Origin of the sequence: Solibacillus sp., assembly GCF_040273735.1 — a bacterium.
Lineage (GTDB): Bacteria > Bacillota > Bacilli > Bacillales_A > Planococcaceae > Solibacillus.
The window spans coordinates 1-115,343 of the sequence record NZ_JBELZM010000006.1; the positions used below are offsets into that span (position 1 = coordinate 1).

Annotated in this window: 115 protein-coding genes, 2 riboswitches and 1 other annotated feature; of the genes, 28 read left to right on the forward strand and 87 right to left on the reverse strand. The window is 40.2% G+C overall.

All coding sequences use genetic code 11. The features are described from left to right. The 3 genes from ABS917_RS07660 to ABS917_RS07670 form a co-directional block, all read right to left on the reverse strand. On the reverse strand, nucleotides 1-518 hold a 518-nt coding region (locus ABS917_RS07660), incomplete at its 3' end, for a WecB/TagA/CpsF family glycosyltransferase (RefSeq protein WP_350478464.1). Between the two features lie 212 nt (nucleotides 519-730). Continuing rightward, nucleotides 731-1,999 carry a nucleotide sugar dehydrogenase gene (locus ABS917_RS07665; RefSeq protein WP_350478465.1) on the reverse strand — a complete coding sequence of 423 codons (1,269 nt, stop codon included), beginning with the start codon at nucleotides 1,997-1,999 and terminating at the stop codon, nucleotides 731-733. A gap of 381 nt (nucleotides 2,000-2,380) precedes the next feature. Continuing rightward, the gene (locus ABS917_RS07670; protein ID WP_350478466.1) at nucleotides 2,381-2,860 is read right to left on the reverse strand and encodes an IDEAL domain-containing protein; all 480 of its coding nucleotides are present in this window, start codon (nucleotides 2,858-2,860) and stop codon (nucleotides 2,381-2,383) included. Between the two features lie 422 nt (nucleotides 2,861-3,282). On the opposite strand from ABS917_RS07670, the gene ABS917_RS07675 reads away from it, so the two are divergent. Next, complete coding sequence (locus tag ABS917_RS07675) at nucleotides 3,283-4,857, forward strand: SWIM zinc finger family protein (RefSeq protein WP_350478467.1); 1,575 nt, start codon at nucleotides 3,283-3,285, stop codon at nucleotides 4,855-4,857. A 29-nt stretch (nucleotides 4,858-4,886) separates the two neighbouring features. Further along, nucleotides 4,887-7,664 carry a DEAD/DEAH box helicase gene (locus tag ABS917_RS07680; RefSeq protein ID WP_350478468.1) on the forward strand — a complete coding sequence of 926 codons (2,778 nt, stop codon included), beginning with the start codon at nucleotides 4,887-4,889 and terminating at the stop codon, nucleotides 7,662-7,664. A 171-nt stretch (nucleotides 7,665-7,835) separates the two neighbouring features. Here the strand turns inward: ABS917_RS07680 and ABS917_RS07685 are convergent, their stop codons facing one another. Next, entirely contained in the window at nucleotides 7,836-8,246 is a 411-nt protein-coding gene (locus tag ABS917_RS07685) for a single-stranded DNA-binding protein (protein WP_350478469.1), read from the reverse strand. A 256-nt stretch (nucleotides 8,247-8,502) separates the two neighbouring features. On the opposite strand from ABS917_RS07685, the gene ABS917_RS07690 reads away from it, so the two are divergent. Continuing rightward, nucleotides 8,503-8,946: a YwpF family protein gene (locus tag ABS917_RS07690; RefSeq protein ID WP_350478470.1), complete on the forward strand. Its 444-nt coding sequence runs from the start codon at nucleotides 8,503-8,505 to the stop codon at nucleotides 8,944-8,946. Between the two features lie 124 nt (nucleotides 8,947-9,070). Next, complete coding sequence (locus ABS917_RS07695) at nucleotides 9,071-10,024, forward strand: nuclease-related domain-containing protein (RefSeq protein ID WP_350478471.1); 954 nt, start codon at nucleotides 9,071-9,073, stop codon at nucleotides 10,022-10,024. Nucleotides 10,025-10,191: 167 nt separating this feature from the next. Here the strand turns inward: ABS917_RS07695 and ABS917_RS07700 are convergent, their stop codons facing one another. From ABS917_RS07700 to ABS917_RS07905, 42 genes are all read right to left on the reverse strand, one after another. Continuing rightward, a complete protein-coding gene (locus ABS917_RS07700) occupies nucleotides 10,192-10,584 on the reverse strand; it encodes a hypothetical protein (RefSeq protein ID WP_350478472.1) in 393 nt (130 codons plus the stop codon). Between the two features lie 104 nt (nucleotides 10,585-10,688). Continuing rightward, nucleotides 10,689-11,072, reverse strand: coding sequence for a hypothetical protein (locus tag ABS917_RS07705; protein WP_008404424.1), 384 nt, complete (start codon nucleotides 11,070-11,072; stop codon nucleotides 10,689-10,691). A gap of 193 nt (nucleotides 11,073-11,265) precedes the next feature. Then, nucleotides 11,266-11,703, reverse strand: a complete 438-nt coding sequence (fabZ, locus tag ABS917_RS07710) for a 3-hydroxyacyl-ACP dehydratase FabZ (RefSeq protein ID WP_350478473.1) — start codon at nucleotides 11,701-11,703, stop codon at nucleotides 11,266-11,268. A 200-nt stretch (nucleotides 11,704-11,903) separates the two neighbouring features. Then, nucleotides 11,904-12,194 (reverse strand): DNA-directed RNA polymerase subunit beta, encoded by a 291-nt coding sequence (locus ABS917_RS07715; RefSeq protein ID WP_350478474.1) that lies wholly within the window; start codon nucleotides 12,192-12,194, stop codon nucleotides 11,904-11,906. Between the two features lie 28 nt (nucleotides 12,195-12,222). Continuing rightward, entirely contained in the window at nucleotides 12,223-13,062 is an 840-nt protein-coding gene (locus ABS917_RS07720) for a flagellar hook-basal body protein (protein WP_350478475.1), read from the reverse strand. 62 nt (nucleotides 13,063-13,124) lie between these two features. Beyond that, nucleotides 13,125-13,967 (reverse strand): flagellar hook-basal body protein, encoded by an 843-nt coding sequence (locus tag ABS917_RS07725; protein ID WP_350478476.1) that lies wholly within the window; start codon nucleotides 13,965-13,967, stop codon nucleotides 13,125-13,127. 70 nt (nucleotides 13,968-14,037) lie between these two features. Continuing rightward, nucleotides 14,038-15,030, reverse strand: coding sequence for a rod shape-determining protein (mreB, locus tag ABS917_RS07730; protein ID WP_350478477.1), 993 nt, complete (start codon nucleotides 15,028-15,030; stop codon nucleotides 14,038-14,040). A gap of 191 nt (nucleotides 15,031-15,221) precedes the next feature. Beyond that, nucleotides 15,222-15,488, reverse strand: a complete 267-nt coding sequence (locus ABS917_RS07735; RefSeq protein WP_008404436.1) for a sporulation transcriptional regulator SpoIIID — start codon at nucleotides 15,486-15,488, stop codon at nucleotides 15,222-15,224. Between the two features lie 280 nt (nucleotides 15,489-15,768). Next, nucleotides 15,769-16,422, reverse strand: coding sequence for a M23 family metallopeptidase (locus tag ABS917_RS07740; RefSeq protein ID WP_079524656.1), 654 nt, complete (start codon nucleotides 16,420-16,422; stop codon nucleotides 15,769-15,771). Nucleotides 16,423-16,471: 49 nt separating this feature from the next. After that, nucleotides 16,472-17,374 carry a stage II sporulation protein D gene (gene spoIID / locus ABS917_RS07745; protein WP_350478478.1) on the reverse strand — a complete coding sequence of 301 codons (903 nt, stop codon included), beginning with the start codon at nucleotides 17,372-17,374 and terminating at the stop codon, nucleotides 16,472-16,474. A gap of 371 nt (nucleotides 17,375-17,745) precedes the next feature. Then, on the reverse strand, nucleotides 17,746-19,047 hold the full coding sequence (gene murA / locus ABS917_RS07750) for a UDP-N-acetylglucosamine 1-carboxyvinyltransferase (protein ID WP_350478479.1): 1,302 nt from the start codon (nucleotides 19,045-19,047) through the stop codon (nucleotides 17,746-17,748). Nucleotides 19,048-19,414: 367 nt separating this feature from the next. After that, nucleotides 19,415-19,657 carry a DUF1146 family protein gene (locus ABS917_RS07755; RefSeq protein WP_340800072.1) on the reverse strand — a complete coding sequence of 81 codons (243 nt, stop codon included), beginning with the start codon at nucleotides 19,655-19,657 and terminating at the stop codon, nucleotides 19,415-19,417. A gap of 125 nt (nucleotides 19,658-19,782) precedes the next feature. Further along, nucleotides 19,783-20,190, reverse strand: coding sequence for a F0F1 ATP synthase subunit epsilon (locus tag ABS917_RS07760; RefSeq protein ID WP_008404445.1), 408 nt, complete (start codon nucleotides 20,188-20,190; stop codon nucleotides 19,783-19,785). Between the two features lie 23 nt (nucleotides 20,191-20,213). Continuing rightward, the gene (gene atpD / locus ABS917_RS07765) at nucleotides 20,214-21,629 is read right to left on the reverse strand and encodes a F0F1 ATP synthase subunit beta (protein WP_008404446.1); all 1,416 of its coding nucleotides are present in this window, start codon (nucleotides 21,627-21,629) and stop codon (nucleotides 20,214-20,216) included. A gap of 49 nt (nucleotides 21,630-21,678) precedes the next feature. Continuing rightward, nucleotides 21,679-22,536 carry an ATP synthase F1 subunit gamma gene (atpG, locus tag ABS917_RS07770; protein ID WP_008404447.1) on the reverse strand — a complete coding sequence of 286 codons (858 nt, stop codon included), beginning with the start codon at nucleotides 22,534-22,536 and terminating at the stop codon, nucleotides 21,679-21,681. Between the two features lie 99 nt (nucleotides 22,537-22,635). After that, nucleotides 22,636-24,144, reverse strand: a complete 1,509-nt coding sequence (gene atpA, locus ABS917_RS07775; protein ID WP_008404448.1) for a F0F1 ATP synthase subunit alpha — start codon at nucleotides 24,142-24,144, stop codon at nucleotides 22,636-22,638. Nucleotides 24,145-24,173: 29 nt separating this feature from the next. After that, nucleotides 24,174-24,710 carry a F0F1 ATP synthase subunit delta gene (locus tag ABS917_RS07780; protein WP_008404449.1) on the reverse strand — a complete coding sequence of 179 codons (537 nt, stop codon included), beginning with the start codon at nucleotides 24,708-24,710 and terminating at the stop codon, nucleotides 24,174-24,176. Next, nucleotides 24,707-25,228, reverse strand: a complete 522-nt coding sequence (gene atpF, locus ABS917_RS07785; protein WP_008404450.1) for a F0F1 ATP synthase subunit B — start codon at nucleotides 25,226-25,228, stop codon at nucleotides 24,707-24,709. The genes ABS917_RS07780 and atpF overlap by 4 nt, the downstream gene beginning before the upstream one ends. Nucleotides 25,229-25,395: 167 nt before the next feature. Then, on the reverse strand, nucleotides 25,396-25,620 hold the full coding sequence (atpE, locus tag ABS917_RS07790) for a F0F1 ATP synthase subunit C (RefSeq protein ID WP_008404451.1): 225 nt from the start codon (nucleotides 25,618-25,620) through the stop codon (nucleotides 25,396-25,398). A gap of 77 nt (nucleotides 25,621-25,697) precedes the next feature. Next, nucleotides 25,698-26,423: a F0F1 ATP synthase subunit A gene (gene atpB, locus ABS917_RS07795; RefSeq protein ID WP_350478480.1), complete on the reverse strand. Its 726-nt coding sequence runs from the start codon at nucleotides 26,421-26,423 to the stop codon at nucleotides 25,698-25,700. 30 nt (nucleotides 26,424-26,453) lie between these two features. After that, on the reverse strand, nucleotides 26,454-26,825 hold the full coding sequence (locus ABS917_RS07800) for an ATP synthase subunit I (protein ID WP_251689854.1): 372 nt from the start codon (nucleotides 26,823-26,825) through the stop codon (nucleotides 26,454-26,456). Between the two features lie 613 nt (nucleotides 26,826-27,438). Further along, nucleotides 27,439-28,593 (reverse strand): non-hydrolyzing UDP-N-acetylglucosamine 2-epimerase, encoded by a 1,155-nt coding sequence (gene wecB / locus ABS917_RS07805; RefSeq protein ID WP_350478481.1) that lies wholly within the window; start codon nucleotides 28,591-28,593, stop codon nucleotides 27,439-27,441. 94 nt (nucleotides 28,594-28,687) lie between these two features. Further along, nucleotides 28,688-29,317, reverse strand: a complete 630-nt coding sequence (gene upp, locus ABS917_RS07810; RefSeq protein ID WP_350478482.1) for a uracil phosphoribosyltransferase — start codon at nucleotides 29,315-29,317, stop codon at nucleotides 28,688-28,690. A 221-nt stretch (nucleotides 29,318-29,538) separates the two neighbouring features. Next, nucleotides 29,539-30,783 (reverse strand): serine hydroxymethyltransferase, encoded by a 1,245-nt coding sequence (gene glyA / locus ABS917_RS07815; protein WP_350478483.1) that lies wholly within the window; start codon nucleotides 30,781-30,783, stop codon nucleotides 29,539-29,541. A 66-nt stretch (nucleotides 30,784-30,849) separates the two neighbouring features. Further along, the gene (locus tag ABS917_RS07820; RefSeq protein ID WP_350478484.1) at nucleotides 30,850-31,404 is read right to left on the reverse strand and encodes a TIGR01440 family protein; all 555 of its coding nucleotides are present in this window, start codon (nucleotides 31,402-31,404) and stop codon (nucleotides 30,850-30,852) included. Nucleotides 31,405-31,418: 14 nt separating this feature from the next. Further along, nucleotides 31,419-31,859 carry a ribose 5-phosphate isomerase B gene (gene rpiB / locus ABS917_RS07825; RefSeq protein ID WP_079524641.1) on the reverse strand — a complete coding sequence of 147 codons (441 nt, stop codon included), beginning with the start codon at nucleotides 31,857-31,859 and terminating at the stop codon, nucleotides 31,419-31,421. 291 nt (nucleotides 31,860-32,150) lie between these two features. Beyond that, on the reverse strand, nucleotides 32,151-32,510 hold the full coding sequence (locus ABS917_RS07830; RefSeq protein WP_350478610.1) for a c-type cytochrome: 360 nt from the start codon (nucleotides 32,508-32,510) through the stop codon (nucleotides 32,151-32,153). 376 nt (nucleotides 32,511-32,886) lie between these two features. Then, nucleotides 32,887-34,179, reverse strand: a complete 1,293-nt coding sequence (locus tag ABS917_RS07835; RefSeq protein WP_350478486.1) for a methyl-accepting chemotaxis protein — start codon at nucleotides 34,177-34,179, stop codon at nucleotides 32,887-32,889. A gap of 1 nt (nucleotide 34,180) precedes the next feature. After that, a complete protein-coding gene (locus tag ABS917_RS07840; RefSeq protein ID WP_350478611.1) occupies nucleotides 34,181-34,630 on the reverse strand; it encodes a low molecular weight protein arginine phosphatase in 450 nt (149 codons plus the stop codon). Between the two features lie 19 nt (nucleotides 34,631-34,649). Next, nucleotides 34,650-35,147, reverse strand: coding sequence for a manganese efflux pump (locus tag ABS917_RS07845; RefSeq protein WP_350478487.1), 498 nt, complete (start codon nucleotides 35,145-35,147; stop codon nucleotides 34,650-34,652). Between the two features lie 113 nt (nucleotides 35,148-35,260). Further along, nucleotides 35,261-36,292, reverse strand: a complete 1,032-nt coding sequence (locus tag ABS917_RS07850; protein WP_350478488.1) for an L-threonylcarbamoyladenylate synthase — start codon at nucleotides 36,290-36,292, stop codon at nucleotides 35,261-35,263. A 31-nt stretch (nucleotides 36,293-36,323) separates the two neighbouring features. Beyond that, nucleotides 36,324-36,938, reverse strand: coding sequence for a stage II sporulation protein R (locus ABS917_RS07855; protein WP_350478489.1), 615 nt, complete (start codon nucleotides 36,936-36,938; stop codon nucleotides 36,324-36,326). 43 nt (nucleotides 36,939-36,981) lie between these two features. Continuing rightward, nucleotides 36,982-37,845, reverse strand: a complete 864-nt coding sequence (prmC, locus tag ABS917_RS07860; protein ID WP_350478490.1) for a peptide chain release factor N(5)-glutamine methyltransferase — start codon at nucleotides 37,843-37,845, stop codon at nucleotides 36,982-36,984. After that, nucleotides 37,832-38,908, reverse strand: coding sequence for a peptide chain release factor 1 (gene prfA, locus ABS917_RS07865; RefSeq protein WP_350478491.1), 1,077 nt, complete (start codon nucleotides 38,906-38,908; stop codon nucleotides 37,832-37,834). The genes prmC and prfA overlap by 14 nt, the downstream gene beginning before the upstream one ends. A 192-nt stretch (nucleotides 38,909-39,100) precedes the next feature. Continuing rightward, nucleotides 39,101-39,673: a thymidine kinase gene (locus ABS917_RS07870; RefSeq protein ID WP_350478492.1), complete on the reverse strand. Its 573-nt coding sequence runs from the start codon at nucleotides 39,671-39,673 to the stop codon at nucleotides 39,101-39,103. A 408-nt stretch (nucleotides 39,674-40,081) separates the two neighbouring features. Beyond that, on the reverse strand, nucleotides 40,082-40,282 hold the full coding sequence (rpmE, locus tag ABS917_RS07875) for a 50S ribosomal protein L31 (RefSeq protein WP_008404481.1): 201 nt from the start codon (nucleotides 40,280-40,282) through the stop codon (nucleotides 40,082-40,084). A 252-nt stretch (nucleotides 40,283-40,534) separates the two neighbouring features. Next, nucleotides 40,535-41,818 carry a transcription termination factor Rho gene (gene rho, locus ABS917_RS07880; protein WP_079524631.1) on the reverse strand — a complete coding sequence of 428 codons (1,284 nt, stop codon included), beginning with the start codon at nucleotides 41,816-41,818 and terminating at the stop codon, nucleotides 40,535-40,537. 196 nt (nucleotides 41,819-42,014) lie between these two features. After that, nucleotides 42,015-42,980, reverse strand: a complete 966-nt coding sequence (gene glpX / locus ABS917_RS07885; RefSeq protein WP_350478493.1) for a class II fructose-bisphosphatase — start codon at nucleotides 42,978-42,980, stop codon at nucleotides 42,015-42,017. A gap of 156 nt (nucleotides 42,981-43,136) precedes the next feature. Then, on the reverse strand, nucleotides 43,137-44,414 hold the full coding sequence (locus ABS917_RS07890; protein WP_350478494.1) for a UDP-N-acetylglucosamine 1-carboxyvinyltransferase: 1,278 nt from the start codon (nucleotides 44,412-44,414) through the stop codon (nucleotides 43,137-43,139). A gap of 198 nt (nucleotides 44,415-44,612) precedes the next feature. After that, complete coding sequence (gene fsa / locus ABS917_RS07895) at nucleotides 44,613-45,263, reverse strand: fructose-6-phosphate aldolase (protein WP_350478495.1); 651 nt, start codon at nucleotides 45,261-45,263, stop codon at nucleotides 44,613-44,615. 224 nt (nucleotides 45,264-45,487) lie between these two features. After that, nucleotides 45,488-46,342 (reverse strand): class II fructose-bisphosphate aldolase, encoded by an 855-nt coding sequence (locus ABS917_RS07900; RefSeq protein WP_350478496.1) that lies wholly within the window; start codon nucleotides 46,340-46,342, stop codon nucleotides 45,488-45,490. A 187-nt stretch (nucleotides 46,343-46,529) separates the two neighbouring features. After that, nucleotides 46,530-46,901 carry a response regulator gene (locus ABS917_RS07905; RefSeq protein ID WP_350478497.1) on the reverse strand — a complete coding sequence of 124 codons (372 nt, stop codon included), beginning with the start codon at nucleotides 46,899-46,901 and terminating at the stop codon, nucleotides 46,530-46,532. Nucleotides 46,902-47,228: 327 nt separating this feature from the next. Here ABS917_RS07905 and ABS917_RS07910 point away from each other — a divergent pair, with 327 nt between their 5' ends. Then, nucleotides 47,229-47,801, forward strand: a complete 573-nt coding sequence (locus ABS917_RS07910) for a DUF2529 domain-containing protein (RefSeq protein WP_350478498.1) — start codon at nucleotides 47,229-47,231, stop codon at nucleotides 47,799-47,801. Between the two features lie 105 nt (nucleotides 47,802-47,906). On the opposite strand, the gene ABS917_RS07915 is transcribed toward ABS917_RS07910, so the two are convergent. The 14 genes from ABS917_RS07915 to ABS917_RS07980 all read right to left on the reverse strand — a co-directional run bounded on the left by ABS917_RS07915 (nucleotide 47,907) and on the right by ABS917_RS07980 (nucleotide 67,673). Next, the gene (locus ABS917_RS07915) at nucleotides 47,907-49,511 is read right to left on the reverse strand and encodes a CTP synthase (protein ID WP_350478499.1); all 1,605 of its coding nucleotides are present in this window, start codon (nucleotides 49,509-49,511) and stop codon (nucleotides 47,907-47,909) included. Between the two features lie 235 nt (nucleotides 49,512-49,746). Continuing rightward, nucleotides 49,747-50,340, reverse strand: coding sequence for a DNA-directed RNA polymerase subunit delta (gene rpoE, locus ABS917_RS07920; protein WP_350478500.1), 594 nt, complete (start codon nucleotides 50,338-50,340; stop codon nucleotides 49,747-49,749). Between the two features lie 515 nt (nucleotides 50,341-50,855). After that, nucleotides 50,856-54,098, reverse strand: a complete 3,243-nt coding sequence (gene icmF / locus ABS917_RS07925) for a fused isobutyryl-CoA mutase/GTPase IcmF (protein ID WP_350478501.1) — start codon at nucleotides 54,096-54,098, stop codon at nucleotides 50,856-50,858. A 92-nt stretch (nucleotides 54,099-54,190) separates the two neighbouring features. Further along, the gene (locus ABS917_RS07930) at nucleotides 54,191-54,826 is read right to left on the reverse strand and encodes a TetR/AcrR family transcriptional regulator (RefSeq protein ID WP_350478502.1); all 636 of its coding nucleotides are present in this window, start codon (nucleotides 54,824-54,826) and stop codon (nucleotides 54,191-54,193) included. 3 nt (nucleotides 54,827-54,829) lie between these two features. Next, nucleotides 54,830-55,966: an acyl-CoA dehydrogenase gene (locus ABS917_RS07935; RefSeq protein ID WP_350478503.1), complete on the reverse strand. Its 1,137-nt coding sequence runs from the start codon at nucleotides 55,964-55,966 to the stop codon at nucleotides 54,830-54,832. 40 nt (nucleotides 55,967-56,006) lie between these two features. Further along, complete coding sequence (locus ABS917_RS07940) at nucleotides 56,007-57,143, reverse strand: acyl-CoA dehydrogenase (protein WP_350478504.1); 1,137 nt, start codon at nucleotides 57,141-57,143, stop codon at nucleotides 56,007-56,009. A gap of 9 nt (nucleotides 57,144-57,152) precedes the next feature. Continuing rightward, nucleotides 57,153-58,007 carry a 3-hydroxybutyryl-CoA dehydrogenase gene (locus ABS917_RS07945; RefSeq protein WP_350478505.1) on the reverse strand — a complete coding sequence of 285 codons (855 nt, stop codon included), beginning with the start codon at nucleotides 58,005-58,007 and terminating at the stop codon, nucleotides 57,153-57,155. A 13-nt stretch (nucleotides 58,008-58,020) separates the two neighbouring features. Continuing rightward, complete coding sequence (locus ABS917_RS07950) at nucleotides 58,021-59,211, reverse strand: acetyl-CoA C-acetyltransferase (RefSeq protein WP_350478506.1); 1,191 nt, start codon at nucleotides 59,209-59,211, stop codon at nucleotides 58,021-58,023. Nucleotides 59,212-59,511: 300 nt separating this feature from the next. Next, on the reverse strand, nucleotides 59,512-61,800 hold the full coding sequence (locus ABS917_RS07955; protein ID WP_350478507.1) for a (Fe-S)-binding protein: 2,289 nt from the start codon (nucleotides 61,798-61,800) through the stop codon (nucleotides 59,512-59,514). A 197-nt stretch (nucleotides 61,801-61,997) separates the two neighbouring features. Further along, on the reverse strand, nucleotides 61,998-62,558 hold the full coding sequence (locus ABS917_RS07960; protein WP_350478508.1) for a cob(I)yrinic acid a,c-diamide adenosyltransferase: 561 nt from the start codon (nucleotides 62,556-62,558) through the stop codon (nucleotides 61,998-62,000). 106 nt (nucleotides 62,559-62,664) lie between these two features. Continuing rightward, entirely contained in the window at nucleotides 62,665-64,131 is a 1,467-nt protein-coding gene (locus tag ABS917_RS07965) for an adenosylcobinamide amidohydrolase (protein ID WP_350478509.1), read from the reverse strand. Continuing rightward, on the reverse strand, nucleotides 64,131-65,129 hold the full coding sequence (locus ABS917_RS07970; protein ID WP_350478510.1) for a FecCD family ABC transporter permease: 999 nt from the start codon (nucleotides 65,127-65,129) through the stop codon (nucleotides 64,131-64,133). The genes ABS917_RS07965 and ABS917_RS07970 overlap by 1 nt, the downstream gene beginning before the upstream one ends. Further along, nucleotides 65,122-66,069, reverse strand: coding sequence for an ABC transporter substrate-binding protein (locus tag ABS917_RS07975; RefSeq protein ID WP_350478511.1), 948 nt, complete (start codon nucleotides 66,067-66,069; stop codon nucleotides 65,122-65,124). Before ABS917_RS07975 ends, ABS917_RS07970 begins: the two co-directional genes overlap by 8 nt. 140 nt (nucleotides 66,070-66,209) lie before the next feature. Beyond that, nucleotides 66,210-66,400, reverse strand: a riboswitch (cobalamin riboswitch). 103 nt (nucleotides 66,401-66,503) lie between these two features. After that, on the reverse strand, nucleotides 66,504-67,673 hold the full coding sequence (locus ABS917_RS07980; protein WP_350478512.1) for an acyl-CoA dehydrogenase family protein: 1,170 nt from the start codon (nucleotides 67,671-67,673) through the stop codon (nucleotides 66,504-66,506). A 140-nt stretch (nucleotides 67,674-67,813) separates the two neighbouring features. Here ABS917_RS07980 and ABS917_RS07985 point away from each other — a divergent pair, with 140 nt between their 5' ends. Further along, nucleotides 67,814-67,987, forward strand: a complete 174-nt coding sequence (locus tag ABS917_RS07985) for a hypothetical protein (RefSeq protein ID WP_350478513.1) — start codon at nucleotides 67,814-67,816, stop codon at nucleotides 67,985-67,987. 19 nt (nucleotides 67,988-68,006) lie between these two features. On the opposite strand, the gene argS is transcribed toward ABS917_RS07985, so the two are convergent. Beyond that, nucleotides 68,007-69,674: an arginine--tRNA ligase gene (gene argS / locus ABS917_RS07990; protein WP_350478514.1), complete on the reverse strand. Its 1,668-nt coding sequence runs from the start codon at nucleotides 69,672-69,674 to the stop codon at nucleotides 68,007-68,009. Between the two features lie 2 nt (nucleotides 69,675-69,676). Continuing rightward, on the reverse strand, nucleotides 69,677-70,114 hold the full coding sequence (locus tag ABS917_RS07995; RefSeq protein ID WP_350478515.1) for a YwiB family protein: 438 nt from the start codon (nucleotides 70,112-70,114) through the stop codon (nucleotides 69,677-69,679). A gap of 194 nt (nucleotides 70,115-70,308) precedes the next feature. On the opposite strand from ABS917_RS07995, the gene ABS917_RS08000 reads away from it, so the two are divergent. From ABS917_RS08000 to ABS917_RS08010, 3 genes are all read left to right on the forward strand, one after another. After that, on the forward strand, nucleotides 70,309-71,388 hold the full coding sequence (locus ABS917_RS08000) for a GGDEF domain-containing protein (protein ID WP_350478516.1): 1,080 nt from the start codon (nucleotides 70,309-70,311) through the stop codon (nucleotides 71,386-71,388). A gap of 34 nt (nucleotides 71,389-71,422) precedes the next feature. Next, nucleotides 71,423-72,502: a diguanylate cyclase gene (locus ABS917_RS08005; RefSeq protein ID WP_350478517.1), complete on the forward strand. Its 1,080-nt coding sequence runs from the start codon at nucleotides 71,423-71,425 to the stop codon at nucleotides 72,500-72,502. Between the two features lie 226 nt (nucleotides 72,503-72,728). Next, nucleotides 72,729-73,784: an acyltransferase family protein gene (locus tag ABS917_RS08010; RefSeq protein WP_350478518.1), complete on the forward strand. Its 1,056-nt coding sequence runs from the start codon at nucleotides 72,729-72,731 to the stop codon at nucleotides 73,782-73,784. A 48-nt stretch (nucleotides 73,785-73,832) separates the two neighbouring features. On the opposite strand, the gene ABS917_RS08015 is transcribed toward ABS917_RS08010, so the two are convergent. Beyond that, the gene (locus tag ABS917_RS08015; RefSeq protein ID WP_350478612.1) at nucleotides 73,833-74,543 is read right to left on the reverse strand and encodes a GDSL-type esterase/lipase family protein; all 711 of its coding nucleotides are present in this window, start codon (nucleotides 74,541-74,543) and stop codon (nucleotides 73,833-73,835) included. A gap of 475 nt (nucleotides 74,544-75,018) precedes the next feature. Next, nucleotides 75,019-75,891, reverse strand: a complete 873-nt coding sequence (speB, locus tag ABS917_RS08020; protein WP_340717263.1) for an agmatinase — start codon at nucleotides 75,889-75,891, stop codon at nucleotides 75,019-75,021. Between the two features lie 328 nt (nucleotides 75,892-76,219). On the opposite strand from speB, the gene ABS917_RS08025 reads away from it, so the two are divergent. Continuing rightward, complete coding sequence (locus ABS917_RS08025; RefSeq protein ID WP_350478519.1) at nucleotides 76,220-78,277, forward strand: transglycosylase domain-containing protein; 2,058 nt, start codon at nucleotides 76,220-76,222, stop codon at nucleotides 78,275-78,277. Between the two features lie 273 nt (nucleotides 78,278-78,550). On the opposite strand, the gene ABS917_RS08030 is transcribed toward ABS917_RS08025, so the two are convergent. Then, a complete protein-coding gene (locus tag ABS917_RS08030) occupies nucleotides 78,551-79,063 on the reverse strand; it encodes a YwhD family protein (RefSeq protein ID WP_350478520.1) in 513 nt (170 codons plus the stop codon). Between the two features lie 65 nt (nucleotides 79,064-79,128). On the opposite strand from ABS917_RS08030, the gene ABS917_RS08035 reads away from it, so the two are divergent. After that, nucleotides 79,129-79,314 carry a 2-hydroxymuconate tautomerase gene (locus ABS917_RS08035; RefSeq protein ID WP_008404547.1) on the forward strand — a complete coding sequence of 62 codons (186 nt, stop codon included), beginning with the start codon at nucleotides 79,129-79,131 and terminating at the stop codon, nucleotides 79,312-79,314. 151 nt (nucleotides 79,315-79,465) lie between these two features. Here ABS917_RS08035 and ABS917_RS08040 read toward each other — a convergent pair whose 3' ends face one another. Beyond that, complete coding sequence (locus ABS917_RS08040; RefSeq protein ID WP_350478521.1) at nucleotides 79,466-80,773, reverse strand: HD domain-containing protein; 1,308 nt, start codon at nucleotides 80,771-80,773, stop codon at nucleotides 79,466-79,468. 127 nt (nucleotides 80,774-80,900) lie between these two features. Beyond that, nucleotides 80,901-81,125 (reverse strand): YuzB family protein, encoded by a 225-nt coding sequence (locus ABS917_RS08045; RefSeq protein WP_008404549.1) that lies wholly within the window; start codon nucleotides 81,123-81,125, stop codon nucleotides 80,901-80,903. A 231-nt stretch (nucleotides 81,126-81,356) separates the two neighbouring features. Between ABS917_RS08045 and ABS917_RS08050 the strand changes: the two genes are divergently transcribed. Continuing rightward, complete coding sequence (locus ABS917_RS08050) at nucleotides 81,357-81,998, forward strand: RsfA family transcriptional regulator (RefSeq protein ID WP_350478522.1); 642 nt, start codon at nucleotides 81,357-81,359, stop codon at nucleotides 81,996-81,998. A 91-nt stretch (nucleotides 81,999-82,089) separates the two neighbouring features. On the opposite strand, the gene lipL is transcribed toward ABS917_RS08050, so the two are convergent. Beyond that, a complete protein-coding gene (gene lipL / locus ABS917_RS08055) occupies nucleotides 82,090-82,917 on the reverse strand; it encodes an octanoyl-[GcvH]:protein N-octanoyltransferase (RefSeq protein ID WP_350478523.1) in 828 nt (275 codons plus the stop codon). A gap of 165 nt (nucleotides 82,918-83,082) precedes the next feature. Between lipL and hemQ the strand changes: the two genes are divergently transcribed. Then, complete coding sequence (gene hemQ / locus ABS917_RS08060) at nucleotides 83,083-83,820, forward strand: hydrogen peroxide-dependent heme synthase (protein ID WP_350478524.1); 738 nt, start codon at nucleotides 83,083-83,085, stop codon at nucleotides 83,818-83,820. 112 nt (nucleotides 83,821-83,932) lie between these two features. Here hemQ and ABS917_RS08065 read toward each other — a convergent pair whose 3' ends face one another. After that, nucleotides 83,933-84,103, reverse strand: coding sequence for a hypothetical protein (locus ABS917_RS08065; RefSeq protein ID WP_350478525.1), 171 nt, complete (start codon nucleotides 84,101-84,103; stop codon nucleotides 83,933-83,935). 230 nt (nucleotides 84,104-84,333) lie between these two features. Between ABS917_RS08065 and ABS917_RS08070 the strand changes: the two genes are divergently transcribed. Next, a complete protein-coding gene (locus ABS917_RS08070; protein WP_350478526.1) occupies nucleotides 84,334-84,462 on the forward strand; it encodes a hypothetical protein in 129 nt (42 codons plus the stop codon). A gap of 48 nt (nucleotides 84,463-84,510) precedes the next feature. Continuing rightward, nucleotides 84,511-84,831, forward strand: coding sequence for a spore coat protein GerQ (gene gerQ, locus ABS917_RS08075; protein WP_079524597.1), 321 nt, complete (start codon nucleotides 84,511-84,513; stop codon nucleotides 84,829-84,831). Nucleotides 84,832-84,925: 94 nt separating this feature from the next. Here gerQ and ABS917_RS08080 read toward each other — a convergent pair whose 3' ends face one another. The 6 genes from ABS917_RS08080 to ABS917_RS08105 all read right to left on the reverse strand — a co-directional run bounded on the left by ABS917_RS08080 (nucleotide 84,926) and on the right by ABS917_RS08105 (nucleotide 89,600). Continuing rightward, nucleotides 84,926-86,611: a methyl-accepting chemotaxis protein gene (locus tag ABS917_RS08080; protein WP_350478527.1), complete on the reverse strand. Its 1,686-nt coding sequence runs from the start codon at nucleotides 86,609-86,611 to the stop codon at nucleotides 84,926-84,928. After that, nucleotides 86,608-87,804 (reverse strand): amidohydrolase, encoded by a 1,197-nt coding sequence (locus ABS917_RS08085; protein ID WP_350478528.1) that lies wholly within the window; start codon nucleotides 87,802-87,804, stop codon nucleotides 86,608-86,610. The genes ABS917_RS08080 and ABS917_RS08085 overlap by 4 nt, the downstream gene beginning before the upstream one ends. Before the next feature lie 134 nt (nucleotides 87,805-87,938). Then, nucleotides 87,939-88,319: a DUF423 domain-containing protein gene (locus tag ABS917_RS08090; protein WP_350478529.1), complete on the reverse strand. Its 381-nt coding sequence runs from the start codon at nucleotides 88,317-88,319 to the stop codon at nucleotides 87,939-87,941. Between the two features lie 80 nt (nucleotides 88,320-88,399). After that, nucleotides 88,400-88,672, reverse strand: coding sequence for a YwdI family protein (locus ABS917_RS08095; protein ID WP_350478530.1), 273 nt, complete (start codon nucleotides 88,670-88,672; stop codon nucleotides 88,400-88,402). Beyond that, on the reverse strand, nucleotides 88,669-88,851 hold the full coding sequence (locus ABS917_RS08100) for a uracil-DNA glycosylase (RefSeq protein ID WP_079524592.1): 183 nt from the start codon (nucleotides 88,849-88,851) through the stop codon (nucleotides 88,669-88,671). Before ABS917_RS08100 ends, ABS917_RS08095 begins: the two co-directional genes overlap by 4 nt. Nucleotides 88,852-88,916: 65 nt before the next feature. After that, on the reverse strand, nucleotides 88,917-89,600 hold the full coding sequence (locus ABS917_RS08105) for a uracil-DNA glycosylase (RefSeq protein ID WP_350478531.1): 684 nt from the start codon (nucleotides 89,598-89,600) through the stop codon (nucleotides 88,917-88,919). A gap of 162 nt (nucleotides 89,601-89,762) precedes the next feature. On the opposite strand from ABS917_RS08105, the gene thiD reads away from it, so the two are divergent. The 4 genes from thiD to ABS917_RS08125 all read left to right on the forward strand — a co-directional run bounded on the left by thiD (nucleotide 89,763) and on the right by ABS917_RS08125 (nucleotide 93,518). Further along, the gene (thiD, locus tag ABS917_RS08110; RefSeq protein ID WP_350478532.1) at nucleotides 89,763-90,611 is read left to right on the forward strand and encodes a bifunctional hydroxymethylpyrimidine kinase/phosphomethylpyrimidine kinase; all 849 of its coding nucleotides are present in this window, start codon (nucleotides 89,763-89,765) and stop codon (nucleotides 90,609-90,611) included. Nucleotides 90,612-90,839: 228 nt separating this feature from the next. Next, on the forward strand, nucleotides 90,840-91,190 hold the full coding sequence (locus ABS917_RS08115; protein WP_008404569.1) for a YojF family protein: 351 nt from the start codon (nucleotides 90,840-90,842) through the stop codon (nucleotides 91,188-91,190). Nucleotides 91,191-91,203: 13 nt separating this feature from the next. Then, nucleotides 91,204-91,881, forward strand: coding sequence for a bacillithiol biosynthesis deacetylase BshB2 (bshB2, locus tag ABS917_RS08120; RefSeq protein ID WP_350478533.1), 678 nt, complete (start codon nucleotides 91,204-91,206; stop codon nucleotides 91,879-91,881). Between the two features lie 281 nt (nucleotides 91,882-92,162). After that, nucleotides 92,163-93,518, forward strand: coding sequence for a YjiH family protein (locus ABS917_RS08125; protein WP_350478534.1), 1,356 nt, complete (start codon nucleotides 92,163-92,165; stop codon nucleotides 93,516-93,518). Between the two features lie 66 nt (nucleotides 93,519-93,584). Here the strand turns inward: ABS917_RS08125 and ABS917_RS08130 are convergent, their stop codons facing one another. Next, nucleotides 93,585-94,334, reverse strand: a complete 750-nt coding sequence (locus ABS917_RS08130; protein WP_350478535.1) for an SDR family NAD(P)-dependent oxidoreductase — start codon at nucleotides 94,332-94,334, stop codon at nucleotides 93,585-93,587. A gap of 361 nt (nucleotides 94,335-94,695) precedes the next feature. On the opposite strand from ABS917_RS08130, the gene ilvA reads away from it, so the two are divergent. Then, a complete protein-coding gene (gene ilvA, locus ABS917_RS08135) occupies nucleotides 94,696-95,964 on the forward strand; it encodes a threonine ammonia-lyase IlvA (RefSeq protein ID WP_483316051.1) in 1,269 nt (422 codons plus the stop codon). 72 nt (nucleotides 95,965-96,036) lie between these two features. Here ilvA and ABS917_RS08140 read toward each other — a convergent pair whose 3' ends face one another. The 3 genes from ABS917_RS08140 to ABS917_RS08150 all read right to left on the reverse strand — a co-directional run bounded on the left by ABS917_RS08140 (nucleotide 96,037) and on the right by ABS917_RS08150 (nucleotide 98,981). After that, entirely contained in the window at nucleotides 96,037-96,831 is a 795-nt protein-coding gene (locus tag ABS917_RS08140; RefSeq protein ID WP_350478537.1) for an ABC transporter ATP-binding protein, read from the reverse strand. Then, nucleotides 96,824-97,864, reverse strand: a complete 1,041-nt coding sequence (locus tag ABS917_RS08145) for an ABC transporter permease (protein WP_350478538.1) — start codon at nucleotides 97,862-97,864, stop codon at nucleotides 96,824-96,826. The genes ABS917_RS08140 and ABS917_RS08145 overlap by 8 nt, the downstream gene beginning before the upstream one ends. A 100-nt stretch (nucleotides 97,865-97,964) precedes the next feature. After that, a complete protein-coding gene (locus ABS917_RS08150; protein ID WP_350478539.1) occupies nucleotides 97,965-98,981 on the reverse strand; it encodes an ABC transporter substrate-binding protein in 1,017 nt (338 codons plus the stop codon). A gap of 287 nt (nucleotides 98,982-99,268) precedes the next feature. Further along, nucleotides 99,269-99,313: riboswitch (PreQ1 riboswitch) on the forward strand. A 6-nt stretch (nucleotides 99,314-99,319) separates the two neighbouring features. Here ABS917_RS08150 and ABS917_RS08155 point away from each other — a divergent pair. The 8 genes from ABS917_RS08155 (at nucleotide 99,320) to ABS917_RS08190 (ending at nucleotide 106,088) form a co-directional block, all read left to right on the forward strand. Next, a complete protein-coding gene (locus tag ABS917_RS08155) occupies nucleotides 99,320-99,805 on the forward strand; it encodes a QueT transporter family protein (protein WP_350478540.1) in 486 nt (161 codons plus the stop codon). Nucleotides 99,806-99,984: 179 nt separating this feature from the next. After that, nucleotides 99,985-100,198 (forward strand) — a binding site (T-box leader). 122 nt (nucleotides 100,199-100,320) lie between these two features. Next, nucleotides 100,321-101,304: a metal ABC transporter ATP-binding protein gene (locus ABS917_RS08160; protein WP_350478541.1), complete on the forward strand. Its 984-nt coding sequence runs from the start codon at nucleotides 100,321-100,323 to the stop codon at nucleotides 101,302-101,304. Between the two features lie 5 nt (nucleotides 101,305-101,309). Then, a complete protein-coding gene (gene trpD, locus ABS917_RS08165; protein WP_350478542.1) occupies nucleotides 101,310-102,347 on the forward strand; it encodes an anthranilate phosphoribosyltransferase in 1,038 nt (345 codons plus the stop codon). Next, nucleotides 102,344-103,138 (forward strand): indole-3-glycerol phosphate synthase TrpC, encoded by a 795-nt coding sequence (trpC, locus tag ABS917_RS08170; RefSeq protein ID WP_350478543.1) that lies wholly within the window; start codon nucleotides 102,344-102,346, stop codon nucleotides 103,136-103,138. Before trpD ends, trpC begins: the two co-directional genes overlap by 4 nt. Next, nucleotides 103,135-103,752: a phosphoribosylanthranilate isomerase gene (locus ABS917_RS08175; protein ID WP_350478544.1), complete on the forward strand. Its 618-nt coding sequence runs from the start codon at nucleotides 103,135-103,137 to the stop codon at nucleotides 103,750-103,752. The genes trpC and ABS917_RS08175 overlap by 4 nt, the downstream gene beginning before the upstream one ends. Next, nucleotides 103,749-104,936, forward strand: coding sequence for a tryptophan synthase subunit beta (gene trpB, locus ABS917_RS08180; RefSeq protein WP_350478545.1), 1,188 nt, complete (start codon nucleotides 103,749-103,751; stop codon nucleotides 104,934-104,936). Before ABS917_RS08175 ends, trpB begins: the two co-directional genes overlap by 4 nt. Further along, nucleotides 104,933-105,712 (forward strand): tryptophan synthase subunit alpha, encoded by a 780-nt coding sequence (trpA, locus tag ABS917_RS08185; protein WP_350478546.1) that lies wholly within the window; start codon nucleotides 104,933-104,935, stop codon nucleotides 105,710-105,712. Before trpB ends, trpA begins: the two co-directional genes overlap by 4 nt. Nucleotides 105,713-105,857: 145 nt before the next feature. Further along, nucleotides 105,858-106,088, forward strand: coding sequence for a sulfate permease (locus ABS917_RS08190; RefSeq protein ID WP_350478547.1), 231 nt, complete (start codon nucleotides 105,858-105,860; stop codon nucleotides 106,086-106,088). A gap of 26 nt (nucleotides 106,089-106,114) precedes the next feature. Here ABS917_RS08190 and ABS917_RS08195 read toward each other — a convergent pair whose 3' ends face one another. The 8 genes from ABS917_RS08195 to ABS917_RS08230 form a co-directional block, all read right to left on the reverse strand. Next, on the reverse strand, nucleotides 106,115-106,978 hold the full coding sequence (locus ABS917_RS08195) for a peptidylprolyl isomerase (RefSeq protein ID WP_350478548.1): 864 nt from the start codon (nucleotides 106,976-106,978) through the stop codon (nucleotides 106,115-106,117). 17 nt (nucleotides 106,979-106,995) lie between these two features. After that, nucleotides 106,996-107,700 carry a DUF4956 domain-containing protein gene (locus tag ABS917_RS08200; RefSeq protein ID WP_350478549.1) on the reverse strand — a complete coding sequence of 235 codons (705 nt, stop codon included), beginning with the start codon at nucleotides 107,698-107,700 and terminating at the stop codon, nucleotides 106,996-106,998. Between the two features lie 19 nt (nucleotides 107,701-107,719). After that, complete coding sequence (locus ABS917_RS08205) at nucleotides 107,720-108,421, reverse strand: polyphosphate polymerase domain-containing protein (protein ID WP_350478550.1); 702 nt, start codon at nucleotides 108,419-108,421, stop codon at nucleotides 107,720-107,722. A gap of 5 nt (nucleotides 108,422-108,426) precedes the next feature. Beyond that, nucleotides 108,427-110,220: a CotH kinase family protein gene (locus ABS917_RS08210; protein WP_350478613.1), complete on the reverse strand. Its 1,794-nt coding sequence runs from the start codon at nucleotides 110,218-110,220 to the stop codon at nucleotides 108,427-108,429. 165 nt (nucleotides 110,221-110,385) lie between these two features. Next, nucleotides 110,386-111,630, reverse strand: a complete 1,245-nt coding sequence (locus tag ABS917_RS08215) for a sensor histidine kinase (RefSeq protein ID WP_350478551.1) — start codon at nucleotides 111,628-111,630, stop codon at nucleotides 110,386-110,388. Next, on the reverse strand, nucleotides 111,623-112,300 hold the full coding sequence (locus ABS917_RS08220; RefSeq protein ID WP_350478552.1) for a response regulator transcription factor: 678 nt from the start codon (nucleotides 112,298-112,300) through the stop codon (nucleotides 111,623-111,625). Before ABS917_RS08220 ends, ABS917_RS08215 begins: the two co-directional genes overlap by 8 nt. Nucleotides 112,301-112,422: 122 nt before the next feature. Further along, nucleotides 112,423-114,036, reverse strand: a complete 1,614-nt coding sequence (locus ABS917_RS08225) for a long-chain fatty acid--CoA ligase (RefSeq protein ID WP_350478614.1) — start codon at nucleotides 114,034-114,036, stop codon at nucleotides 112,423-112,425. Between the two features lie 273 nt (nucleotides 114,037-114,309). Next, nucleotides 114,310-115,260, reverse strand: coding sequence for an L-threonine 3-dehydrogenase (locus ABS917_RS08230; RefSeq protein ID WP_350478553.1), 951 nt, complete (start codon nucleotides 115,258-115,260; stop codon nucleotides 114,310-114,312). Nucleotides 115,261-115,343: the final 83 nt, after the last annotated feature.

The window sequence follows — 115,343 nt, forward strand, 5'->3', positions numbered from 1 at the left end:
TCTCGATTTGCATTAATCCAGTTTTCCTGCTTTGGAGAACCCATTGCAACAAACAATAAATCCGGCTTTGCTTCATTAATTTTATCCACTACTTTTTGATTATCCTTTTCATAACCGTCCTGAGTACCGGCAATCTGGATAGATGGATAAAGTTCTTGTAACTTCTTAGCGGCCTGATCTGCAATTCCCGGTTTCCCTCCATAAAGGAAAATCGGCTTTTTACGTTGGGCTGCTTCTTCACATAAACGTAGCATCATATCAACACCTGTTACACGTGATGTAATTTGACCCTTCTGGATTTTCGACGCCAAAATAACGCCAATGCCATCCGGAATTTGAAACTCCGCGTTATTAAGGAGTGTCTTTAATGCGGGGTCTTCCTTTGCCTTAATAATTTTTTCCGGGTTAATAGCTACAATTAACGATTTTTGCTGTTTCTCGATTTGATCAAATACTTTTGGAAGCAGTTCATCATAGCTTTCGGTATTTACTTGAATGCCGAGTACGGTTTCTTTCATATATAGTCTTCCCTTCTTTATATTCCATCAATCAATTACGCCTTGGCGTAATTGCGTCCAGATTTTTTTGAGTTTACTCAAAAATTCCCTTTAAAAAATCTGTGACATCCGCCTGGGGCTTATCTTCATTCAGCAGGCGTTTTGAACGCCTGCTGAATGAAGATAAAAAACAGTAGGCAGTACGTGTTAGACGCACTGCCAAGTTTACAATATTAGTTCTTCGCATCTCCAAGTAAGTGGAACTGGAAGCCTGCTTTTTCCCATGCTTCGCGGTTTAGGCAGTTTTTCGTATCGAATACGATTTTGCTTTTCGCGTTCAATGTTGACGGATCCAGCTCTTTGAATTCTTTGTGATCTGTCAGGAACACTAAAATATCAGCTTGCTCTAACGCTTCCTGCATGCTTTGTGTTTGTGTTTTATGTTTGTTTTGCTTAATGTGCGGGTCATGTGAAACGACAGTTAAGCCTAGTTTCTCCAACTCATCGATTACGATTGTCGATGGGCTTTCGCGCATATCATCCACATTTCCTTTGAACGCTAAACCTAATGCAGCAACAGTTGCCCCTGCAATACCGTTTTTGTTTAAAATCGCCTGTGTTTTTTGTGCTGTAAAGCTTGGCATTGAATCGTTCGTATTACGTGATAAATGAATGATTTGGGCTTGTTCCCCGCCTAGCTCAACCAAGAACCAAGGATCGACCGCTATACAGTGACCGCCTACGCCAGGTCCCGGGAAATGGACGTTTACACGTGGGTGATAGTTCGCAAATTTAATCGCTTCCCAAATGTTCACATCTAATTTCTCAGCCATTTTTGCTAATTCGTTCGCAAATGCAATGTTTACGTCACGGTACGTGTTTTCCATTACTTTTACTAATTCAGCAGTCGTCGCATCTGTTAAATGAATTGTGCCTTGAACAAATATTTCGTACAGTTCTTTTGTAAGCTCTGCTGATTTTTGTGAAATCCCGCCGACAATACGGTCATTGTTTACAAGTTCTTCAAAAATACGACCTGGTATTACACGCTCTGGAGAATGGGCTACAAATAGCTCTGTCCCGATCTCCAGACCAGATTTCACTAATTCAGGCAGCATTACATTTTCCACCGTTTTTGGTGGTACTGTTGATTCTAAAATAACTAAATCGCCTTTTTTCACGAAAGGTACGATTGAAGCTGTTGCTTTACGAACATATTCTAAATTCGCTGTATTGTCCGGATTAATCGGTGACGGTACCGCGACAATATACACATCTGAAGCGACTGGTGTCGTTGATGCCGTTAAAAAGCCCTCATCCACCGCTTTGTTCAGGCGCTCCTGTAAGCCGTTCTCCTCAATATGTAATTGTTTATCCTGAATACTTTTCACAGCTGCCGGGTTCACATCAACACCATGTACCTTTACGCCGTGATTTGCGAACATTACCGCCGTTGGTAAACCGATGTATCCTAAGCCAACGACACAGATTGATTTTGTCATGATCGTTTCTCCTTCACTTTCAAAAAAGCTATATCTCATTGTTTGATTATTGTATAATTTGTTCCACGCATTTTGCCTGCATTCGTTACCTATAAATAATAACTTCATTTAATACAGTTTCAAAATTCCGTTCATTTATAGGACGGAATGGCTGTTCAAATGGTTGCCTGTAAATGCTTGAAAATTAGTCCTGCATTACAGTATACAACTTTCTGCTCGCCGTGTGAAATAGTTTTTATTATTCAAGCTGTTTAATTGAAGCTTTCCTATTATTTTGCCTTTGAAAGGGATTGTTATACTAATTGAAAAAGAATAATGGGCAATATATACAAAAACCCCATTAGCTAATATTAGCTAACAGGGTTTAGTCTAAATGGGCAATCACGATGCATAGCCTCCAGTTAATCGTTCCTTTTCCGCAATTAAATTGTGGAATAATGCTTCGTCACGTGATTCGAGCGCTTCGTCGATTAAACGGGATAAGTTGCTTTCTTCCAACCCCCGTACAATCCCTTCCACTTCCTCATCGAATTCCGGTAATGCTTCATTTTTTAACGGTGTTACGTTACTTGAAACATTGTCAATAATCGGCATTAAATACTCATGGACATTTGATACGAGTAAAAGCTGATACAGCGGAAGACGTACGAAGCGATTGCCGCGCTGGAATACAAAAACTTCCGAAAGGTTTTCTACTTGCAGTGAGTTTAAGTCAATGATCATCTCTTTCCCTTCAATCGGGATGAAATGAAAAACTTCTTCATCTTTTGTAATGGAAAAGTATTGATAAGCAAAGACTAAGCGTAATTTCGTGCCTGTCATTTTTGTATAAAAAGGCTTCATAAATTGTACTTGAATCATGGGAATTCCTCCTTCACTTATTTTTGTTGGCATTTATCCGAGTCATAAGACCTAATTTCATTTATCATATGGATGTATATTATCAATTACGCCTTGGCGTAATTGTGTCTGGATTCGGCTTTGTGCTGCGCAAAGAATTCCCTTACCGAATCCATGACATCCGCCCGGGGCTTAACTTCTTTTAGAAGTTAAGTGTGCTTGAAACTCAATCAATTTCTCTGTTGCTTATAGTTTCCCCATACTTTCAACATTTCAAACCTTCTAAAAAGTTCAATTCGCTTAAAAAATTTATTCAATGTTTCTTCACATTACCGATTTGTGTGGATTCGTATTATAATGGAAGGAACGACTTTTTTTCTTCCTCCATTTTTAAGGGAGTTAAAATTTCCAATGCAATAATTATTAGGGAGGGGAAACCCGTTTTGAGTTTATCTTTTTCCGAGATTGCCCATGCACATAAAGACTTTATTCAACATACATTACAATCCTTTGAAGAACAGCTTCTCCCTTCAGCAAATGAAGATGTAGAATTGGTAACACGCGCCATGTTCTCTGTCCGTAACCAGGCAATCAAGCCACCGCACTATTCAAGATTCAGCCAAATACTGGTATGCCAAATCCAGGATGTCAGTACAGCGGAAGTGACGATTAATTTTCCGGAACAGCAGATTAGCTGCAGCTGCCCTAAAAAGGAGCTGTGCCGACATCAACTTGCCGTTATTTTAAAGCTGGCACAGTATTTCATTTCACTGCAGCAATGGCTTTCTATTTGGCGTTCTAAAAAATTCGTTCCGCTTCAGTCATTAGCATCAGAGCGAAGTCCGGAAAACTGGCAGCTTATGGCTGACGAAGTTCTTAATTATGCAATTAAAGGTCCGCAGCCGTTGGAACCGTATACGTTATCAGGCTTAATAGAAAATATTCGTACTAAGCTCCAGCGCCACCGCCCTTATGAGCAGGAATGGCAGGAGCTGTTTAACTTGTTTATGGATATCGCCGTTTCGAAACATTTTCTGTTACATGCTGTCAAAACGAAATCAGATTTGAGTCATCATTATGTTCAATTCTTTTTGGAAAATACGCTAAGCCGCATTCAGCGATCTATTGATACATTAAGTAAAACAACACGGCTGTTTGCAACCGAACCATTTTTCGATGCGATTCAGAAAAATGTCCACGAGATTCTTTTCATCGAAAAAGGAGCAACAGCATTCCGACTATCTTTATATTTGCAGTTTTGGACAAAGCTGTTTAATGAACAAAAGCGCTTAAAAAATGAACTGGCACTTTTGGAACAAAGCGATGATACCAACACAGATATTGAATTAAATGTAGTAAAATCCATTTTCTATATTTTATTAAATTCCCCTTCACAACTGGAACAATCAGTCGAGACAATGAGTGAAAATAATGTGGAAGGGTTTATCGACATCGCCCAATATGCATTACAGAAAAACTTTGTTGATGAGGCGACGGTTATTTTAAAAAAGGCACTTCCTTTTTTACAAACGTTTGTGCAGGATAACTTATTGCCGATACGTCGCCAGAAATTTACACGTAAGCTCGATCATCTTTACGGTCAAATTCAACTGAGCGATAGTGAGGAACTCGCACTTTACTCTTCTTTCGGCCGTTACGGTATTGAGTCGTTTTCAAACTATTTATTGCGTCACAATCGTTTGGATGAGTGGGTTGCATTGCATCAGCTATACCCTTCATCGATTCCTTATTTAGATCAATGCGGTTTAAAGGATATTGTTGCACTGGCACCTGAAACTGCACTCCCTCTTTACCATTTTTATGCGATGGAAGAAATTCAGCAGAAATCGCGGCAAAATTATAAGCAGGCAGTCCGTATTTGGCGGGCCATGAAATCGGCTTCCAAAAAAGCCGGAAAACTCGACTATTTTACAGCATATATTGAAGCCGTGCAGCAGCAGTACAAACGTTTGCGTGCACTGCAAGAAGAGATAAATAAAAGCAATTTACTCATCTAGATTATGTATTTTGCTAATAGGAGGTGACATTGCGTTTACCGCGCAACGATACAATGCAATATTTATTTAATACGAAGCTACCTTTTCTACAAGTCATTCGCATAAAGCTTTCAGAGCTGCGTCCCGGTTACTTCCGCGCTACTGCGTACAATAAAAATGATTTAATTTTACCGACAGCCAATTGGATTCCGTCACTCTTTTTCAAATTCGAGCAAAGTTTCTACGGGCTGCATACTTCATTGGAAGAGCGGGATCTAATCATATCGGCATCTCATTTGCTGGATGTTCTGTCACCTGCAAATCGTCATCCGTTTTTGGATTTCGCTGCATACGATGACGGAACCGTGAATCACTTTCAAACAATCCAAACGACATTACCGCTTTGGAATGACCCAAAGCTTTGGCAGCAGGTAACTGTAACAGAAGAAGGCTTTTCATTTGCCAATATCTTATTACAGCATGCAGTTGAACAAAAACTGATGGATGCCGGACTTTCTAAAGATGATACACTTGCACTGATACCATTTTTCCAAAATGGCGGCTGGCCGATGCAAACTTCCCATGTATTTGATGGTGTAAAGGTGGCACTGCGTTTAAGCGAACCAGAAGAAAATGAAGAAAACTGGCTCTTGGAAACGGTGCTTATTAGTCCGAATGCCGCAAAACATTGGACACCTGCTTCATCAAAACTGAAACTGCCGATATTGGATGCACTGCCGAAAAAATGGAGTGCGATTGCTAATGACATTGAAGAGCTGCAAAATCAAATAGTTGATTTAATTCAATTAAATGCTGAAAGTGCTCAGTTTATTCATACACAATTCAATGATCAGGAAGTACGTGAATTTTTACGGCTCGAACTTACTAAGTTACAGGCTTTAGGCTTTGATGTAATTTTACCAGCTTGGCTTAAAGAACTCCGCCAATCAAAAATGCGTGTACGTGTCAGTGCAAATAATCAGTCGGCCCGCAGTGTAGCAGGATTGGATGATATTTTGACATTCAAATGGCAGTTCTCGATGAATGGCGAGGAAATTTCCGCAGAAGCCTTCCAGAAACTCGTTGATGAAAAACGTGAATTTGTCCGTATCGGCACGGAATGGTTCCGTATTGATGCAGAATGGCTCAATGAAATGCGAGAACTGATGGAACAGGCAAAAGAAGAAAATTGGACAGTGCGCGATTTACTATTCCGTGAACTGCCTGAAACGTTAACAGCACCTATAGAAGATGATATGGAAGACGATGCCGAGCGCGATGATCCGTTGTTTGCATTTGAGATGCAGCAATCCCTGCAGACGTATATAGAACAGCTGCAAAATAAAAAAGGTCTGCCGAAAGTAGCGGTACCGGCCAAGCTTCATGCCGAGTTGCGTCCATACCAGCAGGAAGGCTTTGAATGGCTTGTTTTCATGCGTGACCAGAAATTCGGTGCTTGTCTGGCAGATGATATGGGACTAGGTAAAACCGTTCAGCTTATTACGTATATGCTCCATACCGTTTCAGTTCTGCAAATCGATAAACCGACATTAATTGTATGCCCGACATCGGTTGTCGGCAACTGGCAAAAGGAGCTATCTCGTTTTGCTCCTGATCTGGAGGTTTATACACATTACGGACCGCGTCGTCTAAAAAGCGATGACTTGACGAGCTATATCTCAACACAGCGTCCGCATGTTATCCTTTCGACATATGGTACGGTCACTCAGGATGCTGATGACTTACAGCTTATCGACTGGGCAACCGTCGCTTTAGATGAGGCCCAGAATATAAAAAATATGCAAACATTGCAATCACGTGCAATCCGGAAATTAAAAGGCGAACATCATATTGCGTTAACAGGAACACCTGTTGAAAACCGTCTTTCCGAGCTGTGGGCCATTTTTGATTTTATTCATAAAGGCTATTTAGGAAGTTTTACAAGATTTACTGAAAACTTTATTACACCAATTGAACGTGAAGAATCGGAATCTCATAAACGTGTTTTACGTATGAAAATCCGTCCGTTTTTACTGCGCCGTTCAAAACGTGATCCAGAGCTTCAGCTGAATTTGCCTGACAAACAGGAATCCCTTGAATTTTGTGCACTTACACCTGAGCAGGCAGCACATTATGAAGGTTATATTCAGGATACTTTAGCGACAATTGAAGAGCTCACTGGCTTCGAAAAAAAAGGTCGTATTTTAAAAATGCTTAACAAATTAAAACAGCTGTGCAACCACCCTGCCCTGTTTTTAAAAGAACCTTTTGAAGATGCCAATACAATGGTTTCACGTTCTGTAAAGCTAAAGCGTATTATCGAAATGACAAAGGAAATTATCGATAATGGCGAACAATGCTTAATTTTCACTCAGTATATAGGAATGGGTAATTTAATTCAGCATTGTTTAACAGAACTTTATAATGTTGATGTTCCGTTTTTAACTGGAAGTATGCCAAAAAATCAGCGTGACAATTTAGTCGATCAATTCCAGGCAGGCGAATTTCCTGTATTTTTACTGTCGCTTAAAGCTGGCGGAACAGGTCTTAACTTAACAGCTGCTACACATGTGCTCCATGCCGATCGCTGGTGGAATCCGGCAGTCGAAAATCAGGCGACAGACCGGGCATACCGTATCGGACAAACACAATTTGTGCAAGTGCATAAGTTTGTGACAATTGGGACGATTGAAGAAAAAATCGATAAAATGATTGCAATGAAATCCGCACTATCCGAAGAATTAATTCAATCAAGTAAATGGTTGACTGAACTTGATGATTCGGAACTGATGGATTTACTCGTTCTTGATACAGGCAATATAAAATAAATTAGAAAGAGTCTACTTTTACGCCATGAAGTAGACTCTTTTTTATGCTTACTTCACTACTTTATTCAGTTGTTATAGGATTGTGAGAAAGAATGATTACTACTGCGCGGTCAAACAGCAGATTTGGCATTTCACCTCCTGGGAATTTATGTTTTATCGAGAGGGAAAAGTTTACGGTTGGTGGACAAGTTTGATTTCTTGTTCCGGAAGCACGAAATCTTCGGCAATTGGGGGCATTGTCTGGAGCTTTCCTGCTTCACCGGGGGCTTTTAAGGCATAAAACTGCACTTCCTCTGTTTGGACTTCCATCGTGTATACTTTCTGGTTTTCACGATTCACATATGTCCTTGACTGCAAACGTCCTTTAATGCCGACGAGCGAGCCTTTCCCACAATATTTTGCCATCAACTCAGCGTTCCTCCCCCATGCGACACATTGCACAAAGTCAGCTTCAACCTTCCCTTCACTATTTTTGAAAGAGCGGTTAGCAGCAATGCTAAAGTATGCCCGAACCCTTCCTTCAGACAAGTGCCTGAGCTCCAAATCTTTAGTAGTTCGTCCTACAAGTCCAACATGATTCATCCATTGACCTCCTTTCTTTCGGAAATTAACTAAAGCATAGCCGAACGCTGCCTTTTTTGGCAAAGCAGGAATTTGAATTTTCCGGCTAAAATATTGGTTCAAAAATACTTTTTCACCTATATGGTATTTCATTCTTTTTAATGAGAATGCTGATGTAAATGGACTTGTAGATAATATTACAAATTGCTGAAATTGGCAGTTTCACATTTTTTGTATGTTATACTTTTACATAAGAAAAATGAGGAGGGATTTAGAAGTGAAAACCTTTAAAATGCTTGCTTTTGATTTATTATTAAACGATGAAATAAAAGAAATTCCTTTAACGGACGGCATTATTATTAATCAGGAAAATAGCCATAAGATGTGGATTTTAGAATTGTTTACAGCAGATACATATTACGATTTTTTCCAAAACTTTGTTACATCCGGTGAAGTGCTGGATGCGCGTGCCATCATCTCACTACCGGACAATGAGCCTGCCCCATTTGCCGTGGTCGTACATTCGATTACAAAAGTAGGAGATAAAATTTCGGTACTTTTAAAAGGCCGTTTAAAAGCTCAGCGTAAAAAATATGCCGAGTTATTATTGGCACAGCTGCTTGAAGATGGATTGAGAAATGATGAGCTACTAGAGGCATTTGATCAAGGGATGCGCAATCGCCCTTCATTACAGAAAAATAATGAAGAGGGCGGAAAGTAGTTTTTTTGTATGTAATTTAATTTGAAATGGGTAATTTATTTCAGCATTCTATGTAAAACCACCCTTTTGAGAGCATTTGTCAAGATTCCGCGTGCGTCGTATATTCAAAGTGGAGGTGACGTTTATGCAGAAATCGAAGCATCATCATTATATAGAAGTATTAGCTAAAAGGATTTTGCCTGATGATATGGAAGCAAGTGTAATCCAGCAAGAGTTTCATCGGTTGGAGGCGGGATTTGCTGGCGAGAACAGATTGAAGCAGACTCTATCCGATTATTACTTCAAAACAGACCGTCATATCTTCTACAATTTTGAATGCATAAATGAAAACGGATTTTCCCATCAAATGGACGCTATCTTAGTGACGCCATTATTTATAGTGATTTTTGAAGTGAAACTGCTGTCAGGTACTTTATTTTATAAACCCGCGCAGCATGAATTTTACCGCATCCACAATGAAAAACGCGAAAACTTCCGAAACCCCCTTGATCAAGTTTACAGGCATCAGCTATTTTTGGAACAATGTTTGCGAAAATGGCAGATCACTATCCCTATGTGTTTTGCCGTCGTCATCGCAAATCAACAAGCTATTCTAGATGAGTCATTGGAGAAATTTCCTATTTTTCATATTAGCGGCGTTCCGAATTTTATTGAAAGCCTATATCGAAATACTGCAAAAACCAACGCAAATATGAGGATGATCGTTGCCAAATTGAATCAACTTCATCAAGTCCTCCCTCCTCGTCGTTCCATCAGTATGAATAGATTAAGGAGAGGCGTTCTTTGTAGACAGTGTGATTATAAAAATACGATGTCCTATTATTACGGGGCATTTGTATGCAATGTTTGTCAGGCTAAAAGTCGTGATGCCATCTTTGAAACGCTTTATCATTACCGAATCTTATTCGGTGATAAAATTTCTAACAGGGAATTTCGTGATTTTTTTGGAATGGTGAATATTAAAACCTGTTCGAGTATTTTATCAAGATTAGGTTTCGAAAAGTGTGGCTCTAAAAGAGGAACATATTACATTATTCCGGAGAACATTTTATTTTGGTCAAAAAAGAAAACATTATAAATATGTAATTGAGGATTATCCCATGCTAAGTGAGGATTATCTACCCCGTTTTGAGGATTAAAAATGCCTAAGTGAGGATTAATCTGATTAAAGTGAGGAATAACTCATCCAGTACCACAAAAAAACCAGTGCCCACCACCTAAGTGAACACTGATTCCTTCTTAAGACTAGTGGTTATCCACTTCGTCTTTGTCTTTTCGATCTGCACGGTCTTCGATGATATCTTCTTGGTTTACGGATGGAGCTCCTGGTGCAGTTGCGCCATTATCACCATTTGGTCCGCTTGAACCATTCGGGACATTTGAGTTGTGATTGTTGTCAATCGTGCTCTCATTTGTTTGTCCGTTCATGTCGTTTTGACCGCTACGTCCATCTGTGTCTGGATCAACCGTATCTACCGTGTCATCAATAGCGTCACGTGTGTCATCCATTACATCGTTAACACCGTTTTCGACATCGTTTCCTAGATTGTCATCTCCAGCGTTGTCATTTGTATTACACGCTGAGAGAAATAACAGTGAACCTAGCGAAAGTGCTACAAGTAGTGCTGATTTTCGCATAAAAAATTCCCTCCTTTCCCATATGCAATCATGAGTCGATCACTTCGTGTGATCGTACATATAGTGCCCGGGAAAAGAAGGATCTATCCTACAAAAAAGTGCGGTTATTTTAATTTATCTTTTAAGAGCTGTTCAACATAAGCGGCTTCTGCTTTACAGTCGAATTTGTAATTTGTACCTAATTGTTTCTGTAATTCCGCAATTTCCTGCTTTTGCTTTTCTGTTGGCTCTTCACTTAAAATTTTAGCAATGACTTCATCCATTTTCTTAGCAATTTCTTCGTGAAATTCAGGGCTCAGTAAAATGTCTGCCGGTATTTTATCAATCCAAGCGGCATTTTCTTTAAAATACGTTTGCCAGCTTGCCATATAGTCTTCCATCGAAAATTTTTCTTCATCCCAACCAATGCTTGCTAAATAAGCTTCAAACGACGTCGATATTGATCGTGTAATACTAATTTTTACGCCTGAAGACAGTTGTTTATACATCTATTTTAAAACCTCCTACGTTTAAAGCCAAACTTCGCTCATTGTTTACAGGCAAACGAAAACCCATAAAAGGTGAACACTGGCAATCGTCCCACACTTATCTTATCTCATTGGGAGACTTCTGCTTAAAGAAGTTAAAGATTTTCTTCAACCTTTATATTTTATAATCTTTGAGTTCCAATTGCAAATCGCCTTATTTTGGCTGTTCCGGTCCAATGGCAAATAAAATCTCGCACTCACAAACTAGCTCGCCATCTACTGTCGCAGTACCGCGGCCTTTCCCCATTTGCCCTCGCAACTTCAAAAATTCCACTTCAAGCTTCAACTGATCGCCCGGTACGACTTGACGCTTGAAACGGCAACTATCAATCCCTGTCAAAAATACTAGACGCCCTTTATATTCAGGTGCTTTTAATAATGCCACACCACCTACTTGCGCAAGTGCCTCGACAATTAGGACACCCGGCATTACTGGATAGCCAGGGAAATGTCCATTAAAAAATTCTTCGTTGATCGATACATTTTTCAATCCAAGTGCGCGCTTTCCTTCTTCGATTTCAAGAATGCGATCAACTAATAAAAATGGATAGCGATGTGGTAAAATATTTTGAATTTCCTCTGCGTTTAACATTAAAAAATCCCCCTTGTTTCCTCTATAATATTATGTAGATAATTGTTTATTTTTATGTATGTTCTGGTAAAGCGATGCAAATATTGGAGAAAGAACCTGGAATTTCAGCCGGCTTTTTGCTCCAATAAAAATTAGTAAACTAAATTTTTGCATATTTGCTGTAAAGGGATTGCTCGGAAATGGCTTTCCCGACAATCCCTCTACTCTTTACCATTTATAATATCGAGAAGATGCTGCCATGTTTCCAACTTTAAAACATCCGATGCTGCGCCGTCCCCTAAAACACTGTAGCCCACAACCAGTCCTACAATTACTGCTACTAAAAATAATAGAATTACGATTATTATCCGTAGCCAGATTGGAAGCAGTCGAAGCCGAACCTTACCAACAGGCTGATCCGTTTGCGGCTCCGAAACGTTCTTTACGCGGCGTCTCGCCTTTTTGGCTGCAGGCTCTTTTTGCTCTGTCTGTGTCTCTAACTCATTCGTCATAAAACTTCTCCTTAACAATGTCGCACGTTTAGCGAATACCGTTAATTAACCCAAGCATTTGGTCTGCAATTGTAATCGCACGTGTATTAAATTGATATGAACGCTGTGCTTGAATTAAATTTGTCATCTCTTTTGATACGTCAACATTCGACATTTCAAGTGCACCTTTTTGTATGCCGACTTGACGATTGGCACCTTGCAAATCTGTCAGTACCTGCGCTTGTGTGAAGCCAAGTGCATCCAGATTTTCCGGTAAACCAATGTATGTCCCGCCTTGCAGTTTTTCCATTACATTTGGTTTTTGCAGTTCAGAAATCCCAAGCTGGAATTTTAGCGGTGTGCCATTTTCATAGCTTGCCACTAACGAACCGTCTGAATCCATCGTAAAGCCTGTTACATTATCCGGGAATGTAATTGGCTGTCCATTTGCATCTGCTACTTGGTATCCATCACTATTTACAAGTGAGAGAATGCCAGGTTCAGTCTGTGTTACATAAAAGCTACCATTACGAGTATATGCAGTTCGCACGTCGCCTTCCGCATTTTGCATCAAAACGTTAAAATATTGGTTCTTCGTTGTTAAGGCAAAATCTAAATCGCGGTTTGTTACTTGCAGTGAGCCCTGCGTTTGATTCGATTGGATTAACCCGATCTGTGCACCGACACCATAACGAATGCCTACAGGTGTATCACGGACAGTGCGGTCTAATTCATCATTATTAAATTGCTGATACAGCATTTCCGTAAAATTTGCCTGCTGTGCTTTATAGCCTGTAGTATTGCTGTTTGCGATATTTGTACTGATTGTGTCTAACTGATGCTGTAGTTGAGATAATGTATTAGTCGCACTCACCATTGTACGTAACATTTCCCGCACCTCCTTAATTATACGAAAATTCGACAGCTAATGAAAATAATCGCTATTCCTTATTAATTAACTCGTCCAATTTCATTAACTGCTTTTTCCATGCTCTTATCATAGGCCTGCAGCACTTTTTGGTTTGCTTCAAATGCGCGGTATGCAGTCAAAAGATCTGTCATTGCTTTAGAAGCATCGACATTGGAGCCTTCTAAATATTGCTGCTGCATTGAAAACTGTACATTTGCCTGTCCATAGGCAGATGGTAGATCGACACCATCCAATGTATTAAATAACCCATTATCACGCTTTACAAGTACGTCCGGGTTTTCAGAAAATGCGACACCTAATGTTCCGATCTGTCCACCATTTTCGTCAAAAATCCCCCCGTCCGAACTGATGCGAATATTATCGTTATCAAATTGCAGTCGTTCCCCATTCGCATCCAGTACGAATAGTCCTTGAGGATTTACTAAGTTCCCCTGCCCGTCCAACGTGAAATTCCCGTTACGTGTATAGCTCTCTGTTCCGGATTCATTTTCTAACCGGAAAAAGATTTGTCCTGAATTTCCAGATGCTTCGTCAGTAGGCAACGAACTATTGATCAGTGCGATATCTGTATTTAAACCGGTTGAATAAATCTGACCTTGTGCTTGATTTGGCATTGTTTCCTGTAAATAAACACCCGCATTTACCGCACCAACCGGATTAAGATTCTTTACTGTAAATCCGTTTTCAGTCGGAATTGTTGTCGAATTCACTGCTGACATCAACATATCCGGAAAAGAACGAATTGTCGTTTGATCTGATTTAAAACCAGGTGTATTGGCATTGGCCATATTATTCGTTAAAATTTCAGTTTTACGTTGTTGTGCAACCATTCCTGTAGCAACTGTATAAAAACCTTTAAACACTCAATTCACCTCTAATTATGCCGTATTTATCATTTATCGGCAAAAAAATGATAATTATAAGTAATATAATTTATTTATTTACCGCGCGATCAATATTATCCAGCATAATCCCAGTCCCGACTGCTACACAGTCCATTGGGTTTTCTGCAACAAATACAGGGACTTTCAGCTCTTCGATTAACAGCTGATCGATGCCATGTAGTAACGCACCGCCGCCTGTTAATATAACGCCTCGATCAATGATATCGGCCGATAGTTCAGGGGGCGTTTTTTCTAGTACGTCCTTTGCTGCCTGTACAATCATAGCGACCGATTCACGCAATGCGTGCTCAATCTCTTCTGAATTGATGTCGATTGTTCGCGGTAAGCCCGTAACCATATCACGACCACGGATATCCATAGTATCATCGCGTCCGCCAGGGAACACTGTACCGATTGTTGTTTTGATATTTTCTGCTGTACGTTCGCCGATCAACAGCTTGTATTCTTTCTTTATGTATTGCAATATATCATTATCGAATACATCTCCAGCTACTTTAATCGATTCGCTCGTTACGATATCGCCCATTGATAATACTGCTACGTCTGTTGTACCTCCACCGATATCAACGACCATATTACCGCTTGGCTGGAAAATATCCATACCTGCACCGATTGCTGCAACTTTTGGCTCTTCTTCCAGATAAACTTTTTTGCCGCCTGATTTTTCAGCAGCTTCACGAATTGCTTTTTGCTCTACCGATGTAATATTTGTCGGACAGCAAATTAAAATGCGTGGCTTCGATAAGAAACCTTTAACATCCAATTTATTGATAAAATGTTTTAACATCGCTTCTGTTACATCAAAATCTGCAATTACGCCATCCTTCAATGGACGAATTGCGATAATATTCCCCGGTGTACGTCCTACCATCTGACGTGCCTCTTCACCGACTGCCAGTACTTTATTTGTTTTTTTATCGATTGCTACTACAGATGGCTCATTCAAAACAATCCCTTTGCCTTTTAAATGAATCAGCACGTTTGCAGTACCTAAATCAATCCCAATATCTTTAGAAAACATGTTTCATTATTCTCCTTCCGCCCATTTGAACATGTATACGATTCTATATATGTCTATCTTAGTTATTTTATCATATACAGTGTTGAATTACATCAATATTGTGGGAAGGATTTTCCTTTATAATGGTTTAAAATGGTAAAAATCTAAAGTAATAATCACTAAAAAAAGCATTTAGTTGTTATAAAAACAGACTAAATGCTTTTTTCTTGTTGCTTTGTTATCCACTTTTTACGTGTTGCTTCACCACCGCGTAAATGGCGAATCGATTTGTTATAGGTTAAAACTTGTTGTACTTGTAGCGCAAGTGGTTCATTCACTTGTTTTAGCCGCTCTGTCAAATCTTTGTGTACAGTACTTTTAGAGAATCCCGTCATTTTCGCGAGTGCACGTACGGTTTCACCTGTCTCTACCAACAGTTCACCCAAACGAACGCAGCGTTGCCGAATATGTTCGTGCACGTCCTCTCCCTCTCTACTTCAAATATCAATTACGCCTCGGCGTAATTGCGTCCAGATTTTTTTGAGTTCACTCAAAAAGCTCCCTTTAAAAATCTGTGACATCCGCCAGAGGCTTATCTTCATCCATCAGGTGTCGCAGACAACTGTTGGATGAAGATTAGAGCCTTGCTTCTTAATATTTCACCTTATGTGAGTAGGCTCTTAATTATTCGGAGTAGATTGAAGGATTCGTTGTTAACTTACTAAAAATATATCCGAATTCATCCATTTTGCTAAGTAATCAAAAGGATAAATATTTGTTCGGATCAACCAGTACACCATCTTCCATTACTTCAAAGTGTAAATGAACGCCAATGTTTGGATTCCATTCATTTTCTTGTGAAGTAGCAAGCTGATCGCCTTGTGAAACTTGATCGCCTTGTTTTACAAGAATATCTGCTACGGAGTTATAGCGTGTTTGCATACCATTTGGATGTGTAAGTGTAATGCTGTTGCCTGTAAATGCATCCATTTTTACTTCTGTCACTTCACCGCTCATTGCAGCAACAACTTCAAAAGGCTCGCTGTTAATTGCGATAGATACCCCTGTAGATGTTGTGAACACTTGATTAAATACAAGCAATGAGTTTTCGCGTGTTGCTTCATCTTTTGAGACGTCATAAAAATCTTGCAAAACCGTGACTTCATTTAAGTATTCTTCTTTGAATGGATACTTCAAAGTTTCCGTAACAGTCGCTGTCGTTGGAACAATCGATTGATCGGATGGCGCAGAAACTTCTTCCATCAGTTCCTGCTCGTTCTGACTTTCATACAATGCATTAAAACTAAAAATAACTGCAACAATCATTACTGCCATACCACCGTATACAGCCGGCCAAAACCACCGTCTTTGCATAACTGGTTTCTGAGAAGGCTTTTGTTTAACTTCTCTCATATTCATCACCTCAAATGGAAGTGTGTACAAGAAATTGGAAAGTTAAACATTATTTTTTACAATAATTTATCGATTTTAATGTTGTCGATGGATAGTAATGGGAAAGGATATTTTCCGCCGTTATTCCCCCCTGTGCCATCGCGTTTGCCCCATACTGGCTCATCCCTACCCCATGCCCGTATCCATAAGTTTTAATCGTTATACCGGTCGCTGTCGGTTCCCATGTGAAATTTGTGGAGCGTAAGTTTAAAAGTGTGCGCAGTTCTCTGCCCGACCATGTTTTTTTATGGATGGTAATTTGCTCGATGCGGTTCGTGTCATTTCGCTGCAGCTTTGCATTTTGAAGCTGAGCCCTTGAGAAATTCTGTTTGAGTTTTTTATTTATTTCATCAAATGTATACGTTGTCTGTTCTTGATTTAATTGTTCAGGCGAAGTGGTTGCTGTTAAGTAGGGAATCGGGTTTCCGCTATAGTTTTCCGCGGACTCGGTATATTGATAGGATGATGCATGAAACATGGCTGTAATCAGTTCATCATTATAAGTAAGAATTTGGTAGGCGGTTTGTTTGACGGCTTCAGTTATTTTTTCTTCATTTTCCGCAAAAGTAGTTTTCCATTTTTCTTCTCGCAATTCCTGATCATTGTAAACTTGATGTGCTGTCGTTGTGAGAATCGGCTTTTTCCCATAATCCGTCTGCTTTAATACATAAGTTCGGGAGGCGATCGCTTGGGCTTTTAATGCTTCCACATGAAAACTAGCCGGCATTTCCCCTGCAATTACTCCAACTAAATAGTCTTCAATTGGAACGTCAGTATTATTCACTTTAATAAATAAAGGACAAGAAGTAGATTCCGTTGGCTCAGTAATGGAGGTTTGTTTCTTAGACTTTAAAGTGAACGGGACTAAAAACAATAGGACGCCAATGATAAAATAAATGATAATTTTTTTCATGAGACAGTATATGAGCGTGCAAGAAGAATATGAGTTCATTTCGGAGAGAGAATTTCTAGTTTTCGTGGAATCGGATTTGGGGCGGGATTCTAGGGTAAGAGAGCTGCAAGTCCTCTACGTTTAAGTAGGTTTATTCTACTTTAATAGCGGCGGGGTCTTCTTTTGACGTGAGTTGTTCTCTATTACTGCCGGAACTTTCTACTTTAGTAGCGGCAGGTTCTACTTTCTCCGTGAACAGCTCTGCTTTCTCACTAAAACTTTCTAACTCCCAAAATTTCCTGTTTCACTCCCCCTCTAAAACGTAAAAAAGCATCCAAGTAAGCCCAATCTTCGCTTCCTGAATGCTTGATACGTTTATATGAATCTAGCTATTAAACAGTTACAACGATTTCTTGTAACACTTCTTCTTCTAAATCGATGCGCTCGATCTTTGCACCTAATGAAGCTAGTTTTTTGTGGAAATCCACATAGCCACGGTCTAAATGGTGTAACTTTGTAACACGTGTTACACCTTCAGATACTAGGCCAGTTAAAATTAGTGCTGCTGCTGCACGTAAATCTGTCGCTGACACTTCAGCACCTTGAAGTTTTTTGCCGCCTTCAATAAATACAGAACGCCCTTCGATCTTTGCGTCTGCATTCATGCGACGGAATTCTTCAACATGCATGAAACGATTTTCGAAAACTGTTTCAGTGATGATACTAGTTCCGTTTGCCGTTAGCATTAATGCCATCATTTGTGATTGCATATCTGTTGGGAAACCTGGGTGTGGCATCGTTTTAATATCAACTGCTTTTAATGGGTCATTTGCGCGCACACGGATACCTTCATCTTCTTCGATAACTTCTACGCCCATTTCACGCATTTTTGCAGTTAGTGCTGTCATATGCTCTGGTACAGCGTTTTCAATTAATACATCTCCGCGAGTAATTGCTGCCGCTACCATAAATGTACCGGCTTCAATACGGTCTGGAATAATATAATGTTCGCAACCTTTTAATTCCTTAACGCCTTCGATACGAATCGTATCAGTACCGGCACCAATGACACGGCCACCCATTGCGTTAATAAAGTTTGCCAAATCTACTATTTCAGGCTCTTTCGCTGCATTTTCGATAATAGTCGTCCCTTTTGCTAAAGATGCTGCTGTCATAATGTTTTCAGTAGCCCCAACACTTGGGAAGTCTAAATAGATTTCTGCGCCTTTTAGTTCACCTTTTAATTTTGCTTCGACATAACCATGTCCAAAGGAAATCTCGGCACCCATAGCTTCGAAGCCTTTTAAATGAAGTTCGATTGGACGAGATCCAATTGCACAGCCGCCTGGTAATGCTACACGTGCATAGCCATTACGTGCCAATAGTGAACCCATTACTAAAATGGATGCACGCATTTTACTTACAAACTCAAATTGCGCTTCACTTGATAGCTTCATAGAGGCATCAATCATCATTTCATTTTTCTCGACATCATATTCGACAATCGCATTTAAACTTTTTAACACTTCACCAATCGTACCGACATCTGCTAAGTTTGGTACATCTTTAATCATATTTTTATCTTTAGAAGCTAATAGAGAAGCAGCTAAAATCGGTAAAACAGCATTTTTTGCGCCTTCAACGCGTACTGTGCCTTTTAGCGTCTGACCCCCAGTAACAATAATTCTCTCCACAATTCGTCCCTCCGAATTCAATTCTCATATAATAAAGGAATAAGTTCAATTAAACTTAAATTATTTTAAACTTCATTTGACTCAATTTACACACAAAAATATACTACATTTATTAGGGCTGTAATTCAAGCACCCAAATTACTATTTTAATCTAATTTGTTTGAAAAGGCTATTAAATTATAATACGCAGCGCAACTATTTAGTGTGAATAGACAAATTTTCACAAAAAAGTACCTTCCTAAAAGTAACTACCCAAATAATATAACTTTGCAAACCTCAATATTTCCTAGGAAATTTTTATTTCTTGTAGCGGAAAACAAACGTTTATTCCCCTTTACAAGAAATAAAACTAAAGATATTTCCTGTACTAATTAAAAATATAGGGAATTGTCTGCGACCAGTTTAAAAAGTTTAAAAAGAAATCCGCCACAATTGAACCAATAACAATACTCGACAAAATATAAAAGAGCTGAATTTGAAAAGTCTTTCCCTTTTTAAATAATTGTTCTATTCTTAGTCCTTGTAATGCATAAAGGGCAATTCCTATAAATATAATATATGCTAACACATTAACGATTGCTTGTTGGCCAGCCTCTACATATAAATCCATTTTACCCGCTCCTTTTAAACACTTTATCCCAAATGATGGCGACCTGTGCTCCAAACTGTTTAACTTCTAAAATTTTTCATGTCCATAAAAAAAGCAGGCAGAAAGAATCTGCCCGCTTGTATACATTAGATATTACCCTCATGAACATTGATACGATTCATCGCACGTTTTAAAGATAATTCAGCGCGTGTGAAATCGATGTCATCTTGTTTCTTTTGAAGGCGACCTTCAGCACGAGCTAAAGCTTCTTTAGCACGGGCAATATCGATCGAAGAAGCAACTTCTGCAGAAGGAGCTAAAATCGAGATTTTTTCAGGGCGAACTTCAATGAAACCACCGCTAACCGCTGCGACATCTGTAGTGCCGTCTGCTTTTTTAAGCTTCACAGAACCAATTGTTAGTGGAGCAACCATAGGAATATGGCCAGCTAAGACACCAATTTCACCTGAAGTCGTTTTAGCGATTACCATCGTTACTTCTGAATCGTATACTGAGCCGTCGGGAGTGACAATATTGACTGTAACTGTCTTCATATTTTTTCCTCCTCGTCAGCTAATTAGACTTGTACGCCCATTTCTTTAGCTTTCGCCACTACTTCGTCAATAGAACCAACTAGACGGAAAGCATCTTCTGGTAAGTGATCCCATTTGCCATCAAGGATTTCCTTGAATGAACGAACAGTTTCTTTTACAGGTACATAAGAACCTTTTTGACCAGTGAATTGCTCTGCTACGTGGAAGTTTTGAGATAAGAAGAACTGGATACGACGAGCACGTTCAACTGTTTTCTTATCTTCGTCACCTAGCTCATCCATACCTAAGATAGCAATGATATCTTGTAGTTCACGGTAACGTTGGATTGTACGTTGAACACCAGTAGCTATTGCGTAATGTTCTGGACCAACGATTTCTGGTGATAATGCACGAGAAGTTGAAGCTAGTGGGTCTACCGCTGGATAGATACCCATTTCAGATAATTTACGCTCAAGGTTAGTTGTAGCATCTAAGTGGGCGAAAGTTGTAGCCGGAGCCGGGTCAGTATAGTCATCGGCTGGTACGTAAATCGCTTGGATCGAAGTTACAGAACCTTTTGTAGTAGATGTGATACGCTCTTGTAATTTACCCATTTCTGTAGCAAGTGTTGGTTGGTAACCTACCGCTGAAGGCATACGACCTAATAGGGCAGAAACCTCAGAACCTGCTTGTGTGAAACGGAAAATGTTGTCGATGAATAAAAGTACGTCTGCACCTTGTTCATCACGGAAGAACTCAGCCATTGTTAAACCAGTTAAAGCTACACGCATACGTGCTCCTGGTGGCTCATTCATTTGACCGAATACCATCGCTGTTTGTTTGATTACGCCTGAATCTGTCATTTCGAAGAATAAGTCGTTACCCTCACGAGTACGCTCACCTACACCTGCGAATACAGAAATACCTGCGTGCTCTTGTGCGATGTTGTTGATTAATTCTTGGATTAATACTGTTTTACCTACGCCGGCACCACCGAATAGACCGATTTTACCACCTTTGATGTATGGTGCTAATAAGTCTACTACTTTGATACCTGTTTCTAGGATTTCTACAGTAGTTGATAATTCATCGAATGTTGGAGCTTCGCGGTGAATTGAATCACGACGAACTTCAGCAGGAATTTCTTCACCTAAGTCGATAACCTCACCAAGTACGTTAAATACGCGACCTAATGTAGCTTCACCAACTGGTACTGAGATTGGTGCTCCTGAGTTTGTTACTTCTGCTCCACGTTGTAAACCGTCAGTAGATGACATGGCAATCGTACGAACAGAATCGTCACCTAAGTGAAGCGCTACTTCTAATGCAAGAGTAGTTGGAGCTTCGTTAGGACGTTCAATTGTAACTGTTAATGCGTTATAAATTGCTGGTAATTGACCATTAGCAAACTTTACGTCTACTACTGGACCCATTACTTGAAGAACGTGTCCTTTGTTCATTACTTTGTACCCTCCTATCGTATTCTTATACGACATTGGTGAGCGCGCCCTATTCTAAGGCAGCAGCTCCACCAACGATTTCTGTAATTTCTTGTGTAATCGCCGCTTGACGTGCACGGTTATATTGTAGAGAAAGGTCTGCAATAAGATCGTTTGCATTGTCTGTAGCGTTTTTCATTGCTGTCATACGCGCTGAATGTTCACTCGCTTTTCCGTCTAAAATCGCGCCGTAAATTAAGCTTTCCGCATATTGTGGAAGTAATACTTCTAAAATGGCTTCGCCTGATGGCTCAAATTCATAAGAAGCATTGCTTGTTGAAGGTGCAATGTCAGTTAGAGGAAGAACTTTTTTCATAGTCACTTCGTTTTGAATTGCAGATACGAAGTGATTGTAGTACATATAAAGTTCATCATACGTACCATCAATGAACATACCAACAGCATTACGAGCGATTTCTTTAATATCAGCAAATGACGGTTGGTCCGGTAGAGCCACGACATCTGCGATAACATTGTGTCCACGCTTTACAAAGTAATCACGAACAACACGACCTACTACTAAAACAACGTACTCATCTTTAGACTTGTGACGTTTATCAATAGTGCTTTGAACTTGACGTAAGATGCTTGAGTTGTAAGCACCTGCCAGACCACGGTCAGAACCGATGACTAAGTAAGCAGTTTTCTTAACAGGACGAGAAGTTAACATTGGATGTCCGCTGTCTTTTGTACCTGTTGCGATTGCGCCTACTACGTCCTGGATTTTTTCCATGTATGGAACGTAAGACTTAGCGTTTTGTTCTGCACGACGTAACTTTGAAGAAGAAACCATCTGCATCGCTTTCGTAATTTGTTTCGTTGACTTTGTAGAGTTAATACGACCTTTAATTTCGCGTAAGTTTACCACTGGTATTTCACCACCTTTAGATTTTTATCAAGCTCTTATTAAAAAAGAGTTGTCCAGTTTTCCACGCTACAGTAATGTGCGTGAAAAACCGTTCAATTCTTACTCAGATTTAGCGAAAGTCTTTTTGAACGCATTAATAGCTTCAACATACTCTGCGTCTGGAGCAAGTTCTTTAGTTGTACGAACATGATCTAAAACATTTGTGTGGTTTGTATCTAACCAGCTTAAGAATTCGTTTTCGAAACGAACGATGTCTTGTACTGGAATATCATCTAAGTGACCTTTAGTTAATGCATAAAGGATCGCAACTTGTTTTTCAACTTTAAGTGGTTTGTTTAAGTCTTGTTTTAAAACTTCAACAGTACGTTTACCACGCTCTAATTTAGCAAGTGTGATTGCGTCTAAGTCAGAACCGAACTGAGCGAATGACTCTAACTCACGGAATGCTGCTAAGTCAAGACGTAATGTACCCGCTACTTTTTTCATCGCTTTGATTTGTGCAGAACCACCTACACGTGATACTGATAAACCAGCGTTGATCGCAGGACGTACACCAGAGTTGAATAAGTCAGATTGTAAGAAGATTTGACCATCTGTGATTGAGATTACGTTTGTTGGGATATATGCAGAGATATCGCCCGCTTGCGTTTCTACGAATGGAAGCGCTGTAATCGAACCGTTTTTGTATGTTTCGTTTAACTTCGCAGCACGCTCAAGTAGACGGCTGTGTAAGTAGAATACGTCACCAGGGTAAGCTTCACGACCTGGAGGACGGCGTAGAAGAAGTGAAAGTTCACGGTATGCTGATGCTTGTTTAGTTAAGTCATCATACACGATTAATACGTGCTTACCATCTAACATGAATTCTTCTGCCATAGATACACCTGCGAAAGGAGCAAGGTATAGTAATGGAGCTGGTTGTGATGCAGATGCAGTTACAACGATTGTGTAATCTAATGCACCGTGCTTACGGAAAGTTTCAACTACGTTACGTACAGTTGATTCTTTTTGACCAATTGCAACGTAGATACAGATCATATCTTCGCCTTGTTGGTTTAAGATTGTATCGATCGCTACAGATGTTTTACCAACTTGACGGTCACCGATGATTAACTCACGTTGACCACGACCGATTGGTACTAAAGCGTCAATCGCTTTGATACCTGTTTGTAATGGCTCATGTACTGATTTACGTGCCATTACACCGAAAGCTGGACTTTCGATTGGACGAGATTTTGTTGTGTTGATTGGACCTAATCCATCCACTGGCATACCAAGTGGGTTTACAACACGGCCAATTAGTGCTTCACCAACTGGTACTTCCATAATACGACCTGTACGACGAACCTCATCGCCTTCTTTGATGCCTAGGTAGTCTCCTAAAATTACGATACCAACGTTACCTTCTTCTAGGTTTTGTGCCATACCCATAACACCGTTTGAGAACTCTAAAAGCTCTCCAGCCATGGCGTTGTCGAGGCCATGAGCACGAGCGATACCGTCACCAACAGTGATAACTGTACCTACTTCGCTTACTTTTAATTCCGATTGATAACCTTCAATCTGCTGTTTAATCAGACTGCTGATTTCTTCAGCTTTGATGCCCATGTATGTTCACCTCTCACATTTCTTAAGATTTAGCCAACTAATGTTCGTTTTAAGTCCTCTAGCTTAGACGCTACAGTGCTGTCGAAAATATAGTTGCCGATTTGAACGCGTACGCCACCAATTAATGACGCATCGATAATGTTTGTAATGTTAAGTTGCCCTTTGCCGACTAACTTGCCGAAAGCAGCAGAAATTTCTGCACGTTCGCCATCAGTTAACTCACGCGTTGAGTAAACTTTTGCATCTGCAGTGCCTTGAGCGGCAGCTGACAATGCTTGATACTGGTCTGCAACAGCAGTTAATTCGTTTAAACGTTTCTTTTCGATTAAGAATTGAACCATATTCACAACGATTGGCTGTGCACCCGTTAGAATTTGAGCGATAAGCTCTTTCTTACGATCAGTAGAAATTTTCGGAGCAGTAAGTAAAGCCATAAACTCTTCGTTCGTAGCCAATACTGTTTTGATCTCACGTAAATCTGCACCTACTTCAGCAAGAAGGTTGTTGCTTAATGCTAATTCGTAAATTGCTTGAGCATAGCGATTTGCTACAGTCGATTGACTCATTTCGCTTCGCCTGCCTTCGCAATCGTTTCTTTAATTAATGCGCTATTGTCTGCTTCAGAAATTTCTTTCCCAAGAACTTTAGACGCAGCAAGTACTGATAATGAAACTACTTCTTCACGTACAGCAGCGATTGCTTTTTCTCTTTCTGCTTCGATATCACGAACAGCAGATTCTTTTAGACGGTTCGCTTCAGCGCGTGCAGTTACCACGATTTCTTCGCGAGTTGCTTCGCCTTGCTTTTTAGCGTTCTCAATAATTGATTGCGCTTCAGTGCGAGCTTCCTTAAGAAGGCTCTTTTGTTCTTCTAATAGTGCTTGTGTTTCTTTTTTAGCTTTTTCAGCTGCATCGATTCCGCTTGCAACCAGCTCTTCACGCTCGCGCATGATACCCATTAAAGGACCCCAAGCGAACTTTTTAAGAAGTGCCATTAAACCTAAGAAAATCACTAACGTCGCAATTGCATCACCTAAGTTGAGTCCAGTTGCGCCTGCACCTAGTGCAAGATAGTCTAAAAACACGATTGTTTCACTCCCTTCAAGAGCTTGAATTAAATCTATATTTTGTCATACTTTTTGTTCGTATTTAATATTACATAAATAGGGTATATCTTTTATACACAAAACTAATGGCGAAGGGTTTCAAAAGAAGTCTACTTCGCCACTGGATTTAATAATCTTAATGAAGACTATTGGTTCATTACGATGAATGCGATTACTACTGCGATGATCGGTAATGCTTCTACTAACGCTACCCCGATGAACATTGTAGTTTGAAGTGCGCCACGTGCTTCTGGTTGACGAGCGATACCTTCTACTGTTTTTGAAACGATTAAACCGTTACCAATACCTGCACCTAGTGCTGCTAAACCGATTGCGATTGCTGCTGCTAATAAACCTACTGAACCTACCATTTGATAATATCCTCCTTGGATGTTGTAATTTTTTTTGGTTCAAATCACCGCACTACATTGAATGCGGAAACTTATAATTAATGGTCTGTACTCACTTTGTGAGCCATGTAAACCATCGTTAACATAGTGAAAATGAAAGCTTGGATAAACCCGATGAAAATCGAGAATCCCATCCACGCCATCATAGGTACGATTGCACCGAAGAAACCAAACGCACTTGAAACTGCTAAACCAGTTAGTAACGTTAGTAAAATCTCACCGGCGTAAATGTTACCGTAAAGACGTAGACCAAGAGTTAACGTATTTGCAAACTCTTCAATAACTTTTAACGGGAACATAAATGACATTGGTTGGAAGAATGTTTTAGCATAACCGCCTGTACCTTGCATTTTCACGCCATAATACTGTGTTAATACTAGAACCATCGAAGCTAATGTCATTGTTACGACTGGATCGGCTGTTGGTGATTTCCACCATAAATCACTGCCGTAAGCAATACCACCCATTGGTAAACCAAGTAAGTTGGACACTGCAATGAACATGATTAATGTAATCCCTAGAATGTGGAAGCGTCCACCAGTTTTCCAGTCCATGTTACTCTTAATAATATTTTTCACGAAATCCATAATCCATTCCATGAAGTTCTGCATACCAGTCGGTTTTAACGCAAGTGTACGTGTTGAAACAAACGCGATAATAAATACGATGACTGCAGCTACTAAGAGAGTTAGTACTGTAGATAAGTTGAAAGTAAGCGTCATAAAGCCTAAATCCAAATGTAGCTCTGGAGCTGTATGATCCATTTTTGCATTCACCTCTCTTTCAAATGCACCTTAGTGGCTTTTTATATGATGTACTACTCTTTCTACTACTAAAAAGATGTACGGAATCATCAGCCCAATGACCGTGCTTATTAAGTGAAAATATTGTGGCAACGATATTGCGATTGCGACTGCGGCAACACCTGATCCAAAGCGAAGCGCTGTACCGATAGATGCTACTTTTGTCCCTTCACTAATGGAACGGTCAAATTTTTCCATACGTCGAAGTAAAATCCAAAAATTATACGTACCAAAGAACGCACCTAGGGCTATACCAGCAAATATAGAATCATATGGCGAAAATCCCCAGCCTAACGTACAAACAGCAAGCAAAAAAAAGAACGCTTTCTTCTGCATTGCAAAAACGTGATGCAAATTTAGCATTGGCAGTTAATCTCCTGAAACTTTTTTCGAGTAAAGAAAGTGTTCATCGACCATTAAATGAATTTAAAACGTAGTAAATGCACTACAAAATTAGAGGCCATTACAAGTAGTAAATAATTTCCACTTCAGGAAAATTCCATAGTGAACATTCATTTCATACTTCTAAGTGTCTCTTAATCTTAACGGACTTCATCCAGACGCATAGAACGTTGCAAATTGACGAGTTTCGTTTCAACTGTCAATCTAGTAGAAACTTGATATAACAAGCGTTTCAACGTCTTTTGACTAGGCGAAACTCTTATCATTCTTACCCTTTGTAAGCATACAATAGGGGGTTTTTGATGTCAATTAGTAATGGTGAAAAACTTCACATAGATACATTCCTTGTCAAATTGTTGACAAATTTGTGTATAGTTATGCATAAATATTTTTTGCATTTTTTCACTAACGCTAAAATTCGCTATTTCATGCGTTTTTTCCATCACGTTACACTTTTTATATCCAAGAAAAAATTTTTCGGCAATAATAGTTGTTTTTCTACTTGACAACAGGGGATAAATCCTATCCCCTGTTTTTCGTTTCTAAAATTAGTAAATTTCAGTACTATTTTATATTATCGCGTTTGTGCTTTTTCGATAATTTCTTCTACTAACTGTTTTTGAGCAAATTTCAGTAATGCTTCCACGATTCGCTCTGAAGCATATCCATCTCCATACGGATTCGATGCATGTGCCATCGCTTCATAAGCCTCGTCATTTATTAATAATTCCTTTGCCATCTTGTAGATAACTTCCTCATCTGTACCCGCAAGTTTCAACGTACCTGCCGCAATCCCTTCAGGACGCTCTGTCGTATCACGTAAAACCAGTACCGGCTTCCCTAACGATGGCGCTTCTTCTTGAACACCGCCAGAATCCGTTAAAATCATGTAAGAGCGGGCAGCGAAATTGTGAAAATCAAATACTTCCAACGGTTCAATTAAATGAATACGCGGGTTGTCTCCTAAAATTTCATTGGCTACTTCGCGTACTGCAGGATTCATGTGCACCGGGTAAACAACCTGAACATCATCATGCTCGTTCAACAGACGCATAATTGCACGGAACATATTACGCATTGGCTCACCTAGATTTTCACGACGGTGTGCAGTTAGTAAAATCATACGGTCAGAACCGATTTTTTCAATAACCGGATGTGTGTAGTGGTCACTGACTGTTGTTTTTAATGCATCAATTGCCGTGTTACCAGTTACGAAAATCGCCTCTGCCGGTTTATTTTCCTTTAACAGGTTTGCACGAGATTGCTCAGTTGGCGCAAAATGCAGATCTGCCATTACACCTGTCAACTGACGGTTCATCTCTTCAGGATAAGGTGAATATTTTTGACCTGTACGAAGTCCTGCTTCAACATGTCCAATGGCAATTTGATTGTAGAAAGCCGCCAGACTTCCAACAAAAGTTGTCGCCGTATCACCATGTACCAATACGATATCAGGCTTCGCTTCTTTCATTACTCGATCAAGCCCTAAAAGTGCATTTGTCGCTACATCTACTAATGTTTGACGGTCTTTCATAATATTTAAATCATAATCCGGTGTAATTTCAAAAGTCTCCAACACTTGGTCAAGCATTTGACGGTGCTGAGCCGTTACAGTAACAATCGATTCAATTTGTTCCGGATGCTTTTCCAGTTCCAGCACAAGAGGCGCCATTTTAATTGCTTCCGGACGTGTTCCAAAAATCGTCATAACTTTAAACTTCTTCGTCATTATTCTTTCTCCTTGTCTAATCTATAATTAATTCTCTCACTTGCCGTATTAATAGAAAACGCCCGCAACTGCTTACGGACGTCTCGTTTATTTATTATTTTGTTCCGAATAAACGATCCCCGGCATCACCCAAACCTGGTACGATATAGCCATGATCATCCAATTTTTCGTCTAGAGATGCAATGTAAATATCTACATCAGGGTGTAATTTCTGTATTTCTTCCACACCTTCTGGAGCTGCGATCAGACACATAAATTTGATGCTTTTTGCGCCGCGTTTTTTCAGTGAATTGATCGCTTCTACAGCTGATCCACCCGTTGCTAACATCGGGTCAACAATAATGAAGTCACGTTCTTCCACATCTGCTGGAAGTTTCGCATAATATTCTACTGGCTTTAATGTTACCGGGTCACGGTAAAGACCAATATGACCTACTTTTGCAGCAGGAATTAATTTTAATACGCCATCTACCATTCCGATACCCGCACGTAAAATTGGGACAATCGCCATTTTCTTCCCAGATAATACTTTTGCCTTCGCCTTCGTAACAGGTGTGTCCACTTCAATTTCTTCTAGTGGTAAATCCCGAGTAATTTCAAAAGCCATTAATGTTGCTACTTCATCAACTAACTCCCGGAATTCTTTTGTTCCTGTTTCTTTATCTCGAATATAAGTTAACTTATGTTGGATTAATGGGTGGTCAAATACGTATACTTTACTCACGTTGACATCTCCTAACTGTTGTTTATCTAAAATAGTATAACAGAAAATAAAGTTAACGAAAACTATGACAGGAATGTTTTAAAAATTGCCCTTTTTATAACACAAAAATAGAACAAATATATACTCATTTAGGATTCGCTTGCAGTTGCCTATCTATTCGTTATTTCTTCTAATAAAAAAGCCCTCTATTTACATATTGTAAATAGAGGGCTTCAACTCAATTATGCGTATAGAGGATATTTTGCTGTAAGTGCTTCAACACGTTTGCGCGCTTCTTCTTTTACTGCTGCATCTTCATGATTTTTAAGAACTGAAGCGATAATTTTCCCTACTTCGATTACATCTTCTTCTTTGAAACCGCGAGAAGTTACAGCTGCTGTACCTACACGGATACCTGATGTAACGAATGGTGATTCTGTGTCGAATGGAATTGTGTTTTTGTTTGTTGTAATGGCAACTTCATCCAATACATGCTCAGCTACTTTACCTGTTAACCCTAAAGATTTCACATTTAATAGAAGTAAGTGGTTATCCGTACCGCCTGATACGATTTCAACACCTTCATCCACTAAAGATTTTGCAAGTGCAGCTGCATTTGCTTTAATTTGTTTTGCGTATTCTTTAAATTCCGGTTGTAATGCTTCACCGAAAGATACTGCTTTTGCAGCGATGACATGCATTAGTGGACCGCCCTGAATACCTGGGAATACTGATTTATTTAATTCTTTTTCCCATTTTTCATCATTAGTTAAAATCATACCGCCACGAGGACCACGTAAAGTTTTATGAGTTGTAGTCGTTACGAAATCTGCATACGGTACTGGATTTTGGTGCTCGCCTGCTGCTACTAAGCCGGCAATATGCGCCATATCAACCATGAAATATGCGCCAACTTCATCCGCGATTTCACGGAACTTTGCAAAGTCGATTGCACGAGGATAAGCTGATGCACCAGCAACGATTAATTTCGGCTTTGATTCCAATGCTTTTTGGCGAACATCTTCATAATCTATTAAGTTTGTATCTTCTGTTACACCGTACTCTACGAAGTTATATAGAATACCTGAGAAGTTTACTGGTGAACCATGTGTTAAGTGACCACCGTGTGATAAGTTCATACCAAGTACTGTATCACCAGGTTTTAAAATTGTATGGTAAACTGCCATGTTCGCTTGTGCACCTGAGTGTGGCTGTACGTTAACATATGCCGCACCGAATAATTCCTTTGCACGGTCACGCGCAATGTTTTCCACTACGTCTACATGTTCACAACCGCCATAATAGCGTTTGCCAGGATAACCTTCTGCATATTTATTTGTTAAATATGAACCTTGTGCTTCCATTACAGCTTCCGATACGAAGTTTTCTGATGCGATTAGTTCGATGTTTGTGTTTTGACGTTTTTTCTCTAATAAAATTGCGTCTAAAATTGCCTTGTCTTGTCCTGCTAATTTTTCAAATGCCATTTTCAAATCCCCCTAAATTTACTTCCGAATCGCTCGGAGTTTCCAAGTTAAATGATATATGTAACGTTAAGGTGTTACGGTATATTGCGCACGTTCTCCACCGATAAGTTTCGGACGTGTTGTCGCCAACGTAATAACTGCATTGCCTAATTGCTTAACAGATGTTCGTATAGGTACAGCAACTGCTTTTAAATGCATGCCGATTAATGTTTGACCGATATCTATCCCGTAATGTGCTTGGATGGTTTCCACAATTACAGGTTCATCCATTTGTGTAAAGGCGTATGCAGACATGGAGCCACCTGCTGTACGGACAGGAATGACCGAAACAGGTTCTAAATGGTACATTTTAGCGGCTGCAGCCTCAAGTGTTAAAGCACGGTTAATATGCTCGCAGCCTTGGAAAACTAAGTGAATTTTATGTCTTTGCGCGAATATTGAAAATTCTTCGTACAGAACTTGCGCAACATCGAGTGCACCAGCTGTTCCAATCTTCTCACCCATCACTTCCGATGTGGAACAGCCGATGACAAATAGCTGACCTTCAGAAAACTTCACTTGTTGCTCAAATTCGGATAATGCTTGCGCTAAATCTTTTTGCAAATCGTGTAAGTTTGTCATTGAATCACCATCTGTTACCCTTCTTCGATTTCGGTAATCTTTTCAACACGGCGAATATGACGACCGCCTTCAAACTGTGTATCCAACCAAGTCGCAACAATCTCGCGTGCCAGCCCTGGACCAATTACACGCTCACCCATTGCTAAAACGTTCGAGTCATTGTGACAACGTGTTGCTTTTGCCGAGAACACGTCATGTACAAGTGCACAACGAATCCCTTTAAATTTGTTTGCAGCAATTGAAATTCCAATGCCTGTTCCGCAAATTAAAATCCCTCTGTCAAATTCCCCTGCAGCTACTCGCTCAGCTACTGGACGTGCATAGTCCGGGTAATCTACCGACTCGTCCGTTTGTGGACCAAAGTCTTCATAACTGATTGACATTTCATCAAGTAGTGACATGATCTCTTTACGTAAATTATTCCCGCCGTGATCTGAAGAAATTGCAATTTTCATGAAGATCCCTCCTGCCTTGTTTTTGTTTACTTATTATATTCACCATCAGTGTACCATTTATTCCGGAAGATTAACACGTCTTTTCCTAATAACTTTCAAAATACATGCAAAAATACGAATAATAATTAAAGAATTATACTATATCGTTAACATTCTGGTGATATTCCCTTATATTTTCATCATTAATTACTTCAATGTTCAGCTTTACGTGGGTTTGTTAAATTGAAAAGGCTTTGGCCAATTAGTTTTCAATAAAAAAGACCGCTCAGATTAGGAGCGGGTCTTTAACAATTATTGTAGCGATAAAATATATTCGGCTACCTCTTCTTCTTCACCATCTGCTGTACCAGGTGGCATTGCACCTTTACCATTGACTAGTACATCAACAATTTCCTCTTTTGATAAAGAAGTGTTCGTTAAGTCCGGTCCCATTGCTCCCGTTAAATCTCCGCCATGACACCCTACACAACTGGCATTTGCCACTTTTTCACCTGCCGAGACATCTGTAGTTTCAGCTGAGTCCGTTCCTCCTGATGATTCAGTGGATTCGGCTGGTGTTGAGTCAACTGAATCTGTAGTATTCTCATCCTCTGCGTCTCCACATCCAGCCAGACCCGCTACAACTACACCCATCAGTAACCAGTACTTCATCTTGTTCAATATAAATCCCCCCAGGACTAATTATTGTAAACAATAGTGTACCATACCCAGCCTTTTTATTTTTGAAACGAGTTCATGATTTTGTAAGCTTGGTAATGATTATTAGAACATTTACTTCGGATATTAGAAGGTCGACAGTGTTTAGTTGAACATTTATAACCTTTATTAGAAAATCAGTGAAGGATTTTAGAACAATCACCCAATATATTAGAAGATCCACTTTTTATTAGAACTTTACCGCGGCTATTAGACAATCTCCCCTTCTTATTAGAAAACCTTCATTGAAATGCGCTTCCCTCAATAAAAAATACCTAACAGATAAACATGCCCGTTTACCCATCAGGTATTTTAAATTCTATATTTTAATCTACTGTGCGCGGTCGAATTGTTGAATCATTCGATAAAGCTCTGCAGATTGTTGTTTTAAATTGCTTGCCAGTTCTTCTACTTGCTTGATCGCTTCGGCCTGTTCAAGTGAAGCAGATGTTACTTCCTGTGCACTCGCAGAAGTTTGCTCGGCAATTGCCGCCACTTCCTGTGATTGATGTGACGTATGTTCAATATTTTTCATTTGCTTTGCGACTAATTCTGAAATTTGGACAACATCATCGGCCATTTCATAAACAGATTTTGTCATACCTTCAACTGCTGAAGTCGTTTCAGAAACACGTGATGATTCATTTACCGCAAATGATACTTGTTCGTTCATCTGTTTTACTACAACTGAAACATTTTGCTGCATCGTGTGGATCAATGTTGTAATCCCCTGCACAGCGCTGGCACTTTCATCCGCCAAACCACGGACTTCCTCTGCAACAACCGCAAAGCCCTTACCATGCTCACCTGCTCGTGCAGCTTCAATCGATGCGTTTAGAGCAAGCAAATTTGTTTGTCCTGCGATATCGCCTACTAAACTTATAATCCGTTCAATCTGCTCGGCATTTTTTTCCAGCTCGCGAATATTTACTAGTGAATTTTCATTATCTGTTGCGATTTTTTTAATACTGTTTACAACACCATGGATCGAATCTGTTGTAGACGTTAAATTTGTTAATAGATTTTTTGAACGACTTGCTGTATGTAGTGCTTTATTGTTCACTTCTGCGGCTAATGCGCGAACTTCTTCAATTGCTTCCACTGTTTCTTGAATGGCAACTGCCGAAGATTCAGCCCCTAATGAAATTTGACTAATATTGCTTGTAATTTGCTCGGCGTTGTTCGTAACAGAAATACTTTCTTCCGACAATTTCAAAATCGTTTCATCGGTTGACTTGTAATTGTCTTCAATGCCGTTTACCATCTTGCGCAAATTAAATACCATCGTTTGAAATGCCTCTGCTACAGAGCGAATTTCATCATTTGTTTTTGGCATTTCGACATCTTGTCCGATTTTACCTTCCGCTACATGGTTTGCACTGCGTTCCAATTGCTGCAACGGGCGAACAATGACTAAACCGAATACAGCTGCTAATGCACATGACCAAAAGATTCCCAATAAATAGGTAATAATCTGAAATACGCTTGTGCTTGTCGATTCAAAAAACATTGGATGTAAAAATTCGATAAATACAAAACTGCAAGTGTAGGTAATCAGCGCTAGTATCCCGACGAACAATATGAGCTTCCGGCGCAAACTAAAGATCTTTTTCTGAGAGTTCATGTTAAATTTTATCCTCCAATTTCAATTTAGTTTCCAGCTTATTAATTGCTTCGTTCAATTGCTCATACGTTTGTTCATATACTTGCAGGTTTCCACCGAATGGATCTTGAATATCAAGCCCTGTTTCCATTGCTACATATTCATTTAACGTAAACGTTTTATGTGCCGCTTCACCTACTAAACGAAGGACCATTTCTTTATGAGCGGTCGTCATCGTTAAAATCAAGTCCGCCCATTGTGCATCTTCTACCGTAAATTGGGATGAACGGTGCGATTGCGCAATATTTTTCCTGTGTAATATTTCCTTTGCGTTCAGGGACATGTCACTGCCTTCGTGCGCATAAATACCTGCTGAACGCACAGTAATATTCTCATAGTTTTTTGCTTGTAAAATTGCTGCTGCCATAGGACTTCTACATGTGTTGCCTGTACAAATAAAATAAATATTAATGTTCCTCACACCCTCTAATTTACCATTTTAGTAGCATCACACTCATAATAATCAGGAGGATTCCTGCTACTTTTTTTAATGCATTATTTTTAAAAATTGGCGATTTTTGCGCTATAACCAATGCAGCATACGACAATATAAATGTTGATAGGCCGGCACTAATAACAAAAACATATTTTTGTAAATTTAGCATACCAAAAGATAGGCTAACTGAAAAGGTGTCAATACTTGCAAAGATCGCAATTATCGGTAGTGACATTGCCGGAAAACTTTCATCTTTCTTAGAGAGCAGTAATTGCAGCCCAACAAAAAACAATAACAGTGTAGAAAGGCCTGACGCCCAGTTTGTTAAATAGACGGCAAGCCATTCCCCAAAGCGGTAACCGAGTAACGGAAAAAGCATATGTAAAAATGCCGTCCATAAAGCTAATAACCATTTCGCCTTAACATTTGTAGCTATTAAATACAGTGCAACGACATCGAACGACATCAAGATTCCGGCAACTACTTCTTGCATCTATTCCCCTCTTCCACTATGCGCTGTTGTAATTTATGCTTTTAGGTCGGGAAATATCCTTTTGTTTATACACAAAAACCACATCTCACTGTTGCAAGATGTGGTTTTATTTCTTATAGTGAATACCATTTGCCGCCTGACGCCTTTTCCAGACGGTTCATAATAGCTGTACCAACACCTGTTTTTGATGTTGCCGTCGCTAAAATAATCGTAGCATCTGTTTTATCGCATGCACGCAATGTATCATATAACGAAGCACTCATTTGTTCGAGATCATGTGCATGACCGAATGAAAAATAATAATCGGCTTTAATTTCTTTAAAGCTATCCGGTGCCAATAAGGCAACTTTATGCTCAGGTTTTAATTCGGCGATAGCCGTTTCAATTGCTTCCTTATTTGCCTCTATTAAATAGACGGGAGCTTCCGGTGCATAGTGAGTATATTTCATACCAGGCGCTTTCGGAGTCGATTCAATTTTCTGCTGTTCCAGGCTTGGCTCAAGAACTGGACCGATTACAGCTTCCAGCATTTCTTTTGTCACCCCGCCCGGACGTAAAATAACGGGTGTATCCAGCGTAACATCCAAAACGGTCGATTCAAGTCCAATCCCTGTCATTCCTCCATCTAAAATACAAGGAATTATGTTTTGCAAATCTTCAAATACATGTTCAGCTTTCGTCGGGCTGGGTTTACCGCTGCGATTCGCACTTGGCGCGGCTAACGGTTTCTTTAATGTTCGAAGAAGTTCCAGTGCTACTGGATGATCAGGCATACGAATTCCGACCGTATCTAATCCTGCCGTAACACTTGGCGCTAAAACATTCGGCTTTGCATGCATGACAAGCGTCAATGGACCCGGCCAAAAAGCATCCATACAATTTTTTGCAACTTCCGAAATATTTGTTGTATACAACGATACTTCTTGCACCATTCCTATATGTACAATCAACGGATTATCTGAAGGTCGTCCTTTTGCGGCAAATATTTTCTTTACTGCCTGCTCATTTGTCGCAACAGCACCTAAGCCATATACGGTTTCTGTCGGAAAAGCGACTATTTCGCCGTTATTTAATAAATCCACAGCCTGTGTATAATTTTCTGAATTATCCACAAATTCATCCACATTTAATTGGAAAGTGTGCATTACTTTTTCCTCCTTTCTGTAAATGTTTGATTTAACTATCCACAAATTGTGAGTAAGTTGGATCATTTTCTACAAGTTCTTCTGTGTTTTGTGGATCACTTTTTTCCATATGTTTTTCCCACCATTCAGCAATAAAAAATGGCGGCCGTTCATTTTCCACCGACTCATTAACTATACAAAGCGTTGGGAATACTGCACAGAACCAGTTTTCGCCTCGCCCCTGTCCAATAGTGAAATTGACAGAGTAATAATTTTTCTGTGGATAAAATTGTCCTGCCGCCCACTTTGGAGGCACTAAGTTATCCCCAAATTTATAGGTGATTTTTAATTGTGGGTAAGTTTTCTGAATTTCCTGATACATCTTTTCCACACTGTGGATATCTTCCGAAAAATCCGGCGTTCTTTGAATATAGGCTTGAATCGACTCTACGACTTCATACTTGATCAACTGGTCTGCATTTGTCGAACTGTTGGCAATGACACGGTACTTCAACTGGTCGTTGCTTTGTTCCTGATCAAAACGCACTTCATCTACGAAAGTAGGTATAAACGTAGCCGCACAATATAAAAATAGAACACTTATTAGTAATTTAGCAATCGCTAAAAATAGATTGGATTCATTTTGAATATCGTAATCATGTAACATAAACATTCCCCCTTGCAAACATTGTTTACAAGGAATCTATTTTTTATTCACTAATCTCACAAAAAACAATACGATCTTTTTTATTTATATCTTGAACGACTGTTACATGGGCATTCGGAAAGCTTTTTCTGAAAAAGTTCGCTACGGCTTCCCCTTGTGTATAGCCGATTTCCAGGCCAATTAATGCCGGCCTTTTCATAAGGGCCGGTAAATTTTCTGCTAGTTTACGATAAAGCAAGAGTCCGTCTTCATCAGCAAACAATGCCTGATGAGGTTCGTGCGCTACGACGACATCGGACATTTCCTCCATTTCCTCATATGCGATATAAGGCGGATTGGAAAGGACAATATCCCACTTTTCATTTGCAATCGGTTCTGTTAAGTCACCGAGTTTAAATGTAATTTCTGCCTGCAGCTGTTCAGCGTTTTTTTGTGCTGTTGCAAGTGCTGCAGGTGAAAGATCCGTTGCTGTTACATTAAGCTGCGGACATTCCTTTTTCATTGTAATGGCAATGGCACCACTGCCTGTCCCGATGTCGGCAAACTTCAGATTTTGTTTATCCCCAAATAACTTGCTGATTCGCTCAATCGTTCCAACGATCAGTTCTTCCGTTTCCGGACGAGGAATCAGTACCGATTCATCAACTACAAATGTACGTCCGTAAAATTCTTCTGTACCCGTTATATATTGTACAGGGCGCCCTTTCACATGCTCTAGAATAAAAGCATCAAACTGCTGTTGCTGCTCTTCGGGTAGAGTGTCGTGCATCTTCATCATTAATCCTGAATAGCTTGTCTGTAAAATATGCTGCAATAAAATCCGTGCGGCATTTCCTTCGCGACCGTTTTCCTCTAAAAAAGAAGAAGCCCCATTCAGGGCCTCAAAAATGGTTTTATGCATCTTCATTTAAATTTGATAAGCGTGTTGCCTGCTCATCTAAAATAAGTGCATCGATGATTTCATCCAACTTACCTTCAACGATTTGGTCAAGTTTTTGAATCGTTAAACCAATTCGGTGATCTGTTACACGGTTTTGTGGATAGTTGTAAGTACGGATACGTTCAGAACGGTCGCCTGTTCCTACTGCTGTCTTACGTGTTGCATCGATTTCAGCCTGCGCTTCTTGACGGTGTTTATCCGCTACACGCGCAACTAAAATTTTCATCGCTTTTTCACGGTTCTTAATTTGTGAACGTTCATCCTGCATCGAAACGACAACGCCTGTCGGTAAGTGGGTCATACGAACAGCAGACATCGTTGTATTTACCGACTGACCACCCGCGCCAGATGAAGCGAATGTATCAACGCGAATATCTTTTTCATGAATTTCTACATCTTCTACATGTACTTCCGGTAAACATGCTACCGTAGCAGTTGATGTATGAATACGGCCTTGTGATTCCGTCGCTGGTACACGTTGAACACGGTGTGCGCCATTTTCATATTTGAATTTTGAATATGCACCTTGACCGTTAATCATGAAAATTACTTCTTTATAGCCGCCTGCCGGGTTTGGTGTTGCTTCCATTACGTCTACTTTCCAGCCTTGCGTTTCCGCATAGCGTGTATACATACGGAATAGGTCACCTGCAAAAATATTGGCCTCGTCGCCACCAGCAGCTCCGCGGACCTCCATAATTACGTTTTTCGAATCGTTCGGGTCTTTAGGAATTAATAAAATACGCAGACTATCTTCTAACTCCGGAACTTGTTTGTTTAAGTCATTAAACTCTTCCTTCATCATTTCCAGCATATCTGCATCTTTTTCAATTTCCATTAATTCGCGTGTATCTGCCAGTTGCTCTTTTACCGATTTGTATTCACGGTATACATCTACCATTTCCTGAATATCGGATTGCTCTTTCGAATATTCGCGAAGCTTATTGGAATCGCTGACGATATCCGGGTCGCTCAGTAATTCATTTAATCTTTCGTAACGGTCTTCAACCGCCTGTAAACGATCAAACATCTATATTTCACCTCTAAAAGTTATTTTATTATTAGTTGTATTTCACTCGTCTTCTCACGAGTCACGTTAAAATGCACCTTTACTAGTATAAAGAAATTTTACGGTTGTTGCTACATCTATGTTGAACTTTCTTCATATCATTTACACATCGGCATTCATATATTTAAATTCTGGTGTGCCGTTCACTTTAAATTATAGTGGCGGATTGGAATGACATTTGCGGCAAACAGGATAATAACTATCATTACCCCCAATTTGAATTTGATCACCTGTACGGACCGGTTTTTTATTTTCATCTACTCGTAAGTTCATCGTCGCTTTCTTATGACAGAACCAGCAAATTGTTTTCATTTCCTCAATTTTATCCGCGTAAATCGTCATATAACGGCTGCCTTCAAACAGCTCATTCTGGAAGTCATTTTTTAAACCAAAGCCCATAACAGGTATGTTCAGCTCATCGACAATTTGTGTCAGCTGCAAAACATGCTCTTTTGATAAGAATTGTACTTCGTCTACAAGTACACAATATAATTTTTCTTCGTGTTTTTCTACGATTTCATATATATTTGTATCTTCAAAAACCGCAATTGCCGGACGTCTTAGACCAATTCGGCTTGAAACCGTTCCGACTTCATCGCGCGTATCGATTCCTGAAGTAAAAATCAGTACAGCTTTATTCTGTTCTTCATAATTGTGGGCAACTTTTAAAATTTCAATCGATTTCCCGCTATTCATCGCCCCATGCTTATAAAATAATTGCGCCATTTATTTGTCCTCGTTTCTAATTAAAATTACAAGTTCGTCTTCACCAACAAAAAACCTTGAGTATCAAACTCAAGGTCAACTTTTCACTTCTTTTATCTTAGCTAGTTTTTTGTCATTCGTCTATTGCAAAACGTGCTCTATTTATTAGAATCTTTCTCTTGAGAAAAACATGTGCGAAAGATTTCTAATTTCTTCTAATTTCTTCTAATATATTTTTATTTCTACTAGTAAAAGTCTAATCTTCTAATATATTATGTACAATTTCTAATATCGGTTTGAGATTTTCAAATAAACCCCTCAGATTTTCTAATAGCCTGCAAAAGTTTTCTGATAACTTCATAATATCTTCTAATAAAGCCTCAAAAAATTAAAAACCCATTTCCAGCAATGTGGAAATGGGCAGAGGTATTATTTCATACCATATTTTTTGTTGAAGCGATCTACACGTCCGTCAGCAGAAGCGAACTTTTGACGACCTGTATAGAATGGGTGACATTCGTTACAGAACTCGATTGAGATCTTTTCTTTAACTGAACCTGTTTCAAAAGAATTACCACAAGAGCAAGTTACTGTTGCTACTTTGTAATCTGGGTGGATACCTTGTTTCATATTCGTTTTCTCCTCTCGCCCTGAACCATCCGGAACAGAGTATTTTCGAACTGCACCTTACATAGCCCGAATATGTCACTACATACGTAATGTGTTGAGGTCAGCTATATATGTGCACGTTTCATACTTAAAGAAGTATAGCAAGTTTTAAAAAAGGTTGCAACTATTTTATATTATTTTACGAAATTGAATGTATGTAGTTCCTCACTAAATCAAGAACTCGATTTCCACTCCCGCTCAATCTTCTAAAATCTATAACAACCCTTTACCATTCGTAGCTTTCTTCATATCTGTATCAAGCTTTTCAAAGAACTCTTCGTTTGTTTTTGTTGTGCGTAGTTTGCGCAAGAACTTTTCACCGAAGTCATGTGAATCGCTGAATGTTTTACGGATTGCCCATAATTTATCAAGCTGGTCTTTCGGAATAAGAAGCTCTTCTTTACGTGTTCCTGAACGGCGGATATCGATTGCAGGGAAAATACGGCGTTCTGCCAAGCTGCGATCTAAGTGCAATTCAAGGTTACCCGTTCCTTTAAATTCTTCATAAATTACTTCGTCCATACGGCTGCCTGTATCAACAAGTGCAGTCGCTAAAATTGTTAGACTGCCGCCCTCTTCAATATTGCGGGCAGAACCGAAGAAACGCTTCGGACGGTGGAATGCAGCAGGGTCAATACCGCCTGAAAGAGTACGTCCGCTTGGCGGGATTACTAAGTTATAGGCACGTGCCAAACGTGTAATCGAGTCCATTAAAATAATAACATCACGTTTTTGTTCTACTAGACGACGCGCACGTTCCAATACGATTTCCGCTACTTTTACATGATTTTCAGGTACTTCATCAAACGTTGAAGATACAACGTCTGCATTAACTGAACGCTCGATGTCCGTTACTTCTTCCGGACGCTCATCAATAAGTAGGACGATCAGTTCCGCTTCCGGATGGTTTGTCGTAATAGCGTTGGCAATTTCCTTTAATAAAGATGTTTTACCGGCTTTTGGCGGTGCAACAATTAATCCACGCTGACCAAAACCAACTGGCGCTACTAAATCCATAATACGCGTCGAAAGTTTTGTGGGAACCGTTTCCAATTTAATGTGGCGATTCGGGTAAAGCGGTGTTAATGCAGGGAAATGCACACGTTCTTTTGCAACTTCAGGGTCCTCGCCATTTACAGCATCAACTTGCAATAAGCCATAGTAACGTTCATTTTCTTTTGGCGGACGAACTTTACCTGAAACTTTATCACCATTTCGTAAATCGAAGCGACGAATTTGGGAAGCAGAAATGTAAATATCCTCTTTTGAAGGAGAATAGTTAATCGGGCGCAGGAATCCGAAGCCGTCTGTAGGAATAATTTCCAAAACACCTTCCATGAAGAAGAAGCCTTCTTGTTCAGAGCGGGTTTTTAAGATTGCAAAAATTAGTTCCTTTTTATTTAGCTTACTAGCATTCGATAATTTATATTGCTTCGCTAAAGCATATAATTCTTTTAATGTCATGCTTTCTAATTGAGCAATTGTTAATGCTGTCATACGTTTTCTCCAGTCTATTAAAATTTAATTTTGAAAAATTAAGTTATTTAAGATGTTTAGGAATTTGTGTAAGAGAAGTATACTACACTTTATTTGAAAGATGCCCAGTTTTTACACTGGGCATTTATTATATTATAGTGCAAGTAATTTGAAAATGGGCATTTTCTATTTGAGGCTACTTACATTATACGGGAAGTTAAATTTGGTCATACTTTGGTTTTTTTTCAATGCTGTGGCGTCCTTCAATAAAACGTACTGTTCCTGTTTTTGCACGCATAACAACTGAATGTGTAAGCGCATAGGAACCTTTATATTGAACACCGCGTAAAAGCTCTGAATCCGTTACAGCTGTCGCTGCAAAAATCGCATCATCACCTTTTACCAGGTCTTCCATCATTAATACTTTATCTACGTCGACTCCCATTTTCACGCAACGTGCAAGCTGTTCTTCATCTTCAGGCACTAGTTTCGCTTGGAAATCTCCACCTAAACATTTTAACGCAACTGCCGCAATTACGCCTTCCGGGGCACCACCCATACCGAACATAATATCGATACCAGTTTCATCGAATGCTGTGTTAATCGCTGCACCTACATCACCGTCTTGGATGAATTTAATACGTGCACCGGCTTCACGAATTTCTTCGACAATATGCTGATGGCGTGGACGGTCTAAAAGTGTTGCTACTACATCGGAAATGTCTTTATTTTTTGCTTTTGCCACTTGCAATAAGTTGTAAGTAACAGAAGCGTTAATATCGACTTTCCCTGCTGCTTCCGGTCCTACAGCTATTTTATCCATATACATATCAGGCGCATTTAATAGATTGCCACGGTCTGCAATTGCCAGTACTGTCATCGCACCATTTGTACCTTTTGCTACGATATTTGTACCTTCTAATGGATCTACTGCAATATCAACTTCAGGTCCGCCATTTCGAAGCCCTAATTCTTCACCGATATAAAGCATCGGTGCCTCATCCATTTCTCCTTCACCAATTACAACTGTCGCATGCATTGGGATTGTATCAAACATAACACGCATCGCTGTTGTTGCTGCGTCGTCCGCTTCATTTTTAAGTCCGCGTCCCATCCATTTCGCTGATGCAATCGCTGCTGCTTCTGTTACACGTACTACTTCCATTGATAAACTACGTTCCATTTTGTGTTTGCCTCCTGTAATCGGTTAAAACCGATTTTAACAGCCTAAATTAACTGCTTTTTTGAATTGTATTATGAACTAACATATTTTTATTACCCAAATATATATTATCATACTCTCATCGTTGCGCGGTTCTGATCACGAATTATAGCAAATTTATGCATTATTCTTTGTATTAATGACAATGGACTCTTTACGAATATTTGCACCGATTGCACACAGCTTTTCGATCAATGAACTATAGCCGCGTTCAATATGGTAAATATCGTGAATTTCAGTTTCACCTTTAGCGATAAGTCCAGCCAATACTAATGCAGCACCCGCGCGTAAATCAGTTGCCGTTACCGTGGATCCTTCCAAAGATGCAGGCCCTTGAATGATGGCCGTATTGCCTTCAACACGAGTTTTTGCATTCATACGTCGCAGTTCATCTATATGTTTGAAACGGGCAGAATAAATCGTATCTGTAATCATCGATGTACCTTCTGCCTGTGTCATTAATACAGATAAAGGCTGTTGAACATCAGTCGGGAATCCTGGATAGACAAGTGTTTTTACATCAACTGCCTGCAGTTTCGTCTGCTTGGAAATGAAGATGCTTTCTTCATTCTCTTCAACACTTACACCCATTTCGCGAAGTTTCGCTGTAACGGCTTCCATGTGAAGCGGAATAACATTATCGACGAGTACACCATCACCTATCGCTGCAGCCATAATCATAAATGTAGCTGCTTCAATTCGGTCCGGTATAATTGTATGTTTTGTACCCTTTAGCTCATCGACACCTTCAATACGAATAACGCTCGTTCCTGCCCCTTTAATGTTGGCACCCATATTCGTTAATAGTGTCGCAACATCAATAATTTCAGGCTCTTTCGCTGCATTTTCGATGGTAGTTTTCCCTTTTGCACGCACTGCCGCCAGCATAATATTAATTGTAGCGCCGACACTTGCAACATCCAGATAAATCTTCGCACCGATTAGTTCTTCTGCGCGTAAATAAATGGCACCGTGCTCATTTGTTACTTTTGCTCCTAAAGCTTCAAAACCTTTAATATGCTGATCAATTGGACGCGGCCCTAAAAAACACCCGCCTGGCATGCCGATTACCGCTTGTTTAAAACGTCCCAGCATGGCACCCATCATATAATAGGAAGCACGTAATTTTTTTACATTGCCGTTTGGCAGCGGCATCGCAACCATTTTTGATGGATCAATCGTCATCTTGCCATTTTCAAATGTTACTTCGCCGCCAATTTCTTCTAGTAGTGCTTTTAACGTCCATGCATCTGAAATCTCTGGAATTCCTCCAATAGTAACGGAAGAATCAGCCAAAATTGATGCAGGAATTAAAGCAACTGCGCTATTTTTTGCACCGCTAACGGTTATTTTACCTTTTAGACGATTTCCGCCTTGAATTTTATAAACATCCATTTTGTGTTCTCCCTTACATTGGACAAAATTTCATCTTCGTTCAGCAGACATCTACAGACATCCGCTGAATGAAGATGAGCTTCCGGCAGATGTCACAGATTTTTTAAAGGATGTTTTTTGAGTAAACTCAAAAAAATCTGGACACAATTACGCCCGATGCGTAATTGATATTAAGTAGAATGCTGTGAGGTATTCTTATTATTTCCCTTCACGCTTTGCCCAATCCGCTAAAAATCCTTCGATTCCTTTGTCTGTTAATGGATGATTAAACAGTTGCTGTAAAACTTTGTATGGAGTTGTTGAAATATGTGCGCCAGCTAATGCAGCTTGCGTAATATGTTGCGGGTGACGAATAGATGCGGCAATAATTTCCGTGTCAATTTCGTGGATAGCAAACATTTCAGCAATTTCACGGATTAATTCTACGCCATCTTGACCAATATCATCTAAACGTCCTAAGAACGGAGATACATAAGATGCACCAGCACGTGCTGCCATCAATGCTTGGTTTGCAGAGAAAATTAATGTTACGTTCGTTTTAATCCCTTTTTCAGAGAAGTGTTTACATGCTTTTAATCCTTCCGGTGTCATTGGAAGTTTTACTGTAATATTCGGGTGAATCGCTGCCAATTCTTCCCCTTCACGAATCATTCCTTCAGCGTCTAAAGAAATTACTTCACCAGAAACCGAGCCGTTTACTAGCTCAGCAATTTCACGTAAGCGGTCGTGGAAATTCACGCCTGATTCTTTTGCCACTAATGATGGGTTTGTCGTTACACCTGATAGAATCCCCCAAGAGTATGCTTCTTTAATTTCGTCAAAGTTTGCTGTATCAATAAAAAATTTCATTATAATAGCCTCCGATTTACATTTGATTATAAAAACACATCTCGCTCAATTTGTGAACGAGATGTCTTATGTTGAAAAACACGTGTTCACAAAGAAAAGTACGCTTATTTTGTGCACTTTTCTTTTGTGGATTCATTATTCCGCAATTAATTGGTAATAATTTATCTGCCTTGAAAGCGTAGCGGCAGAGGCAAGCTCTAGTGAATGAAGTTTCACTCTATCAATTAAGCTTTTCCAGAGCTGCCGAATTCGCGCATTTTACCGATTACTGTCGCTTTAATCGCTTCACGAGCTGGACCTAAATATTTACGTGGATCATATGTTTTCTTATCATTTTCTAAAAATTCACGGATCACTTTCGTTGCCGAGATTTGGTTTTCAGTGTTGACATTAATTTTTGCTGTACCTAAAGAAATTGAACGTTGAATATCTTTTGTTGGAATACCTGTTCCACCATGTAATACTAACGGAACATCTGTTAACGTTGAGATTTCTTCCATTTCAGTAAATCCTAAGTTTGGTTCGCCTTTGTAAGGACCGTGAACAGAACCTAATGCTGGAGCTAAACAGTCGATACCTGTAGCTTCAACTAGTGCTTTACATTCCTGCGGGTTTGCGTACATAATGCCACCAATGACACCGTCTTCCTCGCCGCCTACAGTACCAAGTTCCGCTTCAACAGATACACCTTTTGCATGTGCATAGTCGACAACTTGTTTAGTCGTTTCAATATTTTCTTCGAATGGATGGTGTGAAGCGTCAATCATAACAGAAGAGAAACCAGCATCGATCGCTTCTTTACATTTATCGAAGCTTGAACCATGATCTAAATGAATTGCAACTGGAACAGTGGTTTTGTAGCTTTCCATTAAGCCTTCAACCATTTTTACTACAGCAATGAAACCGCCCATATATTTTCCGGCACCTTCAGAAACACCTAGAATTACCGGTGATTTTTCTTCTTCTGCTGCTTGTAAAATGGCTTGTGTCCATTCTAGGTTGTTAATATTGAATTGACCTACTGCATAACCTTCCGCTTTTGCTTTAATTAACATTTCTTTCATTGAAACTAATGCCATTATTAAAATCCTCCTCGAAGATACATAAATAGTTTGCTGCTATAAAAACATAGTTTGCGCAAAATGTTTTTTTAAGTATTTTTTTCATCGTCTATTCTATGCAAAATCACATGAATGGACAAAAACATTTAGATTAATCATAACAAAAACAGACAGTATGCGCTACTGCCTGCTCGCCTGTTTCATTTTATATTTTTTCAGTCTTTTCTACTAATTTATTAACTTCATCACGTACTTCAAAAATATTAAAAGGTTTGGTAAAGTATTTCATCACGCCTAACTCGTTCGCTCTGTCCATCATATGCTGTTCCACATAAGCAGTCATCATCATTACAGGCAGCTCCGGGTGATCTTCTTTCAAACGGGCTAGAATCTCCAGTCCGTCCATTCCGGGTATTTTCATATCCAGCAAAACGCAATCGAGAGTATTTTCCTGTGCAATTTTTATTGCATCAAATCCGTTTGCCGCTAAATGAGTTGTGAATCCTTCTTTTTTAAATACTTCATTTAGAAGCATCCTTATCCCCTGCTGATCATCTACTATTAGTATCCCCTTCAATGTGATCCCCCATTATAATAATAATTTTATCTCGCATTAACGGGTAGTAATTTGTCTGCCTCGAAAGCGTAGCTGCAGAGGCAACACTCCCCATAAAGCCCGATTGATCCGGGCCAACACGATGTTGGTCACACAAGCTTTGTCACAGGACGTGACGGTTTAAGCTCGTGTTCCTTCAAATCAGCAGGGGAGAAATTCCCTGCTGATTGAAGTTGCATTTTATATAGTTACATTCTATTACTAAATTGATTTCCCCTCTTTTATAGAGAGAGTTTGTGCTTTTGCTTTTTTATGTGCACAATTTTATAATAACTTTGAGGTGTAAATATGTCTAAAATTTTAACTACGCAATTAACAGGCCTTCTACAGCGCATTCAGCAAACTGAAGAAGAATCTATTGAAGAAACTGCACGATTATTGGCACAGGCGGCAATCGGACAAGGAACAATTTACTTTGCGGCATTTGGTGAAATGGAAGCTGTTGTATTTAATGCAGAGCTTGGCGAAGGTAAATTTGCTAAGTTTGCACGTTATACAGAAAATGTTGAACTTTTGCCTGCTGACCGTATAATTATTTTTACTCGACATGCTACAGATGAACAAGCATTAAAGCTTGCTCACCAACTGCATGCAGAGTTCATCCCATTTGCAGCTGTCGCAAGTGAAGTGGCCGGCGATGACAATCCGTTAAGCGATCTTGCTTATACGTATATTTCATTGAAAGTGCGGGGCGGCATTTTACCGCATCCTACAAAGCTCGGCGAACGCATCGTATTTCCGCATCTTATTGCAGCTTTATATATTTATGAAGCGATTAAGATGGAATTCGATGAAATGCTCGTGGACGATGATGATGAAGATGACGAGTTAATGGACAGCCATCCGTCACCATTCGCATAATTTATCGACGACTCTTCTGACCTATTGGCATAAGAGTCGTCTTTTTATGTAATCAATTAATTCTTAAAAAAAGCACGTCCCTTAAAACAGGACATGCTAAATTCATTACTTTTTATTGTTAAACGCAGCGCCAACAAACTCACGGAATAGTGGTTGCGGGCGTTGTGGACGTGAAATTAACTCTGGGTGGAACTGGCCAGCCACAAAGAATTTCTTCTCCGGTAACTCAACAATTTCTACTAATTTATTGTTAGGAGATAATCCTGAGAATACCATACCTTCCGCTTCCATTGCTTCACGGAATTCATTGTTGAACTCGTAACGGTGACGGTGACGTTCATACACTAGCTCTTCACCATTGTAAGCCGCACGTGCACGAGATCCTTCTTTTAATTTACATGGATATAGACCAAGACGTAATGTTCCGCCGATATCAGTATCCTCTGTTTGATCCGGTAAGAAATCGATAATAGGGTACTTCGTGTTTTTGTCCAGTTCTGTTGAATGCGCACCTTCTAAGCCCATAACATTACGTGCAAATTCTACAGTTGCCATTTGCATTCCCAGGCAAATACCGAAGAACGGTACATCGTTTTCACGTGCATAACGAATCGATTCAATTTTTCCTTCAACACCACGGTCGCCGAAACCACCTGGCACTAAAATACCGTCTGCTTGTCCCAGCAATTCATCAACATTTTCCGCTGTAATATGCTCCGCATTGATCCAGTCAATTTCGATATCTGAATTGTATACATAACCTGCATGTTTTAATGCTTCTACAACTGAAATATAAGCATCTTGCAATTCTACATATTTCCCTACTAAAGCGATACGTGTTTTGTGCTCCAGGTTTTTCACTAAATGTACAAGTTCTTTCCAATCTGTCATATCCGCTTTTGGCGCTGTAACGCCGAAATGATCAAGAACGATTTGGTCAAAGCCTTGTGCATGAAGGTTTAATGGCACTTCATATAAATGTTCTGCATCACGTGATTCGATAATATCAGAAGGTCTTACGTCACAGAATAACGCAATTTTTTCTTTCATTTCTTGTGGCACTGGTTGCTCTGTACGTAAAACGATAATATTCGGCTGTATACCTAATGAACGTAACTCTTTTACAGAGTGTTGTGTCGGTTTAGTTTTCATTTCACCCGCTGCTGCGATATAAGGCATTAACGTACAGTGGATGTACATTACATTTTCATGACCTAAATCACGGCGCATTTGACGAATCGCTTCAAGGAATGAAAGTGATTCAAAGTCACCTACTGTACCACCGATTTCCGTAATAACAACATCGGCAGAAGTCTCACGTCCAGCACGTTGTACGCGATCTTTAATTTCATTTGTTACGTGAGGAATTACTTGAACAGTACCACCATTGTAATCACCGCGGCGCTCTTTATTTAGTACCGATTGATATACTTTACCTGAAGTAACAGTTGAGTGTTTACCAAGATTAATATCGATGAAACGCTCATAGTGACCTAAATCCAAGTCTGCTTCTGCACCATCATCAGTAACGAAAACTTCACCGTGCTGGTACGGGCTCATTGTACCTGGATCAATATTTAAATATGGATCGAATTTTTGAATTGTTACTTCCAATCCACGATTTTTTAATAAACGACCTAAAGATGCTGCTACTATCCCTTTACCAAGTGATGAAACTACCCCACCTGTTACGAAAATATACTTTGTCATACAAATTCCTCCTTCTTTTAAAACAAATTAGAAAAACACTCTATTGCTTCCTAAATGCAAGGGAATGTTTTTCTAACTAAAAACGCATGAAAAAATAAAAAACGCTCCTCCTGCACTATTTTGCAGGGGGAGCGTATAACTTATACGGTCAATCTCCTTTTTAAAGGAGCCCAAGTAAAAGATTATACGGAACTGAAATAGAAGTCAAGAACTTTCAATTTCCAAAGTGAAAATCTTATTTTAAATCTTCGTCTTCTTCTAGTTCCTCATCTAACTCTTCATCTATTTCTTCTTCATCATCATCCTCGATAATAAATGTATCATCTTCATCGATTAGTTCTTCATCGATGTCAGGATCGATTTCTTCAATGTCTTCTTCAACGAAGTCGATGTCTTCATCCACTTCTTCCTCTTCTTCCTCGTCATCAACGAATTCATCGTAATCTTCCTCGAATAATACATCCTCTTCTTCAAGGTCGATGATTTCATCTTCATCTTCGTCGTCAACAGCTTTTGCTTTCTTCTTACGTGTCTTAATTGTTGGCGCTGTTTCTTCTTCGATTGTTTCTACTTTATACCACTCACGTAAACCCCAGCCATTTTCATGGTTTAATAAGAAACGGCCTTCTACATTTAAGTCTGTATAAAATTGCACTAAACGGGATTTTAATTCTTCATCCGAAATACCATTTAATGCTTGAATTCCTTTTAATAATTCATTTAACGGCATTGCTTGTTTTTTGTCTTCTAGTAGTGCGTATGCTAAGTCGATTAATGACTCTTCTGCTAATTGTTCATCTGTCATACCACGAAAGTTCAAATCGTGCACGTCCTTTCCATTCATACATGTCTATTTATCAATTACGACTCGGCGTAATTGCGTTTGGATTCGTCTTCCAAATCCTTAACATCTGCCGAAGATCTTATACCAATTCTTCCGTTGCTTGTACAACAACTGGATGGATATAAGCATAATACCCATTATATACAAACATGCTATCACTATGCTAGTTTCATTTCTTGTTTTTTAAATTTGTTACTTTTTTATAGGCAACATAAAATAAAATGAAGGATAAAAGCAGCAAAGGGATTGCTGCTAGTTGTCGGTTATATAAAAAGAAGGTTGCGATTAGGCATGCTAAAATTAAAATATAATGTACATACTGTTGCACTATTGCGCACCTTCCTTCATCAGATCGTCCATGTATTTACTAGTATAACGAAAATTCCCGCACTCGTGGTATTCTAAGTTCATTTTTTTGCATTTTTTTCTAATAACTAAGTAAATAAGGCTAGTTATTAAGTTGTTTTCCGCAATGCTACAAACAATAATTCTGTCTTACCTTACATATTCCGGCGGTATTGGCCGCCCACTTCATATAGCGCCTGAGTAATTTGGCCGAGGCTCGCTACTTTAACTGTTTCCATAAGTTCCTCAAAAATATTGCCGCCTGTTTTAGCGACTTCTTTTAATTGTTCAAGCGCTTTTTGGCTATTGACCGCATTCGAATCTTTAAAGCTTGCCAAGTTTGCAATTTGCAAATCTTTTTCTTCTTTAGAAGCACGTGCAATCTCCATGTTATCGATTGCTTCTTCTGATGGCGGATTCGGATTTAAATACGTGTTCACGCCAATAATCGGCAGTTGTCCTGAATGTTTTAAATGCTCATAGTGCATCGATTCTTCCTGGATTTTTCCGCGCTGATACTGTGTTTCCATCGCACCAAGTACCCCGCCGCGATCATTCATTCGGTCAAACTCTTCCAGCACCTTCTCTTCCACAAGTTGTGTAAGCTCATCAATAATGAATGCCCCTTGTAACGGGTTTTCATTTTTCGATAAGCCGTGCTCTTTTGTAATAATCATTTGAATCGCCATCGCGCGGCGTACCGATTCTTCTGTAGGCGTTGTTATTGCCTCATCGTACGCATTCGTATGGAGTGAGTTACAGTTGTCCTGTAATGCCATTAATGCCTGCAGCGTTGTACGTATATCATTGAAGTCAATTTCCTGTGCATGCAGACTGCGTCCCGATGTTTGAATATGGTATTTCAGCTTTTGCGAGCGGTCATTTGCGCCGTATTTTTCACGCATGACAACGGCCCAGATGCGGCGTGCCACTCGACCAATGACTGTATATTCAGGGTCCAGACCGTTCGAGAAGAAGAAACTTAAATTCGGTGCAAAATCATCGATATTCATACCACGGCTTAAATAATACTCTACATACGTAAAGCCGTTTGCCAATGTAAATGCAAGCTGTGAAATCGGATTCGCCCCGGCTTCGGCAATATGGTAGCCCGAAATTGATACCGAGTAATAGTTTCGTACTTTATGATCGATGAAATATTGCTGGATATCGCCCATCATACGCAGCGCAAATTCAGTTGAGAAGATACATGTATTCTGCCCTTGATCTTCTTTTAAAATATCTGCCTGTACGGTACCGCGCACCACTTGCAATGTTTGCTCACGCGTTTCTGTAAATTCTTCCACCGTTAAAGTACGGCCCAGCTCCTGTTCACGCTTTTGTACTTGCTGATCGATTGCTGTATTCATAAACATTGCCAGAATAATCGGCGCAGGTCCATTAATCGTCATCGACACTGATGTTGAAGGTGCACATAGATCAAAGCCCGCATAAAGTTTTTTCATATCATCCAAAGTACAGACGCTTACACCAGACTCCCCGACTTTTCCGTAAATATCAGGGCGTGTATGCGGATCTTCCCCGTATAACGTTACTGAATCAAATGCCGTCGATAAACGCTTCGCATCATCATCTTTTGATAAGTAGTGGAAACGTTTATTTGTACGTTCAGGAGTTCCTTCACCAGCAAATTGACGCTTCGGATCTTCTCCTTCACGTTTGAACGGGAAAACACCTGCTGTATATGGGAATTCACCTGGTACATTTTCTTTATACACCCAGCGTAAAATTTCGCCGTAATCTTTAAAGTTCGGCAGCGCGACTTTCGGAATCTTCAAGCCTGAAAGAGACTCGGTACGTAAAATTGTTTTAATCTCCTTATCACGTACTTTCGTAATGAGTTCGTCGCCTGCATATGCTTCTTTTAATGCATTCCAATTTTTAAGTATACGCTTCGACTCTGCAGTTAATTCATTTTGAACGCCTTCTAATAAAGAGTCAATCGATGCGGTTAATGCTGTTTCACTATCCGCAAGCAGTGCTTTTGTTCCTTCAAGCTGATACCATTTTGTCGCAAGCGCTGCCTGCTGTTCTGCATGCTTATGATAGTTTCTGATTGTTTCCGAAATTTCGCGTAAATAATAGCGACGGTCATTCGGAATAACAATGTTTTGCTTTTGTGTTTTGACAAATTGCTCATACGAAGTTTCCCAATCCAAGCCGAACTTCTCATTAATTTTCGTTACAAGTGCAGCAAACAATGAGTTCGTCCCTAAATCGTTGAACTGTGAAGCAATCGTCCCGAATACAGGCATATGATCAAGCGGTTCTTCCCATAGCTCACGTGAACGCTGATACTGTTTCTGAACTTGACGCAATGCATCTTCAGAGCCCTTTCGTTCAAACTTGTTGATCGCAATCAAATCAGCAAAATCGATCATATCGATTTTTTCAAGCTGTGTCGGGGCACCGAATTCGCTTGTCATTACGTACATTGACAGATCAGTATGTTTTGTAATTTCAGCATCGCCTTGCCCAATCCCGCTTGTTTCAACAAGGATCAAGTCAAATCCTGCCGTACGCACAACATCGAGTACATCTCCGATTGAACTTGATAATTCTGTATGGGAGCCGCGTGTTGCTAAACTGCGCATATAAACGCGGTTGTTAAATATGGCATTCATGCGAATACGGTCACCTAATAAAGCGCCGCCTGTTTTTTGTTTTGTCGGGTCGACCGAGATAATTGCAAGTTTCTTATCAGGGAATTCTTGCAGGAATCGGCGGATAAGTTCGTCTGTCAACGAAGATTTTCCTGCACCGCCTGTACCTGTAATCCCAATTACCGGTGTGTTTAAACTTTTAGTACGTGCAAGTTTCAACATTTCTTCAACTTCTGCATCCCCGCCATTTTCGGCAGCAGTAATTAAATTCGCCAAAATTTCCGGTGTATCCGTCGTAAGCTTTTCTAAAAGTTCTTTGTAATTTCCTTTTAGTGTAGAGAAATCCGCCCCTTCAAGCTTTTTGTTAATCATCCCTTGTAAACCTAATTGGCGTCCATCTTCCGGTGAAAAAATACCGGCAATTCCGTAATCATGCAGTTCCTTAATTTCGCGCGGCAGTATTACACCACCGCCGCCACCGTAAATTTTAATATGCGGTGCTCCTTTTTCGCGAAGCAGATCGTACATGTATTTGAAATATTCGATATGACCGCCTTGATATGAAGATAGTGCCACCCCTTGCGCATCTTCCTGGATTGCAGCATTCACCACTTCCTCAACGGAACGGTTGTGGCCTAAGTGGATGACTTCTGCTCCGCTTGACTGTAAAATCCGACGCATAATATTAATTGAAGCATCATGCCCGTCAAAAAGACTTGATGCTGTGACAAAGCGAATATGATTTTTTGGTTTGTATACTTCAGTTTTCCCCATGTTAATAACCCCTTTGTTATGCTGAAATAATGAAAAATCACCATGCGAAGCAGACTGTTTAACTAGTTGCTCTACATGGCGATTCTCCTTTCCTAATTTTCAAACTGCATAATGCCTTGTAAAAACATTGTTGTTTGCAATTCTATATATTGATCGATCGTATATCTTTTTTGCAGTGCCCACTTACGGAATGCCCAACTTTGCCCTTGTACGACGATGTGATTTGCCGCTAAATAGATTGCATCTTCAGACAGCGATAAATTGCCGGCTTCAACACAGTCCTTTAATATGCGTTCAAAAATTGCGACCATTTCAAGCTCTTTATCGAGAATGTAATGCATCGCTGCTTTCTGCAATGACTTCGTTTCCTGATACATAATCGTAAACTCCTCAGGCATTTGATCAATAAGTAAATAATATTGACGGATTGCCTGTTTCAAACCTTCGATTGTACCCGTATCGGAAGGGAAATCGGTTAAGCATTTCGTAACTTCATTGAAAATATTGTCACATACTAAAAATAAAACATCTTCTTTCGTACGAATATATTCATATAAAGTCCCGATAGAAAAACCGGCCGCTTTTGCAAGTTCCCTTGTAGTGGCACGATGGAATCCTTTTTCCTTGAAAAGCTTTACACCGGCATCGATAATTTGCTGACGGCGTGCGATAATTTTATTTTCATCTTTTATTGACGATTGGACATGCAGCTTATCATTTTTCGCCATAGGCTATTTCGTAATCATACGCGAAATTACAAGGCGTTGGATTTCTTGTGTACCTTCATAAATTTGCGTAATTTTCGCATCGCGCATATAACGTTCTACCGGATAATCCTTCGTATAGCCATAGCCGCCGAATACTTGTACGGCTTCTGTCGTTACTTTCATCGCTGTATCACCTGCAAGCAGTTTTGCCATTGCCGATGCTTTTCCGTATGGTAAATCGTTTGATTCCAACCATGCTGCCTGGTACGTCAATAAACGTGAAGCTTCAATTTCTGTTGCCATATCTGCTAACTTGAATGATATACCTTGGTTTGCTGTAATCGGCTTGCCGAATTGAACACGCTCTTTTGCATAATCAACCGCTGCATCCAATGCCCCTTGTGCGATACCTACCGCTTGAGCCGCAATTCCGTTACGTCCGCCATCAAGTGTTTTCATTGCAATAATGAAACCTTGACCTTCTTCGCCCAGTACATTTTCTTTCGGTACACGGCAGTTGTCAAAGATGATTTCTGTCGTTGGAGATGAACGAATTCCTAGTTTCTTCTCTTTTTTCCCTACAGAGAAACCTGGGAAGTCCGCCTCAACGATAAAGGCCGTCGTGCCATTTTTCGCTTCCGGATCAGTTACAGCAAATACTACATAAATATCTGCAACCCCACCGTTTGTGATGAAGATTTTCGAACCGTTTAAAATATAGTCGTCTCCGTCTTTTACGGCATATGTTTTCATTCCGCCTGCATCTGATCCCGAAGCTGGCTCTGTTAAGCCGTAAGCACCGATTTTCTTACCTTCTGCCATTGGACGTAGATATTTTTGCTTTTGCTCTTCGTTGCCGAATTTGAAAATCGGCCAGCCTGCAAGTGATGTATGTGCTGACAATGTTACCCCTGTAGAAGCACATACACGCGATAATTCTTCAACTGCGATACAGTAAGCCAAGTAGTCAAAGCCTGCCCCGCCGTATTCTTCCGGCCATGGAATACCTGTTAATCCAAGCTCAGCCATTTTATCGAAAATCCCGCGGTCAAATTCTTCGTGTTCATCGCGGTGCTCTGCTGTTGGTGCTACTTCATTGATTGCAAAATCGCGAATCATTTCGCGTAATTGTTGGTGTTCTTCTGATAATTGAAAGTTCATTTCCCCATGTCCCCTTTTTAAATATAGTAGAAGGTTTACGTCACCCGATCACATGCTTACTAATGACGATACGTTGGATTTCGCTTGTACCTTCGTAGATTTGTGTAACTTTTGCGTCTCGGAAATAGCGTTCTACCGGATAGTCTTCGGTATACCCGTAGCCGCCGAAAATTTGTACGGCTTCGATCGCTGTGTCCATTGCTGTTTGAGATGCGAACAGTTTTGCCATTGACGCCTCTTTTCCGCATGGCAGCCCTTCACTGCGCATGTTTGCAGCCCGGTAAACGAGCAGTTTTGCCGCTTCCACCGCTGTTGCCATATCGGCAAGCTTAAAGCCTACCCCCTGCTGCTGGGCGATTGGTTTTCCAAACTGGATGCGCTCTTTTGCATAGGCAGTTGCCGCTTCCAATGCAGCTTCGGCAATTCCTAAACTTTGTGCTGCAATACCAATTCTACCTACATCCAAGTTGGCCAAAGCAATTTTAAAGCCGTCCCCTTCTTGCCCGAGCAGGTTCTCGGCAGGTACTCGCATGTTTTCAAATGTAAGCTGAACCGTACGTGAGCCGTGAAGCCCCATTTTCCGTTCATCTTTTCCGATTATTAAACCTGGTGTATTTTTTTCTACAATAAATGCTGAAATCCCACGTGAGCCGGCTTCCGGATTTGTAGAAGCAAAAACGATATACACATCGGCTTCCCCGCCATTTGTAATGAACACTTTTGCGCCGTCCAATACGTAATGGTCACCGTCTTTTACTGCCTTTGTTTTCAGTGAACCAGCATCACTACCTGCACTAGGCTCCGTTAAACAAAATGCTCCGATCGATTCTCCACTTGCTAGCTTCGGTACATATTTTTTCTTTTGGTCTTCATTGCCGAAATATAAAATCGGGTTTGTGCCGACAGAAGTATGGACTGACAAAATTACGCCCATTACCGCACTTACTTTCGACAGCTCATGGATGGCTATAATGTAAGAAGTAAAATCCATTTCCGCCCCGCCATACTCAGCAGGTGCTGTAATTCCCATCAGCCCAAGCTCTCCCATTTTCGTTAGCAAATGCCTCGGGAACTCGCCCGCTTCCATCTGCTCGATAAATGGCTCAATTTCGGTTTTGGCAAAATCACGGACCATGTTACGCATCATCAACTGCTCATCAGTAAATTGTAAATTCATAGAAGTCCCTCAGCTTTCGTATATGTAGAATCCTCGACCGCTCTTTTTGCCTAACCAGCCGGCTGCCACATATTTGCGTAATAACGGACATGGGCGATACTTACTGTCACCAAGTCCTTCGTGTAAAATTTCCATAATCGACAAGCATGTATCCAATCCGATAAAATCAGCCAATGTTAATGGACCCATCGGATGATTCATCCCCATTTTCATTACATCGTCAATCGCTTCTTTCGTCGCTACCCCTTCATACAATGCATAAATCGCTTCATTAATCATCGGAAGTAAAATACGATTTGAAATAAAGCCCGGGAAGTCATTCACTTCCACACCTGTTTTACCCAGCTGCTTTGTCATGTCAGCAACCATTTCGTACACTTCATCGGCTGTTGCCAAACCACGAATAATTTCCACAAGTTTCATGACCGGAACCGGATTCATAAAGTGCATGCCAATTACTTGTTCCGGACGTTTTGTCACTGCCGCAATTTCAGTAATCGGTAAACTCGATGTATTCGTCGCTAAAATCGCTTGCTTAGGCGCAATTTCATCAAGCTGTTTGAAAATCGATTGTTTTATGTCCATGTTTTCGACTGCCGCTTCAATGATAATGTCCGCGTTTTTCGCGTCTTCAATCGTCAATGATTTAGTGATACGAGCTAATACAGCCGATTTTTCTTCTTCTGTTTTACGGCCCTTTTCAACATCACGTGCCAAGTTTTTCGTGATTGTATTTAAACCGCGTTCGAAAAACTCATCCTTCATATCATTTAAAATGACATCGTAACCTGCCTGTGCACAAACTTGCGCGATCCCGGAGCCCATTTGCCCTGCTCCGATGACCATTACTTTTTGAATCGCCATTTATTTCATCCCCTTAGTTTGTAACTTCGATTAATACCGCGTCCCCTTGACCGCCGCCTGAACAGATAGCAGCAATTCCTAAACCGCCTCCACGACGTTTCAGTTCATAAGCGAGCGTTAAAATAATTCGGGCACCACTTGCTCCGATCGGATGACCTAAAGCTACGGCACCCCCGTTAACATTTACTTTGCTCTCATCCAGTCCGCTGATTTGATTGCTTACTAGAGCAACCGCTGCGAATGCTTCATTAATTTCAATTAAATCAATGTCTGCCAATGTTTTACCTGACTTTTTAAGCAACTCATTTATTACAAGTCCCGGTGTTTGAGGGAAATCTTGCGGTGCTACCCCAACTTCCGCATGTGCAAGAATTGTTGCGAGCGGCTGACGGTTTTCCTGCTGTGCTTTTTCTTCACTCATCAGTACAAGTGCACAAGCTCCGTCATTCACACCTGGTGCATTTCCGGCTGTAATTGTGCCATCACTGCTGAACGCCGATTTTAATTTTGTTAGCGTTTCCAAAGTTGTTCCAGCTCGTGGTGCTTCGTCCGTCTCGATACGAAGGGGGTCGCCTTTTCTCTGTGGAATTTCCACTGCTACGATTTCCTCTGCAAATTTACCTGAGTCAATTGCTGCAAGTGCTTTTTCATGACTGCGAACTGCCCATGCATCCTGCTGTTCACGGGAAACCTCAAACTTGCTTGCTGTGTCATTGCCGTAAATACCCATATGCACTTGTTTTGGATGGAATGCACAAGACAAACCGTCATAGATCATGCCGTCTACTAAACTCGCATCTCCCATACGCAAACCAAATCTCCCTTTTGGCATATAGTACGGTGCGTTTGTCATCGATTCCATTCCACCAGCCACGATTACCTCTTCGTCCCCTAATCGAATGAGCTGATCAGCAAGTGTTACACTGCGCATTCCTGATGCACATACTTTATTGATTGTTTCTGTTTTCACATTCCACGGAATTCCCGCTTTTGTTGCAGCTTGTCGTGAAGGGATTTGCCCCTGCCCTGCCTGCAATACGGTTCCAATAATGACTTCGTTTACTGCATCTGCTTCTACATTCGCCTTCGCCAATGCTTCTTTAATTGCAATTCCGCCTAAATCACTTGCTGTTAATGAACTTAATGCGCCACCAAATTTACCGAATGGTGTTCGTGCGCCGTCTAAAATGACTGTTCTCGACAATCCATACACCCCTTTGTTTGAATTACTCCGAATTTGTACATCGCCATCCGTATTGTGAAGTTCTGGTTGCAGACTATTAATCTATTAGTAACGATCCCCATCACTTACTAATAGAAACGCCGCTTGCAGTCAGTAATCAGTAATTCGACTGAACGCTCGCTCAATCATTGTTTAGAAAAAAATGAGAGTATTTACTACTCTCATTTCTTCGCTTAATCTCATTGTATTAAATCCCTTTTGAATTCGCAACAAATTATTTAAATATACTGACTATAAATTTTATTCTCGATAATTCACATATTATTTGTTTTGTTCGTTATTTTTATTTTCTGCCGGGTCTGCTTCTGTTGCTACTTGCTGCTCTTCCGGAAACGTTGAAGATTCATCAGGTGTTGCCTGTTTCTCAGCTTCAATCGGTTCTACAGGTGCTACAACAGTTTCTTCCACTGCTTCTTCTTGCTCTTGTTGAACTTGTGCTTTTTCCGGTGTTCCGAATACCGCACGCTCTAAAATTTCCGCAATATCGTAAGTACCGACTGTATCTTCCACTTCTTTTGCTTTCGTTCCATCAGAAAGCATTGTTAAACAGTAAGGACAGCCTGAGGAAATTACAGATGCCTGTGTTGCGATTGCCTGCTCTGTACGGGCAACGTTAATACGGTTTCCGACATGCTCTTCCATCCACATTAAACCACCGCCGGCACCACAGCACATACCATCTTCACGATTACGCGCCATTTCAACTAGCTTCACGCCTGCAATACCTTTTAAAATTTCGCGTGGCGGATCGAATACATCATTATAGCGTCCTAAGTAACATGAATCATGGAAAACAATTGTTTCATCAACACGGTGGTCCATTGTTAAACGGCCTTCCTGAATCAGATCGTACAATAATTCTGTATGGTGAAGTACCTCACCGTTCCAGCCGAAATCCTGATACTCATTTTTGAAAATATTGTATGCGTGCGGGTCAATCGTTACAATTTTCGTCACACCATTTTTCTCAAATTCATCAATGTTGGCTGTTGCCAGCTCCTGGAACAGGAATTCGTTACCTAAACGACGCGGTGTATCCCCCGAGTTCTTCTCTTTGTTGCCTAAAATAGCAAATTTCACGCCTGCTTTATTCATTAGTTTAGCGAATGCCAATGCAATTTTTTGTGAGCGGTTATCAAATGAACCCATTGAACCGACCCAGAATAAATATTCCATTTCTTCGCCTGATTTTTTCAATTCTTTTACTGTTGGAACGTGAACAGTTTCGTCAAGCTCTCTCCAGTTTTCTTTTTCTTTACGGTTTAAGCCCCATGGATTCCCTTGTCGCTCAATGTTCGTCATTGCGCGTTGAGCATCCGGATTCACTTTACCTTCTGTCATCGTTAAATAACGACGTAAATCGATAATTTTATCAACATGCTCATTCATTACCGGACATTGATCTTCACAGTTACGGCATGTTGTACAAGCCCATATTTCTTCTTCTGTAATGACATCGCCGATTAATGACGGGCTGTAAATATCTTCGATTACTGCACCTTCAGCACCAGCAGCCATTGCCAATTGGTTACCTTGTGTATTATTGAAGAACGAGAAGGGTACCCAAGGCTTTTTCTTTAACTCGACTGCACCAGTAAATGTTAGATGGTCACGCAGTTTTACGATCAGGTCCATCGGTGACAGCATTTTTCCTGTCCCTGTTGCCGGACACATATTCGTACAACGTCCACATTCTACACATGCATACAGATCAAGCATTTGCTTTTGCGTGAAATCGTGAATTTTCCCGACTCCAAGCGGCGGCATACTTTCCTCATCTTCCGCTTCTTCCAATGCGGCAAAATCGATTGGACGCAATGTGCCAATACGGTCTTGACGGTTGTAATAAACGTTGAAAATCGATGTAATTAAGTGGAAGTGCTTACCTTGCGGGATATAAACAAGGAATGCTAATAACGCCAACAAGTGTGCCCACCACATAACGAAGAACATAACAGCAGCAATCGCCGGATTCATCCATTGGAATACCCAGGCAATTGCAGACGCTACTGGTTCTGATCCTGTTAAACCGTGATCATGCCAAATTAAGTAAAAGCCATTGCCAAATAATGTAGCAAACATTAAAATCGCTAAAAACATATAAACTAAACCATTTTTAAAACCCTGCTTTAAACGTGCAAGTTTTTCCATATAACGACGGTAAAATGCAACTGCTACCGCGATTAAGATCGTTAATACAACAAGTTCCTGTGTAAATGTAAATACCGGGTACAGACCACCCAGCGGAAGATGTGATCCCGGTGCGAGCCCTTTCCAGATTAAATCAATAGCTCCAAACTGAACCATTAAAAATCCGTAGAAAAACAGAACGTGTACAAGTCCCATCTTCTTATCTTTTAATAGTTTTGATTGACCAAATACTTTCTCAACGATATCTTCTATACGTTCAGAAAATTTATGATTGAACTCTTCTTTACGACCAAGTTGAATATAGTCATAACGTGTTTTTAATAAATATGCGAATAACCCCAGCGCATAAAGTAACACGGCGATGAATGCAATCCAGTTAATAATTAAAAATGTATTCATTGTTTTCCCCCCTGGAATACGAAGTTTTTACCCCTTTGTTTATCCAATTCACCCCGATAAACTATATGAATCTATAAACCCATTGTAGTTATGAATGAGCATTCAGTCAACAGATTTCGTCATTAATTCTGAAAATTAAATCAAAATATAAAAAATGCTAGTTAGACAAATTTATCGTCTAAACTAGCATTTTTCGTTTATTTGAATACGTCGCCACTACGGATATATTCGACATCCTGGATTGATAATCGGTAGTTTACGACACGTGCTGCAGCAAATAAATAATCCGATAATCGGTTCAAATATTTCTGTACAACTGGTGAAACATCTTCAATTTCTTTCATTAAAGAAACCGTTTCCCGTTCCGCGCGGCGGGCAACAGTGCGCGCGATATGCAGTGTAGCTGCTGCTGGCGCCCCACCCGGTAATATGAAACGTTTTAATGGGGGTGCTTCTTCAGAAAGTGCATCGATACGTTTTTCCAAAACAGCAATCGGTTCTTCCGTAAGTTTGTAATGACGTTCTTTCATTACATTCGCCAAGTCCCCGCCGCCATCAAACAATTCATGTTGAATGGCAGTTAAATCTTCAATCAAGTCCTTGAACTTATCCTGATCCAATTCGCTTACAGCTTTACCGATAAATGAATTCAGCTCATCAATTGTGCCATATGCTTCAACGCGCAGATGGTCTTTATCAACACGTCCTCCAATAATGCTCGTCTTCCCTGTATCGCCTTGTTTTGTATATAATTTCATCAATATTCACCCTTTCGTATTAATATTATTTCTAGGCTTTATGAAAATTCCCTTTAAGTATGATGACGCTCTTTTTTTAGCGATCGTTTTATTCTTCCGGCACATTTTACTTATTATAATGCTTTTTATATTTTTTAATTGCTTCTATTGTAACTTCGAAAACAGCCCGGCCGATCAGTTTGCCGATTTCTGTAATAGGTCCGGCATACGGCATTTCTTCCCCTTGTTGGGTAGCCGCGATCAATAGACTGTCGGTTGCGGTACTTGTTGCAGTCGTATTTGTCACTGAATCTTTTATTTGCTGATCTGCCAATGCTTTCGTTTTTGCTTCTGTTGCTGTAATCATCGCCTGAATAAATGCTTCATCTGTCAGCTTACCATTAATGATTACCCATGTATTAATCGTACCGACATGTGGCTCATCTTCCCGCAAATATGTTTTCGTAACATCGACACTGTTTCCTACCCCTGCTGTTACCATGACAAGGATTTGTACATTATTTTTCGAGAAATGCCGTATTACTGCACAGCTTGTTTTCACAGCTGTCAGCATAACGACTGTATTTGTGGGAGAAAACTTGCGCTCTTTTAAAAATTGCTCCGTTTCCTCTTTCACATTATAAATATCGTATTCTGGAGAAATAGAACGATTGAGTAATGTGTCATACCAGCCTATGCCGGCATTATGGACAGCAGAAGAAATTACTTTCAGCGGTGCCTGTGCCTGATATTCGATATAGTCTTCTGTAATTTGAAACTGGTCCATCTGGATTGTCGCAGCTTTTCTTTCCATTTCATTCGTTGGCAGCATCGTAATTTGCGGTTTTGGCAGCTCCGGGTGAGGATATGTCGCAATTCGGGCATGATACACATCGGCAATCTGCTCCTGCAGCACGACTTCATGCGGCTCCCCAAATGCCCGTATTTCACCATTTTCCAACAGAAGCAGTTCATCACAATAAAGCGATGCCAAGTTAATATCATGAAAAATCGAGACAACCGTCAGCCCCTGTACCTCAACTTGCATCCGAATCATATCCAGAATCTGCTTTTGGTGGGCGATATCCAAATGGTTTGTCGGTTCATCCAATAGAAGCAGTTCCGAATTTTGTGCAAGTGCCTGGGCGATAAATACCCGTTGCTGCTCGCCTCCCGATAAAAACTCCAAGTACTGATTTTTATATTGCGAAACACCTGTGCTTTCCATTGCCTGCTGAACTGTCTTTTCATCTTCTTCGGCCCAAGAAGAAAAGAATCCGCTTTGATGCGGGTAACGCCCTAGCGAAACCGCATCATATACACTGTTAGTAAATGCACTTGCATTTAATTGAGGCAAAACTGCCATCTTTTTCGCCAATTGCTTGTTGTCATAGCTTTTAAGCGGTTTCTCTTCGATAAAAATTTCACCTGTTTCAGGCTTCAGCACACCACTTATCATTTTCAGTAATGTCGATTTTCCGCTACCGTTCGGACCAAGAATCCCGAGAATTCTTCCTTTTTCCACGTGAAACGTCATATTTTTTATAATCTTTTTCCCGCCATAACCACCTGATAAGTTATTTACTCTTAACATTATGCAACAACCTTTCTACGTTGCTTGAAGAAAATATAGGCAAAGACAGGCGCGCCAATAAAGGAAGTAATAACACCAATCGGCAGTTCGATAGGGGCTATAATTGTACGCGATACTAAGTCACAAATGACGAGCAGGCTTGCACCATTCAAAAACGACAATGTCAATAAATGTCGATGGTCTGCTCCGATCAGCAGACGGATCATATGCGGTACTACTAATCCGACAAATCCAATTGTCCCTGATGCAGCAACAGCCGCTCCTGTTAAAATGGAACCGCCCGCCAAAATCATATACTTGCTGCGCTTAACATTTACACCTAAATACTGGGCACGCTCTTCCCCATAAACCATAGCATTCAGTTCACGGCGAGTTAGCCAAATAAGTGCTGTGCCGATCACCATAAACGGCAGCACCATCTGAACATACGGCCACCCTCTCATCGACACACTTCCTAAAAGCCATCCGATAATTTCTCTTAGCTGTTCACCCGTAAGTGCAACCATTAAGGAAATACAGGACCCTAAAAACGAGCTGAAAATTATACCCGTCAAAATCAGCGTTTCCATTTTCATCGAACGGTCAACAAGCCTTGCAAATGTCAGGACGATAATCATCGTACATGCGGCTCCAGCCATACTGAATACCGGCAATGTGAAGACACCGAGCACCGGTATTGAAATCCCTAAAAAGATGGTCATAACCGCACCTACCGAGGCTCCAGATGAAATTCCCAATGTATACGGATCCGCCAAAGGGTTTTTAAGTAACCCTTGGAACGCTGCTCCGGCTATCGCTAAAGATGCTCCGATTAATGCGGCTAAAATGACGCGGGGCATACGTATTTTCCACAAAATACTGTATGCAACCGGATCAGTTGTTTTATCCCATAATGTAGAAAACGGAAAATTAACAGACCCGAATGAAATGCCGATCCATATACTGCTTAAAAGTAATCCAATCGATAGTACATAGGCGATTGAATATTTTTTATTCATTAAATACCTCTGGATAAATTGCAGCACCTATTGATTCAATACCTTCAACAATTCGCGGACCTTGTCGACTTGTAGTATCGCCATCGACCAATTTCACATTGCCGTTTTTCACTGCATCCATTTCGGCATATGCATCATTTTCCTCAATTGCCGCCATATCGTTTTCATACGTTACTAAAATGACGTCCGGATTGCTTTTTACAAATTGCTCAGAGCTGTACATCGGCCACCCTAGTTCAGGAACAGCATTTTCTGCATTTAACACGTCCAGCATTTCACTGATGAATGTCTCTTCTCCTGCTGCATAAAGATCCGGATCTGTTCCCACAACGATGAACACGGACTTCTCTTCAAGGTCGGCTACTTTCACTTCAATTTCTTCTATCCCCTCTTTGATTGAGGCAACCATTTTTTCGGCTTCTTGTTCTTTATTTGTCAGCTGCCCGATTTGTTCAATCGTTTCATACGTTTCTTCAAATGTTTTGGCATCTTTTACAACAAATACGGGAATTCCTACTGTTTCAAGCTGCGCAATTGCCTGTTCATTGAAGCTGTACATTCCGGATTCATGTGCTAAGACTAAATCGGGTTGCAGGCTGATTATTTGTTCTAAATTGAACTCCATGCCGCCAACCGATTCTTTTGTTAATGCTTCTTCAGGGTATGTATCATTGTCGTTAACGGCGATAATTTCATCGTTCAATCCTAAGCCGAATAAAATTTCCGTATTCGATGGAGTTAATGTAATGATGCGTTGCGGCGCTTTTTCAAGTGTAATTTCTTTGTCCAAAGCATCTTTTAATGTAACCGGAAATTGTGCTGCTTCAGTTACTTCTGTGCTTCCCTTTGATGATTGTTCATCTGTTGCTTTTTCCGAATTACATGCAGTCAATGTTAATGTGAGTAATGCTGCGGAAGAAAGCAGTTGCCATTTTTTCAAAATAAAAACCTCCTGAGATTTTGTTGTATAATTTTCTACAAAAATAAAAAGCTCCCTACCATAAATGAAGGAAGCTTTACATATGCAAATAATATTCAATAAAAAGAATTTATCCGCCATATCCTATCCTCGTAGGTTTAATTTAGGGCATTATAAAGGCAGGTCTCCTGGCTTATGCATAAACGTTGAAGAGCGCCTTCCCGAAAGTTTTTCAGTGGCCTGTTGCTCCCAACTAGCAATTACAGTGGCGGGACCGCATCGGAATTGAACCGATTTCCCTTTTACTTCTTACTCAATCCAACGAGTAAGAACCTTTATCGTCCATATAAAGTTAATAGCTCTATTATAGCGGATATTCGGAAAAATGTATGCTCATTCGCTAAAATTTCAGATAATTTGTCTTATTTTGTTGAAATTACGAATAAAAGAACTACTTATTCTTTCTCTTTCAAGTTTTTTTCAATTGCCGTTTCAGCTAATCGTTTAATTGTAATGTCATCCATTGGCGGATTGTGCAGACCTGCACGTACATCACGGTAATAGCGTTGAAGCGGGTTTGATCTTTGCAGGCTTTTTGCCCCAACTAGACGCATCGCTTTATCAACAACTTCGATTGCTGTATTTGTCACTACATGTTTCGCAATATTAATTTCATTGACTAATGTCGCCTTTTTAATCGGGTCATTGTATAGCCCCGCAACACCGTAAATTGTAAAGCGTGCTTTCGTCAACGCCAAATCCATTTCTCCGATCAGTGTTTGCACGTTTGGCAACTGGGCAATTGTTCCTTGAATACTGTTCGGGGAATGGCTATTTGCAAAATCAACCGCATAATCGCGAGCAGCCTGGGCAATTCCTAAATAAGTTGCCGGAATGAGCAGCAGCCAGCCGTTCAGCTTAAATCCGGTTGAATAGTTCGGGATTTCCACTAAGTTTGTTTTATCAACACGTACATTATCGAGCACTAAATCATCGCTTCCCGTACCGCGCATTGACGCAACATCCCACGTATTTTCGACCGATACCCCTTCAGCTGTTTTCGGAACGAGGAAAAATCCTAACTGGCCCTCATCTTCAATCCATGCCGACACTAAAAAATAATCGAGGTCCGGTGCACCGCTCGTATAGTTTTTACGGCCATTAATTACATAGTAATCACCATCACGTTTTGCTGAAGTACCCGGACGTCCGCCACGCACCGGGCTTCCCATCGCAAACTCGCTTACCGCACGATTGACTGTCGCACCATTTGCAATTTCTCCGCCAAACCAGTCGAGCTTTTGTTCATCCCAATAGCGATTTTCAAAAATCTCGCCCACATTCTGAATTGTCCACGAAACAGCCAGACCCGTGCTTCCGCAAAAGCTCGCCAAAGTTTCCTGCAGTAGCAGCGCATCATATACTGTGAATCCATCTCCGCCATATTCCTTTGGCAATGTTATTTTTGTATAGCCGATTTCTCTCAGCTTCCGGAAATTTTCAAATGGAAATGTCGCTTGTTCATCTGTTTGCTGAGCATGTTCTTTCACGCTATCTGATATTGTTTCGAGCTTTTTCAGCCATTGTTGCTGCTCGTCGGTTTGAATAAATAATTCCTTGCTCATGAAAAGCACCACCTCATATTTATTGTCCTGTATATAGAAGTCAAATTTAATAGTACGTTTCGGAAAATTACAAGTCAATTGATATCCCCAGTTCCTTTATAGGGATTGGGAACGCTTTACTGTTTCATAAAGTGGCGTGTTTGCTAACGAAAGTGGAACGTTTGCGGGAGAAAGGAGAATATTCTCGCCTTAATGTGGAAAATTGTGATGCGAAAGAAGAACTTTTACCTTACGATGTAGAACGAATCGATCATAAAGGAGAAACACCGCTATACATAAAGAAAAAGCACTCTATTTTCTTCTACAGAAAATAGAGTGCTTTGAAATATTGAATTACATTTTTTCCGGTGCGCTTACGCCGATTAGTTTCAGTGCATTCGCTAATGTAGTTTTTACTGCTGTAATTAATGCTAAACGAGCTTCTGTCAGCTCTTTGTTATCTTGGTTCAATACTTTTTCTGCATTGTAGAAGCTATGGAATGCAGCAGCCAAGTCTTGAATGTAGTTTGCGATACGGTGTGGTGTGCGGTGTTTCGCTGCATCTGCCACGATCTGCGGGAATGCGCCGACTTTTTTAAGCACATCTTCTTCTTTTTCTGCTACTAGCAAGTTCAGGTTTTCCAATGATGCTTTAAAACCTTGCTCATTTGCTGCACGTAAAATTGATGAAATACGCGCATGTGCATACTGTGCATAATATACTGGGTTTTCGTTCGATTGTGATACCGCTAAGTCTAAATCGAAGTCCATATGTGAATCTCCCGCTGTTTTAACGAAGAAATAACGTACCGCATCCAAGCCTACTTCTTCCACTAATTCACGCATCGTTACAGCATTACCTGTACGTTTACTCATCTTGAATTTCTCGCCGTTTTTGTACAGCTGAACCATTTGGATAATATCTACTTCCAATGTGCCACGGTCATAGCCAAGTGCTTCGATCGCCGCTTTCATACGTGGAATATAGCCGTGGTGGTCAGCACCCCAAATATTGATCAGCTTATCAAAGCCGCGGCGCAATTTATCTTCATGGTAAGCAATATCCGGTGTTAAATATGTGTATGAACCATCGTTTTTAATTAATACGCGGTCTTTGTCATCACCGAATGTTGTTGAACGGAACCACGTTGCGCCTTCTTCATCAAATACATGGCCATTTGCTTTCAGTTTGTCTAATGCTACATCGATTTTACCGTTTTCATATAAAGATGTTTCTGAATACCAAACATCAAATTCAACACGGAAGTTTTTAAGGTCATTTTGCAGTTTTGCCAATTCCAGTTTCAAGCCATGTTCACGGAAAAATTTAAAGCGTTCTTCATCCGACTTGTCCAAAATTGTTGCACCGAATTCTTCAGCCAGCTTACCAGCAATTCCGATAATATCAGGACCGTGGTATCCGTCTTCCGGCATTTCTGCATCCATTCCTAATGCTTGCTTATAACGCGCTTCCAAAGAATACGCTAAGTTATTAATTTGGTTGCCGGCATCATTAATATAATATTCACGTGATACGTCAAAACCAGCAAAATCCAATACATTACATAATGAATCCCCTACAGATGCACCGCGCGCATGTCCCAAATGTAAGTCGCCAGTCGGATTAGCCGATACGAACTCGACCTGTACTTTTTCTCCTGCACCTGCAGTTGAACGACCATAGTTTTCGCCTTGTTCAAATGCTGCCGTAACGACACTCGCCAAGAAGTCTTTACGAACTGTAATATTCATGAAACCTGGCCCGGCAATTTCAACCTTCTCGATGTCTGTGCCTTCAGTCGTTAAATGCTCTAAAATCGTTTCTGCAATTACACGTGGCGGCTTTTTAGCCAGTTTAGTCAATTGCATTGCGATATTTGTTGCAAAGTCACCGTTTGCTTTATCCTTTGGTGTTTCTAAATGGATGTTGATTTCCGTGCCCGCTTCTACTAAGCCTGCTTGATCGATTGCTGCTTTTAATGCCGCTTTAATCGATTGCTGTAATTGTTCTACTGCATTCATAGTTATACCTCCGTAAATTCAATGTCTAATTTGTAATGGCCAACTGAATTGCCACCTATGATAAGGTCATATTGGGTTTTAAATTGCCCGGACACTTTTTCGCTTTGTACTACTTCAATGGCTAACTGATGTGTATCCGTAACAAGAGGTAAAGAGCCGAATGGACTTTCATAATGACCATTCTCGCGTAAGTCCGGATTTAAAGGCAAACGCATGTTCACACCGCCTTTTCGCATAATAAACGAATTCAATTCATTTAGTTTGATCGTCGTTTGAATTTGCAAATCATCCTGAAGTTCCTCATAGCGCAGATAATGGCTGTTCCCTTTTTCTACACAATTGCCTTCAAGCCACATTTCATATTGTTCAAGCTCGCCCTCGGTTGGAATGATTGAGGAAACTAGTTTGATTTTGACTTTTTTCCCGCTCTCGTTCGCCATAGCAGTCAGCTCCTATACATATATTTCTATAACCTTTTTATTATAGGATAAGTAACTATCATTAAGCAACAACGAACTTAATTTTGCGCTTACTCCTTCAATCACCTTGATTTGAACGTTTTTTATTTAATTCCACTATTTTTATAGTAATTTTAGTTCAGAACTGTAATGATTAAAATATAAAGGAGCTTATTATGTTAATCGAATTATTATCTTACTTCTGTATATTATTTACGTTTACACTTTTAATTTATTGGCCATTTATCAACCACTTTAAACAAACACCGTTCATCAATCGAACGAAGCCTTATATAATTGGATTGAAGTTTGGCGTAACCGGTCTTGTGCTGACATTCTCGGCTGTTCACCTTACGAATGATTTCATGATGTACATACAATATATTCCTGTACTGTACAGTGGTTTATTAGGAGGGCCATTTGCTATTCTGATCAGTGGTCTAATTATAGGAACCGGTCTTTTTTTCTTGCCATACTTGGAATTAGTACCGATGATCCTGAATATTAATTTCCTTGTTCTTGTTGTGACCTTGTTCTTTGTCACAAGGATATATAAAATGACTAATAAAAATATATTTTTATTTTTTTGGGCATGCTTTATTGAAACATTTATCGCATTATTTCTTGGGCTTTGTTTCCATACTAAAAGCTTTGAATACTTATTGCTCTATGGCATATTTACGATTTTTTCGTTCTATTTCATTTATATTGTCATTCGCCAAATAAAACGTGCCAACGATACAGTAAAACAGACGACTCATTTAAAAAAGATCGATTTTTTGACACAGTTGCCAAACAATAAAGAAAATGAAAAATATATTCAAAACCTGATTAAAAAGAAATCCACTTTCAATCTATTGCTCGTGGATATTCGAGATTTTAAAATGCTTAATTTGCAGTATGGCTTTTCTGCAGGTGATCTTGTTATTAAACAACTTGCCCAACACTTGATGGAATATGCAAATAAGAATGGGGCTTTTGTTGGTCGATTGGGCGGTGAGGAGTTTCTTCTCGTTTTAAAGGATGTGCCTCCTGCTGTTGCAATTGTAGAGGCCAATAATCTAATTAATATGATTGCCCAACAGCCGTTTGAAGTATCCAAAGATTTATCATTTCATATTTCCGTAACGATAGGAATTAGTTCCTATCCTGATAATGGACAATCATCTTTGGAGCTACTTGAAAATTTAGTTATAGCAAAACAGCAGGCAAAAACAAAACTATCTTCTTATTTCCATATAAATAATTTAAAATAACGGGTAATGATATATTACCAAGGTGGGTGATGCCATGTTTTTAGAGCTGACAATCAACTTTTCGATTCTGTTTTGCTTTACGATCTTAATTTTCTGGCCTTTCATTCAATATGAGGATAACCCTTTCATCCATAAATATAAATCCATCATCGTCGGTGTGACATTCGGATGTGCCGCCTTTATATTGACTGCATTGGCTACCCCCTATGCTCACGGCATGCTAATAAACAATCGTATAATTTTTGTGCTTTTCAGTGGTTTGCTTGGGGGACCTGTTTCAATTTTCATTACGGGTTTTATGATTGTAATTAGTCGGTTTGTTTTATTGTACACTTCAGTATTGTCGTTCATTATCATGCTGAATACTTTAATAGTGACAGTCGTTGTATGCTATTTAGCATTAAAACGTCCCATTACGTTTCAAAATATACCGGTCTATTTTTTCGTCATAACAATCGAACACATTATCATCCTCATTATTTATGACCGATTTCATATAAGTAGTCTGTTCTATTTAGTACTTTACTTTGGTGTATCGACCATCACTTTTTACGCGGTCCGAAAAATATTAATGCAGCTTGACGATAAAAATAAACAAATTAAACAAATCTATGCATTAAAGAAAACGGATTTGCTTACGCAACTGCCTAATAATATTGCGATTGAACAGAAACTATTTTCTTTTGTGAATGCAAAAATACCTTTTGAACTGCTACATATCGACATTCGCCAGTTTCGCGAATTGAATTATATGTATCATTATAAAGCCGGCGATGAAATACTCGTTCAAATCTCTCAACTATTGAAAGACCAGCTTCCGGTAAAAGCGCTTATCGGGCGAATTGATAGTGATGAGTTTTATGTTGTGCTGCCACAGATGGCACCTGCAGAAGCGATTACGTTAGCCTATTCAATTAATAAAACTGTGCAGCAGCTTACTTTTGAAAACTATCCATCCAGTCAACTGACTCTTGCGATTGGGATCTGCTCATTTCCGCAAAACGGACAAACTGTTAAAGAGCTTTACCGCTTTTCAAATGAAGCCTTATTGAAAGCAAAACATCAGGCAAATGTTCCGGTCTGCCATTATAATCAAATGAAACAGCAATATTAAAAAGGTATATTAAAAGTCGAAAAAACTTTTAACATACCTTTTTTCTGATTCTCCCATCTCTAAAATTTTCACTTTAAAAATGAAATGAATTTTCACACACCACAAGAATCCTTTATATCCGTGATTTCCCGTTAATTTAACAATTACATATCTTTACTGTTACATTCCACTATTAATATAGAAAAAGGGTATATAATAGCAGCATATTTTTTTAGAGGTGTTATTAATGAACAAAAAACGAATAACGTGGGTGGATATTACGAAAGGTTTCTTAATGATCCTTGTCGTTATCGGGCATTATCCAGGAGAGCTTGAATTTCCACTCGCAAAATATATTTATTGGTTTCATATGCCTGCATTTTTCATATTAAGCGGTTTGTTCTTTAAGCCGATTTTAGATAAAAAGGATATAAAGCTGACGATTCACAAGCGTTTCATGCAATTAATCTTTCCTTACCTATTTTTCCTTGCCAGTATTACACTAGTCCGTTATGGAATGGAGATTTTTTCAGGCAATTGGGATTTGGGATGGTACCTTAATGACTTATGGACACTTGCGATAGGCGGACGTTTTATTCGTGGAGCATATGGTGTTTTCTGGTTTGTAACGACATTATTCTTCACATATTTATTATTCATGTGGTTGACGACCTATTTTAATCGGAAGAAGCAGATTATAACTCTAGGACTCTTTTATGTTATCGCACATTTTGAGAGCATCATCGCTATGAAAGTCATCAGCGGCAAGCCCTCTGAAGCAGCGCAATCGATTCCAATGATTTGGAACATCGATGTTGCGATGATGGCAATCGTCTATTTTGCAATCGGGTATTATTTCAAAGAATTGTGGATGGATATTTCAAAACGATGGATTGCTACGGCCGTGTTCCTGAGTGCGACGGCGTTGTTGCTTGATAGGTTCAATATCATCGATTATCGACTGAGCATGAAGTTTTTACGGTATGACCATTTTATATTGGATTTGGTCATTCCCATATCATTTACAATCGTATTAATAGGATGCTTCCAGTTGCTCGCAGCAAAACTGTCACTTAACTGGCTGCAGAAAATAGAAAACCACTCGCTTACTATTATGTATTTGCATATATTTGCAGATATTATTCTAAATGATTATTTCACGTACGGGCTTATTGGTTATACAACAATTGGGATATTCATTCCTATCATTGTTTCAGTTTTAATAAAAAAATGGCTACCGAACGGGACAATTCTGCTTGGCGGGTTTTCAACCAAGAAAGAAAAGACACCTATTCCGACGTAAAAAAGCTGGACCTCATCTCTGAGGTTCAGCTTTTTTATAAAATTTATTTTATTTTGAACGAAGTTTTTCGACCCAAACTTCATACCCTTTCCCATTTAAATGAAGCCCATCACCTGTGAACTGCTTATCCAGTTGCCCGTTTTTATCGATAAAGCTTGAATGAAGATCGATATACTCAATTCCCTTATCTTCCGCAATTTGTTGCAAAATAATATTAAATCGCTTCACTTTGTCATTTGTCACTTCATTTCCGAATATCCCGTTATTCACGGGTAGGATTGATTGAATTGCGAGCTTTGTATCTTTTCCTTTAAACGAATCCACTATTTTTTCGACGTTACTTTTATATACTTCTGCTTCTGTTCCATAACGGATATCATTGACACCGATCATTAAATACGCCTCTTTCGGGTTTCGGTCCACTACTTCCTGTATACGGTTCAAAACGCCCTCTGTCCAATCATTCCGGATTCCTCGATTCAGCACAACTTCGTCGGGAAAGTATTCCTGGAATTCTCCGTAATCGGAAATACTGTCGCCAATGAACACTTTATCTATATTACTAATTGACGACTGTTCAAAGACGCTTTTTTTCGTCAAGTAATAGGCAGAATCCTTCTTGGGAGAAGGTGTTGCCTGCGTTTTTGTTTTAATAAATTCAAATCCGCCTATATTTTTCACCATATAACTTCCTGTTCCTAACAACAGTACATTTAATAGTAATGAAATAATTAATATAATATAGCCCTTTTCCAACATAAACACTCCTATTTCTAACATGGCTCTCAGATGCTCTTCCCAGCGAGTAGCCGAAAAAATGCAAAGTTCACTACGTCCTGTTATAACTCCTTATTACCACGCTTCCTGCAGACTGCCTTACTGACAGTGGTTACCCCGTATTGATGCAATACTCTATGTATATTTTGGGGGTTTTATCAAAGCGATATACGCTTTGTTATTCCTCGAAATATCCGAATCAACCGATTTCACTTGTCATGGCAGCAGCATACTATTCTTTACCCTATTAAGATTGAACCGTAACATAGGCATAAGCATTTTTCTTAATGATACTTTATGTATTATTCCGGCGCTGCATCCTCCCTAGTTAACGATGCAGCATGCACCAACACTACCTCCGAAATTCAAAAAAAAAGGTACTCCATCGAGTACCTTCAAATTAACACTAGCGGTTAACCCGCAATGCCTTACTATATCTATATTTTATAAACCTCTGCTATTTCACCCAGCCTAAAATCATTTCGCGAATTAATTTTGCAGCTGTATTTACTGTAATTTCTGAGTGGTCGTAGATTGGCGCCACTTCAACTAGGTCAAAACCGACAACATTTACTTCAGAGCGTGCAATTTCATGAATTGATGCTAAAAGTTCCTTTGGTGTAATGCCACCAGCATCAACCGTGCCTGTCCCAGGTGCATGTGCAGGGTCCAATACGTCAATGTCGATTGTTACATAAACATTGCGTCCTTTTAATGTAGGCAGTACTTGCTTTAACGGCTCGAATACTTCAAATAATGAAATGTGCATGCCGTTTTCTTTAGCCCACTGCAGCTCTTCTTTTAAGCCTGAACGAATTCCGAATGAATAGACATTTTCAGGTCCGATTGTATCCGCAATTTTACGAATTGGTGTGGCGTGTGAGTATTGTTCCCCTTCGTAATCCGTACGTAAATCTGTATGTGCATCAAAATGGATGATTGCTAAATCTTCGTACTTTTCATAGACTGCTTCCATTACCGGCAGTGATACTAAATGCTCCCCGCCCATCCCTACTGGAATTTTATCATCTGCCAGTACTTGACGGACAAACGTTTTAATTTCTGCTAATGATTTTTCCGGATTACCGAATGGTAGTGGAATATCCCCCGCGTCAAAAAACGGTACATCTGCCAGCTCACGGTCCAAGTAAAAACTGTACTCCTCAAGACCAACCGATACTTCACGAATTCGTGCCGGACCAAAACGTTGACCGGGACGGTAGCTTACTGTCCAGTCCATTGGCATGCCGTATAAAACAGCTTTACTTTCTTCATAGTTTTGGTGGCTTTTAATAAACATATTCCCTGCGTAAGTTTCATCAAATCTCATTTATAGTCACCTATACCTTTCTCTATTTTTAAATTGCGTATTATAAATCGATTTCTTAATTTAGAATGCATAGCGTTAGAAGAAGTTGCTCATACTAAATCTAACATATGAAACTTTTGTTTCGCTATTTTCGTATAATTAAGTGCAACTGACATAATTCGACATTATGGATTGCTTTTGTAATAGCTGCATATACGACTAAATTCGTAAGATGCGCTACGAAAAAGTATAGTTGTTTTCATTAAAAGTGCAATAGAATTTTCATTACTTTTTGTAATTAGCTAAATTTATTTTGCTCTCTATTAAATAAGAAATGAGGTGAAAAAACTTGAAAAGACAGCAATATAAAAAACGAAAAAAGCGAAAAAGTTTCGTGAAAAAAATCGGACTCTTTATGATTGCCCTTTTATGTTTTTTCGCTGTTATGTTCCTTTCATTACGTATATATGCACAAGTTGCCGGAGCACCACCACTTACCGTTCCGAAAGCTTCAATTTTTTTAGATAGCGGCCATAATCAGATTGGTGACTATTTTACAAAGGAGCGTCGTTATTGGACAGACCTTGATGAAATTTCACCCTACTTAATTGATGCTACTGTTGCTGTGGAAGATAAAGATTTCTTCGAACATAGCGGTTTTGACTTTTCCCGGATTGCAGGTGCCGTTTTGGCGGATATTAAAGCCGGAAGTAAAGTGCAAGGTGCCAGTACACTGACACAGCAATATGCACGAAATCTATATTTAACCCATGAAAAAACATGGAACCGGAAATTAAACGAAGCCCTTTTTGCATATCGGTTGGAGTTATTTTACTCAAAAGAAGAAATTTTAGAAGGCTATTTAAATACAGTTTATTATGGACACGGAATGTACGGTGCTGAAGCAGCAAGCCGTTACTTCTACGGAAAATCCGCAAAGGACCTGACATTGGCCGAAGCTTCGATGCTTGCAGGTGTGCCAAAAGGACCGACGTATTATTCGCCGCTTAATAACTTGGAAAAGGCGACAAATCGCCAGCAAGTAATTTTGCGGTTGATGAATGAACAAGGGAAAATTACAGACGACGAAAAAACTCGTGCCACTTCAGAGCAGGTTGCCCTAAAAAGCGATGAGTGGATTGCGACAAAATCAATTGCCCCTTACTTCTTGGATGTTGTATGGGAAGAAGCAAGCGATATTTTAGAAGAGAAAAACTTGAGTATTAGTGAAGGCGGCTGGAAGATCCAAACAACACTCAATCAGGCACATCAACGCGCAGCGGAAAATGCAATTAAAACAAATATGCCAAACAGCGAATTGCAAGTTGGCTTTGTGAGCATGGAAGCTAATACAGGTTTTGTAACAGCACTTGTCGGCGGGCGTGATTACAGTGTAAGTTCGTTTAACCGTGTTGCGTTAGGTAACCGTCAGCCGGGGTCCGCCATTAAGCCGATATTGTATGCGGCTGCACTGGAAAAGGATTTCAATCCGTTGTCCTTCCTGGATGTGAGTGAAACAACCTTTACGTATGATAGTGGACGAGCAACTTATACACCGCAAAACGTCAATAAAAAATACGCTGATCACGAACTTTCCATGGCGCAGGCATTAGCGATTTCCGACAATATTTATGCGGTGAAAGCACTGGAAAACATCGGCTACCGATCTTTCCGGGATGTTCAAAAACGTTTCGGACTCAACTATTCCGAAAAAGATATACCGTCCATTGCACTCGGAACTGCAGAAAACTCATTGTATGATTTAACAAATGCCTATAATATCATTGCTGCAGGCGGAGAAAAAAGACAACCGACTACTGTATTGTCGATTACCGATGCAAAAGGAAAAGTCGTATACAAATATAAGAAATCTGAAAAAGAACAAGTAATTTCCAAACAGGATGCATTCATTTTAACGCAAATGATGACAGGTATGTTCGACCCTGTATTCAGTGATTATTCTCCAGCAACGGGGTTATCATTGCGTTCACGTATGAGTCACACATATGCAGCCAAATCAGGTACGACAAACAGTGACCAGTGGATGATCGGTTTTACACCGAGCTTAACGGCAGGTGTATGGAATGGCTATGACCAAGGTAAAACTTTATCTGTCCAGGCAGATATGGCCGCATCTAAGCAAGTGTGGATTGATTTTATGGAAACAGCTCTTGATGGAAAGGCGAACGAAACATTTACAATGCCAAGTGGTGTAGAGCCAGTAACTGTCGATATTCGTACAGGTAAACTGGCGCACGAGTCATGCTCAAGCCAGCGTATTGTTTACATGAAAACCGAAGATGTACCAAAAGAGTCTTGTGCATCATTTGATCTCTTCAATCAGGATTCATGGGGTAATTTCTTTGAATCACTGCCTTTTGAAGCGTTGCGTAACTTTTGGGAATAAATAATAATTAAAAAAGCTCTTTCGTATCCGGTTATAGTCCGTGACACGAAAGAGCTTTTCTATTGTGGTGAATGAATGGTTGAGAACCATGAGGCATTCGGCTTGGGAAGGTTCAAATGCCGCATACTGCTCAACCTGTTTCATTTCCCACATGTCCTAGCCTACTATCTCGCAAGCTTTAAATTCAGTTTACTTTCTTTTAGAACCAGTTTCAACCACGGATTTTTGTAGTTTTTGAAATGTCACATATTGTTCACTGAATTGTGTGCAGTATTATGCTAAATGCTGTCTTAATTTTTCTTCACTGTTGTTCCACATTTCTTCATTATGGCTTTTCAGGAAGTCAGCCAGTATTTTCTTTGATCGATCATCCATATGATCCACAATAATGTGGCGCTTCATCGATTTATCCATTTTGTTCACGTGGTCTGCCAAAATTTTATAGCCACGGCGTTTTTCACGGTTTACAACCATTTCACAAGCCGTTACACCAGCAAAATAAGCACCTGACTCTTTATGGTCAATTGTTACCCATACAAGCCAGTAATCTTTTCCGCCCGCTGAGTCTTCACGGTTCATCGTAAACTTAATACCGCGCTCTACTTCACTTTTCGCATGCATTGCTCCGATGTCAACAACTGCTGTACCTTCCGCGACATCGACAATGACCGGCGAAACATTTTCCAAAGAAAGTGAACCAATACCGAATCCTTTATGCCCATCGGTAGGATCATTTTTTATTATCGTAAAACCCATTTTCGGTTTCGATTTTTCTTCATTTGCCATTGTAAATCCCTCCAAATACGCTAATATAAATACTATACACTATATTTTAACTAGGAGGCGACTTTATGCCAATCGTTACAATTAAAATGATTGAGGGCCGCACAGATGAACAAAAACGCGCGCTCGTAGAAGAAGTTACACAAGCTGTTTCTAAAACAGTTGACGCACCAGTAGAAAATGTATCCATCATTATTGAAGAAATGTCTAAAAACCACTATGCAAAAGGTGGCGTACGCTATAGCGACCAATAATGGTTGAACAGCGCTGAATATCAGTTAATTAATAAATATGAAACACCTCAATCTTCTCTAAGGAAAATTGAGGTGTTTTCAATTTTGCGGGTATTGATTTCTGTAGCTAAGCTGAATTTTTCCGGCTATGTGCCCGGCCCCCCTGTATACATTAAACTTCCTCAATGAGCTGTTTAATTTCGTTACGCAATTCGGATGGGATCCGTTCGTCTGTAAATAGCTCTTCCGGATAATACACTTTATGGTCGACCTTGATACGACCGGCAATTGCTTCAACGATTTGGCTTTCCTCCGATAGTTCACGCTGCTTTCCGTCCTGCATAAGTAAATAAATCGGCTTCTTCGTCCCTTCAATACCTGGGCGGTAAAAGTCATACGGTAAATCTGATGTAGAATCATGCACTAAATAATATTCCGGGTCAATGCCCGCCTGCAAAAATAATCGTTGCAGCTGTGCATATACTTCCGGCTGCTTATAAGGATTCAAATTCGTATATTGGAACAGTTTCCGGTTGACGAATCTTCGGCATAGATCCCGTAAAATTTCATCGTCTTCTTCCATCCAAAATTGGAAATATGCCATCATGATGTTTTCATCAAGTGCAATATAGTCTTCCAATGTGACATTCCCTCTGAAAAAAGATACGAAAGGCGTCGGCTCATATTTAAATGGATAATCGTTTTTGCACAGCACTTTCACCCGTTTCAAAATATGGTTCAGCACGACTTCCGCACTTCTTGATACCGGGTGGAAATATATTTGCAAATACATTTGGTAGCGGCTCATGATGTAGTGCTCAACAGCATGCATCCCGCTTTCTTTTATAACGACTCCATTATCACGCGGACGCATAACACGCATAATGCGCTCCATATCAAAATGCCCGTAGCTGACACCTGTATAATACGCATCGCGTTGCAGGTAATCCATACGGTCAGCATCGATCTGACTGGAAATCAGGCTGACAACCAATTCATTTGGATACGTTTTTTCAATTACTTGTGCAACCTTTTCAGGGAAGTCATCTGCCACTCGACGGAGTACGGCATTTACCTCTGTATCCCCCAGCAGAATCTGCCGAGTAAAATATTCATGGTCTGTTTCAAATACATTTTCAAATGCATGGGAGAACGGACCGTGCCCTAAATCATGCAGTAATGCTGCACATAATACGAGTAACCGCTCGGACTCATCCCATTCTTTTCTTCCTTTAAATACATCATCCACAATACGACGGACAATTTCATAAACTCCTAATGAGTGATTGAATCGGCTATGTTCAGCTCCGTGGAACACTAAATACGTCGTACCAAGCTGCTTGATACGGCGCAGTCTTTGAAATTCTCTTGTTTTGACCAAATCCCAGATGACTTGATCCCGAACGTGAATATAGCGATGGACAGGGTCTTTAAAAACTTTTTCCTCTTGCAGTTTTGTTTTTGCATATGTGGTAAACATAGCTAGCCCACCTCCTTCTCTCTTAACATCATTATAAGTGAGTTGTCATTGAAATAGAAATGAATCCGCCGAAAACGCAAAAAGGACGTGTTCTGAATATATTTCAGAACGCGTCCTTTTTACGCTGTTACTTTTTCAATTTGTCGAGTACCTTTACCATTAACTCCTCTTCAGTTAATGCGGCAACTGGACGGTTATTTACAAATGTAAATGTTTTTTTGCGGCCGGGGCCACAGTATGAATGACAGCCAATTTCAATCGTTGCTTCTGGATCAATTTCCTTTAATTTTGGAATTAACGTCTTTAAATTAACGGCCTGACATTCATCGCAAACGTGGAATAAGTTTGCCATAGTGTCAACACCTCTCTATGAGCTATTTTCGCTGTTTTAACCTATTTGCTATTGTATCTCATTTTGCTTATTTCATTCAAGCATTATCCTAGCAATTCCGGTCAAAGTTCTGCTAGGAACATATTTCTCATCATTCTAGCAACAATTTACGATATATTGAATAAATGTTTTCCCCTTTGGACATGATAGATTTACAACAACAAAACTATTATTAATCAGGGGGAGTTTTTGATGACAAAAACAAGACAAGATGCATGGGTGAAAGAGAATGATGAGCTGTTAGCAGAGGCTGTTTTGCGCCATGTAAAAGAAGGAAGTACACAATTAAATGCATTTGAAGAAGCCGGAGATTTACTAAATCGAACAGCAGCAGCCTGCGGTTTCCGCTGGAATGCCGTAGTCCGACGCATTTATGAAGAAGACCTGGCACAGGCGAAAAAGGAACGCAAAGAACGTATGCGCATGATGAATACGGCTACAAAACGCAGAAATACACCAGTATACTTACTACCGTCAAATGAAAATCAGCCAACATCGATTCCATTATCGGCATTATCACTAGATATCGTCATTGCATACTTAGTACAACTGCAGCATACGAATTCAAATGAACAGGATTTATTGAAATGGCGTAAATTGACATCACTATTAACGGAACAGAAAAATCAACTTGAGCAACAGCTGACAGCACTGCAAAAAGAGAATAAAGCGATTAAAGAAGATTACGAGCAGTTTGTTTCTATTATGAACCGTGCAAGAAGACTTGTAGCACTAGAAACAGATACTGAGGCCACGCCAACATTCAAAATGGAGCGTAACGGCAACTTGATTTCCCAAACATCGTTAAATGATTCAGGCGAAGCGCTATATTAGCACCTCGCCTTCTTTTTATACTGCATTACATGCCCGATTGGTGAAGACTAACAAACAGGAGGGATCAAGTCCCTCCTGTTGAAGTTTCACTTTATTTACTTAGCATCGATTTATTGCGTTTGAACACACGGTCTAAATAGTAGTTGTACAATTCCATTTCCTCTTGCTGCAATGGCAGTTCAAACAGCTGCCCACTCTTTTGCCTCAATAGATTTCGAAGTCTTTCATTAACTTCTAATACTGTCAGATTTTTTCCTGTCAGTTGTTGAAGTGAAGCCATGACTTCCGGTTTGATATCCGGGTACTCGAATTTCGTTTTTTCACCTTGCAGACCATTTTCATAAAAACATTTAATCAGTTCTGCACGCTCACTGCCGCTGCCTTCCACACATAAATAAATTTGAACAGCAATCCCGTTTTTCATGCGACGCTGTGAAATACCGGCAAACTTTTGACCACCAATACTTAAATCATATGAACCTGGACAATAAGAACCAACAATTTCATATGCTTCTATTTTTGTTGCAATTTCCGGGAATAACTGACGAATCAATGCAACCATCATTTCAAATGCATTATTAATACTAAGCGGTTTGTCCTCATTTAGTACAATCGAAATATTTAAAACTCCTGCATCCAATACGACCGCCAGTCCTCCAGAATTGCGGACAATCGGATCATAACCACTATTCTTCAATGTATCCATCCCTTGCTCAATATAAGGCAACCGGTGATCTTGGATTCCAAGAACTACTGCGTCATGATGGACCCATGTACGTATTGTAGAATTGGTCATTTTCTGACCGACAAGATGACATAGTGTATCATCCATTGCAAAGGACTCTAAAGGCGAGCGTTTATTCGCACTGATCGACTGATCGATAAAACGCCACATTGTTCGCTGCAAAATATCATTCATATTTTATACTCCTAGCCTAATTTTTCCTCACTTTAGCATACCGTATTTTAAAGTCATGTCAAATTGGTGAATTGACGGAATTTGCAGTTTTGAAATGATATTTTTTCATGAAACTATGCTACACTAATTGTGAATCATTTTCATTTACAAGGAGTGTTTGAACAGATGAATGAAGCAGCAATTACATTAGATGGCTGGTACGCATTACATGATTTCCGCTCAATGGACTGGGCATCATGGAAATTGGTTTCGGCTGAAGAACGCGAAGCCGCTACAAAAGAATTTATGGCATTTTTAGAAGACTTAAATAAAGATACAGGTTCGAATGCTTTTTACTCAATTATTGGCCAAAAAGCGGATTTCATGATTATGACTTTACGTGAAACACCTGAAGAACTAAATGAAATCGAAACAAAATTCGCGAAATTGGCGATTGCCGATTTTACAATTCCAACGTATTCTTACGTTTCTGTAGTCGAATTATCGAACTATTTAGCAGGTAAATCAGATGAAGATCCTTATCAAAACCCGCATGTTCGTGCGCGTTTATATCCTGAACTGCCAAAATCAAAATACGTATGCTTCTACCCAATGGACAAAAAACGCGAAGGCAATGACAACTGGTACATGCTTTCAATGGAAGATCGTAAAAAATTAATGTATGACCACGGTCTAATCGGCCGCAGCTATGCAGGTAAAATCAAACAAATCATTACAGGTTCTGTCGGTTTAGATGATCATGAGTGGGGCGTTACATTATTCTCTGATGATATGCTTCAATTCAAGAAAATCGTTTACGAAATGCGCTTTGATGAAGTTTCAGCACGCTACGGCGAATTTGGAGAGTTCTTAGTTGGAAACCTGCTGGACAATGAAAAACTGGAAATACTGTTAGCGATTTAATACTTATAAACCCGCTCCTCCTTGATGATTGGAATACCCAAACACACAAGGTTGACGGGTTTATTTTTCTCTAAAACGTAAAAAGATGAGTCGATATATTTCGACCCATCTTTCACGTATGATCATCCTGCAATTTTAAAATGATAATAATCGTATTAATGAATAAACCGATGACGATTAGAAGAACTAATAAATACCAATGAACCGGCTGTTCGTAAAAAATTGCAACCGCAAAGGACAATAATGCGCTAATTATTATGCCTAACCAAACCCCTATTTTCATGATGTTCACTCCCGCGTTTCTCGTCAACACCGGCAACAATCTCTCATTTTTTCACTTTATTTTACCCATTTCATTGAAATTTATTACATATAACCGAACTAATTATCCTATTGTATGTTGCGTGGTCAAAAAACAACACTGTATTTGGTGTTCATTTTTTTTGTTTATGCATATACTAAATCGAAAAAGGAGGTCACATCGAACGCCTAAACTTCAAATAAAAGGTTTACATGCCGCCCTTCTTTCTCGGTTACAGTGCGGCAGAAGGTGATGCAAGTGCCCTGCTTAGTGTGAAGACAGAGAAACAGCAGCCATTTCTTCGTTTACTGTTTCTTGTGCCGATGACTGCAGTATATTAAATTTCTTTATGAAAGGATGCAAAATTGACTTATTATTGGACGTCTCCAATGCAACAGATGAATCCTGCGACGGTTCCGATGCCTACAACTATGCAAGGTATGCAAGGAGTAGGCTTTCCACGTGAGGAATCCTATATCGAGAATATTTTACGATTAAACAGAGGTAAACCGGGTACGTTTTATTTTTCATTTGATAATGCGGTAGCTGGCAGTAATACACGGGCGGTTAGAGGAGTTGTGGAAGCAGCCGGCCGTGACCATGTTATTTTACGTGATTTAAAAAATAACCATCGCTTCCTGTTCCCGATGATTTACTTCGACTATGCGGAGTTCGATGAAGAATTAAGTTACTTTACACAACAACCATAAAAAAGTAAGGCGCCTTCATCAAGCGCCTTTTTTGTTGCGTAAAATACCGTGCAACAGCAAAAACGGCACCTGTATAAGGTACCGTTTTGAAGAGTCATACTTTAAACTGCTGAATTTCCTGTTGAAGTGTTTGAGCATTGTCGCTTAGTGATACGGCTATTGCATTTACTTGATGCATTGTAGCGGTTTGCTCCTCTACTGCTGCAGCTACCATCTCTAAGTTACTGCTTGATTCATTTGAGCTTTGTGCAATTTCATTAACCGATGCCGTCACCTGCTCTGCACTTGCAGAAAGCTCCTCGGAAGTAGCTGAAATTTCCTGGATTTGCATTGACATTTGCGTCACTGCATTTACGATCGATGTAAACGATTCCCCGGCGTTCGAAATAATCTTCACACCATCTTCCACAGAAACTAACGACTCTGTTACCGCACGTTCAACATTTTCCGTATCTGCTTTAATTTCAAGTGTTAAGTTAACTATTGAGTTGGCGGATGATTTCGATTGCTCGGCCAGCTTCCGCACTTCATCTGCTACGACTGCGAACCCTTTTCCATGTTCTCCGGCGCGCGCGGCTTCAATCGCTGCATTTAATGCCAATAAATTCGTCTGATCTGTAATCGATGTGATAAGTTGGGAAATATTATTAATTTCCTCTGTTTGCTGCGCCAGTTTTTGCACTAGAGCATTTACAGAGTTTGTTGACGAACTGATAATACTCATTTGTTGTTGGGCATCATAAATAATTTGCCCACCGTCTTTAGCTGTCTGTGTCGCATCAACCGAATTTCCAAGCAATTTTTGCGTTGATTCCGCTATACGTTGTACGCCTGCTGCTGTTTCTTCCATTGCACGGGCACTTTCATTTGATGCATGAGCAGAAATTTGTGCTCTTTCAGCTGTATCATTTACGCGCACCGTTACATCTTCCGTCGTCGCCGATATTTCTTCGGTGCTTGCCGAAAGTTCCTGTGCTGCGCCGTTTACTTGCTCTGAATTAACCTGAATATTTTTGATCAGGTTCGATAAATTGTTTTTCATCGAATTGAACGCATTGCCTAACTGGCCAATTTCGTCCTTCGTCTTCACTACAATATCTTGCTGCGATAAATCCCCTGCTGCAATAATATTTGCTTCATTTACAATACCATTCAATGGAGAAATAATTGTTTTACGAATATATACCATAACAAGTATGCCGATAAGAACACTGATAGCTAAAGCAATACCGGCAACTAAAACAGAGAAGGCAAATGAATCATCTGTTTTCGTATTAATCGCATCGAGCTTATTTTCCTGATACTCTACCATTTGAGCTGTTGCATCGAACATTCCGTCACTTGCTGCGCGCAGCTTTGTATTAATAAAACCGTTTGCGAGTATTTGATCTCCCCGTTCGAAAGCATCCATCATATCAAGATAACCGTAATTAAAGTCATCCCGGTATTTGATGATTTGTTCCATCAGTTCTTTCATCGTATCGCTTGATACTAGTTTACTTAAATGTTCAATCTCCTGATCCAGTAATTCGTTGTACTGCTTAAAGCTTTTGGCAGATTCCTCTTTTCCATCAAAAACAAATGCCCGCGCATACATCCCTTGCATGGCAACGTTAAAACGGATTGTGTCTAAAGAACGAATCTGCTCAACCCGGTAGTCGAGTGCTTCATCCATATTTCCTTGTATATTTTTCAGACTCATATAGTTAAGTACTACTGTAATAGTAATTAATATGATCATTATAATTAGTGCAGCATTTAACCTTTTCCCTACACTCATGTTGATTCCTCTTCTCGTTGGTCATTTAAAAGAAATTCCAATGTCGCCTGTCCTAAAACTTTTGCAGCAACAAGCATTGCCCGTTCATCAAAATCAAACCGGGCATGATGGTGCGGATATACCGTTTCCCACTCCGGATCCTTTGCTCCTGTAAAGAAGAAAGTTCCTGGAACATGCTGCATATAGTAGCCGTAATCTTCTCCAATCATAAATGGAGGACAAACGGAAACCTTTTCAACACCTGATGTTCCGTTTGCTATTTGGGCAACAAATTGTGTTTCGGCTACATGGTTAATTACGGGAGGGTAACCATCGAAATATTCAAAACGGTAGTCAGCATGCATTCCTAAACATGTCGCTTTCAATAATAATTCGATTTCCTCTTTCATCTGCTTTCGCACTTGTTCATCAAAGGCACGAACAGTTCCTTGAATTTTTACTGTATCCGCTATGACATTGAACGGATTAACCGCTTCAAATTGCCCGACCGTCACTACACCCGATTCAAGCGGTGCAATGCGGCGTGAAATAATTGTCTGTAATTGTGTGACAAAGTGTGCACCAACAACGATTGCGTCAACCGAATGCTGTGGCTCTGCACCGTGTCCTCCCTTTCCTTGAATCACAATTTCGAATCGATCTGCTGCTGCCATAATGGCTCCTTCTCGTACAAGCACTTCTCCTAAGGGAGTCGGTGCCCATAAATGTGTTCCGAAAATTACGTCTACACCGTCTAAACAGCCATCTTCAATCATTGCCTTTGCCCCTCCTGGAGCAAGCTCTTCTGCATGCTGATGGATAAACACGATATTGCCGGATAGATGTTCCCGCATTTCTGTTAATACTTTCGCCAAGATAAGTAATGTTGCCGTATGACCATCATGGCCGCATGCATGCATCACTCCATCATTTTTTGATTTATAAGGAAAATCATTTAGTTCCTGAATTGCCAATGCATCAAAATCCGCACGTAAAGCTACTGTCTTCCCTGGATTTGCTCCTTTTAATGTAGCTACAACTCCACGGCCTCCAACATATTCTCGAACTTCCAAACCTAATTCACGGTGGAAATTGGCAATATATGCAGGTGTATGTACTTCGTGATGGGATAGTTCCGGGTGCTCATGTAAATAGCGTCGAATAAATACCATCTCTTCAAAATTTTCTTCTAACTTTAATAATAATTGGTCCATTTTCCTTACCCCTTTACTCTCTTACTTTATAACTATACAATAAATTCAAATAATTTAGATAAAAGATTTTATTTTCCTAACAAAATAATAAAAAAAGCATATACTTCCATTTTAAGGAGTATATGCTACGAATTTTATTGAGTCTTTTTTACTACTGTTGTTATAACCATAATCCAGCCCACTAAAAAGAATACTCCGCCAATAGGAGTAATAGCCCCGAGTACGCCGATTCCTGTTAAAGCTAAAATCATTAAGCTTCCTGTGAAGAATACAATACCTGCATTAAAGCAGAACATCGCAATTTTCAACTGCTTCACTTCACCGAAAATTGCTTTTGACATTAAAATACCAACCAAAATAAGTGCTGTTGCATGAAACATTTGATATTGGATTGCTGTATCCCAAATGCCGGCACTGTAATCATCGAGCAAATCTTCCAGTGCATGTGCTGCAAAGGCGCCTAATGCAACTGCTAAAAATCCATGAATTGCGCCAGATATTATTGAACCTTTCATTTCTTTTACCTCTTTCTTTTTTAATCCAGGTTACATCCCTATAATAGGGGGATTCCATTCCGCAAGGGCGTTTCTCTCTGTTAAAAATCAAACAATGAGTCGCCGTTTGCATCGTCTTCTTCAAGCTTTTGTGCTGGAATTGCAACCGGTTGCGTGTATACAGGTGACGAGATCGTTGAACTCATGCTATTTATGGAAGCAGGTTTTGGCGAACTGATTTTTTCGTCTAAAACGACATCACATAGCGCACGAATTGCCGCCAGCTTTTCACGGGCTTGTTGTTCTGTTGACGCATGTGCTGCTTCTGTTGTCAATTTTTCAATTTGCTTAACAATCGATTCATACGTAATCATCGCTTTTGCCCACCTTCTCTATTTTTCGGTACAAATTTTAAGCAGTCCATTCCCGAAGACTGTTTTACAACGAGAGATGGCAGCTGCTTCGTTTTAAAGCCATATGCTGTGCAACCGCGCGGATTAAACTGATCCCATGTCACACGAAAATGCTGGCATTTAAAGCAATCTACTTTCATTTGCCGTTCCCTCTCTTTCTATCAATACTTTATCATGCTTTCAGGCAAAAGTTTAGCTTGTTTTCCTATTTATTCGTTAAGCACCAGTCAATCGGCTGCTGACCTAAAGACAGAAGTGCTTCATTTGCTTTTGAATATGGTTTGCTTCCGAAAAAGCCGCGGTGTGCGCTTAATGGACTCGGATGTGGAGATTGTAAAATAATATGGTTGTCAGAAATTCGTTCAATTAAAATCCGTTTACTTTGTGCCGGTTTTCCCCATAATAAAAATACAATTGGCTGTTCACGTTTCGCGAGGTTTTCAATAATAGCATTCGTAAATTGTTCCCAACCTTGCCCTTTATGGGAATTTGCTTTGCCTGCTTGTACAGTTAAGACGGTGTTTAATAATAATACGCCCTGCTTTGCCCACGACGTTAAGTCCCCATGCTCCGGGATTTCGCAGCCAATGTCCTGCTGCAGTTCCTTCATCATATTTTTTAGACTCGGAGGCAATTTTTGCCCTTTTTCAACCGAAAAACTTAATCCATGTGCCTGATTCGGACCATGATACGGATCTTGTCCTAATATGACTACTTTTACATTATCGTAATCCGTTAACTGGAGAGCATTAAAAATATTCTCCTTCTTCGGATAAACTGTTTCTTCCATGTATTGTCTCTCTAAAAATGTTTCAAGAAGTTTATAATACGGCTGCTCTACTTCTCGAGCCAATAAATCTTTCCAACTATTCGTCAACTGTTCCATCATAATTTCCACCTCATTTTAAACGCTATTGAATTTCATGCAGAAGTTCAAGTAATTTTTCTGGCATTATAGATTTTTCGTTTTCTGACTATTTTTATATAGTCAGCTAGACGTTATACTTAACCTAATTATAATTCGAATTTTCACTTTAAGGAGCTATGCTATATGACACTTAAAAAAACTTTAACGATTGCCGGTTCTGATACTTCTGCAGGCGCAGGAATGCAGGCCGATTTAAAAGCCTTCCAGGAACATGGCACATACGGAATGGTCGCATTGACAGTTGTTGTGACAATGGATCCGAAAACTTGGAGCCACACAGTGACACCACTACCGACTGAATTATTGCAGAAACAAATTGATACAGCCCTTTCAACAGGTGTCGATGCCATTAAAACGGGCATGCTTTCAACTGAAGAAATTATTCAAATGGCCTCAAAAGCGATTCAGGCTTCCGGTACAGATAAAATTGTCATCGATCCTGTAATGGTTTGCAAAGGCGAAGATGAAGTATTGAACCCTGGCAACACGACAGCAATGATTAAATATTTATTACCCTATGCAACAGTTGTCACACCTAACCTTTTCGAAGCGGGACAGCTGGCAGGCACAACAACGCCGAAAACAATCGAGCAAATGCAAGCTGCCGCTGTGAAAATTCATGAGCTTGGCGCGAAAAATGTTGTAATTAAAGGTGGAAAAGCCTTAGTACATGATAAAGCCGTTGATTTGTTCTATAATGGAGTAGAATTTAAATTATTAGAAACAGAAAAAGTTTCTTCTACTTATAATCATGGGGCAGGCTGTACTTTTGCAGCGAGTATTTGTGCAAACTTAGCAAATGGTCTTACTGTTGAGGAATCGGTTATTGAAGCGAAAGAATTCGTTTCAGCGGCGATTAAACACGGTTGGGCTTTAAATGAACATGTTGGACCAGTAATGCATGGGGCAAAACCACGCTTCGGTGCACCTGAAGTTACTGTTACAACAATTCCAAATTATGTTAAAGCATAATGCATAAAACTTCTACAAGTAGAAGTTTTGCCTCCGGCGGATGTTACAGATTCGGCAAGGAATTCTTTGCGTCAACGCAAAGCCGAATCCGGACGCAATTACGCTGAGGCGTACTTGATATAGCTGCGTCACACAAGAACTCGATTCTTGTGTGACTTTTTCGTTTCACAGTCGAATATATTTGACTATACTATTAATAGAAAGATTCGAAAGGAGTTAATAAGAGTGATGAAGGAAGTAAATACTAACGAGCTCCAGGAATTAATTAATTCTTTTGCGAACAAAGACGTTTTTATTCATCTAGAAACTACAAATGGCTCTTATGCAACACATTACAATGAAGGCTTTTTTAATGCAGGCGCATTTATCCGAAATGTACAAATACGCTATGAATTAGGAAAAGTTGTAGGAGACGCACCGCACCGTGTCGGTCTTAAAATGCCGCATGGCTGGGTTTACGCGCAAGGAATTACACATTTTGAACTGGATGATCAGGGCCGATTACTAATGGCCGGTTTAGATAATACTGGAAAGCTGGCGGTTGCATTGGAAATCAGCGAAACGCCATTTGCTTATTAAGGAGGTCGCTTATATGACATTACAAGAAGAACGTCACGTTTTAGTCGTTTATCCGCATCCGGATGATGAAGCCTTTTCAGTTGCAGGTACATTACGCTTATTCCACAATATGGGAGTTCCTGTTACATATGCTTGTTTAACATTGGGCGAAATGGGACGAAATTTAGGAAATCCTCCATTCGCAACACGCGAATCATTGCCTGAAATTCGCCGAAAAGAGCTGGTGGATGCATGTGAAGCAATGGGTATCGGTGATTTGCGTATGATGGGTTTACGTGACAAAACAGTTGAATTTGAAGACGATGAAAAAATGGTCAAGCTCGTTAATGATTTGATTGTCGAGCTGAATCCATCACTAATCTTCACATTTTTACCTGGCTTTGCTGTCCATCCTGATCATGAAGCAACTGGGCGCGCTGTTGTTGAAGCGGTACGTCGTATCGATAAACAGTATCGCCCTCGTATTTTAGCTTGTGCATTTGCGAATGACACAGTCGAGAAAAACGGTGAGCCGGATGTTACAATCGAAATCTCGTCTGTCAAAGCAGATAAGTTAAAAGCTTTAAAAGCGCATGCTTCTCAAACTGCCTGGATGATACAAGACGCAGAAAAACGAGTAGATACCGGTGATGTCTCACTAGATAACTGGTTAAGCCACGAAAGGTTTTATACTGTAACATTCAATGATTAATGTATATTTATAATTTCAAGGACGTTTGCATATTTTTGGATTTGCAGGCGTCCTTTTTTCTCTTATTCATCTCTTGTATTTTTATTCGGTTCAATTTTAGCTTATTTCTTCAAAAATATGATGCCTATTACGTCTAAACCTTTCGCCTGCCTAATTATATTCATTTTTTAATCAATATAGTTTTCAGAAATATTAATCTTTATGTAAAACAGTAGACAAATGAATATTCACGTTTTATAGTGTATAAATATTCAAACTAACAATCAAAGAGGTTATCATATATGAAAACAAAATTTTCTTCTTATACTTGGTTTCTGTTTATTGCCCTTTCTGCACTTGGTGTGTTTTTATTTATTACACCAATTAATACAGAAGACGGCATAAAAGTACCGATTGCGATTCTTGCGAACTTTTTGGCAGGTAAAGTGGAGCCATTCATCCACTGGTTCGCACTCATCGTGTTTATTATTGCAGCGGTAGGATCTGTCGTAATGCAGTTTATTCCGCAAAAAAAAGAGCAACGAACACTAGTTGATTCATTATTCCGTGTGAACTGGTTCTGGACAATCATGCGTGTGCTTGCAGTAATTTTTGCAAGTATGTTTCTTTTCCAAGTTGGTCCTGAAAGCTTAACGAGCGAAGTAACGACAGGTGTGCTAATTGATCCCGCAACTGGTCTTGTAACGTTTATGTTCGTGCTGTTTTTATTCGCAGGGTTATTGCTGCCGCTATTAACAGATTTCGGTTTACTCGAGTTCTTCGGTTCAATGATGGTGAAAATTATGCGTCCCCTATTCAAGATCCCAGGCCGTTCTGCCATTGACTGTCTCGCTTCTTGGGTTGGCGATGGCACAATCGGCGTATTACTTACAAGCAAACAGTATGAAGAAAAAAATTATACAGGCCGTGAAGCAGCGACAATCGCGACAACTTTCTCGGTCGTATCGATCACATTCTGTTTAGTCGTTGTTGAAACAATCGGCATTGGTGATTACTTTATCGAGTTTTATGCTTCTGTCATTCTTTGCGGATTAATTTTAGCATTCATTATGCCTCGTATTTATCCGTTAAAACAAAAGGCGGATACTTTAATTGATGGTTCACACGTTCCTGCAAACCGTGAAGATGTACAAGAAGGCTATAATGTATTCTCCTATGGATTGCACAATGCTTTATCGAAAGCTGATTCTAACCGTAACTTAGGTAAAATGATCAAAAACGGTTTTATTAATGTACTGGAGATGTGGTTTGCGGTTACACCAATTATTATGGCGTTCGCCACAATCGCATTAGTGTTAGCCGAGTTCACAAGCTTCTTCCGTGTTCTAGGAATGCCGTTTGAGCCAATTTTAGCGCTTCTGCAAATTCCTGAAGCCGGCGAAGCTGCACAAACGATGATTGTCGGTTTTGCGGACATGCTGTTACCTTCAATTTTAGGTGCTGGCATTGAATCCGAAATGACACGCTTCTTCATCGCGACAGTATCGGTTACACAATTAATCTACATGTCTGAAGTCGGCGGACTGATATTAGGTACGAAGCTTCCATTAAAGCTTTGGGATCTATTCATGATTTTCTTAATCCGTACAATCATCTCGATTCCGATTATCGCAGCAATTGCACATCTTTTATTTTAACTAAACAATAAAGGGCTGCCGGAAAGTCAGATTTTCTACTGACTTCCGGGCAGCCCTTTTTACTATTTACTTCGTGCTTGTGAAGCCACCGTCGATACGAATAACTTCCCCATTAATATACTCTGCTTTTGAAGTTAACAGGAAGGTTACAAGCTCTGCTACTTCCTCTGGTGTACCTAAACGTTGTTGCGGGATTCCGCCTGTAGCATTTTCCTTCATTTGCGGATTTGCTTCATAAAAGGCTTTTACCATTGGTGTTTCAGTCGGCCCTGGTGCAATCGCATTCACGCGAAGTCCGTCTTTCGCGTATTCCGCTACCATACTTCTCGTTAACCCGACAATTCCGTGTTTCGTTGCCGAATATGTAACAACGGAATCCTGTCCAATTACACCGGCGCTTGATGCCGTATTCACAATGGAACCACCACCGTTTTTCAGCATTACTTCCGCCACATAGCGTACACCATAAAGTGCCCCAAGCAGGTTGATGCCGACAATTTGTTCAATTTCCTCAATCGTAGTGTCTAAGTAGAATTTACCGCTGCCGGAAATCCCTGCATTGTTAAAGAAGTAATCAATCGAACCGAAATGCTTCTGTGTTTCTTCAACATAGTTTTTTACTTCCTCAGCTTTTGATACATCCGCTTTAATGAAAATAGCGTCTACGCCATGCGCTTTTACTTGTTCAACTGTTTCGTTTCCGCCTTTTTCACTGACATCCACTACCGCAATATTAATACCTTCCTGAGCCATACGGATGGCTGTTGCCTGTCCTAACCCGCTGCCTCCACCTGTGATAATCGCTGTTTTAGTCATCCCTATTCCTCCTGATTATATGATTTTAGACGCTTGCCAATAAGTTTTTCCTATCCGCAAAATTGTCATGCCACAATAATTTATTTTTCCCCTTTGCTTTTCAACTAAACATTGGGAGGTGATTTACGACTTGGTACATACATAAGCTTTACCTGTTCCGTTCATGGATATGCACTTCAATGAAATTTAGTGTGCGTACCAATTTGAAGGGAATCTTGTCTGAATCAATGCTCGATTTCTCTATTAAAACGCTTTCATTATGGCGTATTGATGAATTTTCATAATTTACAGAATTTTTAAGCCATTACGACATAAATTTATGATAGAATAATATAATCTTTAATCAGATGACGGAGGTTACATGGATATGGGAGTTACTCAACCGAATACGATTGCAGTCGAAAACGTATTAATCGCACATCATTTTTTAAAAGATGTTGTTGTACATACACCCCTGCAATTAAACGAATATTTATCAGAAAAGTATGGGGCAAAAATTTACTTTAAGCGTGAAGATTTGCAGCATGTTCGCTCATTTAAATTACGTGGTGCCTACTATAAAATTAAAAAAATTGAAACTGAGGCTCGTGCATCAGGTGTCGTCTGTGCAAGTGCCGGCAATCATGCACAAGGTGTTGCCTATGCGTGCGCAAAGCTGGAAATTAAAGCGACAATCTTTATGCCGAAAACAACACCGAAACAAAAGATCGATCAGGTACGGATGTTTGGCAGAAGCTTTGTGGAGATTGTGCTGGCAGGAGATACATTTGATGACTCTGCGGAAAGCGCACTTGCCTATTGTGAGCAGGAGAATCGCATTTTCATCCACCCGTTCGATGATGCAGATGTAATGGCTGGCCAAGGAACAGTGGCGGTTGAAATTATGAATGACATCGAAGAACCGATCGATTATGTATTTGGCAGTATAGGCGGTGGTGGCTTAATGTCTGGCGTCTCTTCCTACATTAAAAACTTATCCCCTTCGAGTAAAGTTATCGGTGTGGAGCCTGCTGGTGCAGCTAGCATGAAATCTGCTTTCCAAAATGGAGCAGCGGTTTCTTTGGATTCGATCGATAAATTCGTTGATGGGGCTGCTGTTAAATGTGTTGGGAATGATACATATGAAGTATGCCGTCACTATTTGGATGATATTATCGCCGTTCCGGAAGGCAAAGTATGTACGACTATTTTAGATCTATATAATAAGCATGCAATTATTGCCGAGCCTGCTGGAGCATTATCGGTTGCTGCACTCGACTTTTACGCAGAGCAAATTCTCGGAAAATCGGTAGTCATCATTATTTCGGGAGGAAATAACGATATAGGACGAATGCAGGAAATTAAAGAGCGCTCGCTGATTTATGAAGGGCTGCTGCACTATTTCATCGTAAGTTTCCCTCAGCGTTCTGGAGCATTACGCCAATTTTTAACGGAAGTGCTTGGTCCGAATGATGATATTACAACGTTTGAATATACGAAGAAGAACAATAAAGAAAGTGGTCCAGCATTGGTCGGCATTGAACTTGCACATCGCGAAGACCACGCAGGATTAATTGAACGTATGCACGCAAACGGTTTTGAGTACAAAGAAGTAAATAACGACAGTACACTGTTTGCGTTGCTAGTTTAAAATGAATTATAAAAACTCGATTTTCTCTCGGAGAAAATCGAGTTTTTGCTTTATCTGTCTGGAACTTTTCATTTAGCCTAACAACGCGCGGTCTGAATTCATTTTTTCGCCGCGGATTTGTTCGAACTCGTGCATTAAATCCGGAATCGTCAAGTCCTGTTTACGGTCTTCACCGACTTCCAGGATGATTTGACCTTTATCCATCATAATGAGGCGATTACCCAAATCGAGCGCCTGCTGCATATTATGCGTGACCATCAGTGTCGTCAGCCGGCTTTCCTCGACCAGCTCTTTCGTCAGCTTTGTAATAAGTTCAGCGCGTGACGGGTCAAGTGCAGCTGTATGTTCATCAAGCAGTAAAATCGAAGGCTTCGTAAATGTCGCCATTAATAAACTTAATGCCTGACGTTCCCCGCCGGATAGTAATCCGACTTTAGCCGATAATCGGTTTTCCAAATTCAAATGCAGTTTTTCCAATGATGTTTTAAAAAACTCACGACGCTTTTTATCAACACCGAAGCGCAATGAACGTTTCGTGTTACGTGAATAGGCAATCGCCAAGTTTTCTTCAATTGTCATCGTTGGTGCTGTACCTGCCATCGGATCCTGAAAAACACGGCCGATATGGACAGCACGCTTATATTCAGGCAGGCGGGTTAAATCATTGCCGTTAATTTCGACAGTGCCGAAATCTGGTGTTAACGCTCCGGAAATCATATTCATCATTGTCGATTTTCCGGCACCGTTACTACCGATAATTGTAACGAAATCACCAGGTGCCAAATGCAAGTTAATATTGTCCAGTGCAATTTTCTCATCGGGTGTACCTTCGTTAAATACTTTATTAATGCCATCTAATTTAAGCAAGGCTCTTCCCTCCCTGCTCAATATCTACTTTTGTCTGCTGTAATGCGAGACGTTCTTCCAAACGTTTTGCTTTTCTCTTTTTCTCTTTATATTTCCCTACGATTTGCGGTATTACTAGCGCTAAAATAACGATAACCGCCGTAATTAATTTCATATCACCCGAGTCAAGCCATTTTACACGTAACGCCAATGCGTAAATCATTCGGTAAATTATTGCCCCGGCAATAACTGCAAATGTGACACGAACAATCGATTTTGTTCCGAAAATTGCTTCACCAATAATTACAGATGCCAAACCGACAACAATCATACCTATACCTAAACCGACATCGGCAAACTTTGTATACTGGGCAATTAATGCACCCGATAATGCTACCATACCATTTGAAATTCCCAGTCCTAAAATGACTAATGAATCGGTATTTGCCGAAAAGCTGCGGATCATTCGTTTATTATCGCCTGTTGCACGGATTGCGAGACCGATTTCTGTTTTTAAGAACCAGTCTACTACTAGTTTAATAACCGTTGTAACAATAATCATTAAAATTAAAATTCCCCAAGTTGTTGGAACAGAAGCTAAGCCCATTGATTTCAGTACGTTTGTAATTGCTGAATCAATGCCTAAATTCGACCAGAAAGAGCCGAACGTCGAAAAAACTGTTTCTGAATTTAATAGTGGAATATTTGGTCGGGTTACACCGGTATCTGAGCTTAGCCCCATAATTCGAAGATTAATCGAATAGAGAGCAATCATCATTAAAATCCCTGCAAGCAGCGGATTTATTTTCCCTTTAGTGTGTAAAATTCCTGTCATACATCCAGCAATAAATCCAGCAACTGTTGCGACCAATGTGGCAAGGAGCGGATTATAGCCAAGCACGATCATCATCGCTGCCGTACCTGCCCCCGTTACAAAGCTTCCATCAACCGTTAAATCCGGAAAATCCAGCACACGGAATGTCAAATAAACCCCAAGTGCCATAATTGCATAGATGATCCCTTGCTCCACTGACCCAAACATAGCTGTAAACATCTCGAATCATCTCCTGACTTTTTTAAAAGTTTTAAGCAAGTCAGCCTAAACATTTTATACCTGTTTAGGCTGACTTGCTTTTTGTATAAATAAAAATGAACTATTGTACTTCTGCTTCCCATTCAGGCTTAATTTCCAAGCCTAGGTTTTCTGCAGTAGCTTTATTGATTACTAGTTTCAGGTTAGCCGGGTATGCAGCCGGAACTTCTGAAGGTGTTTTGCCTTCCAATAAAATTTGTGCTGCCATTTGCCCTGCTTCATAGCCGATATCGTAGTATTCGAAACCGTATGCTGCTAAACCGCCGCGCTCTACTGAATCAAGCTCACCGACAATAAGCGGTAATTTGTTTGCATCTGCTACTTCGATTACAGATTCAAGTGCCGATACGACCGTATTATCTGTAATAATATAAAATGCATCTACTTTTCCTACTAGTGACTCTGCTGCCTGACGTACTTCCGATGAAGCAGATACCGCTGCTTCCACAATAGTTACGCCTTCTTTTGCTGCAATTTCTTTCACTGCCGCAATTTGTGCAACTGAATTTTGTTCACCAGCGTTATATACCATCCCTATATTTTTTGCCCCTAGTTCTTTTAGGAAAGCAACTGTTTTCGGCATTGTTTCCGGATGTAAATCAATCGTACCTGTTACGTTAGCACCAGGTGTTGCCATTGACTCGATCAATTCTGCACCTACTGCATCCGTTACCGATGTAAAGATAACCGGAATATCAGAAGTTGCACTTTTTGCAGCCTGCGCTGAAGGTGTTGAGTTCGCGAAAATCAAATCTACATTATCCCCGACTAACTGCTGGGCGATTGTCATGTTCGCACTGTTATCATTGTTCGCAGATTTGTCTACGTATTCTGCTTTAATACCTGCATCTTCAATTGCTTTTTTAAATCCTTCTTTTGCTGCATCTAATGAAGGATGCTCAACAATCTGTGTTGTTCCGATTTTAAAAGTTTTGTCGCTATCTGCTTGAGTTGTATCTACAGCTTCGCCATTTGACGTCTCGTTCGAAGATGTGTCGCTCTCTTCCCCGCCACAAGCAGCTAATAATAAAAGAAGCCCGAATAATAAAAAGGACAGCTTCATTAAATTTTTTCTCATCTTATTTCCCCCTAGTTAACTTTATCGATTTAAAGCGCCGAACTTCATTTCGATGAAGTATTGAAATAATATTACCGCGTCATATTTAGATAGTCAATAACATTTGGAATGTTCTGAATTCATTCTAGGTAATGTGCCTCATTTTGGAATTTAGTTGATACACTTCAAACCGCTAAGCAACGCGGTTTGTTGAACTTTTTACTCTTTACAATTTTTTTGAGGTTTTAATGAAAAAAAAGTACTATATATCTTTACTTTTATTTTCAATATTGCTATGATTGCAGTTGCTTTGCGTGGTTCGTAACCATCCCACGTTAAAAAACTAGGAGGATTTCCATATGAAGGTAAAGTTTATTGCAGCGAGTGCTATTATTGCAGCATTATATATTGCTGTCACAATACTTGTTGCGCCAATTAGCTTTGGGCAAGTACAGTTCCGTATTGCCGAAATTTTTAACCATTTAGTCGCATTTAATCCGCGCTATATGTTAGGTGTAGTTTTAGGTGTTTTTATATCCAATTTCCTGATGTCTTCGATCGGTCCAATCGACTTAGTATTTGGTGTCGGACATACGATTATTACACTGGGAATTTTCATATTCATTTGTAAGTTTGTGAAAAACATTTGGGCTCGTCTAGTTATTAATACAACACTATTTACGTTTACAATGTTTATCATTGCAGCACAGCTGAATATCGTGCTTGGCTTCCCGTTCTGGGAAACTTGGCTGTTTGTAGCATTTGGAGAATTTGTTGTATTGGCGGTTGGAGCACCGATTATGTACACTTTAAATAAACGATTGGATTTCAAAAAATTAATCTAATATCGATTGTTTCACCAGCTGACTTTTTTTATGTCAGCTGGTTTTTTATTCAGCAAAAATGTTTTAGAATTGTTTGACATTTCATTTTTCAGTGTTAGAATAAAGCATAATTCAAATGTTATTTACGGTAGCAGGTTGCGGGAGCGTGACCACCGTTTTCGTTTAGTTGAGCTTAGTTGAGTAAATTGTTGAATAAGAAGAGTAGCATTTACCGTTTTGTCCAGAGAGCGTATGGCTGGTGAAAATACGCCAAAAGGTAAATGTGAATGGGCCTTATGAAAGCTGCTGGCGTTAGTCGGCGGACGGTACCCTGCCGTTATCAGGTTTAAGTGGAAGCAAGGTTTTTTCAGTTGCTTCAAACGAGGTGGCAACGCGGTGCAGATCGTCCTCAGCAAAAGTTAATTCTTTTGCTGAGGGCGATTTTTTTTATTCAGCAAAGCTTTATATTAATTACAAGATTGCTAAATAATCTGAATCGTAAAGGCGTAGTTTATTTCAAAAAAGGAGTGTTTCAAATGGTAGTTCAGCAACATTTTCGTACATCAATGAAAAAAGTAAATGGGGATTTACTGACACCGATTTCTATTTTCCAGCGACTGCAAGGTGAACGGAAGTTTTTATTGGAAAGTTCCTCTAAATATGATGGCAATGGACGCTATTCGTTCATCGGTGTCAACCCGCGCAAAACATATATCGGGACTGATGATCAGCTTTTAGATTATGCACATCATTCCAGTAAAGCCTACACATATGAAGGCGAGCTGATCCAACTATTAAAGCAGGTGATGCCGCGTATTTCATCACATACGGAATATCCGTTTACAGGTGGCGGAATTGGCTATATTCACGCATTGCAGAAGCCATTGCCTGAACTGCAGTTTCATGTTTACGATACGCTCGTTATTTTTGATCATTTAACAGATGAAATCGCTGTTTTCCATACAAATATTGAAGCAGAGCAAGTAGAACTAAATATTGATCAATTGATTGAACAGCTGTTTACAACACCAACACCTGAACAGTCGCCCTATACATTACAACATGTCGAAAAAGAGGAAAATGGACGTTATCGTGCGCAATTTACAGGAGAGGCCCTTTCCCTTTATCGAAAAATGCGCGTCGAACACGCTGCGCCATATATGTACTATGTCGAATTTGATGATTGCACAGTAATCGGCACATCAAAATCAAACTACATGCAAGTAAGGAACGGAAATATTTCCGTTACAAATGATGCTCCGTCAATCGAACGCTATAGTACAGAAAATTCGGTGCAGCAGCTTGCCAATGTTACAACAAGTACGTTAAGCCCTACCCTTCATGCAATCGATGTCGTGAAAGGGCTATTACCAGCACAAGGCTTAATCGGCTATATCGGCTTTAATGGTCAGGTCGATTTCACAACACCTGAACAGACGATAATAATTCAAGGAAATGTCGCACAGCTTCACTCGGAAGCAGATGAAGAAGCGCCATTCCACTCTTTACTGAAAGGATGATGAACATGTCTTTACTTCCATACATTGAACAGATTGAGCGAAAAGAGCACTTAGTTTTTGAGGAAATGCAGCGGGCGGCACAGCTAATTTTTAATGAGCAAACACCGAAAGAACAGATCGCCTCATTTTTAACGGCGATAAGCGCAAAAGGAGAAACAGCACATGAAGTTGCAGGCTTAGCTTCAGTAATGAAATCACATGCAGTTGCTGTCGACGTACCCGAAGGCATTTATATCGATAACTGCGGCACAGGCGGTGATGGACTTCAAAGCTTCAATATTAGTACAACATCCGCATTTGTACTGGCAGGTGGCGGCATTTCAGTAGCTAAGCACGGCAACCGGAAAGTATCAAGTGCCTCAGGAAGTTCGGATGTGTTGGAGGCACTTGGCATTACGCTGCTGCCGAATATCGAGCAAACATCCGAACTGCTCAGACAGCATGGTATCGCCTTCTTGCATGCTCCGAATATGCATCCGAAGTTAAAACGGATTGGTGAAGTACGACAGGCAATCGGCAAGCCGACAATTTTCAATTTGGTCGGCCCCCTGACAAACCCTGTCCCGTTAAAAACACAGTTTGTCGGCATTAACCGACCTAACTTCACGACCGATTATGCGGAAGTGCTCCATATGCTAGGACGTGAACGTGCAATCGTCGTGTCAGGTGCACAAGGGATGGATGAAGCATCGCTGGATGGTGAGAATACTTTTGTTCTGTTAGACCGGGGGGACATGATCCCATTTAAACTGCGTGCTGAAGATGTCGGCTTAGCCGCACAGCCACTTTCTGCAATTCGCGGTGGCACTCCTGCTGAAAATGCGGACATTATGCGTGACTTACTTAAAGGCAAACAAAGTGTGTATTTTGATACGGTTCTTTTAAATGCCGGTATTGGTTTCTTTGCATATGGGCTTGCCGAGACGATGAAGGAAGGAATCGATATGGCGAAGGACAGCATTATGTCAGGACGCGCTTATGAAAAGCTAGAAAATATCGTTGCCTATAGCCAAGAACAGATACAGGAGGAACCCGTAAAATGACAATTTTAGACCGGATTATTGACCAAAAAAAGACTGAGCTGCCACAATTGCTTTCGACAAAGCCTGTGTTTTTAACAATTGATAAGGTTCGCCCTTCTCTATACGAAACACTGATATCAGCCAATTCATTGCAAGTAATTTCGGAAATGAAACGTGCCTCCCCTTCTAAAGGCGATATTGCGACAGAAGTCGACCCTGTTGAGCAAGCTTTACAATACGAAGAAGCAGGTGCTGCCTGTATTTCCGTATTGACAGAGCGCGCATTTTTCAAAGGTAGCTATGCGGATTTAAATGCCGTTGCAAATGCTGTAGACATACCGGTTTTATGTAAAGACTTCATTATTCATGAAGTTCAGATCGACTATGCGAAGGCTGCCGGAGCATCGGTTATCCTGTTGATTGTCGCAGCATTAACAGAAGACCAGCTGAAATCCCTATACGCCTACGCGACAGAACAACAGCTGGAAGTGCTCGTTGAAGTACACGATGCTGATGAATTAAAGCGGGCCCTTGCCATTGGGGCAAACATCATCGGGGTGAATAACCGGAATTTAAAAACATTCGATGTTTCACTGTCAGCAACACTTGAAATTGCACAGCTTCTTCCCCCATCACCGATAGCATTTATTAGTGAAAGCGGAATTTTAGGTCCGGAAGATGCCCAGTTTGTGGCGAATGCTGGCGCAAAAGGAATATTGGTCGGAGAAGCATTAATGCGCAGTGGAGACGTCAAAAATTCACTTAAAGCACTACAAATCGACATTATAGCAAAGGTTGGCGAAAATCGATGACAAAAGTAAAAATTTGCGGATTAAAAGAAATTGAACATGTGGAAACAGCCGTCAAAGCAGGTGCTGATTTTATCGGATTTATGTTTGCGCCCAGTAAACGACGCATAACGGTAGAGGAAGCAGCGGAACTGGCAAAGGCAATTCCGAGTACGGTCAAAAAAGTCGGGGTTTTTGTCAATGAAGAGCAAGCCATTATTCGCCAAATTGCGAAAGAAGTCGGACTCGATTATATCCAGTATCACGGGGATGAAACGCCCGAGCAGATTCAGGAAATCGGGCTGCCGGCAATTAAAGCGTTCTCGATTCGTGGTGAAGAGGATGTGACACGTGCGGCGACATATAATGTGGACTATTATTTGTTCGATGCGCCTGGAACTGACTTCCGTGGAGGAAGCGGAAAATCCTTTGACTGGATGCTGCTTGATAAAGTGAAGATCCCGCTTGAAAAGGTCATTTTGGCAGGTGGACTAAATGAAGAAAATGTTGGACTGGCGATTATGCTTGTCGAGCCATTTGCTGTAGATGTTTCAAGTGGTGTAGAAGTAGATGGTCGAAAAAGTTCAGCAGCGATTACGAATTTTATTGAAACAGCAAAAGGAGAGTTGATTTTATGACGACAGTAAAAGGACGATTCGGGCGATTCGGCGGCCAATTTGTGCCTGAGACATTGATGACTTCACTTGAGGAATTGGAGCTTGCATATGAGGTAGCAAAAAAAGACCCCTCTTTTCAGGAAGAACTTGATTATTACTTAAAGCAATATGTCGGACGTGAAACTCCCCTCTATTTTGCGGAGCGTTTAACGAAAAAAGTCGGCGGTGCAAAAATCTATTTAAAGCGTGAAGATCTAAATCATACTGGCGCACATAAAATAAATAATGCAATCGGCCAAGCACTTTTAGCAAAGCGGATGGGGAAGAAAAAAATTGTTGCTGAAACTGGTGCAGGTCAGCACGGTGTCGCAACAGCAACTGCGTGTGCATTGCTTGATATGGAATGTATCGTTTACATGGGGGCAGAAGATGTACGCCGTCAGCAACTGAACGTTTTCCGTATGGAGCTGCTCGGGACAAAAGTTGTTGCGGTAGAAAAAGGTTCCGCTACATTGAAGGATGCGGTTAATGAGGCGTTGCGTCACTGGGTTACTCATATAGAAGATACGCATTACATTTTAGGATCGGCACTTGGACCACACCCCTTCCCTACAATTGTCCGTGATTTCCAGCGTGTCATCGGGGATGAAACACGTGCCCAAATTTTACAGCAGGAAGGACGTCTTCCGGATACAGTTATTGCTTGTATCGGTGGCGGCAGTAATGCAATCGGAATGTTCTACCCGTTTGTGGAGGATCAGGGTGTAGCATTGTATGGAGTGGAAGCTGCAGGTTCAGGTGTCAATACCGACAAGCATGCGGCAGCAATTCATGTCGGGAAAACAGGTGTCCTTCACGGTGCGTTTATGTATTTACTGCAGGATGATAACGGTTTTGTTCAAGAAGCGCATTCAATTTCAGCAGGACTTGATTATCCGGGAGTTGGACCAGAACATTGTCATTTACATGAAACAGGTCGTGCTGCCTACCCTTCTGTTACAGATGAACAGGCACTTGAAGGTGTGAAGCTATTATGTAAAACAGAAGGAATTTTGCCGGCATTGGAAAGCGCGCATGCCGTTTACTACGCAAGTCAATTTGCCAAGAACAGACCTGCTGATGAAATTGTTGTCGTTTGCTTATCAGGACGTGGGGACAAAGATGTTCACACATTAATGGATAAACTTGGAGGTGGCGTGAAATGACATTGCAAATACAGCTTGAAAACGTATTAGCAGCAGGGGATAAAGCATTTGTTCCTTATATTATGGCAGGCGATGGCGGGCTTGAAACGTTAAAACCTACTATATTAAAGCTTCAGCAAATCGGAGTTTCCGCAATTGAGGTCGGAATTCCATTTACAGATCCTGTAGCTGATGGACCAACAATTGAACAAGCCGGCGAACGTGCACTCGCACACGGCGTGACATTGAAAAAGGTGCTGGATGAACTGCAAAGCTTTGCACAGGAAATCCATATTCCGCTCGTTGTCATGACGTACTTAAACCCGATTTTAGCTTATGGAATTGAAGCATTTGCAGAGGATGCAAAACTTGGTGGTGTTCAAGGACTGATTGTACCGGATATGCCTTTTGAAGAAAGTGTCTTATTGCATGATGCTTTAAAGGAAAACGGCATTGCACTTGTCCAGCTCGTATCATTGATGAGCCCTCCTGAACGTATTAAAAAATTAGCCGCTGCAAGTGAAGGATTCGTTTATGCCGTTACGGTCAATGGTATTACCGGTGAACGTGCAAGCTTTGCCACGGAACTTGCAGGCCACTTTGCTAACTTGAAAGCAGCGAGCAATATTCCGGTGTTAGCAGGCTTCGGTATTTCTACGACTGAACATGTAAAAAGCTTTGGCGATATCACGGACGGTGTAATTGTCGGCAGTAAAATTGTTACGGCACTCGTTGAGCAAGACTGGGCAACAATCGAAGCGCTTGTACAGGCAACGAAGAAATCGGCTGTAATTTAACCACTGCATATTAAGAGGATGCAAAGACTTGAAGAATTGGAGGACCCCTTCTCTTTTCATATCCTTGCATCCTACTTTCTTCTATATATATTATGTTTCCTTTATATGGTATCCTTTGATTAAATCTATTTAGTGGAGGTTCAAGATGATTGTAAAGGATTTTTTTGCCGGTTTGTTTTTTATTGGGCTTGCGGGTTATTTTACTTACGCATTAGTCGATAATATGCCGAACCTTTTTATTGAAAGTACAACCGTTTGGCAATATTGCGTTGCTTTCTTTCGAGTTGCGCTGATCATTTTCCTCTTTAATCTTGGCCTAGCGTTGATTAAACGCTTTTTTAAAGACAATACAGTTAAAAACGGGAACGCTCGTTAATATGCGTTCCCGTTTTTATTTTTCATTTACTCTTCTTCATTTAATGTTGCGCTAAATGCATCTTTAAAATCAGCATCTTTAATCGTAACGCGGGCTTCTTTCAACAAACGGGCTTCTACTGTTTCCCACTCTGTATTTGCAACTATTCGCTCTATCATTTTCTTTTTGATTTCTTCTTTTTGCTCTTCCAGTGAAGCATAGTCTTTCACTTCACGTTCATCTACTAGCTGAATAATTTCATAGCCTAAAGTACTTTCCACCGGCTCTGATACTTCTCCAGTTTCTAATGCATACGCTGTATCTGCAAATGTTGTTTCCATATCAGCAATGGACAGCCAGTCTTGATCGCCGCCGTTTTCGGCCGTTTCGCTATCCTGCGAGTTTTCTTTAGCAATCGCTTCAAAATCGCCGCCTTCCGAAATCTGCTCATACAATTGCTGCGCCTCTTCTTCCGTCTCGACTAAAATGTGGCGTGTATGAAGCTCATATTTTCCTTGCTCATAATAGGTCTCGATTTCTTCTTCTGTTACTTCAACATCTTCCATCGCTTTTTGCTGGAGCAATTGGAAACGTATTGTATCTTTGAATGTTTCTTCTGTATAGCCATTCGTCGCCAAAGCCGATTCAAAGCTTTCTCCGTACATTTCTTTATACGTTTCGAGCTGCTCCTCTATTTCTTTGTCCGACACTTCATACTGATCCGTTAAAATCTTATCGATTACGACTTGTTCCAAAAGAGTTGTTCCGGCTATTTCTTTCATCTGTTCATAAAATCCGGATTTTGTAATATCCCCGTAAGCAGTTGTTGCGACAATCTCGTTATCTGTATTACCACATGCCGCCAACAAAAGTGAAGTCATCAATGTGATACCGATTATAGTTTTTTTCATTATTACACTCCCTGTTTTTATGCTGTGAAGTTGCCGTCATAGCTTAACATTACCGCTGACGATACACCGTCTACTTTTGATAATGTTGATACGAAAGCAGCATCATTCCCCTTTAGGCGTACTTCATAGGTTACTTCCATTTGTTCATCATTCATCACCGATTTTGATTTTAATAAATAACGTTTTGAAGCTTCTCTCAACAATCTTTCAATTACTGCATTTGTTTCTTCATGCTCAAATCGAACAACAACTAAGTACGGGTTTTCGATCACAATTTTATTTTGGAAAACAATAATGACTGCTCCAATAATGACTGAACCAATTACCGCTAAAGGAATAAATCCTGCACCACATAAAATTCCGACTACTACTGACCAAAACAGGAATATTAAATCCATCGGGTCTTTAATCGGTGTACGGAAACGAACGATTGATAATGCACCGACCATACCAAGTGATAATAGAACGTTTTGACTGATCCCCATAATGACAAGTGCTGTTGCCATAGCCATAATCATCAGCGAAATATTGAACGAATGAGAGTACACAACGCCATTAAACGTTTTCTTATATATGAAGTAAATAAATACACCTAATAAAAAGGCACTCGCCAGTCCAATCAATGCGTCGATTAAAGAAAAGCTGGACGTCTTTTCTAGGAAACTCGATTTGAAAATATCATCAAAATTGGTGATATTCGTTGCTGCTAATAATGTAAACACTTAAAATTCCTCCTATTTTTTAGCCAAACATGCGGCTTAACTGATATTTTGAATATGCTTCATGACGCGTATGAATACCCTGCAGCAACATTTTAATGACTGTCGGCAGGTACTCGTCATACTTCACTTCCAAAATGACTTCATTTTGATCTAGTACATCGACCATTGGTAAGTTTTTGTCGAACATATCCGTATTGCGCAAGCTTGTCTGTACTTTGCAATCGAATGTTATACGCACATTGCCATGCTCATACAAGTAGGCTTCACGTTCATAGTCGACAACGGTTGTTGGTTTCAGGTGATACAGTCTAATGTCTTTGTACAAATCGCGAATTAATGAACGCTCATCATCTTTCATCCATTCGAAATCATTTACACGTAATCGCTCAAATTCCTTTTTTGTCAACGGGCATTTAGATTTGTATGTCTGGTTATTGCGCTTCGATTTACGCTCAAGATGAATAACCGCATCGCTTTTGTTGTAGATTCGTACGCGGTATTTATCCCGGTTTAAAAAGCCTTCCTTCTTTTCGTTCATTACCTTGTTGTCGAAGTTGTCGAAATAACAGGAACGGATAAGATAACGCCCGTTTGCATTTGCATGCGGATCAAGCTTCATCATATGACGCAGCTTCATTTTTAAAATTTGATAGTCGATATACGTAATCCCGAATTTCATTTCACTGCGGCCATTTTGATTATAGGATGTTTGTTTTGACACCTTGCTCACCCCTTTTTATATTTTCTTCTGCTTAGGATTAAAACAGCAACGATTGCGATGGTGACTGCTGCAAAGGAAGCTGCCAATATGATAATCGTCTGTTTTGAATTGCCTGTTGCCGCGTCTTTTACAAGTTGCTGCCCTGGCATGCCGTTCATTTGGGGCATGTTTTCAAAGTTCGGCATTTCACCGTTCATTTCTGGTGGTCGGTCTTGTGCTCCGTTTTCGCCGTTTGCGGGTAGCTGTCCTCTTTGTGGGCGATTACCGCGCCCTTGGTTGGCATTCCCTTGCCCGTTATCCTCGAAATCCGGTGGGGCTTGCCCGTTCATTTCCGGCATTTCGCCATTCATTTCACCGCCCTGGCCTCCGCCAAATCCTGAACCCGCACCAGATACACCTTCAATTTCACCGGCAAGTTGCTTTAAAATCGATTCGCCGCGCTGTTTTGCAAATTCCGGCAAGCTTTGTTCACCACTCACTCCTGCCAGAAATTGCTCTGTCGTTGCAAATTTGGATGGATCTTCATCTATTGCTTCCTGCAGCAGATCTTGTAATTCAGTTGTAATCGCAAGTACATTTTGTTCTGTTAAAATTTCAGCCGCGATTTTTTCTAAATAACCGTCATATAATTCCCGCGCTTCTTCGTCCTCTAAAATAATTTCCAATAATGGGCGTGCATCAACGGTTGTTCCGGATACAGGCTCCTTAATACTGAAATTTATATTGGATTCGGTTATGATCGTTTCGTTAAGCATCATGCCGCCACCCATGCCACCGTTCATCTGTGGCGGATTGTTTACGGGTTCTTCTGTTTGTGTTTTATTATTCTGCCCGCCATCCGTATTGACATTGGCTTGCCCGTCCGGACGACCGCCCCCACCGCCAAATCCGCCGAATGCCATGTTATAATCCCATGGAATAACCGAGAATTGTCCGTTTTCATCTTCATATAAATAGTAGTTATGCTTGAATGAGCCTTGATAACTGTCCATGCTGACAAGCGCCGTATTTAATGCGAAATAACGGGCTATCTGGTCGATATCTACTGAAGAGGTGTCACCCTCGCTAAGTTCTTTCATCATGTTGATGATATTCGAATTTTTTTCAGCCGTTTGTTTGTTCATTTTTACTTCATCGAAAATACCAGCGTAATCATCTGTCTCATCCGATTTATAGACTAAATCACTGCCATCGCCTTCCGGTTTAAAAATAAACCCTTCCGTCGATCCGAAATTTGTTTTCGCAAAGGCTTCTCCGATCTCTTCAACGGCCAGCATCAGTCCGTAATATTCACCGTTCACGAGTACCTTCACATAAGAGTGTGCCGGTGTCGCGATTCCCAGCTGTTCCATCAGTTCGTATGAAACAAATTCCTTCATTTGTGTTGTATCTGAAAAGTTATTGTTTAGATTAATTTTCTCCAAACCGTAAAATGTCTGGTTCGTATCATATTGGGCAAAATCGACTTTTAGGCTGTAACGCTCAGAATCGCTGTTCGCCACACTTGATAATGAGGAGTTGCCTTTTGCACGAACCCCTACATTGTCATATGCTTCACCGTTGATCGTTACTTTTGCTTCCACATATTCCTCGGCAGTCGGATTGTTTAAAATTTTATTCCAGTTGCTGTCACTCACCGTTATTTCTACGACTCCGAGTTCATCTTCGTTAAACAACTGCTCTTTATAGTCATAGCCTGCTGTTGATTTTTCTACGTTGAAATACTTCAGCCCATAAACTGCAGCGATTACAACAGCAACCGTTAAAACAATTGGGATAACTAGCCATCTTGTACGCACTTTCAAAGTCATTCCTCCTTACAAGCAATACAATACAGTGGAAAAATGAAATGAAAATGAAAAAACGGTCCGGTTAAATAAAAAAACTCAATTTTTCTCCAGAAGAGAAAAGTTGAGTCTATAATTCATGTATTTTATTTCTGTTGCGGATGTTAATCATAACTCCTACTTTTGAACAATCGGCAATTCAACAGTAAATACTGTCCCTTCGTCCAGCTCACTTTTTACTGTAATTTGCCCGCCATGCAGATCGGCAATCACTTTTGCGATGGCAAGTCCGAGCCCTGTTCCTGATTTATTGCGTATTTTATCTGCCCGGTAAAACCTTTCGAAAATGTGGGGCAAATCTTCCATTGCAATGCCAATACCGGTATCCGCCACTTCGATTTTAACGAAGCTTGTTTCTTTATATGCACGAACACGAACAGTACCTTCCGTTGTGTAGGTCACTGCATTTTTCAGTAAAATATAAAGCAGTTCTTCTACCAATATTTTATCCGCTTCAATCGTCAAATCGTCCTCAATATCGAGCTGAAATGATAGATGCTGTACCGTTTTTGCAAAGCGGCGTGTTCGTTGAATGAGTACGTTCGATAAATCCATTTCACTGATTGTCAGCTGAATTTGATTTTGATCCGAACGTGTTAGCGTAAGCAAACTTGAAAGCATGTCATTCATATAATTCGCTTCATTTTTCATATCGTCCATCGTATCGGTTGGATAATCGGTTTCCTTTTGCTTCATCTGCGCTTCGAATAATTCCAGCGAGCTGTACAGTACGGCAAGTGGTGTCCGGAGCTCATGGGAAGCATTTGCTACAAATTGACGTTGTTGCTCATATGATGTCTGAATCGGTGCCATCGATTTTTTCACCAGGAAATAACTTAATACCCCGATGCCGATACTTGAAACAGTCAGCAGCATGATAAGTAAAATGAGCACATTTTGCAAAAGCTCTTCATATGTCGTGACATCCTGGCCAACTGCAATATAGCCCAGTGTCTCCCCTTTCATGCGCACAGCCTGTGTCATGACGAGCAATGTTTCGCCTTCGTAGTCATATCGTTTAAACTGTTTCGTTTCTACCGGCGTTAAATTTTCCTGCAATACTTCATTGAATCCGGCATATAGCTCTTCGCCGTACAAAATGTCCAGATCACGGTTAATGACATAAAAGAAGCTCACTTTATCAACTTCAAGTTCAAAACGCTGAGGAGGCTTTGGCGGTCCGTTATAAATATTGAAAAACTTATCGATATTGTTAGCCGCATAACTTTCGACCATATTTTCCTGTACTTTGTTCAAAATTTGCGCAAAGGATATATAGAAAACAGTTAAAAACAGCACGAGGAAAATAAAGTAGCTGATGGCGTTCATCCATGTGAGGCGCATTTTTATTTTTCTAAACATCGGTGTCCCTCAATTTGTAGCCAAGTCCGCGAATGCTTTGAATATAGGACGGCTCATCTTCCATATCGATTTTCTTGCGTACTAGGCGAATGAGCGCAGCCAGCGTATTCGTATTGGCATTATCATCTATGTCCCAAATATAGTCGATCATCTGTTCATGCGTCAGTACTTGTTCCCTGTTTTCTATTAAGTATTCGAGCAGCAGAAATTCATTTTTCGTCAGACTTACTTCGAAATTCTCAATAAAAACAGTCCGCTTGTTTTTATTAAGTTTCAGTGCCCCTACGCTGATTTCCTCTTCCAACATCTTATTTTTCCGACGCAACAGTGCCCGGACTCTTGCGCGAAGCTCCTCCATTTTAAATGGCTTCACCATATAGTCATCCGCGCCATTATCCAATCCTTCGATAATGTTTTCCGTTGCATCTTTTGCCGTCAGCATCAATATCCCGCCATCAAACCCTTTGCTCCGTGCATACCGACAAACTTCAGTTCCTAAAGCTTCCGGCATCATCCAGTCGAGTACGAGCAGATCGTATTGATAATAATCGATTAAATCCTTCGCTTCCGCTCCATCAAATACGGAATCAACCGCATAAAAATCGAGCTTCAATATTTTCGCGATGTTTTCACACAATGTATGATCATCGTCCGCTACTAAAATTCGCAATTTCCGCACCTTCTTTAATTGAAATTAACTTGCCATTATTTTTGCACACCTTTCCTTTTTATTCTAGTAAAAAAATAAAAAAGGAAACGCCCGGTAATTCAGAGCGTTCCCATCATTTCAATTTATAGTTGGAGCTGTGGATAAATTTCATTCACATTTTCACGTAGCTTTGCCTTTAAGAATTTCCCGACAGAAGTTTTCGGAATTTCCGTTAAGAAGACGATATCGTCCGGCAGCCACCACTTTGCAAATTGACCTTCCAAAAATGCCGTCAGCTCTTCTTTAGTGGCATGTGCTCCCTCTTTCAGGACAACACATGCCAGCGGACGCTCTTGCCATTTCGCGTGTGGAATGGCAATCACTGCCGCTTCAAATACCGCTTCATGCGACATAAGCGCATTTTCCAAATCAACTGACGATATCCACTCACCACCGGATTTGATCAGGTCTTTCGTTCGGTCTGTTATTTTAATGAATCCCTCTTTTGAACGAACCGCGATATCTCCTGTATATAGCCAACCATCAGAAAATGCTTCCGCTGTACGTTCATCTTTATAATATTCTGCTGCAATCCATGGACCACGCAAACGCAGCTCGCCCATTGTTTCGCCATTCCAAGGTACTTCACCGTTTTCATTGACGATGCTTGACTCTATCCCGGGAACCGTTAAACCTTGCATCGCGCGTGTTTCGATTTTTTCATCTAATGACCAGTCATCCATATGTGACATATCACGTGACATCGAAACAATCGGTGAAGTTTCCGTCATACCGTACACCACAATATAGTTGACGCCCATTTCTTCATATTTTTTAATAAGTCCTTTTGGTGAAGCCGATCCTCCACAGAAAATTTCCTGCAATGTGGATAAGTTACGTGCTCTTTTTTCCTGCTCCTGCAATGCACCAAGCCAGATTGTCGGGACCCCTGCCGTTTTCGTTACATTGTATTGCTCAATGACATCCAGTATTAATGCCGGTGTAAACTGAGGGCCGATTAATACTTGCGTCGCTCCTACATTCACTGCTGCAAATGGCATCCCCCAAGCGTTGACATGGAACATCGGAACAATCGGTAAAATCGTATCACGTTCTGAAATAGCCATTGTATCCACCATTGAAATCGACATGGAATGCAGCACGAGCGAACGATGTGTATACACGACCCCTTTTGGATTTCCTGTTGTTGCGCTTGTGTAGCACATGCTTGCCGGCGCATTTTCATCCAAATCTTCCGGGAACGCAAAGTTTTCATCTGCTTCTTCCAGCAATGCCTCGTATGACAGGACATTAGGCAAAGTTGTTTCCGGCAGCTCTCCATCCGCCATAATGATGTAATGTTCAATTGTTTTCAGCTCCGACTGCAATTCTTCAATGAGCGGCACTAAATCTTCATCTATTAAAATTATTTTATCTTCCGCATGATTAATAATGTACGCAATATGTTCCGGTGACAGACGAATATTGACCATATGCAAAATTGCACCTGTACATGGAACCGCAAAATACGCTTCTAAATGGCGGTGCTGATTCCAGGCAAATGACGCAATCTTGTCGCCGCGCTCCATGCCTAGCTTTGTTAATGCATGCGCCAGTCTTCTTGTGCGTTTCACCCATTGCCCGTATGTAAGGCGATGAACCTTTTCCTCACTTGTACGTGAAATAATTTCTTTGTGTGCATAATACGTTTCTGCACGCTTGATCATATTCGTTAGAACGAGTGGTGTTTGCATCATCATTATATATTTCCCCCTTTTATGAGGCGTTATCTTTTACCGGCAATCCCCATTACCGATAAAAACACCTCCTAATTTCTCCCCCAATATCATTTTAATGTAATATACTGAAAAATGAAAATATTTAGTCAATAATGCAGAGTTTTCATTTTATTATAGAAAGCGGATATTATAGGATTTTGCTTTTAAGGTCTCCCGCATCGAGGAATTTCGCATGCGCCTATACAAAAAAGCGAGTGACTGCTTTTCAACAGTTTCACTCGCTTCTATAAGTTAAATCGCGTTTTGCGCTAGTCGTACTTTTAGTTTTTCCAGCATATCGACCGTCATTTTTTCCAAATCGTAGCTTGCTTTAAAGCCCCATTCCTCAATCGCTGCTGATGAGTCGATTGCATTTGGCCAGCTGTCGGCAATTGCCTGACGGATCGGGTCCACATCATAATCCATTGTGAAGCTTGGAATATGCTTTTTAATTTCGGCTGCGATTTGAGACGGCTCAAAGCTCATCGCCGAAATATTAAATGCATTGCGGTGCACAAGCTTTGCCGGGTCTGCTTCCATTAGATCAACAATAGCCTGCAGTGCATCCGGCATATACATCATATCCATATACGTACCTTCTGCAATATACGATGTGTAGCGTCCTTCCGCAATAGCTTTATAATAAATATCTACCGCATAGTCCGTCGTTCCTCCACCAGGTGGCGTCACATAAGAAATCAGCCCCGGGAAACGGACACCGCGTGTATCCAGTCCAAAGCGTGTGTAGTAGTAGTCGCATAATAATTCACCTGCCACTTTATTGACACCATACATCGTTGTTGGACGCTGCAGTGTATCTTGTGGTGTATTGTCCTTTGGCGTAGAAGGACCGAATGCGCCGATTGAACTTGGCGTGAAAAACTGCATATCTAATTCACGTGCCACTTCAAGTGCATTCATTAAACCGCCCATATTTAAATTCCAGGCAAATACCGGATTTTTTTCTGCTGTTGCCGAGAGTAATGCAGCCATGTGTATCATCGTGTCTGCACCAAAATCATGGGCAAGTGTGTGCATGCGTTTCCCATCTGTTACATCCAATACTTCAAATGGACCTTCATGCTGATCAATTTTTCGAATATCTGTTGCCAATACATTATCTGTGCCATACGTATGGCGTAATTTCTCTACTAATTCCGAACCAATTTGACCTAAAGCACCGGTCACCATAATTTTCTTCAATCTGAAGCCTCCCTATCCTTTAAAAGACATATTTTCAGCCTGTGACCACTGAATATACCGTCTATTATTTCTCATCTATTAAA

Coding starts and splice junctions, on each gene's coding strand:
- ABS917_RS07665 (WP_350478465.1), bottom strand. CDS start 1,999: ATGACAAAATCAATCTGTGTCGTTGGCTTAGGATACATCGGTTTACCA.
- ABS917_RS07670 (WP_350478466.1), bottom strand. CDS start 2,860: ATGATTCAAGTACAATTTATGAAGCCTTTTTATACAAAAATGACAGGC.
- ABS917_RS07685 (WP_350478469.1), bottom strand. CDS start 8,246: ATGAATCATGTTGGACTTGTAGGACGAACTACTAAAGATTTGGAGCTC.
- ABS917_RS07695 (WP_350478471.1), top strand. CDS start 9,071: ATGCAGAAATCGAAGCATCATCATTATATAGAAGTATTAGCTAAAAGG.
- ABS917_RS07700 (WP_350478472.1), bottom strand. CDS start 10,584: ATGCGAAAATCAGCACTACTTGTAGCACTTTCGCTAGGTTCACTGTTA.
- ABS917_RS07705 (WP_008404424.1), bottom strand. CDS start 11,072: ATGTATAAACAACTGTCTTCAGGCGTAAAAATTAGTATTACACGATCA.
- fabZ (WP_350478473.1), bottom strand. CDS start 11,703: ATGTTAAACGCAGAGGAAATTCAAAATATTTTACCACATCGCTATCCA.
- ABS917_RS07715 (WP_350478474.1), bottom strand. CDS start 12,194: ATGACGAATGAGTTAGAGACACAGACAGAGCAAAAAGAGCCTGCAGCC.
- ABS917_RS07720 (WP_350478475.1), bottom strand. CDS start 13,062: ATGTTACGTACAATGGTGAGTGCGACTAATACATTATCTCAACTACAG.
- mreB (WP_350478477.1), bottom strand. CDS start 15,030: ATGTTTTCTAAAGATATTGGGATTGATTTAGGTACTGCAAACGTGCTG.
- ABS917_RS07740 (WP_079524656.1), bottom strand. CDS start 16,422: ATGAGAGAAGTTAAACAAAAGCCTTCTCAGAAACCAGTTATGCAAAGA.
- spoIID (WP_350478478.1), bottom strand. CDS start 17,374: ATGAAAAAAATTATCATTTATTTTATCATTGGCGTCCTATTGTTTTTA.
- ABS917_RS07755 (WP_340800072.1), bottom strand. CDS start 19,657: ATGGATTTATATGTAGAGGCTGGCCAACAAGCAATCGTTAATGTGTTA.
- ABS917_RS07760 (WP_008404445.1), bottom strand. CDS start 20,190: ATGAAGACAGTTACAGTCAATATTGTCACTCCCGACGGCTCAGTATAC.
- atpD (WP_008404446.1), bottom strand. CDS start 21,629: ATGAACAAAGGACACGTTCTTCAAGTAATGGGTCCAGTAGTAGACGTA.
- atpA (WP_008404448.1), bottom strand. CDS start 24,144: ATGGGCATCAAAGCTGAAGAAATCAGCAGTCTGATTAAACAGCAGATT.
- ABS917_RS07780 (WP_008404449.1), bottom strand. CDS start 24,710: ATGAGTCAATCGACTGTAGCAAATCGCTATGCTCAAGCAATTTACGAA.
- atpE (WP_008404451.1), bottom strand. CDS start 25,620: ATGGTAGGTTCAGTAGGTTTATTAGCAGCAGCAATCGCAATCGGTTTA.
- atpB (WP_350478480.1), bottom strand. CDS start 26,423: ATGGATCATACAGCTCCAGAGCTACATTTGGATTTAGGCTTTATGACG.
- ABS917_RS07800 (WP_251689854.1), bottom strand. CDS start 26,825: ATGCTAAATTTGCATCACGTTTTTGCAATGCAGAAGAAAGCGTTCTTT.
- wecB (WP_350478481.1), bottom strand. CDS start 28,593: ATGACGAAGAAGTTTAAAGTTATGACGATTTTTGGAACACGTCCGGAA.
- glyA (WP_350478483.1), bottom strand. CDS start 30,783: ATGGCATTTGAAAAATTAGCAGGACAAGACAAGGCAATTTTAGACGCA.
- ABS917_RS07820 (WP_350478484.1), bottom strand. CDS start 31,404: ATGACAAACTTACACGATTTGCAAAAAGATTTAGCGCAAGCATTATCC.
- rpiB (WP_079524641.1), bottom strand. CDS start 31,859: ATGAAAATTGCAATTTCTTCAGATCACGGCGGGAATAATTTACGTAAA.
- ABS917_RS07830 (WP_350478610.1), bottom strand. CDS start 32,510: ATGAAGTACTGGTTACTGATGGGTGTAGTTGTAGCGGGTCTGGCTGGA.
- ABS917_RS07835 (WP_350478486.1), bottom strand. CDS start 34,179: ATGAACTCTCAGAAAAAGATCTTTAGTTTGCGCCGGAAGCTCATATTG.
- ABS917_RS07845 (WP_350478487.1), bottom strand. CDS start 35,147: ATGCAAGAAGTAGTTGCCGGAATCTTGATGTCGTTCGATGTCGTTGCA.
- ABS917_RS07850 (WP_350478488.1), bottom strand. CDS start 36,292: ATGCACACTTTCCAATTAAATGTGGATGAATTTGTGGATAATTCAGAA.
- ABS917_RS07855 (WP_350478489.1), bottom strand. CDS start 36,938: ATGTTACATGATTACGATATTCAAAATGAATCCAATCTATTTTTAGCG.
- prmC (WP_350478490.1), bottom strand. CDS start 37,845: ATGAAGATGCATAAAACCATTTTTGAGGCCCTGAATGGGGCTTCTTCT.
- prfA (WP_350478491.1), bottom strand. CDS start 38,908: ATGTTTGATCGTTTACAGGCGGTTGAAGACCGTTACGAAAGATTAAAT.
- ABS917_RS07870 (WP_350478492.1), bottom strand. CDS start 39,673: ATGGCGCAATTATTTTATAAGCATGGGGCGATGAATAGCGGGAAATCG.
- rpmE (WP_008404481.1), bottom strand. CDS start 40,282: ATGAAACAAGGTATCCACCCAGATTACAAAGTAGCAACAGTAACTTGC.
- rho (WP_079524631.1), bottom strand. CDS start 41,818: ATGACAGCATTAACAATTGCTCAATTAGAAAGCATGACATTAAAAGAA.
- glpX (WP_350478493.1), bottom strand. CDS start 42,980: ATGGAACGTAGTTTATCAATGGAAGTAGTACGTGTAACAGAAGCAGCA.
- ABS917_RS07890 (WP_350478494.1), bottom strand. CDS start 44,414: ATGGATGTTTATAAAATTCAAGGCGGAAATCGTCTAAAAGGTAAAATA.
- fsa (WP_350478495.1), bottom strand. CDS start 45,263: ATGAAATTTTTTATTGATACAGCAAACTTTGACGAAATTAAAGAAGCA.
- ABS917_RS07900 (WP_350478496.1), bottom strand. CDS start 46,342: ATGGCATTAGTTTCAATGAAAGAAATGTTAATTAAAGCAAAAGCGGAA.
- ABS917_RS07910 (WP_350478498.1), top strand. CDS start 47,229: ATGTCTAAAATTTTAACTACGCAATTAACAGGCCTTCTACAGCGCATT.
- ABS917_RS07915 (WP_350478499.1), bottom strand. CDS start 49,511: ATGACAAAGTATATTTTCGTAACAGGTGGGGTAGTTTCATCACTTGGT.
- icmF (WP_350478501.1), bottom strand. CDS start 54,098: ATGGGGAAAACTGAAGTATACAAACCAAAAAATCATATTCGCTTTGTC.
- ABS917_RS07930 (WP_350478502.1), bottom strand. CDS start 54,826: ATGGCGAAAAATGATAAGCTGCATGTCCAATCGTCAATAAAAGATGAA.
- ABS917_RS07935 (WP_350478503.1), bottom strand. CDS start 55,966: ATGAACTTTCAATTATCAGAAGAACACCAACAATTACGCGAAATGATT.
- ABS917_RS07940 (WP_350478504.1), bottom strand. CDS start 57,143: ATGAATTTACAATTTACTGATGAGCAGTTGATGATGCGTAACATGGTC.
- ABS917_RS07945 (WP_350478505.1), bottom strand. CDS start 58,007: ATGGCGATTCAAAAAGTAATGGTCATCGGAGCAGGGCAAATGGGCTCC.
- ABS917_RS07955 (WP_350478507.1), bottom strand. CDS start 61,800: ATGAATACATTTTTAATTATTAACTGGATTGCATTCATCGCCGTGTTA.
- ABS917_RS07960 (WP_350478508.1), bottom strand. CDS start 62,558: ATGAAATTATATACAAAACAAGGCGATACAGGGAAGACGAGCATTATT.
- ABS917_RS07965 (WP_350478509.1), bottom strand. CDS start 64,131: ATGTTAAGAGTAAATAACTTATCAGGTGGTTATGGCGGGAAAAAGATT.
- ABS917_RS07970 (WP_350478510.1), bottom strand. CDS start 65,129: ATGAATAAAAAATATTCAATCGCCTATGTACTATCGATTGGATTACTT.
- ABS917_RS07980 (WP_350478512.1), bottom strand. CDS start 67,673: ATGAGCAAGGAATTATTTATTCAAACCGACGAGCAGCAACAATGGCTG.
- argS (WP_350478514.1), bottom strand. CDS start 69,674: ATGAATGCAGTAGAACAATTACAGCAATCGATTAAAGCGGCATTAAAA.
- ABS917_RS07995 (WP_350478515.1), bottom strand. CDS start 70,114: ATGGCGAACGAGAGCGGGAAAAAAGTCAAAATCAAACTAGTTTCCTCA.
- ABS917_RS08000 (WP_350478516.1), top strand. CDS start 70,309: ATGTTAATCGAATTATTATCTTACTTCTGTATATTATTTACGTTTACA.
- ABS917_RS08005 (WP_350478517.1), top strand. CDS start 71,423: ATGTTTTTAGAGCTGACAATCAACTTTTCGATTCTGTTTTGCTTTACG.
- ABS917_RS08010 (WP_350478518.1), top strand. CDS start 72,729: ATGAACAAAAAACGAATAACGTGGGTGGATATTACGAAAGGTTTCTTA.
- ABS917_RS08015 (WP_350478612.1), bottom strand. CDS start 74,543: ATGTTGGAAAAGGGCTATATTATATTAATTATTTCATTACTATTAAAT.
- speB (WP_340717263.1), bottom strand. CDS start 75,891: ATGAGATTTGATGAAACTTACGCAGGGAATATGTTTATTAAAAGCCAC.
- ABS917_RS08030 (WP_350478520.1), bottom strand. CDS start 79,063: ATGGCAAATGAAGAAAAATCGAAACCGAAAATGGGTTTTACGATAATA.
- ABS917_RS08035 (WP_008404547.1), top strand. CDS start 79,129: ATGCCAATCGTTACAATTAAAATGATTGAGGGCCGCACAGATGAACAA.
- ABS917_RS08040 (WP_350478521.1), bottom strand. CDS start 80,773: ATGTTTACCACATATGCAAAAACAAAACTGCAAGAGGAAAAAGTTTTT.
- ABS917_RS08045 (WP_008404549.1), bottom strand. CDS start 81,125: ATGGCAAACTTATTCCACGTTTGCGATGAATGTCAGGCCGTTAATTTA.
- ABS917_RS08050 (WP_350478522.1), top strand. CDS start 81,357: ATGACAAAAACAAGACAAGATGCATGGGTGAAAGAGAATGATGAGCTG.
- lipL (WP_350478523.1), bottom strand. CDS start 82,917: ATGAATGATATTTTGCAGCGAACAATGTGGCGTTTTATCGATCAGTCG.
- hemQ (WP_350478524.1), top strand. CDS start 83,083: ATGAATGAAGCAGCAATTACATTAGATGGCTGGTACGCATTACATGAT.
- ABS917_RS08065 (WP_350478525.1), bottom strand. CDS start 84,103: ATGAAAATAGGGGTTTGGTTAGGCATAATAATTAGCGCATTATTGTCC.
- ABS917_RS08070 (WP_350478526.1), top strand. CDS start 84,334: ATGCCGCCCTTCTTTCTCGGTTACAGTGCGGCAGAAGGTGATGCAAGT.
- gerQ (WP_079524597.1), top strand. CDS start 84,511: ATGCAACAGATGAATCCTGCGACGGTTCCGATGCCTACAACTATGCAA.
- ABS917_RS08080 (WP_350478527.1), bottom strand. CDS start 86,611: ATGAGTGTAGGGAAAAGGTTAAATGCTGCACTAATTATAATGATCATA.
- ABS917_RS08085 (WP_350478528.1), bottom strand. CDS start 87,804: ATGGACCAATTATTATTAAAGTTAGAAGAAAATTTTGAAGAGATGGTA.
- ABS917_RS08090 (WP_350478529.1), bottom strand. CDS start 88,319: ATGAAAGGTTCAATAATATCTGGCGCAATTCATGGATTTTTAGCAGTT.
- ABS917_RS08095 (WP_350478530.1), bottom strand. CDS start 88,672: ATGATTACGTATGAATCGATTGTTAAGCAAATTGAAAAATTGACAACA.
- ABS917_RS08100 (WP_079524592.1), bottom strand. CDS start 88,851: ATGAAAGTAGATTGCTTTAAATGCCAGCATTTTCGTGTGACATGGGAT.
- ABS917_RS08105 (WP_350478531.1), bottom strand. CDS start 89,600: ATGATGGAACAGTTGACGAATAGTTGGAAAGATTTATTGGCTCGAGAA.
- thiD (WP_350478532.1), top strand. CDS start 89,763: ATGACACTTAAAAAAACTTTAACGATTGCCGGTTCTGATACTTCTGCA.
- ABS917_RS08115 (WP_008404569.1), top strand. CDS start 90,840: ATGAAGGAAGTAAATACTAACGAGCTCCAGGAATTAATTAATTCTTTT.
- bshB2 (WP_350478533.1), top strand. CDS start 91,204: ATGACATTACAAGAAGAACGTCACGTTTTAGTCGTTTATCCGCATCCG.
- ABS917_RS08125 (WP_350478534.1), top strand. CDS start 92,163: ATGAAAACAAAATTTTCTTCTTATACTTGGTTTCTGTTTATTGCCCTT.
- ABS917_RS08130 (WP_350478535.1), bottom strand. CDS start 94,334: ATGACTAAAACAGCGATTATCACAGGTGGAGGCAGCGGGTTAGGACAG.
- ilvA (WP_483316051.1), top strand. CDS start 94,696: ATGGATATGGGAGTTACTCAACCGAATACGATTGCAGTCGAAAACGTA.
- ABS917_RS08145 (WP_350478538.1), bottom strand. CDS start 97,864: ATGTTTACAGCTATGTTTGGGTCAGTGGAGCAAGGGATCATCTATGCA.
- ABS917_RS08150 (WP_350478539.1), bottom strand. CDS start 98,981: ATGAGAAAAAATTTAATGAAGCTGTCCTTTTTATTATTCGGGCTTCTT.
- ABS917_RS08155 (WP_350478540.1), top strand. CDS start 99,320: ATGAAGGTAAAGTTTATTGCAGCGAGTGCTATTATTGCAGCATTATAT.
- ABS917_RS08160 (WP_350478541.1), top strand. CDS start 100,321: ATGGTAGTTCAGCAACATTTTCGTACATCAATGAAAAAAGTAAATGGG.
- trpD (WP_350478542.1), top strand. CDS start 101,310: ATGTCTTTACTTCCATACATTGAACAGATTGAGCGAAAAGAGCACTTA.
- trpC (WP_350478543.1), top strand. CDS start 102,344: ATGACAATTTTAGACCGGATTATTGACCAAAAAAAGACTGAGCTGCCA.
- ABS917_RS08175 (WP_350478544.1), top strand. CDS start 103,135: ATGACAAAAGTAAAAATTTGCGGATTAAAAGAAATTGAACATGTGGAA.
- trpB (WP_350478545.1), top strand. CDS start 103,749: ATGACGACAGTAAAAGGACGATTCGGGCGATTCGGCGGCCAATTTGTG.
- trpA (WP_350478546.1), top strand. CDS start 104,933: ATGACATTGCAAATACAGCTTGAAAACGTATTAGCAGCAGGGGATAAA.
- ABS917_RS08190 (WP_350478547.1), top strand. CDS start 105,858: ATGATTGTAAAGGATTTTTTTGCCGGTTTGTTTTTTATTGGGCTTGCG.
- ABS917_RS08195 (WP_350478548.1), bottom strand. CDS start 106,978: ATGAAAAAAACTATAATCGGTATCACATTGATGACTTCACTTTTGTTG.
- ABS917_RS08215 (WP_350478551.1), bottom strand. CDS start 111,630: ATGTTTAGAAAAATAAAAATGCGCCTCACATGGATGAACGCCATCAGC.
- ABS917_RS08225 (WP_350478614.1), bottom strand. CDS start 114,036: ATGATGCAAACACCACTCGTTCTAACGAATATGATCAAGCGTGCAGAA.